Source organism: Cytobacillus purgationiresistens, from assembly GCF_030813235.1.
Taxonomy (GTDB): domain Bacteria; phylum Bacillota; class Bacilli; order Bacillales; family Cytobacillaceae; genus Cytobacillus; species Cytobacillus purgationiresistens.
The window spans coordinates 1-112314 of record NZ_JAUSUB010000016.1; the positions used below are offsets into that span (position 1 = coordinate 1).

The 112314-nt window shown below is 36.8% G+C and carries 133 protein-coding genes and 4 pseudogenes; 105 read left to right on the plus strand and 32 right to left on the minus strand.

The features are described from left to right. Positions 1 to 309, minus strand: a 309-nt coding sequence (locus tag J2S17_RS16830; protein WP_307476839.1) for a hypothetical protein, incomplete at its 3' end; no start/stop codon positions are given. A 170-nt stretch (positions 310 to 479) separates the two neighbouring features. Here J2S17_RS16830 and J2S17_RS16835 point away from each other — a divergent pair. The 3 genes from J2S17_RS16835 to J2S17_RS16845 all read left to right on the plus strand — a co-directional run bounded on the left by J2S17_RS16835 (position 480) and on the right by J2S17_RS16845 (position 3168). After that, positions 480 to 1439 (plus strand): NADP-dependent oxidoreductase, encoded by a 960-nt coding sequence (locus tag J2S17_RS16835; RefSeq protein WP_307476840.1) that lies wholly within the window; start codon positions 480 to 482, stop codon positions 1437 to 1439. A gap of 265 nt (positions 1440 to 1704) precedes the next feature. Next, positions 1705 to 2976 (plus strand): histidine--tRNA ligase, encoded by a 1272-nt coding sequence (locus tag J2S17_RS16840; RefSeq protein ID WP_307476842.1) that lies wholly within the window; start codon positions 1705 to 1707, stop codon positions 2974 to 2976. A 21-nt stretch (positions 2977 to 2997) separates the two neighbouring features. After that, positions 2998 to 3168: a hypothetical protein gene (locus tag J2S17_RS16845; protein ID WP_307476844.1), complete on the plus strand. Its 171-nt coding sequence runs from the start codon at positions 2998 to 3000 to the stop codon at positions 3166 to 3168. Positions 3169 to 3472: 304 nt separating this feature from the next. Here the strand turns inward: J2S17_RS16845 and J2S17_RS16850 are convergent, their stop codons facing one another. Further along, positions 3473 to 3850 (minus strand): hypothetical protein, encoded by a 378-nt coding sequence (locus J2S17_RS16850; protein WP_307476846.1) that lies wholly within the window; start codon positions 3848 to 3850, stop codon positions 3473 to 3475. Between the two features lie 217 nt (positions 3851 to 4067). Between J2S17_RS16850 and J2S17_RS16855 the strand changes: the two genes are divergently transcribed. From J2S17_RS16855 to J2S17_RS16865, 3 genes are all read left to right on the plus strand, one after another. Continuing rightward, positions 4068 to 5246: an MFS transporter gene (locus J2S17_RS16855; protein ID WP_307477074.1), complete on the plus strand. Its 1179-nt coding sequence runs from the start codon at positions 4068 to 4070 to the stop codon at positions 5244 to 5246. Positions 5247 to 5335: 89 nt separating this feature from the next. Then, on the plus strand, positions 5336 to 5815 hold the full coding sequence (locus tag J2S17_RS16860) for a GNAT family N-acetyltransferase (protein ID WP_307476848.1): 480 nt from the start codon (positions 5336 to 5338) through the stop codon (positions 5813 to 5815). Further along, positions 5812 to 6282 carry a GNAT family N-acetyltransferase gene (locus J2S17_RS16865; RefSeq protein WP_307476850.1) on the plus strand — a complete coding sequence of 157 codons (471 nt, stop codon included), beginning with the start codon at positions 5812 to 5814 and terminating at the stop codon, positions 6280 to 6282. Before J2S17_RS16860 ends, J2S17_RS16865 begins: the two co-directional genes overlap by 4 nt. 87 nt (positions 6283 to 6369) lie before the next feature. Here J2S17_RS16865 and J2S17_RS16870 read toward each other — a convergent pair whose 3' ends face one another. Beyond that, complete coding sequence (locus tag J2S17_RS16870) at positions 6370 to 6810, minus strand: Lrp/AsnC family transcriptional regulator (RefSeq protein WP_307476852.1); 441 nt, start codon at positions 6808 to 6810, stop codon at positions 6370 to 6372. A 122-nt stretch (positions 6811 to 6932) separates the two neighbouring features. Between J2S17_RS16870 and J2S17_RS16875 the strand changes: the two genes are divergently transcribed. The 3 genes and pseudogenes from J2S17_RS16875 to J2S17_RS16885 all read left to right on the plus strand — a co-directional run bounded on the left by J2S17_RS16875 (position 6933) and on the right by J2S17_RS16885 (position 9828). After that, on the plus strand, positions 6933 to 7367 hold the full coding sequence (locus J2S17_RS16875; RefSeq protein WP_307476853.1) for a carboxymuconolactone decarboxylase family protein: 435 nt from the start codon (positions 6933 to 6935) through the stop codon (positions 7365 to 7367). 99 nt (positions 7368 to 7466) lie between these two features. Continuing rightward, complete coding sequence (locus J2S17_RS16880; RefSeq protein WP_307476854.1) at positions 7467 to 8678, plus strand: MFS transporter; 1212 nt, start codon at positions 7467 to 7469, stop codon at positions 8676 to 8678. A 110-nt stretch (positions 8679 to 8788) separates the two neighbouring features. Then, a pseudogene (locus J2S17_RS16885) lies at positions 8789 to 9828 on the plus strand (SDR family oxidoreductase). A 74-nt stretch (positions 9829 to 9902) separates the two neighbouring features. Here J2S17_RS16885 and J2S17_RS16890 read toward each other — a convergent pair. Then, positions 9903 to 10097, minus strand: a complete 195-nt coding sequence (locus J2S17_RS16890; protein WP_307476856.1) for a hypothetical protein — start codon at positions 10095 to 10097, stop codon at positions 9903 to 9905. A gap of 238 nt (positions 10098 to 10335) precedes the next feature. Further along, positions 10336 to 11118 carry an SDR family oxidoreductase gene (locus tag J2S17_RS16895; RefSeq protein WP_307476858.1) on the minus strand — a complete coding sequence of 261 codons (783 nt, stop codon included), beginning with the start codon at positions 11116 to 11118 and terminating at the stop codon, positions 10336 to 10338. A 167-nt stretch (positions 11119 to 11285) separates the two neighbouring features. Here J2S17_RS16895 and J2S17_RS16900 point away from each other — a divergent pair, with 167 nt between their 5' ends. The 8 genes from J2S17_RS16900 to cyoE all read left to right on the plus strand — a co-directional run bounded on the left by J2S17_RS16900 (position 11286) and on the right by cyoE (position 18282). Beyond that, positions 11286 to 11897, plus strand: a complete 612-nt coding sequence (locus J2S17_RS16900; protein WP_307476860.1) for a TetR/AcrR family transcriptional regulator — start codon at positions 11286 to 11288, stop codon at positions 11895 to 11897. A gap of 386 nt (positions 11898 to 12283) precedes the next feature. Continuing rightward, positions 12284 to 13375, plus strand: coding sequence for a threonine aldolase family protein (locus J2S17_RS16905; RefSeq protein ID WP_307476862.1), 1092 nt, complete (start codon positions 12284 to 12286; stop codon positions 13373 to 13375). Between the two features lie 71 nt (positions 13376 to 13446). Beyond that, complete coding sequence (locus tag J2S17_RS16910) at positions 13447 to 14559, plus strand: NAD(P)/FAD-dependent oxidoreductase (RefSeq protein WP_307476864.1); 1113 nt, start codon at positions 13447 to 13449, stop codon at positions 14557 to 14559. Between the two features lie 116 nt (positions 14560 to 14675). Further along, positions 14676 to 15446 carry an amidohydrolase family protein gene (locus tag J2S17_RS16915; protein WP_307476866.1) on the plus strand — a complete coding sequence of 257 codons (771 nt, stop codon included), beginning with the start codon at positions 14676 to 14678 and terminating at the stop codon, positions 15444 to 15446. Positions 15447 to 15664: 218 nt separating this feature from the next. Next, entirely contained in the window at positions 15665 to 15862 is a 198-nt protein-coding gene (locus J2S17_RS16920) for a hypothetical protein (protein WP_307476868.1), read from the plus strand. Positions 15863 to 15965: 103 nt separating this feature from the next. Beyond that, positions 15966 to 16214 carry a hypothetical protein gene (locus J2S17_RS16925; protein ID WP_307476870.1) on the plus strand — a complete coding sequence of 83 codons (249 nt, stop codon included), beginning with the start codon at positions 15966 to 15968 and terminating at the stop codon, positions 16212 to 16214. A 74-nt stretch (positions 16215 to 16288) separates the two neighbouring features. Then, entirely contained in the window at positions 16289 to 16936 is a 648-nt protein-coding gene (gene catA, locus J2S17_RS16930; RefSeq protein ID WP_307476871.1) for a type A chloramphenicol O-acetyltransferase, read from the plus strand. 416 nt (positions 16937 to 17352) lie between these two features. After that, on the plus strand, positions 17353 to 18282 hold the full coding sequence (cyoE, locus tag J2S17_RS16935) for a heme o synthase (RefSeq protein WP_307476873.1): 930 nt from the start codon (positions 17353 to 17355) through the stop codon (positions 18280 to 18282). Between the two features lie 22 nt (positions 18283 to 18304). Here cyoE and J2S17_RS16940 read toward each other — a convergent pair whose 3' ends face one another. Next, on the minus strand, positions 18305 to 18916 hold the full coding sequence (locus J2S17_RS16940; RefSeq protein ID WP_307476875.1) for a TetR/AcrR family transcriptional regulator: 612 nt from the start codon (positions 18914 to 18916) through the stop codon (positions 18305 to 18307). 167 nt (positions 18917 to 19083) lie between these two features. Here J2S17_RS16940 and J2S17_RS16945 point away from each other — a divergent pair, with 167 nt between their 5' ends. From J2S17_RS16945 to J2S17_RS17025, 17 genes are all read left to right on the plus strand, one after another. Next, positions 19084 to 19845 carry an SDR family oxidoreductase gene (locus J2S17_RS16945; RefSeq protein WP_307476879.1) on the plus strand — a complete coding sequence of 254 codons (762 nt, stop codon included), beginning with the start codon at positions 19084 to 19086 and terminating at the stop codon, positions 19843 to 19845. A gap of 220 nt (positions 19846 to 20065) precedes the next feature. After that, positions 20066 to 20785: an ABC transporter ATP-binding protein gene (locus J2S17_RS16950; protein ID WP_307476881.1), complete on the plus strand. Its 720-nt coding sequence runs from the start codon at positions 20066 to 20068 to the stop codon at positions 20783 to 20785. After that, the gene (locus J2S17_RS16955; protein WP_307476883.1) at positions 20782 to 21498 is read left to right on the plus strand and encodes an ABC transporter permease; all 717 of its coding nucleotides are present in this window, start codon (positions 20782 to 20784) and stop codon (positions 21496 to 21498) included. Before J2S17_RS16950 ends, J2S17_RS16955 begins: the two co-directional genes overlap by 4 nt. Before the next feature lie 28 nt (positions 21499 to 21526). Next, positions 21527 to 22363, plus strand: coding sequence for a MerR family transcriptional regulator (locus J2S17_RS16960; protein ID WP_307476886.1), 837 nt, complete (start codon positions 21527 to 21529; stop codon positions 22361 to 22363). Between the two features lie 23 nt (positions 22364 to 22386). Then, on the plus strand, positions 22387 to 22950 hold the full coding sequence (locus tag J2S17_RS16965; RefSeq protein ID WP_307476887.1) for a GrpB family protein: 564 nt from the start codon (positions 22387 to 22389) through the stop codon (positions 22948 to 22950). After that, positions 22940 to 23338: a hypothetical protein gene (locus tag J2S17_RS16970; RefSeq protein WP_307476889.1), complete on the plus strand. Its 399-nt coding sequence runs from the start codon at positions 22940 to 22942 to the stop codon at positions 23336 to 23338. The genes J2S17_RS16965 and J2S17_RS16970 overlap by 11 nt, the downstream gene beginning before the upstream one ends. Positions 23339 to 23386: 48 nt before the next feature. Further along, positions 23387 to 23542, plus strand: coding sequence for a hypothetical protein (locus J2S17_RS16975; RefSeq protein WP_307476891.1), 156 nt, complete (start codon positions 23387 to 23389; stop codon positions 23540 to 23542). Between the two features lie 155 nt (positions 23543 to 23697). After that, positions 23698 to 24048: a methyltransferase domain-containing protein gene (locus J2S17_RS16980; RefSeq protein WP_307476893.1), complete on the plus strand. Its 351-nt coding sequence runs from the start codon at positions 23698 to 23700 to the stop codon at positions 24046 to 24048. Positions 24049 to 24104: 56 nt separating this feature from the next. Continuing rightward, a complete protein-coding gene (locus tag J2S17_RS16985) occupies positions 24105 to 24317 on the plus strand; it encodes a hypothetical protein (protein ID WP_307476894.1) in 213 nt (70 codons plus the stop codon). A gap of 167 nt (positions 24318 to 24484) precedes the next feature. Continuing rightward, on the plus strand, positions 24485 to 24862 hold the full coding sequence (locus J2S17_RS16990) for a VOC family protein (RefSeq protein ID WP_307476896.1): 378 nt from the start codon (positions 24485 to 24487) through the stop codon (positions 24860 to 24862). A 95-nt stretch (positions 24863 to 24957) separates the two neighbouring features. After that, the gene (locus J2S17_RS16995) at positions 24958 to 25950 is read left to right on the plus strand and encodes a zinc-dependent alcohol dehydrogenase family protein (protein WP_307476898.1); all 993 of its coding nucleotides are present in this window, start codon (positions 24958 to 24960) and stop codon (positions 25948 to 25950) included. Positions 25951 to 26171: 221 nt separating this feature from the next. Continuing rightward, positions 26172 to 26729 (plus strand): hypothetical protein, encoded by a 558-nt coding sequence (locus J2S17_RS17000; protein WP_307476900.1) that lies wholly within the window; start codon positions 26172 to 26174, stop codon positions 26727 to 26729. Then, positions 26698 to 27090 carry a hypothetical protein gene (locus J2S17_RS17005; RefSeq protein ID WP_307476902.1) on the plus strand — a complete coding sequence of 131 codons (393 nt, stop codon included), beginning with the start codon at positions 26698 to 26700 and terminating at the stop codon, positions 27088 to 27090. Before J2S17_RS17000 ends, J2S17_RS17005 begins: the two co-directional genes overlap by 32 nt. Positions 27091 to 27343: 253 nt before the next feature. Then, the gene (locus J2S17_RS17010; RefSeq protein WP_307476904.1) at positions 27344 to 28201 is read left to right on the plus strand and encodes a putative RNA methyltransferase; all 858 of its coding nucleotides are present in this window, start codon (positions 27344 to 27346) and stop codon (positions 28199 to 28201) included. Between the two features lie 130 nt (positions 28202 to 28331). Then, the gene (locus J2S17_RS17015; RefSeq protein WP_307476906.1) at positions 28332 to 28817 is read left to right on the plus strand and encodes a tetratricopeptide repeat protein; all 486 of its coding nucleotides are present in this window, start codon (positions 28332 to 28334) and stop codon (positions 28815 to 28817) included. Positions 28818 to 28856: 39 nt separating this feature from the next. Continuing rightward, a complete protein-coding gene (locus J2S17_RS17020; RefSeq protein WP_307476907.1) occupies positions 28857 to 29351 on the plus strand; it encodes a hypothetical protein in 495 nt (164 codons plus the stop codon). Between the two features lie 12 nt (positions 29352 to 29363). After that, complete coding sequence (locus J2S17_RS17025; protein WP_307476909.1) at positions 29364 to 29660, plus strand: MazG nucleotide pyrophosphohydrolase domain-containing protein; 297 nt, start codon at positions 29364 to 29366, stop codon at positions 29658 to 29660. A gap of 93 nt (positions 29661 to 29753) precedes the next feature. On the opposite strand, the gene J2S17_RS17030 is transcribed toward J2S17_RS17025, so the two are convergent. Beyond that, entirely contained in the window at positions 29754 to 30800 is a 1047-nt protein-coding gene (locus J2S17_RS17030) for an ATP-binding protein (RefSeq protein ID WP_307476911.1), read from the minus strand. A gap of 231 nt (positions 30801 to 31031) precedes the next feature. Between J2S17_RS17030 and J2S17_RS17035 the strand changes: the two genes are divergently transcribed. Both J2S17_RS17035 and J2S17_RS17040 read left to right on the plus strand, forming a co-directional pair. Further along, a complete protein-coding gene (locus J2S17_RS17035; RefSeq protein WP_307476913.1) occupies positions 31032 to 31253 on the plus strand; it encodes a helix-turn-helix transcriptional regulator in 222 nt (73 codons plus the stop codon). Next, the gene (locus J2S17_RS17040) at positions 31250 to 31660 is read left to right on the plus strand and encodes a hypothetical protein (RefSeq protein WP_307476915.1); all 411 of its coding nucleotides are present in this window, start codon (positions 31250 to 31252) and stop codon (positions 31658 to 31660) included. Before J2S17_RS17035 ends, J2S17_RS17040 begins: the two co-directional genes overlap by 4 nt. A gap of 359 nt (positions 31661 to 32019) precedes the next feature. Here the strand turns inward: J2S17_RS17040 and J2S17_RS17045 are convergent, their stop codons facing one another. From J2S17_RS17045 to J2S17_RS17055, 3 genes are read right to left on the minus strand one after another with little or no spacing between them, the layout of a single operon-like run. Beyond that, the gene (locus tag J2S17_RS17045; RefSeq protein WP_307476917.1) at positions 32020 to 33450 is read right to left on the minus strand and encodes a 4-hydroxyphenylacetate 3-hydroxylase family protein; all 1431 of its coding nucleotides are present in this window, start codon (positions 33448 to 33450) and stop codon (positions 32020 to 32022) included. A gap of 14 nt (positions 33451 to 33464) precedes the next feature. Continuing rightward, complete coding sequence (locus J2S17_RS17050; protein WP_307476919.1) at positions 33465 to 33932, minus strand: cysteine dioxygenase; 468 nt, start codon at positions 33930 to 33932, stop codon at positions 33465 to 33467. After that, complete coding sequence (locus J2S17_RS17055; RefSeq protein WP_307476921.1) at positions 33933 to 34805, minus strand: sulfite exporter TauE/SafE family protein; 873 nt, start codon at positions 34803 to 34805, stop codon at positions 33933 to 33935. Positions 34806 to 34989: 184 nt separating this feature from the next. Between J2S17_RS17055 and J2S17_RS17060 the strand changes: the two genes are divergently transcribed. The 5 genes from J2S17_RS17060 (at position 34990) to J2S17_RS17080 (ending at position 40414) form a co-directional block, all read left to right on the plus strand. Beyond that, positions 34990 to 35424 (plus strand): RrF2 family transcriptional regulator, encoded by a 435-nt coding sequence (locus tag J2S17_RS17060; protein WP_307476923.1) that lies wholly within the window; start codon positions 34990 to 34992, stop codon positions 35422 to 35424. A gap of 310 nt (positions 35425 to 35734) precedes the next feature. Continuing rightward, positions 35735 to 36766 carry an ABC transporter substrate-binding protein gene (locus tag J2S17_RS17065; protein WP_307476924.1) on the plus strand — a complete coding sequence of 344 codons (1032 nt, stop codon included), beginning with the start codon at positions 35735 to 35737 and terminating at the stop codon, positions 36764 to 36766. A 22-nt stretch (positions 36767 to 36788) separates the two neighbouring features. Continuing rightward, positions 36789 to 37919 carry an ABC transporter ATP-binding protein gene (locus tag J2S17_RS17070; RefSeq protein WP_307476926.1) on the plus strand — a complete coding sequence of 377 codons (1131 nt, stop codon included), beginning with the start codon at positions 36789 to 36791 and terminating at the stop codon, positions 37917 to 37919. Then, positions 37916 to 39616, plus strand: a complete 1701-nt coding sequence (locus J2S17_RS17075; RefSeq protein WP_307476928.1) for an ABC transporter permease — start codon at positions 37916 to 37918, stop codon at positions 39614 to 39616. Before J2S17_RS17070 ends, J2S17_RS17075 begins: the two co-directional genes overlap by 4 nt. A gap of 21 nt (positions 39617 to 39637) precedes the next feature. Then, a complete protein-coding gene (locus J2S17_RS17080; protein ID WP_307476930.1) occupies positions 39638 to 40414 on the plus strand; it encodes an HAD-IIA family hydrolase in 777 nt (258 codons plus the stop codon). Here the strand turns inward: J2S17_RS17080 and J2S17_RS17085 are convergent. Next, entirely contained in the window at positions 40409 to 40972 is a 564-nt protein-coding gene (locus J2S17_RS17085; protein WP_307476932.1) for a glycerol-3-phosphate responsive antiterminator, read from the minus strand. The two genes, J2S17_RS17080 and J2S17_RS17085, sit on opposite strands and share 6 nt — an antisense overlap. Before the next feature lie 229 nt (positions 40973 to 41201). Continuing rightward, positions 41202 to 43145: a bifunctional 2',3'-cyclic-nucleotide 2'-phosphodiesterase/3'-nucleotidase gene (locus J2S17_RS17090; protein WP_503128668.1), complete on the minus strand. Its 1944-nt coding sequence runs from the start codon at positions 43143 to 43145 to the stop codon at positions 41202 to 41204. A 320-nt stretch (positions 43146 to 43465) separates the two neighbouring features. On the opposite strand from J2S17_RS17090, the gene J2S17_RS17095 reads away from it, so the two are divergent. The 12 genes from J2S17_RS17095 (at position 43466) to J2S17_RS17150 (ending at position 52958) form a co-directional block, all read left to right on the plus strand. Then, positions 43466 to 44260: an inositol monophosphatase family protein gene (locus J2S17_RS17095; protein WP_307476936.1), complete on the plus strand. Its 795-nt coding sequence runs from the start codon at positions 43466 to 43468 to the stop codon at positions 44258 to 44260. A 12-nt stretch (positions 44261 to 44272) separates the two neighbouring features. Then, entirely contained in the window at positions 44273 to 45034 is a 762-nt protein-coding gene (locus J2S17_RS17100) for an SMI1/KNR4 family protein (protein ID WP_307476938.1), read from the plus strand. Positions 45035 to 45104: 70 nt separating this feature from the next. Further along, complete coding sequence (locus J2S17_RS17105; RefSeq protein ID WP_307476939.1) at positions 45105 to 45431, plus strand: hypothetical protein; 327 nt, start codon at positions 45105 to 45107, stop codon at positions 45429 to 45431. A gap of 24 nt (positions 45432 to 45455) precedes the next feature. After that, positions 45456 to 45686: a hypothetical protein gene (locus J2S17_RS17110; RefSeq protein WP_307476942.1), complete on the plus strand. Its 231-nt coding sequence runs from the start codon at positions 45456 to 45458 to the stop codon at positions 45684 to 45686. 225 nt (positions 45687 to 45911) lie between these two features. Further along, positions 45912 to 46145, plus strand: a complete 234-nt coding sequence (locus J2S17_RS17115) for a hypothetical protein (protein ID WP_307476943.1) — start codon at positions 45912 to 45914, stop codon at positions 46143 to 46145. Positions 46146 to 46383: 238 nt separating this feature from the next. Continuing rightward, positions 46384 to 47289, plus strand: coding sequence for an NAD(P)/FAD-dependent oxidoreductase (locus tag J2S17_RS17120; protein WP_307476945.1), 906 nt, complete (start codon positions 46384 to 46386; stop codon positions 47287 to 47289). Between the two features lie 250 nt (positions 47290 to 47539). Further along, a complete protein-coding gene (locus J2S17_RS17125; RefSeq protein ID WP_307476947.1) occupies positions 47540 to 48247 on the plus strand; it encodes a Crp/Fnr family transcriptional regulator in 708 nt (235 codons plus the stop codon). 32 nt (positions 48248 to 48279) lie between these two features. After that, the gene (locus tag J2S17_RS17130) at positions 48280 to 48978 is read left to right on the plus strand and encodes a YjjG family noncanonical pyrimidine nucleotidase (protein WP_307476949.1); all 699 of its coding nucleotides are present in this window, start codon (positions 48280 to 48282) and stop codon (positions 48976 to 48978) included. Between the two features lie 5 nt (positions 48979 to 48983). Further along, positions 48984 to 50189 carry a Bcr/CflA family efflux MFS transporter gene (locus tag J2S17_RS17135; protein ID WP_307476951.1) on the plus strand — a complete coding sequence of 402 codons (1206 nt, stop codon included), beginning with the start codon at positions 48984 to 48986 and terminating at the stop codon, positions 50187 to 50189. Between the two features lie 145 nt (positions 50190 to 50334). Then, complete coding sequence (locus tag J2S17_RS17140) at positions 50335 to 50904, plus strand: TetR/AcrR family transcriptional regulator (protein ID WP_307476953.1); 570 nt, start codon at positions 50335 to 50337, stop codon at positions 50902 to 50904. Between the two features lie 60 nt (positions 50905 to 50964). Continuing rightward, positions 50965 to 52398, plus strand: a complete 1434-nt coding sequence (locus J2S17_RS17145; RefSeq protein ID WP_307476955.1) for a DHA2 family efflux MFS transporter permease subunit — start codon at positions 50965 to 50967, stop codon at positions 52396 to 52398. 119 nt (positions 52399 to 52517) lie between these two features. Beyond that, positions 52518 to 52958: a GNAT family N-acetyltransferase gene (locus J2S17_RS17150; protein ID WP_307476957.1), complete on the plus strand. Its 441-nt coding sequence runs from the start codon at positions 52518 to 52520 to the stop codon at positions 52956 to 52958. A 291-nt stretch (positions 52959 to 53249) separates the two neighbouring features. Here J2S17_RS17150 and J2S17_RS17155 read toward each other — a convergent pair whose 3' ends face one another. Beyond that, positions 53250 to 53831, minus strand: coding sequence for an LOG family protein (locus tag J2S17_RS17155; protein WP_307476959.1), 582 nt, complete (start codon positions 53829 to 53831; stop codon positions 53250 to 53252). 87 nt (positions 53832 to 53918) lie between these two features. Between J2S17_RS17155 and J2S17_RS17160 the strand changes: the two genes are divergently transcribed. Both J2S17_RS17160 and J2S17_RS17165 read left to right on the plus strand, forming a co-directional pair. Then, positions 53919 to 54749 (plus strand): class I SAM-dependent methyltransferase, encoded by an 831-nt coding sequence (locus J2S17_RS17160; protein ID WP_307476960.1) that lies wholly within the window; start codon positions 53919 to 53921, stop codon positions 54747 to 54749. A gap of 193 nt (positions 54750 to 54942) precedes the next feature. Then, positions 54943 to 55413 carry a DinB family protein gene (locus J2S17_RS17165; protein WP_307476962.1) on the plus strand — a complete coding sequence of 157 codons (471 nt, stop codon included), beginning with the start codon at positions 54943 to 54945 and terminating at the stop codon, positions 55411 to 55413. A gap of 378 nt (positions 55414 to 55791) precedes the next feature. On the opposite strand, the gene J2S17_RS17170 is transcribed toward J2S17_RS17165, so the two are convergent. Further along, positions 55792 to 56070 carry a hypothetical protein gene (locus J2S17_RS17170; RefSeq protein WP_307476963.1) on the minus strand — a complete coding sequence of 93 codons (279 nt, stop codon included), beginning with the start codon at positions 56068 to 56070 and terminating at the stop codon, positions 55792 to 55794. Further along, positions 56048 to 56227 carry a hypothetical protein gene (locus J2S17_RS17175; RefSeq protein WP_307476965.1) on the minus strand — a complete coding sequence of 60 codons (180 nt, stop codon included), beginning with the start codon at positions 56225 to 56227 and terminating at the stop codon, positions 56048 to 56050. Before J2S17_RS17175 ends, J2S17_RS17170 begins: the two co-directional genes overlap by 23 nt. Positions 56228 to 56468: 241 nt before the next feature. On the opposite strand from J2S17_RS17175, the gene J2S17_RS17180 reads away from it, so the two are divergent. Continuing rightward, positions 56469 to 56831, plus strand: a complete 363-nt coding sequence (locus J2S17_RS17180) for a CotD family spore coat protein (RefSeq protein WP_307476967.1) — start codon at positions 56469 to 56471, stop codon at positions 56829 to 56831. A 38-nt stretch (positions 56832 to 56869) separates the two neighbouring features. Here the strand turns inward: J2S17_RS17180 and J2S17_RS17185 are convergent, their stop codons facing one another. After that, complete coding sequence (locus tag J2S17_RS17185; protein WP_307476969.1) at positions 56870 to 57820, minus strand: arsenic resistance protein; 951 nt, start codon at positions 57818 to 57820, stop codon at positions 56870 to 56872. Positions 57821 to 57961: 141 nt separating this feature from the next. Here J2S17_RS17185 and J2S17_RS17190 point away from each other — a divergent pair, with 141 nt between their 5' ends. The 3 genes from J2S17_RS17190 (at position 57962) to J2S17_RS17200 (ending at position 59825) form a co-directional block, all read left to right on the plus strand. Beyond that, positions 57962 to 58363, plus strand: coding sequence for an RrF2 family transcriptional regulator (locus tag J2S17_RS17190; protein WP_307476971.1), 402 nt, complete (start codon positions 57962 to 57964; stop codon positions 58361 to 58363). Between the two features lie 73 nt (positions 58364 to 58436). After that, positions 58437 to 59342: an NAD(P)/FAD-dependent oxidoreductase gene (locus J2S17_RS17195; protein ID WP_307476972.1), complete on the plus strand. Its 906-nt coding sequence runs from the start codon at positions 58437 to 58439 to the stop codon at positions 59340 to 59342. 120 nt (positions 59343 to 59462) lie between these two features. After that, positions 59463 to 59825, plus strand: a complete 363-nt coding sequence (locus J2S17_RS17200) for a YybH family protein (RefSeq protein ID WP_307476974.1) — start codon at positions 59463 to 59465, stop codon at positions 59823 to 59825. Positions 59826 to 60379: 554 nt separating this feature from the next. Here the strand turns inward: J2S17_RS17200 and J2S17_RS17205 are convergent. Beyond that, entirely contained in the window at positions 60380 to 61423 is a 1044-nt protein-coding gene (locus tag J2S17_RS17205) for a 2,3-butanediol dehydrogenase (protein WP_307476976.1), read from the minus strand. Positions 61424 to 61530: 107 nt separating this feature from the next. Here J2S17_RS17205 and J2S17_RS17210 point away from each other — a divergent pair, with 107 nt between their 5' ends. Beyond that, positions 61531 to 62433, plus strand: coding sequence for a LysR family transcriptional regulator (locus J2S17_RS17210; RefSeq protein WP_307476979.1), 903 nt, complete (start codon positions 61531 to 61533; stop codon positions 62431 to 62433). Between the two features lie 47 nt (positions 62434 to 62480). Here the strand turns inward: J2S17_RS17210 and J2S17_RS17215 are convergent, their stop codons facing one another. Next, positions 62481 to 62612, minus strand: a complete 132-nt coding sequence (locus tag J2S17_RS17215) for a hypothetical protein (protein ID WP_307476981.1) — start codon at positions 62610 to 62612, stop codon at positions 62481 to 62483. On the opposite strand from J2S17_RS17215, the gene J2S17_RS17220 reads away from it, so the two are divergent. From J2S17_RS17220 to J2S17_RS17260, 9 genes and pseudogenes are all read left to right on the plus strand, one after another. Then, the gene (locus J2S17_RS17220) at positions 62611 to 62943 is read left to right on the plus strand and encodes a hypothetical protein (RefSeq protein ID WP_307476983.1); all 333 of its coding nucleotides are present in this window, start codon (positions 62611 to 62613) and stop codon (positions 62941 to 62943) included. The genes J2S17_RS17215 and J2S17_RS17220 overlap by 2 nt on opposite strands. 82 nt (positions 62944 to 63025) lie before the next feature. Continuing rightward, positions 63026 to 63508: a VOC family protein gene (locus tag J2S17_RS17225; RefSeq protein ID WP_370875055.1), complete on the plus strand. Its 483-nt coding sequence runs from the start codon at positions 63026 to 63028 to the stop codon at positions 63506 to 63508. Positions 63509 to 63647: 139 nt separating this feature from the next. Continuing rightward, positions 63648 to 64100, plus strand: coding sequence for an RNA polymerase sigma factor (locus tag J2S17_RS17230; protein ID WP_307476987.1), 453 nt, complete (start codon positions 63648 to 63650; stop codon positions 64098 to 64100). A 63-nt stretch (positions 64101 to 64163) separates the two neighbouring features. Then, on the plus strand, positions 64164 to 64877 hold the full coding sequence (locus J2S17_RS17235; RefSeq protein ID WP_307476989.1) for a hypothetical protein: 714 nt from the start codon (positions 64164 to 64166) through the stop codon (positions 64875 to 64877). Between the two features lie 319 nt (positions 64878 to 65196). After that, positions 65197 to 65691, plus strand: coding sequence for a sigma-70 family RNA polymerase sigma factor (locus J2S17_RS17240; RefSeq protein ID WP_307476991.1), 495 nt, complete (start codon positions 65197 to 65199; stop codon positions 65689 to 65691). Further along, entirely contained in the window at positions 65688 to 66839 is a 1152-nt protein-coding gene (locus J2S17_RS17245) for an anti-sigma factor (protein WP_307476993.1), read from the plus strand. Before J2S17_RS17240 ends, J2S17_RS17245 begins: the two co-directional genes overlap by 4 nt. Positions 66840 to 67449: 610 nt before the next feature. Continuing rightward, the gene (locus J2S17_RS17250; protein WP_307476995.1) at positions 67450 to 67614 is read left to right on the plus strand and encodes a hypothetical protein; all 165 of its coding nucleotides are present in this window, start codon (positions 67450 to 67452) and stop codon (positions 67612 to 67614) included. Between the two features lie 18 nt (positions 67615 to 67632). Next, entirely contained in the window at positions 67633 to 68484 is an 852-nt protein-coding gene (locus J2S17_RS17255; RefSeq protein WP_307476996.1) for a nucleotidyltransferase domain-containing protein, read from the plus strand. Between the two features lie 364 nt (positions 68485 to 68848). Beyond that, positions 68849 to 69675 (plus strand): annotated as a pseudogene (locus J2S17_RS17260) (GNAT family N-acetyltransferase). 352 nt (positions 69676 to 70027) lie between these two features. On the opposite strand, the gene J2S17_RS17265 reads toward J2S17_RS17260, so the two are convergent. Further along, the gene (locus J2S17_RS17265) at positions 70028 to 70522 is read right to left on the minus strand and encodes a GNAT family N-acetyltransferase (protein ID WP_307476998.1); all 495 of its coding nucleotides are present in this window, start codon (positions 70520 to 70522) and stop codon (positions 70028 to 70030) included. A gap of 137 nt (positions 70523 to 70659) precedes the next feature. Between J2S17_RS17265 and J2S17_RS17270 the strand changes: the two genes are divergently transcribed. The 3 genes from J2S17_RS17270 to J2S17_RS17280 all read left to right on the plus strand — a co-directional run bounded on the left by J2S17_RS17270 (position 70660) and on the right by J2S17_RS17280 (position 71891). Continuing rightward, complete coding sequence (locus J2S17_RS17270; protein WP_307477000.1) at positions 70660 to 70860, plus strand: hypothetical protein; 201 nt, start codon at positions 70660 to 70662, stop codon at positions 70858 to 70860. Continuing rightward, positions 70851 to 71111: a GyrI-like domain-containing protein gene (locus J2S17_RS17275; protein WP_307477001.1), complete on the plus strand. Its 261-nt coding sequence runs from the start codon at positions 70851 to 70853 to the stop codon at positions 71109 to 71111. Before J2S17_RS17270 ends, J2S17_RS17275 begins: the two co-directional genes overlap by 10 nt. A 351-nt stretch (positions 71112 to 71462) precedes the next feature. Beyond that, positions 71463 to 71891 (plus strand): DUF4275 family protein, encoded by a 429-nt coding sequence (locus J2S17_RS17280; RefSeq protein ID WP_307477003.1) that lies wholly within the window; start codon positions 71463 to 71465, stop codon positions 71889 to 71891. 145 nt (positions 71892 to 72036) lie between these two features. On the opposite strand, the gene J2S17_RS17285 is transcribed toward J2S17_RS17280, so the two are convergent. The 3 genes from J2S17_RS17285 to J2S17_RS17295 all read right to left on the minus strand — a co-directional run bounded on the left by J2S17_RS17285 (position 72037) and on the right by J2S17_RS17295 (position 73731). After that, entirely contained in the window at positions 72037 to 72483 is a 447-nt protein-coding gene (locus J2S17_RS17285) for a GyrI-like domain-containing protein (RefSeq protein ID WP_307477005.1), read from the minus strand. Positions 72484 to 72650: 167 nt separating this feature from the next. Then, a complete protein-coding gene (locus J2S17_RS17290; RefSeq protein ID WP_307477007.1) occupies positions 72651 to 73403 on the minus strand; it encodes a DUF1129 family protein in 753 nt (250 codons plus the stop codon). Beyond that, on the minus strand, positions 73396 to 73731 hold the full coding sequence (locus J2S17_RS17295; RefSeq protein WP_307477009.1) for a PadR family transcriptional regulator: 336 nt from the start codon (positions 73729 to 73731) through the stop codon (positions 73396 to 73398). The genes J2S17_RS17290 and J2S17_RS17295 overlap by 8 nt, the downstream gene beginning before the upstream one ends. Before the next feature lie 429 nt (positions 73732 to 74160). Between J2S17_RS17295 and J2S17_RS17300 the strand changes: the two genes are divergently transcribed. The 6 genes from J2S17_RS17300 (at position 74161) to J2S17_RS17325 (ending at position 78525) form a co-directional block, all read left to right on the plus strand. Then, complete coding sequence (locus tag J2S17_RS17300; protein ID WP_307477011.1) at positions 74161 to 74364, plus strand: hypothetical protein; 204 nt, start codon at positions 74161 to 74163, stop codon at positions 74362 to 74364. A 67-nt stretch (positions 74365 to 74431) separates the two neighbouring features. Continuing rightward, positions 74432 to 75244 carry a TrmB family transcriptional regulator gene (locus tag J2S17_RS17305; RefSeq protein WP_307477013.1) on the plus strand — a complete coding sequence of 271 codons (813 nt, stop codon included), beginning with the start codon at positions 74432 to 74434 and terminating at the stop codon, positions 75242 to 75244. Between the two features lie 62 nt (positions 75245 to 75306). Beyond that, complete coding sequence (locus tag J2S17_RS17310) at positions 75307 to 76185, plus strand: DMT family transporter (RefSeq protein ID WP_307477014.1); 879 nt, start codon at positions 75307 to 75309, stop codon at positions 76183 to 76185. A 535-nt stretch (positions 76186 to 76720) separates the two neighbouring features. After that, positions 76721 to 77227, plus strand: a complete 507-nt coding sequence (locus J2S17_RS17315) for an RNA polymerase sigma factor (RefSeq protein WP_307477016.1) — start codon at positions 76721 to 76723, stop codon at positions 77225 to 77227. Next, positions 77217 to 78155, plus strand: a complete 939-nt coding sequence (locus J2S17_RS17320) for an anti sigma factor C-terminal domain-containing protein (RefSeq protein WP_307477018.1) — start codon at positions 77217 to 77219, stop codon at positions 78153 to 78155. Before J2S17_RS17315 ends, J2S17_RS17320 begins: the two co-directional genes overlap by 11 nt. Positions 78156 to 78168: 13 nt before the next feature. Further along, the gene (locus J2S17_RS17325; protein ID WP_307477020.1) at positions 78169 to 78525 is read left to right on the plus strand and encodes a hypothetical protein; all 357 of its coding nucleotides are present in this window, start codon (positions 78169 to 78171) and stop codon (positions 78523 to 78525) included. Positions 78526 to 78550: 25 nt separating this feature from the next. Here J2S17_RS17325 and J2S17_RS17330 read toward each other — a convergent pair whose 3' ends face one another. Continuing rightward, a complete protein-coding gene (locus tag J2S17_RS17330) occupies positions 78551 to 80320 on the minus strand; it encodes a hypothetical protein (protein WP_307477022.1) in 1770 nt (589 codons plus the stop codon). Positions 80321 to 80804: 484 nt separating this feature from the next. On the opposite strand from J2S17_RS17330, the gene J2S17_RS17335 reads away from it, so the two are divergent. Next, the gene (locus J2S17_RS17335; RefSeq protein ID WP_307477023.1) at positions 80805 to 80972 is read left to right on the plus strand and encodes a hypothetical protein; all 168 of its coding nucleotides are present in this window, start codon (positions 80805 to 80807) and stop codon (positions 80970 to 80972) included. Between the two features lie 96 nt (positions 80973 to 81068). Further along, positions 81069 to 81371 carry a hypothetical protein gene (locus J2S17_RS17340; RefSeq protein WP_307477025.1) on the plus strand — a complete coding sequence of 101 codons (303 nt, stop codon included), beginning with the start codon at positions 81069 to 81071 and terminating at the stop codon, positions 81369 to 81371. A 179-nt stretch (positions 81372 to 81550) separates the two neighbouring features. On the opposite strand, the gene J2S17_RS17345 is transcribed toward J2S17_RS17340, so the two are convergent. Next, on the minus strand, positions 81551 to 81718 hold the full coding sequence (locus tag J2S17_RS17345) for a hypothetical protein (RefSeq protein WP_307477027.1): 168 nt from the start codon (positions 81716 to 81718) through the stop codon (positions 81551 to 81553). 141 nt (positions 81719 to 81859) lie between these two features. On the opposite strand from J2S17_RS17345, the gene J2S17_RS17350 reads away from it, so the two are divergent. The 4 genes from J2S17_RS17350 to J2S17_RS17365 all read left to right on the plus strand — a co-directional run bounded on the left by J2S17_RS17350 (position 81860) and on the right by J2S17_RS17365 (position 84715). Further along, positions 81860 to 82435 carry a histidine phosphatase family protein gene (locus tag J2S17_RS17350; RefSeq protein WP_307477029.1) on the plus strand — a complete coding sequence of 192 codons (576 nt, stop codon included), beginning with the start codon at positions 81860 to 81862 and terminating at the stop codon, positions 82433 to 82435. 85 nt (positions 82436 to 82520) lie between these two features. Continuing rightward, on the plus strand, positions 82521 to 82646 hold the full coding sequence (locus tag J2S17_RS17355) for a hypothetical protein (RefSeq protein ID WP_307477031.1): 126 nt from the start codon (positions 82521 to 82523) through the stop codon (positions 82644 to 82646). Positions 82647 to 82766: 120 nt separating this feature from the next. Beyond that, positions 82767 to 83213 (plus strand): SRPBCC family protein, encoded by a 447-nt coding sequence (locus J2S17_RS17360; protein ID WP_307477033.1) that lies wholly within the window; start codon positions 82767 to 82769, stop codon positions 83211 to 83213. Positions 83214 to 83548: 335 nt separating this feature from the next. Further along, positions 83549 to 84715 (plus strand): MFS transporter, encoded by a 1167-nt coding sequence (locus J2S17_RS17365; RefSeq protein WP_307477034.1) that lies wholly within the window; start codon positions 83549 to 83551, stop codon positions 84713 to 84715. A gap of 1121 nt (positions 84716 to 85836) precedes the next feature. Here J2S17_RS17365 and J2S17_RS17370 read toward each other — a convergent pair. Beyond that, positions 85837 to 86319 (minus strand): DUF2798 domain-containing protein, encoded by a 483-nt coding sequence (locus tag J2S17_RS17370; RefSeq protein WP_307477036.1) that lies wholly within the window; start codon positions 86317 to 86319, stop codon positions 85837 to 85839. 275 nt (positions 86320 to 86594) lie between these two features. Here J2S17_RS17370 and J2S17_RS17375 point away from each other — a divergent pair, with 275 nt between their 5' ends. The 7 genes from J2S17_RS17375 (at position 86595) to J2S17_RS17405 (ending at position 94756) form a co-directional block, all read left to right on the plus strand. Further along, positions 86595 to 86873, plus strand: coding sequence for a hypothetical protein (locus tag J2S17_RS17375; RefSeq protein ID WP_307477038.1), 279 nt, complete (start codon positions 86595 to 86597; stop codon positions 86871 to 86873). A 501-nt stretch (positions 86874 to 87374) separates the two neighbouring features. Then, the gene (locus J2S17_RS17380) at positions 87375 to 87773 is read left to right on the plus strand and encodes a VOC family protein (RefSeq protein ID WP_307477039.1); all 399 of its coding nucleotides are present in this window, start codon (positions 87375 to 87377) and stop codon (positions 87771 to 87773) included. A gap of 568 nt (positions 87774 to 88341) precedes the next feature. Continuing rightward, on the plus strand, positions 88342 to 88551 hold the full coding sequence (locus J2S17_RS17385; RefSeq protein WP_307477041.1) for a hypothetical protein: 210 nt from the start codon (positions 88342 to 88344) through the stop codon (positions 88549 to 88551). A 371-nt stretch (positions 88552 to 88922) separates the two neighbouring features. After that, positions 88923 to 89945 carry a DUF3231 family protein gene (locus tag J2S17_RS17390; protein ID WP_307477042.1) on the plus strand — a complete coding sequence of 341 codons (1023 nt, stop codon included), beginning with the start codon at positions 88923 to 88925 and terminating at the stop codon, positions 89943 to 89945. A 398-nt stretch (positions 89946 to 90343) separates the two neighbouring features. Beyond that, the gene (locus tag J2S17_RS17395; RefSeq protein ID WP_307477043.1) at positions 90344 to 90928 is read left to right on the plus strand and encodes a class I SAM-dependent methyltransferase; all 585 of its coding nucleotides are present in this window, start codon (positions 90344 to 90346) and stop codon (positions 90926 to 90928) included. A 415-nt stretch (positions 90929 to 91343) separates the two neighbouring features. Further along, the gene (locus J2S17_RS17400) at positions 91344 to 91958 is read left to right on the plus strand and encodes a phosphotransferase (RefSeq protein WP_370875057.1); all 615 of its coding nucleotides are present in this window, start codon (positions 91344 to 91346) and stop codon (positions 91956 to 91958) included. Positions 91959 to 93253: 1295 nt separating this feature from the next. Beyond that, entirely contained in the window at positions 93254 to 94756 is a 1503-nt protein-coding gene (locus tag J2S17_RS17405; protein ID WP_307477044.1) for a malate:quinone oxidoreductase, read from the plus strand. A 369-nt stretch (positions 94757 to 95125) separates the two neighbouring features. On the opposite strand, the gene J2S17_RS17410 is transcribed toward J2S17_RS17405, so the two are convergent. Then, the gene (locus J2S17_RS17410) at positions 95126 to 95845 is read right to left on the minus strand and encodes a metal-binding protein ZinT (protein ID WP_307477045.1); all 720 of its coding nucleotides are present in this window, start codon (positions 95843 to 95845) and stop codon (positions 95126 to 95128) included. A 641-nt stretch (positions 95846 to 96486) separates the two neighbouring features. Here J2S17_RS17410 and J2S17_RS17415 point away from each other — a divergent pair. The 7 genes from J2S17_RS17415 (at position 96487) to J2S17_RS17445 (ending at position 101667) form a co-directional block, all read left to right on the plus strand. Then, on the plus strand, positions 96487 to 97062 hold the full coding sequence (locus tag J2S17_RS17415) for a LysE family translocator (RefSeq protein ID WP_307477046.1): 576 nt from the start codon (positions 96487 to 96489) through the stop codon (positions 97060 to 97062). Positions 97063 to 97086: 24 nt separating this feature from the next. Beyond that, entirely contained in the window at positions 97087 to 97863 is a 777-nt protein-coding gene (locus J2S17_RS17420; protein WP_307477047.1) for an AraC family transcriptional regulator, read from the plus strand. 78 nt (positions 97864 to 97941) lie between these two features. Beyond that, complete coding sequence (locus tag J2S17_RS17425; RefSeq protein ID WP_307477048.1) at positions 97942 to 98337, plus strand: hotdog family protein; 396 nt, start codon at positions 97942 to 97944, stop codon at positions 98335 to 98337. Positions 98338 to 98593: 256 nt separating this feature from the next. Beyond that, on the plus strand, positions 98594 to 98743 hold the full coding sequence (locus tag J2S17_RS17430; RefSeq protein WP_307477049.1) for an MBL fold metallo-hydrolase: 150 nt from the start codon (positions 98594 to 98596) through the stop codon (positions 98741 to 98743). After that, entirely contained in the window at positions 98736 to 99086 is a 351-nt protein-coding gene (locus J2S17_RS17435; RefSeq protein ID WP_307477050.1) for an MBL fold metallo-hydrolase, read from the plus strand. The genes J2S17_RS17430 and J2S17_RS17435 overlap by 8 nt, the downstream gene beginning before the upstream one ends. Positions 99087 to 99548: 462 nt before the next feature. After that, positions 99549 to 100676, plus strand: a complete 1128-nt coding sequence (locus J2S17_RS17440; RefSeq protein WP_307477051.1) for an NADH:flavin oxidoreductase — start codon at positions 99549 to 99551, stop codon at positions 100674 to 100676. Positions 100677 to 100980: 304 nt separating this feature from the next. Next, complete coding sequence (locus J2S17_RS17445) at positions 100981 to 101667, plus strand: DUF1963 domain-containing protein (RefSeq protein ID WP_307477052.1); 687 nt, start codon at positions 100981 to 100983, stop codon at positions 101665 to 101667. A 152-nt stretch (positions 101668 to 101819) separates the two neighbouring features. Here J2S17_RS17445 and J2S17_RS28920 read toward each other — a convergent pair whose 3' ends face one another. From J2S17_RS28920 to J2S17_RS17455, 3 genes are all read right to left on the minus strand, one after another. Continuing rightward, entirely contained in the window at positions 101820 to 102011 is a 192-nt protein-coding gene (locus tag J2S17_RS28920; RefSeq protein WP_370875058.1) for a hypothetical protein, read from the minus strand. Positions 102012 to 103187: 1176 nt separating this feature from the next. Continuing rightward, positions 103188 to 103409 carry a hypothetical protein gene (locus J2S17_RS17450; RefSeq protein WP_307477053.1) on the minus strand — a complete coding sequence of 74 codons (222 nt, stop codon included), beginning with the start codon at positions 103407 to 103409 and terminating at the stop codon, positions 103188 to 103190. A 12-nt stretch (positions 103410 to 103421) separates the two neighbouring features. Next, entirely contained in the window at positions 103422 to 103739 is a 318-nt protein-coding gene (locus J2S17_RS17455) for a DUF2642 domain-containing protein (protein ID WP_307477054.1), read from the minus strand. A 343-nt stretch (positions 103740 to 104082) separates the two neighbouring features. On the opposite strand from J2S17_RS17455, the pseudogene J2S17_RS17460 reads away from it, so the two are divergent. The 7 genes and pseudogenes from J2S17_RS17460 to J2S17_RS17490 all read left to right on the plus strand — a co-directional run. After that, a pseudogene (locus tag J2S17_RS17460) lies at positions 104083 to 104412 on the plus strand (Tn3 family transposase); the annotation flags it as partial. Positions 104413 to 104941: 529 nt separating this feature from the next. Further along, the gene (locus J2S17_RS17465) at positions 104942 to 105637 is read left to right on the plus strand and encodes a GntR family transcriptional regulator (RefSeq protein ID WP_307477055.1); all 696 of its coding nucleotides are present in this window, start codon (positions 104942 to 104944) and stop codon (positions 105635 to 105637) included. 10 nt (positions 105638 to 105647) lie between these two features. After that, positions 105648 to 106817 carry a M28 family metallopeptidase gene (locus J2S17_RS17470; protein ID WP_307477056.1) on the plus strand — a complete coding sequence of 390 codons (1170 nt, stop codon included), beginning with the start codon at positions 105648 to 105650 and terminating at the stop codon, positions 106815 to 106817. Positions 106818 to 106829: 12 nt separating this feature from the next. After that, positions 106830 to 107672 carry an ABC transporter permease gene (locus tag J2S17_RS17475; protein ID WP_307477057.1) on the plus strand — a complete coding sequence of 281 codons (843 nt, stop codon included), beginning with the start codon at positions 106830 to 106832 and terminating at the stop codon, positions 107670 to 107672. Continuing rightward, positions 107669 to 108457: an ABC transporter permease gene (locus J2S17_RS17480; RefSeq protein WP_307477058.1), complete on the plus strand. Its 789-nt coding sequence runs from the start codon at positions 107669 to 107671 to the stop codon at positions 108455 to 108457. The genes J2S17_RS17475 and J2S17_RS17480 overlap by 4 nt, the downstream gene beginning before the upstream one ends. A gap of 22 nt (positions 108458 to 108479) precedes the next feature. Further along, complete coding sequence (locus J2S17_RS17485) at positions 108480 to 109565, plus strand: ABC transporter substrate-binding protein (protein WP_307477059.1); 1086 nt, start codon at positions 108480 to 108482, stop codon at positions 109563 to 109565. A 13-nt stretch (positions 109566 to 109578) separates the two neighbouring features. Then, positions 109579 to 110664, plus strand: a complete 1086-nt coding sequence (locus J2S17_RS17490) for an ABC transporter ATP-binding protein (protein WP_370875056.1) — start codon at positions 109579 to 109581, stop codon at positions 110662 to 110664. Positions 110665 to 110753: 89 nt separating this feature from the next. Here the strand turns inward: J2S17_RS17490 and J2S17_RS17495 are convergent, their stop codons facing one another. From J2S17_RS17495 to J2S17_RS17500, 3 genes and pseudogenes are all read right to left on the minus strand, one after another. Continuing rightward, positions 110754 to 111017, minus strand: coding sequence for a hypothetical protein (locus J2S17_RS17495; protein WP_307477060.1), 264 nt, complete (start codon positions 111015 to 111017; stop codon positions 110754 to 110756). A 134-nt stretch (positions 111018 to 111151) separates the two neighbouring features. Continuing rightward, a pseudogene (gene arfA, locus J2S17_RS28930) lies at positions 111152 to 111220 on the minus strand (alternative ribosome rescue factor ArfA); the annotation flags it as partial. A 293-nt stretch (positions 111221 to 111513) separates the two neighbouring features. Then, positions 111514 to 112179, minus strand: coding sequence for a hypothetical protein (locus J2S17_RS17500; protein ID WP_307477061.1), 666 nt, complete (start codon positions 112177 to 112179; stop codon positions 111514 to 111516). Positions 112180 to 112314 lie beyond the last annotated feature (135 nt).

The window sequence follows — 112314 nt, forward strand, 5'->3', positions numbered from 1 at the left end:
AATCGAAAGAGAAAGTAGAAAAAACACAATAATAATCCCCAACCCACCCAAAAATCGAAAGAGAAAGTAGAAAAAACACAATAATAATCCCCAACTCATTCCCAAATCAAAAGCGAAGGTAGAAAAAACATGATAATAATCCCCAACCCACCCAAAAATCGAAAGAGAAAGTAGAAAAAACACAATAATAATCCCCAACCCACCCAAAAATCGAAAGAGAAAGTAGAAAAAACACAATAATAATCCCCAACCCACCCAAAAATCAAAAGAGAAAGTAGAAAAAACATAATAATCCCCAACCCACCCCAAATCAATAGAGTAAGTAGAATAAACGTTTCTAAAGCACCTAAATGCCATATCATTACATCTAGTTGACGAAAAAAATATCTAAAGGTTCCGAACCTAAGTGTAAAAATTATGATATACGTCGATACTTTGATAAGCTTTTTATAAATTAATATCAGCTAAGGAGGTCACAGATGATCGGTTTTGGAATTAAACAATATGGAGATGAACAACAAATAAAAGAGATACATGTACCTGCTGAAAAGTTAGGGCCGGATGATCTTTTAATTTCGATAAAAGCAACTGGTGTGAACCCTGTGGATTGGAAGGTTCGCAAAGGGCTTCTGCGGGAGGACTTTCCTTACCAATTGCCGCTCATCCTTGGCTGGGATGGGGCAGGCACTGTAAAAGAAACAGGGGAAGACGTTAAAAGTTTTCTAGTCGGGGATGATGTGTTTTTTCGCCCTGAAATGGAGAAGCAGGGGACATATGCTGACGAAATAGTTGTACCGGCAAGTTTGGTGGCACCTATGCCGAAAAATGTTACTCATATTGAGGCTGCATCACTTCCGCTAGTAGGGCTTACAGTGTGGCAAGCTCTAGTAGAAATCGGTAATGTTAAAGAAGGAGACAACGTGCTAATCCTGGCAGGCAGCGGTGGTATTGGCACTTTTGCTATTCAATTAGCGAAAGCGAGAGGTGCTTACGTTGCAACTACTACAAGCAAGAAAAATGAAGCTTTTGTTAGAGAGCTTGGTGCAGACGAAGTTTTATTATATGATGGTGAATCATTCGATACAATGACTCCCTTTAACTTTATGCTGGATACCTTAGGAGGAGATGCATACGGACAAGCGTTAAGGTGGATGCAGCGAGGAGCGCAAGTTGCTACTATTATAAGTGAACGCGATGCAGCTAAACCTGAATATGCTCAGATATTAGAAAAAGAAAAACAATTAAATGTAGAATTTGTTTTTACTCGACCGGATGGAGAAAACATGAACCATATTCGTGAGCTGGTAGAGTCAGGGTATATTCGTCCAATCATCGCATCAGTTTACCCTTTGACCGTTGAAGGTGTAAGAAAGGCGCATCTTGCTAGTCAAACGGGGAGGACTCGGGGTAAAATCGTTTTAAACAGGAAGGGCATATAAATCATTTTTCTGAAAATAATTGCAAATCCGCTGCGGATATGTTAAATTATGAAAAATTAGAGGTGGAAAACATGCGAACAAACCTGAATTCGATACAAAATCTACATCATCATATCAAGTAGTCTTGCTATCCGATTTTAATAATCGTTATAGGAAGGCTATTTCTCATCAAACCGCATTGATTAAGTGAACAACTTATATCGATTGCGGTTTTTTTATATTCAAAATTTCGGAGCGCAAGTACGAAAAAGAGGAGGAAAAGAAAATGAAGAAAATGGATTATCAAAATGTGAAAGGTACGCAGGATTATTTGCCAGAGGAAGAGGTCATTCGCAGGAAAGTAAGAAGGGAATTAGAGGACGTATTTATACTATATGGCTGCAAACCTTTGGAAACACCAATATTGAACTACACGGAACTGCTTGCAAGCAAATATGGTGGAGGTGCAGAAATATTGGAGGAAATGTACACCTTATCAGACCGCGGTGAAAGGCAGCTTGCTCTCCGATATGATCTGACAATACCTTTTGCAAAAGTGGTAGCAATGAACCCATCCATAAAGCTGCCATTTAAAAGATATGAAATGGGGAAAGTATTTAGGGATGGACCAATTAAAGCGGGGAGATTCCGTGAATTCACTCAATGTGATGTGGATATCGCTGGTGTTGATTCACAAGTGGCAGAAGCAGAATTAATGATGATGGCGCTGGATGCATTTAAAAGACTGAATCTCCAGGTTGTCATTCAATATAATAATAGAAAAATGTTAGCAGGAATGTTGAAGCTGTTTGGAGTATCTGTTGAAAAAATAAATAAAGTGATATTAATTTTGGATAAGTTAGAAAAGGTAGGTGCAGAAGCTGTAGTGAAAGAGCTCTCAAATGAACACTTATCACCTAAAACTGTACAACAGATCCAACAATTTTTGAACGAAGCCAATATAAGTTATCTCGAATCATTTGCAGATCGGGAGGAGGGGCTTAAGGAAGGATTAGATGAGCTAAAAGAGTTACAAGGTTATTTAACGTATTTAGGAATAGAGGGAAATTGCGAGTTTAATCCATTCTTAGCAAGAGGATTAGAAATCTACACAGGCACTATTTACGAGGTTTTCCTAGCTAACCAATCCATCAAATCAAGTATTGGAAGTGGTGGCCGCTATGACCAAGCAATCGGTGGATTGATGGGGACAAATGAAAACATATCCACTATCGGCATATCATTTGGGTTAGATGTAATTTATACAGCCATAAGGTTATCAACAGATGAAAAAGAGAAAGGCTCTAATGTAGATTACTATATCATTCCTATGACAAAGAAAAAAGAGGCGCTGCTTGTAGCGAAATCACTCAGAGACAAAGGCTATTCAGTTGAAGTGGAGCTAGGTAATAAGAAGGTGGGCAAGGCCTTGGATAAAGCTAACAAAGAAAACATCCAGAATGTCATTATTATTGGAGAGAATGAGGTTGAAAAGAACGAGTATAAAATAAAAGATATGGTTACAGGGGAAGAAAAAGCAGAACCATTTTCTTTTTGATTTATAAAAGGTCATCTTGTAATGGATAGGGAATTGGATATTGAAAATGGAAGTGGGATATTCATTGGTTTCATAGCAATAATATTAGGTTTTGCCGTTTATATAGATAAAAACCGCAAGAAAAATAACAACAATAATCCCGCGCACCCTCACACCAACCCTCACGCTAAACCCGGAGATGATGGGGGATAATAAATATACTAATGGTCAGTAGAAAAACCAAGGAATAGACTAACTATTCCTTGGTTTTTCTATGTATAAGCTTTGGTTGTAATGTTAATTTACTTATCTTCCTTTAGCTAGAAAATCTTCATTTTTAGAAATAATTACTTTGAAAAATTCTTTGGTGCTTATTTACATAATTAAGTTTTAATTTACCCTTATGAGCTATTTTTCCAAACCTGATTGTGTAACATTAAAAGGAGATACAGAGAGTAAAAGTATTTATGACTTATCCATACTCCTAGATTATTGCCACATTCTCTATAAGGTGGTTTTATTTTTCAAACGGATTATCATATCGGTGATAGCTATTTCCACTTGAGAGGATATCGTTTGTTTCACCTTCTATAACAACAAATTTGCGGAATTCTTCTCCGAAAAAATAGACTTGGCGCTCAGGCTCAATAGTGGTTTTGTCACTTGGTGAGCTTGAATGACCGTTTTCAATCGTGTTTACTTGAAAAATAGATTTAATATCTTCGAGCTCCTTATAAGAAATCATTTCTCTCATACTAGAAGCCGCATTTTTATATTCTTTATAAATGCTTTGATCCATATTCTCATAATAATTAATAGCATTCACAAATGGTTTATGATCATTATTCGGATAGTCTGCTGTTAAAGCTAATGTTGGTGTTGCAAGTATTATCATAAAAAACATAAATAATGAAAAACTTGAGGCTTTTATCTTGTCACCTCATTTTTTATGTTAGTTTTTGCAAAAAAAAATCAATGTATTCAAAAAAAAATGAATATATAATTCTAAATATATTGAATTTAGCATCATATATTTGTACACTGATCTTTAAATAGGAAAAAGGAGGAATGAAAAAATTAATCTTCTACTAAAAAATCGGTAATTTCTATTTATTTGGATTGGTAATACTATATCTGAATTAGGCGGTGCCTTTGGTACCTTTTGCAATTCGGTGCTCATTTATCAAATGACAGGGTCAACTATTGCTTTAGGCAGTATGTGGCTGCTTTACTTTATCCCATCGCTAGTATTGCAGTTAGTTATCGGACCATTCATTGATAAATGGAGCAGGAAGTGGACAATGATTCTTGCTCAATGGGTGAGGGCACTCACTTTCACACTGCCGCTCGTATTTTTATTGATTGGAGACATTTCCCCACTGCATATTTTCGTAGTCCAAGTTATTATTGGACTGGTTACTCCAATTTACACGCCTGCTAATCAGGCGATTACTCCTGCCATTGTTTCGAAAGCTCAACTTAGTCAAGCAAATGCATATATTGATGGAACAGTTAGGCTAATGACATTCTTAGCTCCTATTCTAGGCGGCTTTGTTGTTGAGTATATTGGCGTGAAGCCTACGCTTATACTGATTGTTTTCTTACTTCTATTAAGTGGATGTTTATTGTTGTTCGTGAAAGAACCGCAGCGGACAAGAGATACAAGAAGTACATGGGCGACACAATTTTTACAAGGCATCTCTTTCTTTTTTAAACAGCGTGTGGTTGTATGGCTAGGGGTGTTTTTGGCTTTTGTCCAATTCGGTGTAGGAGTGACAATGGTCATTACATTACCCTATATTACGAATGAATTGGCAGGAAGCTTTGCTGATTATGGCCTTTTTATGGCCAGCTTTCCGCTTGGCTATGTGATCGGGTCAATCTTGATCGTAAAAATGAAGTATGATGAGAGAAAAAGGCTGGTCATGTTAGGTTCTTTAGTTATTGGGGGACTTACTTTTATTTTCTTAGGGGTTAATCATAGTTTGGTATTTGCGCTTTTCACTGAAATGATAGCCGGTATCGCAATGGCGGTCTTCAGTATTCGCAATATTACGATTTTTCAACAAGCTGTACCGAATGAGATGATGGGAAAGGTGTCATCTGTCCGGCTTTTCATTATTAGGGGGACCATGCCTTTAGGCGTGTTAACGGGTGGGTTCTTTGGTGATGTAATCGGGGTTCGTGAACTATATTTATTTATCGGGTTAATCATATGTACGGTGGCATTATTTGGGCTTTTGCATCCTTATTTTAAGTTTCTGGACCAATGGAAAGGCTCAACACCTTAGTCCAATTTACGAAAAAATAAAATTGAATATTGTGTTTTTTAAAACAAAATGATAATATGAGAACAAACGTTCCTTTCGGAGGATGAATCATGCACCTTAGTTTTTATAAACCACACTATTTTGCAGCAGTAAATAATTATCATTTAACCGAAGAGCAACTTCGATTTACTGGTACACCGAATGATGCTATTTTAAAATCAAATGAAGGCTCAGACCGGTATCCAATCTTAGCTGTGGAGGAAGAAAAGCTCGTTACTTTTTTTGTCTTACATAGGAGAGAAGGAGTAAAGCCATATTCCAATAACAATTGTGCTATTTTAATTCGTGCATTTTCAACGGATTCACATGAACAAGGTAAAGGGTATGCGACCAAATCTTTAAAGCTGCTGCCGGCGTTTATTATGGAGCATTTTCTGGATATCAATGAAATCGTTCTAGCAGTGAATGTGAAGAATACGGCTGCACAGGCATTATATGAAAAATGCGGCTATATCGATGAAGGCGTACGTGTAATGGGGAGCAAGGGCGAATTGATTGTCATGAGCTATCATTTTAGGGGGGAAATATGAATCTACGATTAGTGAGGCCGGAAGATTACTATGAAATTTCACGATTGATTAATGATTGGTGGGGTGGCAGGAAGATGTCTGATATGCTGCCAAAGTTATTTTTTGATCATTTCAATGATACAAGTTATATTGTGGAGAAAGATGAAGTAATCATCGGCTTTTTAATAGGATTCGTTTCTCAAACAAAGCCGAATGAAGCATATATTCATTTTGTTGGGGTTCATCCTGAGTACAGAAAAAATCAAGTTGGAAAAAAGCTATATCATACATTCTTCGAAAATGTAAAAAGACGGAGTGTGAAGATTGTTCGAGCGGTCACATCTCCAGTCAATAAAACCTCCATCGCCTATCATACTAGAATGGGTTTTGAAGTCGAACAAGGTGATAGAACGGCAGATGGAGTGTCTGTTTTCTCCAATTATGACGGCCTAGGGCAGGACCGGGTGCTATTTTTGAAAATACTATAAAATCATTTTATTAAATCCTGTCTTGTACCGGATTTTTTAATCGTTTGGCAGATTGGATAAAGATATCCAGTCGGTTCCAATAATCTCTTACTCCTTGCGAAAACTCAATTCTGTTGGCACTTCTGAAAAAATAAAGTGAGTGACAGTATGTGCGTATGGATTGACGTGATCAATGAACTTTTCCGCTTCAGCAAATGTTTCAAATTGCATTTTAAGTATAAAGCATGCTTTTCCGGCGATGCGGTAACAGTGTTCAACATTTGGTAATGACTTGATGTAATTCTTAAATGATGTATAATTGCTATCCTTTATTGTAGCTTCTACGACGCATCGGATAGGTAATCCTAATTTTTCATAATCGACTTTTATTGTGTATTTTTTAATGATGCCAAATGACTCCATTTGTTTTACTCGTTCAGATACAGATGGTGAAGACATACCGATTCGCCTGCCGAGTTCACTCATCGATAGGCGGCTATTGTTTTGCAATTCATTAATGATCTTTCTATCAACTTCATCTATTTTCATATTTAAAGTTTCAACTCCTTATATGTAAAATGATTAAATTATTAAATGATTTTACATTTCAAATCTAATGTAACACTCGATTATTACCTTTTATAATTTAATATAACAAGGAGGTAATATCAATGGCAAGGATCACGGAATCGAATGTAGGTCTCACACCGTTCCAGAGGCTTTTGGGACATAATATTGAAGTAATGGAAGGGTGGACACACTTAGGTGAGGTGTTAGAAAAAGATGGGCTGCTTTCTTCGGAGCTTAAGGAGCAGGTGAGGAGAACATTAGCGCAAAGCAATGGGTGTGAGTATTGTAAAGCTAAAGGAAAACCAGAACATGAAAAATTTGATGAAAAAATATCGTTAGCAGTAGGATTTGCTGAAGTTTTTTTAAAACAAAAGGGGGATCTGCCAGATTCAGCCTTCAATATTTCGAGAGGCTGTTTTAGTGAAAGTGAAATGAGTGAACTATGTGCGTTCATTGCCTTCACTACAGCCTCGCAATATTATGGGGCAATGATGAAATTGGAACCTGGGAAGAAAATAGAAAGAGCCTACACCTAAAGATGTAGGCTTTTTCAATCCTTTGAACGTACCTTGTGTTTGTTCAAGCCAATAAAATTAAATGGATAAACATACATTGGTAAGGGACAAGGGGAAGTTATGGGGAAATTCAAACAATTGTTAGCAGCAAATCTAGTGTCAATGGTTGGAACAGGTATTTCAAGTTATTTAATCATTTGGTTATTAATTGATCAATTAAGGCAATCCGTTCTGTATGGTTATTTAACAATTTTCGTTATGATTCTGCTTATTGTGTTAGCGCCATATTTAGGAAGTCTCATTGACCATCATTCTAGAAAATTAATCTTTTATTATCTGGAGCTTTCGGGTGCTATTTTGTTAGTTGCATTTATTGCTTTATATTCTTTGGATATTAAATCTATACAGATTCTATTACTCACTATGTTGATCATTTATCAACATTTATATGATTCGATTAAGTATCCAATATTGGCCGCTTTAACCCAGGAAATGTTTAAAAAGGAACAATATAATAAAGTGAATAGTAGTCTGGAAGTTCAAGGACAAACAGCAGCTATGGTCAGTACTGCGATCGCGGCGTTCTCCGTGGGAACCATTTCTATTTATATCATTATAATCATAAATATTGTTACCCACCTGACATCAGCCTTTTTAATTTTCACTATGCCGCATGATACAAAAAATGTTCATCAAGTCAAAAAGGAAAAATCTCACTTCATCCATGATTTCATGGAAAGTATGAATTATTTAAGGGAGCTGCCTCTATTCATATCCATCATTCTCATGGTAAGTTTTTCTCCAGCGATTGCTGTCATTGTGATGAACTATATTGAACCTATATTTGTTTATCATTATTTAAATGGTGGCCCTGAGATCATAGGTGCGGCTAATCTTCTTTATGCAGTCGGTGCAATAGTTGGCGGCGTTGTTTCACTATTTTTTTCTAAGAGGTTGACCCCAGCGAAAGCATTATTCACGTTTATGCTGATATTTACGGTAGCGACGGTTGCTGTATTCGTTGTTCCGTCATTTATGATGCTTTTTGTGGCTAGTACGTTATGGGGAGTAAGCAATGCAGCATCCCGCATTTTTAGAAAAGACTTCATGCTTAATCATATAGATAATCGCTATATGGGAAGGGTGAATACCAGCTTTAATTCGCTTAAATTACTCGTTCAATCCATTCTGATTTTTATTATTACATCGATTTTTGTGAGTAATGATCAAATTTTATCTAGCTATTTGACGTTAGTTATCTTGACGTTAGTGTCTTCAATCGTATTAATAATTGGCAGTTTAACTGAAAGGAATCTTATAAAGGTAACATAAATGGTGCATTTTTTTAAAAAGGGAAATATAACCCATAACCTTTTACGATGAAAAATCGTTTTAAAAATGAAAGGAAGTTCACATACTGAAAAAATGAATGGGGGAAAAATATGAAGGTTCTTCTTTTAGGCGGTACGCGTTTTTTAGGAAAAGCTTTGGCAGCAGAAGGATTGAAAAGAGGCCACGAGATTACCTTATTTAATCGGGGTACAAATAAAGATGCCTTTTCTGAGGTGGAACAGTTAATTGGAAATAGAGACAGTGACGTATCCATGCTGGAAAATCGAAAATGGGATGTTGTAATGGATACATGCGGATTTGCTCCTCATCAAATCAAAAAAATAGCTGCTGTATCAAGGGTCATATCGAACATTATACTTATATCTCAAGCATCTCTGTTTATAAAGATTGGACTTCTCCTAATATAACTGAAGACTATCATTTACAATCGATGCCGCCTGGGAAGTTGAAAGACATCGAGAACGGATCGATATCTCCTTACGAATATTATGGCGCCTTGAAAGTACTATGCGAAGAAGAAGCAGAGAAGCATTGGCCAGGGCGTGTTTTGCATGTAAGAGCTGGTCAGCTTGTTGGCCCGTTTGATTATACGGATCGACTCACGTTTTGGGTTCAGAGAATAGCACAAGGCGGTAAGGTATTGGTGCCGGGACCTTCAAATCGCCCTGTTCAATTGATTGACGTACATGATATTGCGACATGGGTGTTCAATATGGCAGAAAACAGAATCGGAGGCACGTTCAATGTAACAGGCCCGAATCATCAGTTGCCAATAGAAGAACTATTAAACACTTGTAAGAAAATCACACATAGCGATAGCGAATTAGTGTGGATAGAGGAACAATTTCTACTAAAGCATAAAGTTCAGCCATGGACGGAAATGCCTTTATGGATACCTGAGCACTTCCCATTAGAAGGGGAAAAAGAACCGTGGAAAGGAGCATTTTCCATCAATATCGAAAAAGCTGTTAACGCTGGTCTTACATTCCAGCCCCTTGAAGATACAATCAATGACATCTATCAATGGGAACAACCAAGACAGAATACAGACTGGAAGGCAGGGATATCAAGGGAAAGAGAGCAGAAGCTATTGGAGGCTTGGTATCTTAAAGAGAAAAAGGAGAAGTAAATACTACAAAAAAGAGCTGCCATTAAACAAACAGCAACTCTTTTTTGCACGTTTTCTTTATGTGAAACATTAATTTAAACATAAAAAATGATATAAACAGCCAAAGCCACCACAGCTAGTGCGATAATCACCACATAAATTAAAGTTAGATTTCTGTTATTTCTTTTTGCGGAACTTCTGTAATTCTCATCTCCTTTTCCTGTTTCCTTGAGTGTTAAGACGATTGATATAATCAAAATAACGATAATTGCTGCATATAAAATTCCCATGCTACACCTCTTATATTTCACTAGTTACTATTATTATAGGGTAAGTACAAAGATAATTCAGCATAAACACTGGTGAAAAGTTAGTCATATAGATGGCAAAAATAATGATGGAACGTCGATTGTGGATCATTGGGTGTTGGTAATCAAAATGAGGAGGGATATTTGGGTATATAGATAAGGACGTACGGATTTGATCACGCACGTCCATTATACTTTTTAGTTAATAAAGTCTTGTTGGTTAGTATTTATAAGATTGACCGCCATCAATCGGAATCACCACAGCGTTGATAAAATCCGCTTGATTAGATAATAGGAACGCTACTAAGTGGCCTACTTCTTCCGGTTTACCGAAACGCTTCATTGGATTCACGCTGACAAATTCCTTGCCTGCTTCTTCCCAATTATCCCCACCGATTTGCTTAAGTGATGCTTCAACCATAGGTGTCATGATTGCTCCAGGGGCAATGGCTTTAACACTTACTCCAAATTGACCATATTCGATAGCAGAGTTTCGTGTTAAACCAACAACACCATGTTTACTCGCAGCATATCCTGATTGATTGCCAACTCCACGGATTCCTCCAACAGAAGCTGTATTCACAATTGAACCGAAGCCTTGTCTCTTCATCTCTTTTAATACGTATTTCATGCCGAAGAAAACACCATTCAAGTTCACGCTGACTACACGGTTAAATTCGTCAATGCCGAAGTCTTCTGTTAGATTTTGTTTTCCTTCAATACCTGCATTATTAAAGAAACCATCGATTTTGCCAAATTGATCAATTGTAAATTGAACGTATTTTTTTACCCCTTCTTCATCTGCCACATTTGCTTGTACCAATTCAACCACAGCATTTGGATCTGCAGCTAGAATTACTGCTTTGCTTTCTTCTAACGCATCATTGTTCAAGTCAACCAGGACCAGCTTTGCCCCTTCTTTTGCGACTTCCAATGCTGCAGCTCTTCCTAGACCAGAGCCTCCACCAGTTATAATAACAACCTTTTCTTCAAAACGTTTCATTTAAATTTACCCCTTTACGATAGGATGTGATAAAATTTTTCTAACTTCTGAATTTAGTGTAAACGTATACAAAATCTCCATCAATCAGTAAAAAACTTGAGTATGTCGATAAAATCAACATTTTTTTAGATTTTGTTGAGTTTTTTGATTTTAGGAGGAGAAATCAAATGACCGATCAGCCAAATAAATCAACAAAGCAGAACGAAAGAACAAAGTCCCATTTGAAAAAAGCCTTCATTTCCTTAGTAGATGAGAAGGGCTACAGTCATGTATCAGTCACTGATATCATAAAAAGAGCCGAGTACAATCGAACAACGTTTTATTTGCATTATCGTGATAAACAAGACCTGACCGAGGAACTTCGACAAGAGATGTTTGATGCCATTAAGAATGCGAGCATTAATCGATATGTAAAAGGCAAAAACATTCATATCACGAATATGGGGCCGCAATCCTTTGAATTGATGCATTTTATATATAAGAATCAGGACTTCTTTAATCTATACTTGAAAAATGATACAATCCCTGGTCTATACAAGGATCTGCCTCAGGCCATATATGAAGTGCTGGAGGAAAGCTTCATTCTTACGGCTGTAAATAAGAGTGATATTAACTACTCAGCCCATAAGCTCTACATGGCAAATGGAACAGCCGGCCTCATTCTGGAATGGATCAAGAATGGGTATCGAATGACAGCAGATGAGATGTCCATGCAGTTAATCCATATCCTTCAATCCTTTGCAAAGGATTTTTCAATTGTGAGTAAACATCGTTCATAGTGTACGATTGTTACTAGGAAAATATGTAAGGGAAGGTTTAGTAAAGAGGGAGACCTCTTTTTTTTTTGGCTCTTTTCTAAAAGATTGTTGTTTTTTCATACGTTTTGATAAAACAAACCATTGATAACAAAACTGATTGGAACGGGTGTGCGAGACCCCGCAGAGCATAGCGAAGAAGAGGCTCACCGACCACCCTGCGGAAAGCGAGCACCTGGAGAGGAAATCAACCACTGTTGTGAAAACCAGGTATACGAAAACAGCCTTTTTTTGACAAAATGGAATAATGTATAACGCATCAGAAGTATCGGAATATATGATATAATCAGTAAGAATATTCAGATATATATAGATGTGTGCGATTTCAAAATGACAGGAGTAATGAAACGATGAATCACTCTGATTTATTAAAAAGTACATACAACCAATCCAATTATTATTTGGCTAATCACGGTAAGCGAAATATCAATATATTAAAGGAAGCTTTTGAAACGGTCGATGACGATATGCAAAGTGATATGTATGGGGAAGGACAGATAATTGAAGCTTTTCAAGATAAAATCGCGTCGTTTTTGGGAAAAGAAAAGGCGGTTTTCTTTCCCAGCGGTACGATGGCACAGCAAATCGCTTTGCGAATTTGGTGTGATGAGAAAGGCTTGAGAGAGGTTGCTTATCATCCGTTAAGCCATCTAGAGATTCACGAGGAGGATGGTTTGAAGGAAATACATCAGATCGAACCGACTTTGCTTGCGGATAAAGATCGTGTGATCGAATTAAGCGATATTATCGATATGAAGGAAGGCATTGCATGCGTATTGTTGGAGTTGCCGCAGCGTGAGATCGGCGGGCAATTGCCAAGCTATGAAACACTTACGCAAATTTCCATTTATTGTCGAGCTAATGACATTAAACTGCACCTTGATGGAGCAAGATTACTAGAAGTGCTTCCATATTACAAGAAGACAGCAGCCGAGGTTAGCGCTCTGTTTGATAGCGTCTATGTTTCCTTTTACAAAGGAATTGGCGGAATAGCAGGTGCCATTCTTGCAGGAGATGAAACATTTATCGATCAATCAAAGGTTTGGAAACGTCGCCATGGCGGTGATTTAATCAGTCTGTATCCATACATTATTACAGCAGATTATTACTTTGAGATGAGAAAAAATAAAATGGAACAATACTTTGAAGAAGCAAAGGAACTGGCTGCGTTTTTTAATGCTTGTCATGGAGTTTCAACATTGCCAACTGTTCCTGTTTCCAACATGTTTCATGTCCATTTTTCATACCCTAAAGAGAAAATGGTGGCTGTTTTGGCAAATGTACACAAGCAGACGGAGACAGGCATAACTGCGAATTTGAAGGAAATCGATGATACAAGCTGTTTCTTTGAGCTGAGCTTGGGTGATCAGTATGGGGATGTTCCGAAAAAGCAAATAGATAAGGTATTTAAGCTGCTTAATGAATACTTAGTGAAGCATTGAGTGGTTAAATAGACGTTTGACAGACTCGCCCCCATATATGGGGCATTTTTCGACGGGGAGGAATGGAACCAATGAAGGCAATCATTATTGGATCTGGAATTGTAGGATCAAGCACGGCTTATCATCTTGCGAGAAAGGGGATTGAAGTGGTCGTGGTAGATAAGGCGCATCAGGGCCAAGCGACTGCTGCAGGAGCTGGAATTGTCTGTCCTTGGATATCTAGTGTTGAGAATGAAGACTGGTATACGATTGCTAGAAGGGGTGCTTTGTATTATCCCAAGCTGGTAGCTGCACTTAAAGAGGATGGGGAGGAAGAGTTAGGTTATAAAATGGTCGGTGCAATCGCAGTCAGCAAAGATAATCAGGAACTGGATGCGTTAGAGCGGAAGGCTTTACTGCGTGCAAAAGACACACCTGAGGTTGGCGAGGTTAGCCGTTTATCCGCAGAAGAAGCGCGCAAGCTTTTTCCACCTCTAGAGGAAGAACTGAAAGCTATATACGTTTCCGGCGGCGCCAGAGTGGACGGAAGATCATTGCGGGATGCCATGCAAAGGGCAGGGAAAAAGCATGGCGTCATTCGTTATGAAGGTGAAGCAAGACCTGTCGTCTCAGATGGGAAGGTTACCGGAGTTGAAGTGGATGGTGAGTCAATTTCCGCGGATAAGGTCATTGTGACAGCGGGAGCGTGGACGAAGGAATTGCTGGCGCCTTTAGGTATAGATATTCATATTGAGCCTCAGCGTGGTCAGATCGTTCATTTTTCATTGCAGGATGTCGATACAAGTCACTGGCCAGTGGTCATACCTCAAAATAGCTATTATATGCTAGCTTTTGATGATTCAAGAGTAGTGGTAGGTGCAACAAGAGAGAGCGGCACGGGCTTTGATTATCGATTGACTGCGAGCGGTGTGAAAGAGGTTATTGAAGCAGGGCTTGATATAGCACCAGGTCTTGCTGACAGTACTTTGCATGAGATGCGGATTGGGTTTAGGCCAGCTGGTCCTGATGTTTTGCCGTTGCTAGGTACTGTGGAAAGTGTGGAAAACTTAGTCATCTCAACTGGATTAGGTCCATCGGGAATTACAATGGGGCCTTATGTAGGAGCGTTGGCAGGAGAAATTGCTTTAGAGAATGAGATAGATATTGAATTATCGCCATATGATCCATTGAGGAAACAGGTATAAATACTAAAGGAAGAAACCAGCAGGAATCTTCCTTTTTGATCATCGTGATAAGTTTTTATTATCATATTTCATAATGATTATCGAATGTATTTATATATGAAAGACTCGTATCATTAATGGTAAAGGAGAGGATTCATATCAAAGTATTTGACGCTCATTTACATATCATTGATCAGGGGTTTCCACTCATACCCAACCAAGGCTATTTGCCTGATTACTTTTCTTGTGAGGATTATCAAAATAGAGTGAAAGATTTAGAGGTTGCGGGAGGTGCGATTGTATCTGGCTCCTTCCAAGGTTTTGATCAAACCTATTTAAGGGAAGCATTAAGCAAGCTTGGCAGAAAATTTGTTGGTGTTGCTCAGCTTCCGCATGACACATCTGATGATGAAATTTTGAGACTCCATCAAATAGGCGTAAGAGCTATTAGGTTTAATGTGAAACGTGGGGGATCAGAGAATATTTCTCGATTGGATTATTTTGCACGAAGGGTTCATGAAATGGTGGGTTGGCATACTGAACTATATATCGATTCTAAGCAATTGCCTGATGTTGCAACTACGATTAGAACACTTCCAGCCGTATCTATTGATCATTTAGGGCTTTCGAAACAGGGGTTTAAAGAACTTTTATCATTAGTGGAAAAAGGAGTAAGAGTAAAAGCAACAGGATTTGGAAGAATCGATTTTGATCCTAGTGAGGCATTAATTGAAATTTATTCAGTTCATCCTGACGCTCTTATGTTCGGAACTGATTTGCCATCCACAAGAGCGAAGCGACCTTACCATTCTTCAGATATAGACATAGTGATAGACGCTTTAGGCAAAGAGAAAGCAGAGAAGGTATTATATAAGAATGCAATGAAGTGGTATATGGCAGAAAAATAGGAACGATATGAGTTTCTAAATGAATACTGACCAATACCAGCGAATGAAGACTATTTAGTCAATCATATTAAAGTATCATTCATCATTATCTATAGTTCATTTACTAAAGACTTACATGACAATGATACGGGAATAGCTGCCATTCATCCCCCGCCCCTTATGAAAACATCCAAGCTATTCTAGAGCTGAAAGATATACTTCAGGTGAATGTAGACCTTGTGAACATAAAGGAAACAACATCCGTGTTAAAAACCAAAATATTTAAAAATGGCGAAGTACTCTATTCTCATAATGATTTTCTGCTTGCAAGGCAAAGGCAGCTTGGTATGGAAGGAAAGGTCAGGATAAATGAGGAATTATTGAATAAAAGGATACAAGATGAAGTTATAATTAATTCATATGATAGAATATTATAAACAATGCATCCTGGAAACGTATGATTATCAGCTTAAGAATCTACATGATCATTTGAAAAAGACATATATCATTTAAAATATTCAGCTGTAATCCCAAGCCTCAGTGGATTTGGCAAGATATATGATTAGTGAAAAGCAACGCCGATTGCCAAAAGAAGATAGAGATATCTTTCAGGTATTACAGAATTTGACCATTATAGATCCAAAAATCGCCCGTGATTTAAAGCAAGTGAAGGGTTTGGTCATTTTTCGAAAAGTAGTAGAACAGGTTGACAAGCTCGAAAGTTTGAATGCAATCAGGCAAATCATCGAAGATCACTTAGATCATTTCTCGATTTTTATAAACGTATAGGAGTGATTCGTTTTGAAGATAGCAGTGGATCACGCCTCCTAAAAAATATTCATATTATTAGGAGGCGTACGAAAATGGAATTTAAATTAATTAATAAAAGTCAATGGGTCAGGAAAGAGTATTTTGAATATTATTTGAACCAAGAAACAACCTTTAGTATGACAAGTGAGATTGATATTACGAAATTACGTTCACAGCTAAAGGAAAAAGAATATAAATTCTATCCAGCATTATTGTATATGCTTACGGAAGTAATCAACAGCCATGAAGAATTTAGAACTTGTTTTAATGAAGCAGGGGATTTGGGCTATTGGACAGAGATGATTCCAAGCTATACTGTGTTTAATCAGGAGTATAAAACCTTCGCAAGTATATGGACTGAGGGTTCTGGGACTTTCAAAACCTTTCATCATAAAGCTAAAGAGGATATGAATAAATACAATGATAGTAAAGAGTTGTTTCCAAAAAGGCCGGTTCCATCATATTCCTTTCCAGTATCGATGATTCCGTGGACAGATTTTTCAGGATTCAACTTAAATATCATGAACCATGAAAACTATTTACTCCCCATTATTACTGCAGGACAATTTAGGAAAAAAGGTCAACGTCTATATCTGCCTTTATCTTTACAAATGCATCACGCCGTTTGTGATGGCTACCATGCAAGCTTGTTTATTAATGAGCTGAGACAGCTCTCACTTGATTGTGAAGATTGGCTCTAAAAGAAACAGAAAAGAATCTGGACTTATGTCCAGGTTCTTTTCTGCATCTGCCCTCCGTGTCATTCAGAACCGCCTTCTGAAACCCCCGAATACCTATTGTTCAATTAGGAAAAGAGAACTTATATCATACATGCCGTGCAATTTTTCGAAATGGTTCTAGTAAAATAAGGCCTACATTATTATAATGGAATGAGTTGCCTTTTTTTGCGTGAGCAGCTTATTGTAAATGAGCAAATAGCTTAGGGTGAAAAATAAGATTCAATCCTTTTTTTATTGTGGTTTTTGAAAAGAGGATGATAGTATTGCATGTCACATATTTGAATAAATTGTGAAAGGTTCACAATTAGAGATAAAATCCGATATAAAGTGTTACAATATAGTAGAAATTTAAAAAGGAAGGGAAAGTTCCTTGTGTTATGGACAATGGTATCAGCATGAATAATTCAGTACAGCAAGAACGTCGACCTGTTTCTAAGATATTAGCTGCAACAGTAAAGACAGGGATTATCAAATCTAATCTTATCCCTATGTTTGCAGGATTGACGCTCGCTTTATATACGTATGATATCGGTATTTTTGATAAAATATCTGAAATCATCTTTGCATTTATTGGTTCCATTTTAATCATCGGCTCTGCAGGTGCCTTTAATAATCTTTATGACCGTGACATTGATGCGATTATGAATCGTACAAAGACCAGGCCAACTGTAACAGGAGAAATTTCAACTCGAGTTGCATTAACGCTTGCTATTGTCATGGGGATTTTAGGGATTGCTGCTCTTGCAATGACAACGCCGCTTGCTGCGTTGTTAGGGTTTTTAGGGTGGTTTTTTTATGTCGTCCCATATACGATGTGGACGAAAAGACGGACAATCTACAATACAGAGGTAGGAAGTATTTCCGGTGCGATGCCGCCATTAATTGGCTGGGCTGCGATCCATCCGGATATTACTCATCCAGCTGTTCTCGGTCTCTTTGTTATTCAAGTTATTTGGCAAATGCCTCACTTCTATGCCATCGCTATTCGGAAGCATGATGATTATAAAGCGGCAAATGTCCCGATGCTTCCAGTTGTTAAAGGAGTAAGAAGAACGTATATTCAAACGAATGTATATCTTGTCCTGCTCATTTTAACAAGCTTTTTATTCTGGCCGCTAAGTCCCGGCCTTACGCTTGTTGCCTTGCTTTTAAGTATCGCATGGCTGGTATTAAGCGTTTATGGTTATAAAAAAATGGAGCCGCAAAAATGGGCGAATGCCTTATTTTTCTTCTCTCTCATTCATATGATGGTACTCTTTTCAACCGTCATCATCTATTCATTGATGGGTATTATTTTTACCTTATAACGCTTCTGCTAATGCAGTAGCGTTATTTTTTTAATTCGTCATTATTCACTCGTTTAATATTAATGGATGCCCGGTTAGAAGTATAAGAAAGAATCGCAATGAGCTGCTCAGTCATATGTGATGGTGTATAGATGAATCCGCCTTTGACCCATTCGACAATTAATCCAAAAAGAGCATAAACATTGTAACTGGTCAGAAGGTTGGCATTGATTTGCTCATCGATATGTTCCATGCTTATTTCATGAACAGAGAGCTGTGTTAATACATGAATGATGCGATCTTGAAATCCGGGGAGAACATTTGAATTAACGATAATCGTATAAAAATCGGAATACTCATTGACGTGCTCAAATATCTTTACAGTTGTGGTAGAAAGATCTTTAATGCTGAATTGATCAGTGAAGAGATAAGGCTCTCTATAGGCCGTAATCAAATCTTCCATCACATCATCAATTAGCTCATCAAGCAATTCTTCCTTCGTTTGAAAATGTTTATAAAATGTTCCACGGTTTAAATCGGCCTTCGAAACAAGGTCGGTAATCGTTATTTTCTTGAAATCCTTTTCACTCATTAAAGAGATTAAGGCTTCCTTTAGAACTTTCTTAGATTTGCTGATTCTGCGATCCTTTTTCATGAATAAAACACGTCCTAAATGTCTATTATTTATTAGAAATTGCACATATTTAAACAAATTATCTATTAGTGAACAGATTGCAAAGGATTTGCATATTGTTACTCAAATTATAGAAGATTAAACTTAAATAGTACAAATGATATATTCTAATAAAGGGGATGTTGAAGATGAAATTACAAGATAAAGTAGCAGTCGTAACAGGTGCTGCATCAGGCATGGGGAAAGCCATCGCAGAATTATATGCAAAAGAAGGCGCAAAAGTAATTGTTGCTGACTTAAACATAGAAGGTGCAGAACAAGTTGCAGAATGCATCAAGGGTGAAGGCGGAACTGCAAAGGCAGTGAAAGTAAACGTCGCTAAGCTTGAAGATATTGAAGCAATGATTGATACAGCTGTAAGCGAATATGGAACATTAGATATTCTTGTTAATAACGCTGGCATCATGGATGCTTTTGAACCAGTCGGTGATATTACAGATGAAAAGTGGGACCTTATTTTTGATATCAATACAAAAGGGGTAATGCGTGCGACGCGCAAAGCATTGCCTATTTTCTTAGAAAAAGGTAAAGGCGTTATTGTAAATACTGCTTCAACAGGCGGATTAAATGGAGCACATGCGGGAGCAGCATACGGGGCATCTAAGCATGCGGTAGTCGGACTGACAAAAAACACTGGCTTCATGTATGCTAAAGAAGGCATTCGCTGCAATGCAATTGCACCAGGCGGAGTAGCAACTAATATTGGGTCAGCTTTGAAAAACATCAATCAATTCGGAGCAAGCCGTACCCAATTGGCTCAAGCAGTTATGCCGCGTACAGGTACATCAGAAGAAATCGCGCAAGTTGCGCTTTTCCTTGCATCTGACGAATCAAGCTTTGTTAATGGAACAGTGATTACTGCAGATGCTGGCTGGACAGCAGCATTTTAATCAACATCGTTTTTTGAGCACCTTCTCCTTTTTGGAAAAGGTGCTTTTTATTTCTTAAATTATACTACTGGCCAATAAACGCTCTTGAAGTGACTAAAAAAAGAATAAAAGTGACTAATACACTTCCAATAGAAATTAGTAATAGCTATTTCCCCATTGACTCTCCCCTTAGAGGAGCTTTTACACTGTTAAAGTTCGACTAAAAAAGGGGGAATGTGAAATGAAATATGCAATTGAAGTTTCTGGTTTGACTAAAACCTTTGGCGCAACGACGGCAGTTCAACATTTGAGCCTTCGTGTCAAAAAGGGCAGCATTTTTGGTCTTCTCGGTCATAATGGTGCAGGCAAATCCACCACAATCGATTGCATCCTTGGCACGCAGAAACCAAGTCAGGGTGCTATAAAAATACTGGGCATGGACCCCAGCAAAGATAGGAAGCAGCTTTTTCAGAACGTGGGCGTGCAGTTTCAGGAGAGTGCTTTTCAAAAGGGGCTGAAGGTGAAGGAAATCTGTGAAATTACACACTCGCTTTACAAAAACCCGCTTGATTGGAAAGAAAAGCTTGAGATGTTCGGTCTATCACATCGTCTGAAAGTAAAGGTGTCCGAGTTATCAGGTGGAGAAAGGCAAAAGCTTTGTATTCTGTTAGCGATGATGGGACAGCCAGATGTGATCTTTCTTGATGAGCTGACAACAGGACTTGATCCGTTGGCGAGAAGAGAGGTCTGGAGCACACTGCAAAACCTGAAGGATCTGGGCGTAACCATTTTCTTGACTTCGCATTTTATGGACGAGGTCGAAAATCTTTGTGATGAAATTCTCGTTTTAAAAAATGGACAAACATTAATTTCTGGTACAGTACCTGAAGTGATTGCATACAGCGGCGGAAAAAACATGGACGATGCATTTATCAAATTGATTGAGGGGGAATTTGAATGAACACATTTTGGTTACTATATAAAGCAGAAATTAAACTTTCCTTCCGGGAAATGTCTTCGGTCATCTTTGGATTGATTCTTCCTGCGGGCTTGATGGCTTTGATGGGACTATTTGCAAACAATAACGAAGAACTGAATCTCTCTTTTGCGGCGATTGCTACAATTGGTCTATGTGCAACCGGACTGATGAGCCTTCCGTTGTCACTCTCATCGTACAGGGAGCAAAAGGTGCTAAAGCGGTATAAAGTTACACCGATTAGTCCGATGAATCTGCTTTTTGCCCATGTGAGCTATTGTTTTTCTTTAAGCATTTTTTCTATGACGATGGTTTATGCAGTTGCAAGATTCGGTTTTGGGATGACGCTCATCGGCTCTCCATGGAAATTCACCGCTGGTTATTTACTTGTCATGGTAGCGATTCATAGCGTCGGCCTTATGATCGCCAGTCTTTCTCCAAGTGAAAAAACGACCGGAGCTATCAGCAGCGCACTTTACTTTCCAATGTTTCTGCTTTCAGGTGCGACGATTCCATTTGAAATCATGCCCAACTTTTTGCAAGCAATCGTAAAGGTTTTACCACTGACCCATGGTATCGAATTACTAAAGGGTATCTCGCTCGATCAATTATCAAATCTCACATTCAGCATCTCTTTACTCGCTCTCACCACTATGATCGGCCTCTTCATTTCAATAAAATTCTTTAAATGGGAATAAATAAAGGGAGCAGGACACTGCTTCCTTTATGAAAGGAGAATCATCTATGTATTCAATTGGTATTTTTTCAAAAATGAACAGAGTGACTGTAAAGACATTGCGTTATTACGATAAAATGGGAATTTTAAAGCCTGCCCATATAGATTCTGAAACAGGTTATCGCTATTATTCTTCCGCTCAGATTGTGATATTGCATGAAGTAATGGGGCTAAGGCAAATGGAGTTTACAATCGCAGAAGTTAAGCATGCACTAGAAACCAAATCTGCCCATCAAATGATTGAACAGAAAAAGATAGAGCTGCTAAATGACCTTTCCAAAATCAAGCAGAGCCTTGCTCAAGCAGATTATTATCTGACAAAAAAAGAAAAAGCTCCTCAAGTGTTTATCAAAAGCCTTCCTAAGGTAATCGTTGCCTCTACAAGATGTGTTATCCCTGATTATGATGGGTTATTTGAAGTCGTCCCTAAAATGGGGGAGAAGATGCTAGTAGCGGGCTGTGAGGTTGATCCAATCGAATATTGCTTCCAAATGATTCATGATGGCAATTATAAGGAAGAAAATATGGATGTAGAGATTTGTGAAGCGGTGACAGAGCTAAAGGAAAGCAGCGGTAGCTTGATCTTTAAAGTGATAGAGGAAGTGCCTCTTGCAGCTTGCCTTCTCCATCGAGGTCCATATAATTCGATTGGTGAAACCTATGCATCCCTATTTGACTGGCTTAACCACAACCCTTATGAACTTGCAGACACACCAAGAGAAGCAGTGATTGATGGAATCTGGAATCAGCAAGACCCAGGAGATTGGTTAACTGAAGTACAGTTTCCGATAAAAGAGAGTGAATCATTTGGTAAAATAGTACAGTAGACCATCAAAGAGGAGGTTAATGTATGATTACCAATCTATCGGGAATTACCATTCAGTCTTACAATCCACAGTGGGAAGAGACTTTTCATGAATTAAAAACCATAATTAAAGCTCACATAACCGAAGAGATTCTGACGATAGAGCATGTTGGCAGCACATCGGTTCGTGGCTTAGGAGCGAAACCGATCATTGATTTAGATGTTGTGATAGAAGAGCGAAGCAAGCTGGAAAATGTAATCCAAGGGCTAGAAAAACTTGGCTATATTCATCAAGGAGATTTTGGAATCAAGGGAAGAGAAGCTTTTGCGCGGCAGGATGATAAAGTCCCTTGGACAGGTCAAAAAATTTGGCAGGCACATCATTTGTACGTTGTAACAATAGATAATGAAGAGCTGAAGAGACATCTGCAATTCCGCAACTACTTAAGAAATTACCCCGAAGCTGTACAAGAATATGAGCTATTAAAAATTTATTTAGCCAAAACTTGTCAAACCCGAGAAGCATATACAGAAGCGAAGTCTGCGTTTATACTAAATATTTTACAACTTGCGAGAGAAGAATTAAGAGAGAATAATCATGAACTTTGACAAAAGTGAGACTTGGTTTGGTGGATATTATGAACTTTCAATCGAATTTTATCCAACTGGAGATAACGAAAGGATTAATCAAGCTTTAACAGCTCTTTGCTCCAACTCCCACTTAAACGGATTATGGATGGAGAAGACCTTTCATCAGAAGGATATGATTGTGCCACCCATCTTAATAGAAGATAATAGTGTGCAGCAATTTTACGTTATCCTCACCACTGCAGGAGGAATCAAAGTTCCTGGCATGATTAGTATCATAAGAATATCTGGAGAATCTGACTGGTTAGATTTATCTATTCCATTGAGGGTTTTAGAATTGATTTATCCAGTAAAATATCCACTTTTAGTAGAGTTGAATCCATGGCTAAAGGAAATTCATGACCTTTAAATTTTTTTAGCGGATTTTCTCTATGCTAACGCACCATTTGATTTTGCTATGATTGGAGAAGAAATTTCCGGTTATATAAGTAAAAACAATCTAACTGTTGAAATCGTTGAAGATATCCTCTGTTTACTTCCCGCCCCATTATGTGATGCTTTAGGGGTTATAAAAAAGGGAAGAAAGCTATCTAATCATTTATCTGTTTTTTGAAAAAATTATGGTAAAATAGATATAAATAGAGTAAAAGGATGGGATTCATATGAAAAACGCAAATAACAATCAAATCAAAGTAACGGAAGAAAAGATTGCCAACTAGTGAGTTGAATTATGAATGCTCACCATAGTGGCAAATAGAGGAGCGTTCTATGTTAAATAAACAAGGTTTTAATTTATGGGCAAATAACTATGATTATACAGTGCAATTAAGCGAAGAGGGTCAATCCTATCCTTTTGCAGGTTATAAAGACATTTTAAATAAAGTGTTTAATGAAGCAATGCAGCAACATCCATCGACCATATTAGATATTGGATTTGGCACGGGGGTGTTAACAAGCAAATTATATGAAAGTGGTCATACAATCGACGGGATAGATTTTTCCTCGGAGATGATTGCTTTGGCTCAGAAGAAAATGCCCAAAGCCAATTTAATAGAGTGGGATATTTCTATGGGTGTATCTGATGAAATCAAGGGTAAACGGTATGACAGGAAATCATAAGTACTTATGCATTACATCATTTATCAGATGAAGAAAAGATTCCTTTTATTGAAAATTTGCTAGCTCTTCTAACAGATCAGGGGAAAGTCATCATTGGTGATATTGCCTTTCAAACAAGGGCAGATCTTGAAGCGTGTAAACAAAAAAGTATAGACGATTGGGATCACGCTGAGTTTTACTTTGTATTTGAAGAAATTCAACCGGTTTTAGAAAAAGCATGCCAATGTGTGTCCTATTTCGCATTGCGGCGGGGTACTATTGATTTCTAAACAATGAAGGCAGAACAGCACGGCATCAAAGCCAATTTGAACCGTGCTTTTTATCTTTTATAAAAATTACTTATGGAAAAATATAAAAAAATCAACATTTACTTATCATTGAATCACCCATAAAATGTTATTGAATGGGTAACTTATGCAAAGAAAGGAAGGATTCAATGTCTTTTCAATTTAAAGCAATTGATCATATTCAGCTTGCTGCACCAAAAGGGTGTGAAGATTCAGCAAGAGCATTTTTTGGTGGAGTGTTAGGTTTAGAAGAAATCGAGAAGCCGGAAGAATTGCGCAAACGTGGCGGTGTCTGGTTTGGGTTTGGGAAATATCAAATTCATATCGGCATTGAGGAGCCATTCTCTCCGGCGAAAAAAGCACATCCTGCGTTTGAAATAGAGAACATTAACGAGTTAAAGAGCCATCTTTCTGAGAAGGGAATTCATTTTATAGAGGATGATTTGCTGCCAGGTGCAAAAAGATGTTTTGTTTCTGATCCTTTTGGAAATCGCATTGAATTACTGGAATGGACGGATAAAAAGTAAAAGAAACATCACATCATAATCATTGTAGAATAATATAAAAAGGACAAACCTTATCTTGAACAAAAGTGCAATCAAATGAAAAAAGGAGACAGATTGTGAAATCAGCATGTGTAAAATACTATGAATTTGGTCATCCGAAAGATGTTCTGATGGTGGAAAGTGAAAATAAGCTGTTGCCTAGAGACTATGAAGTTCTTGTGCGAATGCGGATGCGTCCGATTAATCCATCTGATTTAATTCCAGTCAGAGGGTCTTATGCACACCGAATTACTTTGCCTGCAGTTCCTGGTTATGAGGGGGTTGGCGTTGTCGAAGAGGTTGGCCGTCATGTATCAAAAGATCTGATTGGAAAAAGGGTGCTTCCTCTCCGCGGTGAAGGAACATGGCAGGAGCTAGTCAAGACCTCCGCTTCATTTGTTGTTCCAATTCCTGATTCAGTCGATGAATATACTGCTTCTCAGATGTACATTAATCCAATTACCGCCTGGGTGACATGTACAGAGGTGTTGAATTTAAAAGCGGGGGATTATTTGCTCGTTAATGCATGTGGCTCGGCTATTGGTCGCATATATGCACAATTGGCAAAAATCATTGGCTACCATCTCATTGCTGTTGTGCGAAACGAAGGCTATACTGATGAATTACTTCAGCTTGGGGCATCACATGTGATCAATACAACAGAACAGCCATTGGGTGATACAGTGATGGAGTTGACGCGAGGTCACGGAGTGTATGCAGCAATCGATTCCATTGGTGGAGATGATGGGAATAAGCTAGCTAATTGTGTTCAATCATCAGGGAACTTTTTAACTATTGGACTTTTATCTGGCATTCAAGTAGATTGGAAAGAAATTTCTAGTAGAGTAAATGCAAAGCTCTTTCATTTAAGGCACTGGAATAAAAATACATCTATAAGAAATTGGCATAAAACATTTGATCGGATCATCGAGCTTGTAGAAAGACAGAAACTTGTATTAATGAACGAATCTTCTACTTATGATTTGGAGCACATAAAGGAAGCGGTTCTAGCAGTAGAAACAATAAAAGGGAACCAGGGAAAAATTTTTTTAACAAGTAATTTGCGATAAAGATAAAGTTTCTTATAGGGAGGAACTTATTGCATGACTGTTCACCATTATATTGCCAGCCCTTGGCCATTACCGATAAGGGGAGAATACATATGATATAAGAGAAAGAAAAAGATGAAATTCGCCGTTTGCTGACGTATTAAATGAAACGACGATTGGATTCTTGGAGGTGGACCTGTTTTTTACGGCGATTTAACAGAATTTTGCACAACCCTATGTGTATGGTTTATCCAATAGCAGCGATGACCGTGCAAAATAACGCTATTTATTATATAGTAAATTATTTCATCAAAGGAGAGTTCCTCGAGTTGTATTCCTGCTTAGATGGGGATGAGCAACAGGCTAGAGATAGTGATATTGATACAGTCATAGATTTTACAGTCAATGACAATTGTCAATTTACCATTACAAAAAAACCAATTCCTCTGATATTGAAGCATCCCTCCATTTGGAAAATCAGAAGTATATTAAAATTGCGAAATATCATTTTTTTCCAAATTAGATTATTATTATATTTAAAATATAGCGAGGTTGAGATGATGAAGAGAGTAGAATTGAGTCGTCGAGATGATCATTATGATGAGAGGTTAACAGCCATAGGTGAGCAAATCTGTGCATTGATAAAAGAGCGGATGGAAACATCGGAAACCCCTGGTACCCCTACTTCAAAATTAATTACAAGTTGGGCAAACAAGTACGCATTATATGATGGCTTTCTAGATTCTATGTTTTGGACAATACGTAATTATGAAGATTTTAAACCCGTTTGTGGAACCTAACGGCTATAAAGGCTTTTTAAAAGTAATGAAGGCAGTTGAAGTTAATCAAGTCTTTTATTCCATCACGTTTATACGCCAGTATGAGAATGCAAGTGTCGTTCAGCTTATTATTGATTGGGAAGGTGATGATTCTAATTACCATGAAGAGTTGAGCAATCATAGTTCAGTGGCATTAGATTTAGGTGTAAAATATGATTGCCGCAATGAAAAAGGTAGCGGAGCGAGCGGACAATACACACATCAATTCGTCGTATCTCCAGCTTTACCAGATGAAATCACCGGAATGGCTTTTTTATTTAAGAAGTATGACACTTATTTTAAAGATGTACCTGCCAGTCAGGAAATTATCATTGAGGCATAAAACACCCTCGGCTCTTTGACTTTCCATAGCAATCGCCTTATACTAAACTCATATTTTAAACTATAGGAGGATTATTAAAAATAATGTATAGCTCGATCCCCTGTTCATTTTTAATGATCTTTATTTCGTATAGATGTTTCTTATGAAGAAAGGTGGGGGATGCTGCCTTTCTTTATTTTTTACCACGCTCATGAGGCTATCCCCTCTAATCTAAAATCCCCTAGTGGTCTGTATTCAGAAAGGATGTCTTAGAATGTCAAAAAAATCGAATAGTGCACAGCGGGTGCAGGAGCTGGCTCATGCCTTTAAATGCCCAATTTGCGGAAGCTCGGTAAAGGTAGATGAGCTAACAAGCTTGGTTTGTACCAATGGACATAACTTTGATTTTACAAAGCAAGGTTATTTGAATTTGCTCACCCATGCAGCAACTAGCCATTACAGTAAGGAATTATTTACAGCAAGACAAAAAATCATCATGGAAGCTGATCTTTACGCATCTCTTCATCAGGAAATTGTTCAGGAAATAGACAAAAGGTGTGGTCATTCAACCCTGATTGCAGATTTGGGTTGTGGAGAAGGTTCGCATTTACAAAGGATTTTAGATCTGAGGGAATCCGACAGCGTTACAGGAGTAGGGCTTGATATTGCCAAAGAAGGAATCCTAATGGCAGCAAAAAATTATGAAAATCCTATTTGGCTTGTTGGAGATTTAGCTAAATCCCCTTTTGGAGATCAAGCGGTTGATGTGATTGTAAACATCCTCTCACCATCAAACTATGAGGAGTTTAAGAGGATGCTTGCACCTGAAGGGCTAGTCATGAAAATTGTGCCAAGAAAGGATTATTTGAAAGAGTTACGGACAGCTCTTTTCGAGAAAAAGGAGTATTCAAACGAGCAAATTGTATCCTTGTTTAAAAAGCATTTCGATTTACTGGATATCAAACAGATTACTTACACAAAAACGCTAGAGAAAAAGGATTTGATTAATCTTGTTAAAATGACTCCGCTCGCGTGGTCAGGTGAAGAGGCTTTAATTGAACAATTCTTACAAAGAGATTCTGTTGAAATGACGGTGGACTTAGATATGTTGGTCGGACAAAAAAAGAAATAGTCCAATCATTTATTTGTTGATTATAGATATGAAAATCATGCCTTTGTGGCGGTGAATGCATTTTTGCTTCACCGCTTTTTGCATAGTGGTGATAAAATATATGTAGTTAACAAACGGGAGTGAGAATAGAATGAATCAAAAATTAACTCATGCCATTCAGCTAAGGTCAGAGGGAAAATTAAAAGAATCAAACGAATTGATTCTGAGCTTAGTTAATGAATTCCCCATTGATCCTGCCATTCACTATCAATGTGCCTGGAGTTTTGATGTACTAGGGGAAGAGTCAAAGGCAGCCCCATATTATGAAAAAGCAATCGAGCTTGGGTTAGACGGTGAAGAGTTAGAAGGTGCCTATATTGGCTTGGGAAGTACCTATAGAGCTTTAGGTCACTATGAAAGGTCAAAGAAAGTATTTCTAAATGGGCTGAATAAGTTTCCGAACAATCAAGCAATCTTATGTTTTTATGCAATGACACTCTATAATTTGGAAGAGCATGAACAGGCAATGGGTTTTCTGTTAAAGAGTTTGGCAACAACATCAGCTGATCATGATATTACAGATTATAAGAGAGCCATACTTTTTTATGCTGATAAGTTGAATGATACCTGGAATTAAGAGAATATTCTTATCTTTATTTTTTGGAAGGGGAATTAGATGGAAAAGTTTACTATCATTATTATAGTCAGTGCCATTCTTCTCACAATGCCATTGTTTTGGCTAGGTTTTTTAATGACACCAAGACCTGGTAGTTCTTCAGGAAATGGGAATCCAGCTATCTTCATTATGTTCTTGTTAATACCTTTATTCGCTATTTCCGTATATGGATGGGTTCAGCTTCTTCGCGCTGTTTATATAAAACAGTCGTATTTGTACTGGACGATGCTCCTTATCATAGTTCATATCATAGTTGCTTTCATCTATCAAGTAAACTCTTTCAACAAGTACCGCCTTGTTTGGGAGGAAGCATATAAAAAAGATTTCGGTTTAATTGATTATGAATATATTAATGGTATTATGACTGTTGCCTCTATTCACATGAACAGTCAGTTCTTTAATGCAAATACTTTTATGATGTTTATTACTTTTTCAATCTTTATTGGATGTTTGATAGAATTGTTAAGAAGAAAGATGAGATTGCGTAATGAATAAGGAGAGAGAAAAATGTTAAATATATCAGAATTACAAAAGAACGTACAGGAGTTTAGTGAAGTGAAAGGCTTTGATCAATCCACTGTTGAAGCCAGAACATTATTCTTAGTCACGGAAGTCGGAGAGGTGGCTAAGGAAGTATTATCTTTATCCTGGGAAAAAGATCCTGAAAAGGTGAAAGAAAGATTAGGTCTTGAATTGTATGATGTTGTTTGGAATGTGTGTGAGCTCGCAAACAAACTTGATATCGATTTAGAAGAGGCTTTTCGGAAAAAGATGGAGATTAATAGCAACCGAAGCTGGAAGTGAGTTAGAGTAATACGTAGAAGTATCCGATGGTTCGGATGCTTTTTATTTTAAAGAGAAGAAAAGGACGCTTCAATCCTTCTCCTCTGCTGCTGATTAGATTGTAAAGCGAATATTGAAGGTTGTACCGGTAGAATCAGAAGAATAATCAATTATCGCATGATTTCTTTTTGCAATAGCAAAAGAGATGGCTAGGCCTAAGCCGGTTCCCTTTTCTTTGGATGTGACAAAGGGTGTAGATACGATATCCATAATATCCGAGGGGATTCCAGTCCCTTCATCACTGATTGATAATACAACCTTGCCTTCTTCTAAATAGGTCTTAATTTGCACAGAAGAATTTGGTTCCATCGCATCTAATGAGTTATTGACCATATTAATTAGAAGCTGCCTCATTTCATTTTGGTCCAGCTTTAGACTTGGAATCGGATTCAATTGAAGACGGATGATTTTATCTTCTTTTAATGCTCTTGTTTTTAGTAAAGGATTGATGGACTGAATGATTTTGTTCAGGTTTTGTTTTTCCAGCTTACTCGGTTTATTTTTAGCTATATCTAAGAATTCACTGATAATAATATTGATGCGATCGATTTCTTCAATCATTAAAATGAAGATATCTTTAAACTTTAATAGGTCCTCATCTTGTGCAACAAGCTGTAAGAACCCCTTTACAGTTGTTAAAGGATTACGCACCTCATGGGCAACACCTGCCGCCATTTCACCGATAATTCGCAGCTTTTCAAAATAAATTTCCTTCTCATCTTGTGCTCTTTTTACAGTAATATCACTTAAAAGAACCAGTATCCCTTTTGAATCAGGAATGACTTTTATTCTCAGTGTTTTATTTGCATATTCAGTAGTAATTACGAATGAGGCGGGTTGTTGATTTTTATAGGAATGATTGTAGAGCTTATATATATCAGTCTCAATATACTTTGGCAGTATATCCCATATGCAAAACCCCAATAATTCTTCTTTAGACTTTTCAAGTATGGCTTCGGCTGATTTATTGACAAACATAAACTCCATTTTGGCATTTAAATAATAGCATCCATCTGAAATATTTAATAATAGCTCTTGCATATTTATATATTCAATAGATTTTTCATCATTGAATAATGAAAAATTTCTTGGTGACCTCAATGTAACGCTCCTCTCAGCAGTTATTACAGATCGATTATTTATAAAAAATTAGCCTATATTTAACAGAATAACATATTTTATAAAAATTCAAATATATTCTATTCATGTTAATACTAGTAAAATAGTTTCTGTTTTAAAAATAAAGAATGTATGTAAAGATATCTTTACAATTTATTAATCCTAACGATATAATAAGTGTAAAGATATCTTTACTTTTTTGGAGTGAGGTTTATGTCAGTAGTTAATCATATTCGCGAAATAAGGAAGAAAAAAGGGATTACCCAGACTAAAATGGCAGAGGATCTACAAATCACACGCCAAACCATCAATGCGATTGAGAAGCATAAGTATAATCCGAGTTTAGAATTAGCACTAAAACTGGTTCGTTATTTCAATGTCCCTATTGAGGAGGTATTTTATTTAGACGAATCTAAGGAGGAAAAGTCGAAATGAAAAGCAGAACATTACAAATAGTTCTTTGGGTTGTCATATTGATTGGAATGAGTATAGGTGCATTCCTTGGTATATATCTAATTGGTAGAGAGAATGGAGAGTTTGACCTCGGACTCGCATTGGCATGTATTGGTGGAGGGGTTTTAGGATTCATCATTTACTTAATCCTTGCAAAACTAAGGGGAAAAAGACAAGGCAATATTCCCGAGGTAGATGAACGCAGTTTACAGCTTATGCAAAAATATTTCATGTGGGTCCTTTATTTCGTTTTAATTATTAGCAGTGCTATTTTAATTGGCTTATATGTAATGGGTATAGAATATGTTGAAACAGGCATGCTAATCCTTTATATGTTGTGTTTATTTATGGTGCTTGGTCTAGGTGCTTTAGTTACTAAGAGATTATAAGAAAAGATTAAGCTGAATTTGTAGATTGACTATTATACTTTAATCTAACCCACAGTAATTTGCTGTGGGATTTTCAATTTATAGATTTATGATTGTTACGTAGAAATTAACCCGGCAGAGAGTTAAATGCCAAAATGGGTTAGACCCCTATAGGTAACCAAATAAAGAAAAAGAAGCCCAAACCGGTTAGACACCTATCAAATCGGTAACCTAAGGAAGAGGAAGAAGCCCAAAGCGGTTAGTCCCTCCTCCAAAAAGAAACAAGAGTTAATCCACAAACTGGATCGTTCTAGTCCCCTGATTGACCATGCGTATCTTCATTTTTTACACTTTCTCAACATAAAGGACCTCCAATCCATTTAAGGTTTCAAATATTTATCCAACGAATTTTTCCATTCCTGCTTATCATATTGATTATATTGCTTCGCTGTATTAAGCATGGGGTCGCCTGCATAAAAGCGTTCATATAATTCATGCCTTGAGCCGAGAGGTGAGCCGATGAGATCCCAAGCAAGTTTAAAGAGCTTTGTCCGTTTTTCTGCTTCAATATTTGCACCTTTAAAGTAATTTTTTAATAATCCGGATATCGGTGTGTTGAAATCATCCATGCTTGATGGGAGCTGGATAAATCCGCCAGCACCGATGAGCTGGAGGATTTCAATGGATCGAGGGTAGTATTTCGCTCCGAGAGTTCTTGCTGTTTGAATAAAGTTAAAATTTGGGACAAAGATATTCCTGTTTATGAGTTTGCCCTCATGTTCAGAAGCGATAATTAAGGCGCGAATGGTATCAGTTTGCATAATTAGTTCACCTAGCTTTTCCTGTACATGCAGGTAAGTGTTGGCACCGATGGCTTCAGCTATTTCATTGGCAACTGCAGCAACAAATTCAAGTTTAATGAGTAGTCTAATGATAGCTTGATGGTAGGCGAGTCCATTTGAGACAGGGTCTGCTTTAATATGAGCCAGTCCTTCTGGAGTGTCGTAAAGCAGGACCCGTTCCCATGGTACAAAAACATTATCGAATATAAGGACAGCATCCATCTCATCATATTGAGAGCTGAGGGGGTGATCTGTTTTATTTTGTGGATCTGTGGCAAAGGATTCGCGGCATACCATATGCAAACCTGGAGAGTTCGCTGCCACGATGAGCATGTGAGCTAAGGCTTTTCTTGATTCTTCGAGCTTGGATAATGGATAAACAATTAAATCATGGGAGTAGGGAGATGCAGTTCCGATCATCTTTGCTCCGTTTACATAAACTCCGTCTTCTGTTTTTTTCGTGATTGCGAGCAAGCCTGCTTCTTTGATATCCTTTGATGCTTGCTCTGCGCGATTGACTTGCGGATCACGTTGAACCACGCTTAAGAAGCGGTGCTCATCTCTAGCTGTTTCATAGTAAGCGGATATCTTGTCTGGAAAGTGTGCATCAAAAGATCGATAACGCTCACGGTTTGCATACCAGCCTGCTAATCGAGAGCGTGCATAATCAGATAATCGGCTCATGATCCCATCAGTTGCTTTGCTCCATGCTTCGAATGCTGTTCTCCGTTTTAAAACATCTTCATATGATTGAGGAACTAAGAAAGCGGAATGCACCCATTCATTAGTCTGTGGACTCAGGTAACCCACTAATGCCTGTTGTTTAGGGTCTTCAAACAATTCGTATAGCTGAGAGATCGTTTGTAACGTACCCGAAAAATTTTCATCGGTTGTAATATCTACTTTTTTACCGTTTAACCAAACATTTCTTCCGTCTTTTAAACTGTTAATAAAATTGTGATTAGTCACCGATACTCTCCTTTCTATTTAGAAATTGAATAGGATTTCCCATCTTTTAGAGGGGGGGTATATACATGAAAGGTAATAACAGGGGAGAGTGTTGGATTAAACATCATATGAGTGGTTTCCCCTTTGACTAGGAAAATATCATTTTGTGAATAAGCTTCTGTTTGTGCATAAAGTGGACCATGTTCATCTGGATGATAGAGGATATTCAAAAGTTTCCCTTGAACGACAAATAGTCCTCCAATAGATGTACCATGATCATGAATCAGTGTTTTTGCGAAGCTTGGTAAGTAGACGATAATTACTTCTGCTTGTTCATTACGGAAGATGACATTTCTGCCATATTCAAGCTCTTGTGGAGGCGTAATAAATTGCGATACTTCATCAATTGATAAGTGTAACGATTGGATGGTGGAAAAAAGCTGCTTTTGATCTTGCAAGTCCACCTTTTCAAACGCCGTTTTTAATCTTTTTAATAGATCCACTCAAACCTCTCCTTTTTTGTATTTGTTTTTCCAAATAGAGTAGAAGATTCCTGTTAACCACATAAGAATGATGCCTCCATAAACATAAGGAATGACATTCGTGCTCGCTCCCCATTCGATGAGAATCGTACGGGCGTTAGTTAAAATAATAAATCCGCCCACAAGTACTCCCAGCAAATAGGCAGGCAGTTTTTTTACGAGCCAGGCAGCGATTGGTGCGGCGATAACTCCTCCAATCATTAAGGCAATGACCCATGTCCAATTCACTTCATCCCAGCCGAGTGCAATGAGGAATCCAAGTGTAGCAGAAACAGCAATAGCAAATTCACTCGTATCGACGGTGCCAATGACTTTTCTTGCTTCAGTGCCTTTTTTTGATAAGAGAACTGGCGTAGCAATCGGTCCCCACCCGCCGCCTCCGGTTGCATCGGCAAATCCAGCTATTAAGCCGAGTGGTATCGATTGTTTGCGTGTTAGCTCAATGTTCTTTTTTTGCGAGCTGGGGTTAAAAGTAATTAAAAAACGGAAGAACACATATACTCCGAGCAGTAGTAGAAAGATTGCTATAAAAGGTTTTACAACATCACCGGGAAGACTGCTTAAGAAGCATGCCCCAACAAAGGCACCAACTGAACCGGGAAGGATTAACCGATAAACGGCTTGTTTATCTACGTTACCAAATTTTATATGAGAGGCGCCCGATGCTGCTGTTGTTACAACTTCTGCCATATGAACAGAGGCTGAGGCGACTGCAGGTGCGATGCCAAATGTTAATAATAAGCTGGTGGACGTGACGCCATAAGCCATCCCCAATGAGCCATCAATTAATTGCGCTAAGAAACCGATAAAGGCAAATATAATTAACTTTCGCATGTGAAATTCTCCTTCTGGATGATGATCCAAACAATGTTGATAAAGATTGTCGACTTTCTAAAAATAAAATATGAAAAGGTTGTACAAATGTGCTTAAAATAAAGAAAAATCAGCGAATCCCTACGTATATTCATGGAGCAATAGAAATAGCATGGTAGTAGCAGTGTGTGAGAGGGGAAGGCAAATGAAGATATCCAGTAAAGGGGAGTATGCTCTGAGGGCTTTGATTGCATTGGGGAAAAAGCAAGGACAAGTCACTCCCATCAAGGAAATTTCCAAGGAGACACTTGTGCCCATTCAGTACCTGGAGCAAATTCTGCTGCTTCTTAAAAGTCACGGATATGTAAAAAGTAAAAGAGGTGTTTATGGAGGTTATTCATTAAGAGAAGAGCCGAAAAGCATCATTATCGGGACAGTCATCCGCGATTTAGAGGGTCCGCTTGCACCGATGAGCTGTGTGAGTATAACAGCTTACGAGTATTGTCCGCTTGAAGATCAAGGCTGTTTGCTAAAGCCGCTTTGGGCATTGGTGCGTGATGAGGTTGCTCGTCTTTTAGATCAGACAACCTTACAAGATTTATTAGAAGGAAATACAGATAAGGCACGGTTGCTGCCATAGACTTGTTCAGCTTTTAGTCAAGGTTAAAGAAAAGTAATGGTTCCTAGTTGATCATTACTTTTCTTACTAATCGGAAGAGATATTTTCTTATATCAAAGATGGGGGGGTAATAACATGCATTTTTTAAAATCATTAAATTTGAAAAATATCATAAAATTCAGATTCGTTAGTATACTTAAGATAATTGAATATTTACGGGAAGAGACCATGAGAAGAAACCCAATTAAAAACTCTTTTTTTGAAAGGGTTTACATTGGTGTTTCTTCTCTTTTACTTTGACCAAAATCGAAAATTATTAGGGGGTTTAATGATGAAAAAGAAATTATCGTTCATTATTACTGTATTTTTGATGATGAGTATATTGGTGCTTTCGGCTTGTGCTGGTGGGGATTCTGAGGGTGATGGAAAAGTTGGAGGGATCACCTTTTATTCTCCAGAAACACCTGATATGACAAAAGAGCTGGGAAAGAAATTTGAAGAGCTTCATGGCGGCTCTGTTAACGTGCAATACGCGGGTACGAATATACTTGTGAACCGCATGATGGCTGAAAAAGACAATCCGCAAGGTGACGTGTGGTATGGGGGCGGAGGAATTCTTCCCTTTGAAGCTGCTGCTGAAAAAGGAATTATAGGTGCGTATGTGCCTGATATTGCAAATGGCTGGGATACGGTTGAAGACGGGATTAAGGTCAAGCATCAAGATGGAAAGTATGTCGGGGTGGAAGTGTTTGTATTAGGTTTCGCTTATAACACGGAGCTTGTAAAGGAGGATGAAGCGCCAAAGACTTGGGATGATCTCCTTGATCCAAAGTGGAAAGGAAAAATTCAATTCCCAAATCCTGCCGCTTCCGGTACTGCAACACTCATGGTCTTGAATCAAATGATGCAACGTGGTGAAGCAGAAGGATGGGACTATTTTAAGAAACTTGTAGATCAAGCCAGCTCTATGCCGGATTCAGGATCTGCTCCTACAAAAGCCGTTTCAATGGGTGAAGCTCATATTGGAGTGGGGTTCGATTTCATGGCTTATGAGCAAAAAGCCAATGGCGAAAGCGTAGATTTCGTTGTTCCGGATAAAACGCCAATCCTTGTTAATCCGGTATCAATTGTTGAAGGGGGGCCAAATCCAGAAGGCGGGAAAAAGCTAATTGACTTTTTGCTGTCAAAGGATGGCCAGCAAATTTTAGCCAACTGGTACCATATTCCGATTAATCCGGATGTCGAATCAAAAACGCCTCTTACACTTGAAGGTGTAAAGTCCCATGCGGTAGATCTTGATATTGATTGGGTCAACGATAACTATGACAGGGTGCGGAATGAATGGAAGGATAAATTTCAGTAATACACATTAGGAGTGGTTGAGTATGGGATCTGTAAAAGTTTCACAACTAACAAAAGAGTTCTCTGGCGTTCTTGCCCTTAAAAACGTAAGCCTTGACATCAAAGAGGGCGAGTTCTTCGCCCTTCTTGGTCCATCGGGATGTGGAAAGACAACTACAATGCGATGTATTGCAGGTTTTGAACAGCCGACATCAGGCATCATCCAACTCGGTGAGACAGAAGTAAACCATATTCCTCCGAATAGAAGAAATTGTGGAATGGTATTCCAAAGCTATGCGCTTTTTCCCCATATGAATGTATTTGATAATGTAGCGTATAGTTTGAATATCAAGCAGTTGAATGCCAGCAATTTGGTGGCCAAACTGCCAGTTTATTTAAGACTGCTTAATAGAAAACTAGGAAATTATCCGAAGTATATTGAGCAGAAAGTGATGGAAATTCTAGAGTATGTTGAGCTAGATCAATATGCAATGCGCTTAACGAGTGAATTGTCAGGCGGTCAGCAGCAGCGTGTTGCTTTGGCCAGATCTCTTCTGATGGAACCGGCAGTCTTGCTGATGGATGAACCATTATCAAACCTAGATCAAAAATTACGCCACTCGATGCGTAATACAATCCGCAGAATTCAGCAGGATTTAGGTATTACTACCATCTTCGTAACGCATGATCAAGAAGAAGCGATGAGCATGGCAGACAGAGTGGCGGTTATGGATAGTGGGGAAGTGAAGCAGATTGGAACGCCAATTGAACTATACAGCAGGCCTTCCACACCTTTCATAGCAAATTTTGTTGGCACATCAAACGTGTTAAAAGGCTCTGTGATTGGGCAAGAGAATGGTTTTTCAATAATAAAAGGAAAAGGCTTCATCTTAAAATCTACTAATCATGCGGATCAAACCGAAGTGAACTTAATTGTGCGGCCAGAAAATATTAAAGCTTTCAAGCCAGGAACAATCAACGAGGACAAACTAACCAATATTATCGATGGCACAGTACTAGTTTCAACCTATTTAGGTTCAATCGTTCGATATGACATAAAAGTGGATGAGTACCAGCTGGTTGTTGATACTACATTTGTGCCTGGAGAAGCGATATTGACTGAAGGAGAAAAGGTTCAATTGTCTATCGACCCTGAGAGGGTGTTAATCATATGAAAAATTGGCTGAGTTCCTTCAATGGGTTAAGCGTCGTTAAGATCCTTATCTATGTTTTCTTTGGCGTTTTCCTGCTCCTTCCGCTCATATCAGTATTCCTTGTAAGCTTTACAAGTGAACCAATCAATCTATTAGGGTCAATTGCTGATCCGAATATTTTAAGTTCAACGATTGAGAAATTTAAAAATGTATCATTTGCTAATTATGAAAAGATTTTTACGAATTTAACCTATCTTTCAGCAGTAAAGAACAGCTTGGGGCTTGCGATTCTTGTGTCCCTTATTGTTATTGTGATGTGCATTCCGATTGCCTATGGAATTGCCCGGACAAAGATGCCATTTAAGAAAACAATCGCTGCTCTCTGTACGATTCCGCTGATTGTACCAACGTTTATATCAGCATATGCAATCATCATTATGTTTGGCCGCGCGGGCTGGGTAACATACATTTATCAATCGCTGGGTGGGGAGGGGATGCTGCTTGACCCTTACTCTATGGCAGGCATCGTGCTGGTACAGGTTTTCTTCTTTTTTCCATATGCACTTTGGCCGATGGTGGCAGCTTTTAAGGTAAGTGATATCTCACTTGAAGAGGCTTCGCTTAATCTCGGAGCCAAGAATTGGTTCACGTTTATTTTTGTAACTTTTCCATTAGCCATTCCTGGTTTGATTTCAAGTGCGCTATTAATATTTACCGTTTCATTTTCAGATTTTGGAACGCCAATTATATTGGCTCCGAAAGATCTTAACCTGCTTGTTGTTGAAGCATACCGTGAGATCGCCGGGTTTTTCAATTGGGGTGGAGCGGCCATTCTAACTGTCATCATGGTTTTAGTAGCAGCGTTTTTCTTCTGGCTGCAGCATCTTTTCACTAAGGGTAAGAATTATGGTTCTGTATCAGGGAAACCGAAGCAACAAAAACTTAATGATACCAAATGGCTAACGCGCACACTTTCTGGCTATTCTTTGATTCTAGTGATCGTTCCTCTATTAGCCATGCTATCTATTGTGCTTCAATCCGTAGCAACGACGTGGGGAAGTAATCCGTTGCCGAATGGTTACACTTTTGCACACTATCAAACGATTTTTACAAGCTCTTTAGGCAATATTCAAAACAGCATTATCCTCGCACTAGGCGCACTCGTTTTAAGTGTGGTTATAGCTACATTTGTTTCCTATTTTGTAGTGAGACAAAACTCATCCAGGCTTGATTTTATGACGTCCATTCCACTTGTCGTACCCGGCATTGCCTTTGGAATCGCTTTGATCCAAACATTCAATACTGCACCGCTTCATTTGACAGGAACAGCATTGCTCCTAATTGTTGCCTATACGATTAGGCGGCTGCCGTATATGGTCCGTTCAACAATGGGGACGATGCGAGCGATTAAGCAGGACATTGAAGAAGCGGCCATTAACCTAGGGGCTACTCCTTTAACTGCTGCGATTACAATCATTGGACCATTAATGCTGCCCGGCATTGCAGCGGGATCCATTCTTGTATTTATCACGGTAATTAAAGAAACGAGTATATCAATACTATTAGCTCCGGCAGATTGGGCGCCTATGAGCTTAGCAATCTTCCAAAATATTTTGCGCGGTGAGTATTACACAGCAGCAGCGATGTCCGTTGTGCTTGTTGTGATCGTTTTGATTTTACAGGCTGTTGGCAATCGCATTTCAAAAAATCAACTATAAGATGGATGGTGGAGAAGCACATTGACTAGAGGGTTTATCTTTGATTTGGATGGAACAGTTTATTTAGGTGAACAATTGATAGAAGGAGCGGCAGAAGCAATTGCCACGCTCAAACAACGGGGAGATAAGGTAGTTTATTTAACGAACAAATCTATTTCGTCCCGAATGGACTATGTAGAAAAGCTAAAAGGGCTTGGCATAGAGGTTGGATTGGATGAAGTAATCAATTCGAATTTTATAACAGCAAAGTTTTTAAAACAATTTCTTGAGACTGGGGAAGCAGCACTTGTGATTGGAGAACAGCCTCTCTTAGAAGAACTGGCTGATGAGGGAATTCCAATTACTCGTGATGCAAAACAAGCTAGGGTTGTTGTATTAGGATGGGACCGCCAATTTAACTATGAAAAAATTAATCTTGCTTTTCAAGCATGGTTGAACAAAGCAACAATCATCGCGACAAATCCCGATAGAACATGTCCAGTACTAGGAGGAGAAATCCCAGATTGCGGCGCAATGATCGGTGCGCTTGAAGGTGCAACGGGTCAAAGAATTGAGTCAATAACAGGCAAACCATCTAAATGGATGGCGGAATATGTTGTATCCAAAGTGCTGAAGCTACATCCTTCTCAATGCTATATGGTTGGTGACAGACTTGAGACTGATATCAAGATGGCAATCGAGAATGGCTTGCAATCCGTGCTTGTTCTTACCGGAGTGACCAACAAAGAAATGTTATCAAATTCTTTGCATAAGCCTTCATTTGTTATTGATAGTATAAAAGAGGTGGTCGCTTTATAGATCAAAGTTCCACATAGAAGGGTTGCCGGATGAAACAGCTAAAGCTCCAGCTTCAAGTGCAGATAGAATATCGTTTTTTTCCTGAATTAATCCGCCGACGATAAGGGGAAGCTTGAGCTGGTGCGACAACTGATCGATTACTTTTGGCATCAAGCCCGGCAATACCTCGACTGCATCGGGTTTACACGATTTCACCATTTCAACTCCTTTTATGATTGCTGCCCTGTCAATTAAAAAAATTCGTTGGATGGTGATCAATCCTTCTTGTTTGGCAAACTTTATCATGTTCACTTTTGTTGAGATAATGCCAGTCGGTTTCCAAACATCCGCGATGTATTTTATAGCACTCTTCGTATTTGACAAGCCTTCAATAAAGTCGAGATGAATAAAAATATACATGCCAGCATCACGCAGTTGTTTAATATAACTTTCAACCGTTGAGATATCCCCAATTAAGAGAAAAGCAATATTTGCAGAGCTCTTAATCGCCTTTTTGATATCTTTCTCAGCTTTAATCGAAGCGATAATTTGAGATTCTACCATGTTAACAAGTTCCATATTATTCCCACCTCAATCTATTTTTATTGAAAATTTGATCAATTATATATAAAGAAGTTTACCATATCTATGTAAAAATACGTGGAATGTACTCCTTATTTTAAACTGCAGCAAAAGTTAAACCAAATCTATATGATGCCAGTGGTTAATCATTGCAAATAATAAAGGTCAATCATTACTACATGTTTACCATGTAAGATGATTGACCTTATTATATGAAAAACCTAGTTTACTGAATTGGCATTTTGATGCCGTAACGGCCAAACCCATTGCTGCCTTCACCAATAATGTCGATGCCGCTTCCTTCTTGGATGGCATTTCTTGCTTCTGGAGAAGACTCGAACGTAATATTGACATCATCTTCGATTGGAGCAAATGTCCAGTTTTCATCAGCTGAAGGGTCAATTGTACCCTCTTCAAAAATATAGTCAATGATCACTTGGCGGTTTTCATCTGGGAACATTTCTTGTGCTGTTTGATTTCTCACACCAGGGAAGTTGCCATTTGCACGGTAGTTATTTGTCACTACAATGAATTCCTGATTTAGATCAATGGCTTCTCCGTTATATTGCAGGTTTTTAATTCTATTGGCCTCTGGATGAACAACATTTCCATCAAGGTCATATTTGGCTTGCTCTGTTACATCAATCTCATAGGTAACGCCATCAATCACATCATAGTTGTAAGTTGGGAAGTCATTATTGATCAATGGTTGCTCATTATTCGAAGAAGGGTCAATTTGGTTGAATTGTCCAGCTGACATTTCCAGCCACTCCTTCACATCTGCTCCTTTGATTTTTACAGAAGCTACTGTGTTTGGATATAAATATAAGTCTGATACGTTTTTAATCGCAATGGTTCCTTCAGGAATATAGGTATAGTAGCTTGCTCCGTTTCGTCCGCCTGCTTTAAATGGTGCCCCAGCTGAAAGGACAGGTGTATTCTCGTCGGGTGTGCCAGCCAGCTTTTTATCCATATACCAGCTTTGCGCATTTGTCACAATTTGAATAGATGGATCGTCTTTAACTAATGCAAAGTAGCTGTGAATATCAGCTGTTGTTTCGCCCACAGGCTGACGTACATAGTTTAAAGTGCCCTCATGTTCCTTCTTCACTGCTTTTAAAATGAGAGGATCTGGTTTGGCTACACTTTCTTTTACCGTTTTTCCATCAACTGTTTTTGTTTGATATATACCTCTTAGTTCAGTTTGTCCATTTGTAACGGACCATTTTCCTTTTTGCTTTGTAAGAGACAAGTCTATCACGCCTAGATGGCTCCCCCAATTTCCAGGCATCACAACTGGAACGCCGTTGATTGTACCTTTTTCTTTATCTACACCAGGGAGTTCGTTAAAGTCTCCTGGGAATAGTTTATGGTTATGACCTGAAACAATGGCGTCAATTCCGTCAACCTTTGTAAGCTCATACGTAGCATCTTCTGCCATCTCAACGTATTCTGCCTCGCCCATACCTGAGTGTGCCAACACAACAATGACATCAGCACCAGCTTTTTTCATCTTAGGAATGACTGATTCAACAGACTGGACGATATCCTTCGTATACACTTTGCCTTCAAGATTTGCTTTATCCCACTGTGTAATTTGCGGAGTTACGGCACCTGTTACACCAACTTTAATAATATGTGGAAGTCCTCGTTCATCTTTAACAAGTTTCTTAATGATTTTATAGGGTTCGAAGTAGTTTTTGTCTTTTCCTTTGCCATTTCCTTCTTTAAACACATTCGCATTTACATAAGGGAAAGGAGCATCATTCAACACTTCATCAAGGAAATTAAGCCCATAGTTGAATTCGTGGTTTCCAACCGTTGCTGCATCATAATTTAATAATCTCATAGCCTTAAAGACCGGGTGCTTTTCCCCTTTTTTAAGTGGATCAATCTTTGCTTTATAATCTCCGAGTGGATTTCCTTGGATCAGGTCACCATTATCGAATAGTACATTATTTCTATTTTCTTTTCTCGCTTCTTTAATAAGCGTTGCTGTTTTAGCTAAACCAAACTCAATCGTTTCTTTATCTTGATAATAATCATAGTTATATAAGTGGGTATGTATATCTGTTGTGCCCAAAATGCGCAAATCGACCTTATGAGTAAATTTGTCTTTTAGTTTCCCAAGGCTTTCTGTGGATGCAGCATGTGCTGGTTGAATGGACATCGTGAAGGCGGAAAGGCCTAAGACAAGTGCCAAGATTACTTTACTTATTTGTTTTCTCAAAAAAATTCCATCTCCTTTTTATAGTAGAATAGTGTGATATTCACCATAATAGTAACTATTTTCCGACTAGTTTGAGAATGGGTATAAAGTTTCGTTTATTGTAAAATTATTATTACGCAATTGTAATATAACCTATAATTTTCCTGTTTTGTTAGACTTTTATACCATCTTAGCTTTTAAAGCTAGGGGGAGAGTAAGGGATACATGGCAGGATTATCAATGAAAATTAGCGAAAATACTTTATGAAAGGTGGAGGCAAAATGTTGAAAACGATAGAGAGAGCGAAAAGAATAGCATGTGAAGCAGCGATTGAAGCAGGGAATTTAGCGAAATCTAAATTTAATAAGGTTACGGAGTTAATCGATAAGGGTGAGGATGGTGATCTTGTAACAGAGGCGGATTTTCTTGCTGAAGAAGTGATTCTTCATCATATAAGAAAGGCTTTTCCTGACCATCGCATTCAAAGTGAAGAGGCAGGAGATAATGGCTTGAAAAGCGAGTGGCATTGGCAAATTGATCCGTTGGATGGGACAAATAATTTTGCTGCAGGTATCCCGGTTTTTTCAACATCTATCACTTTGATAAATAAAAACAAGCCTGTTCTGGGTGTGATCTATGAACCAGTGGTCGACCGTCTTTATGTATCATCATTAAATGGAGGGACATTATGTAATGACAAACCAGTGTTTGTGGAGAATAAGAATACAAAGCTAACAGTTGGATGGATTCAAGGCCATGCGGTGCTGAATGAAGAAAGAGCAGTGAAGTTGAGGCAGCACATTGATGTCAACTGTAAACGCATGCTCCGATTATGGGCGCCAACCATTGTTTGGTGCATGTTGGCTAGAGGAGATGCTGATGGTGTGATTCTTTATAACTCTGAAGGTGAAGACCTTTATTCAGGGATACTTATGGTTAAGGAAGCGGGAGGCATCGTCATTGATTTTCAAGGGAATGAAGTGAAGGAAATCAGTGCTGAGCCATACTTTATCGCTTGTCATCCCGCTAATAAAGAATATTTTTTAAATCTAGTGCGTGAAGGGTTAAATCATTAGGAGGAATGCAGCATGAGAAAAATTTTAGAAATATGCAATGACATAAAACCAGCAACAGATGCAGAAATCATTGAAGCGGAAAAGCAATTAAAGGTTAAATTGCCAGATAGCTATATTCGTTTGGTAAAAGAACAAAATGGCGGTCGATCGATACATAATGCTTTTCCAACAAAAGTAGCTACTTCCTGGGAGGAAGATCACATTCAAATAGATGAATTTCACGGTATCGGCGGAGAAGGAATGAGTATATTGGACAGTGGGTATTTAATTCAGGAATGGGAGCTGCCGGAAGATATCGTATTGATTTCTGGTGACGGACATTCATGGGTGGCACTGGACTATCGCAAGCGCAAAGAAAACCCATCAGTCATCTATCTTGATTCCGAAATGGAACAAACCATTGAGCTGGCAGATTCGTTTGATGAGTTTTTACAAGGCCTATATACGGCAGAGTACAAGGAAGAAGAGGAGAGTTTTGAGATTTGGACAGATGAGGAGGTCGTTGCTGGTTTCATTTCAGATGATGATCACTCTTTCATTCTCACTCTGAATTATATTTACGAACATCCGAATCCGCTAAATTATAAGATGTTGGTAGAGGAACATTTATATCACTCTCTGCACCATCAAGACGATGAGAGGCAAGAGATTTCTGCTTTATATATCACTCACTTTCATCAAAAGAATATTCTATCGCCCGAGTTCCTAGTAAAAGCAAAAAAAGTTTTTGAAGAAAAGGAGTCTCTCAAAGTGTATTTAGAACTTCTAAAATAAGGAGCTTATTATGAATTCATCATTGGATCAATTTGAAGAAACAGGTATGCAGTTTCTTTAACGAAGGGAAATGGGCTATCAGGGAGATCGTGGCTCATCTTTATTATTGGGATCGGATCAATTTAGAGTTCATGGTGCCTACATGGCACAAGGTGCAAACCTTCCTTCTTTTCCAAATCACGATGCACATAACCAAGAAGGAATATCCCTGTTGCAGCATCTGTCAGTAGATGAGGTTATTGATAGTTTTGTATCAACAAGACAAGATCTGCCCGAAGCACTCTCAAATGTGGATGCAGATTATCGATTCACTATTGGTACTGGAAAGCGTAAATTTTCCCGTGACAGCTTTGTTAAGATTTTTCTTATGACGCACATCACCTTAAGTAAATTGTGAAGAAGTTAAACTAGGAGGGGTCTCATGTTTTTGGTTATAGCGATTATTTTATGTATGCTAGCAGGCCTCGGTCTTCTTATGTTCGATCCGTATATTGCTGGGCTCTTTGCTTTTGCTGTCATCGCAGGCTGTTTATTTAAGATAATGGACTTGTTGAGTGATATACATAAGGCACTCGTACAAGAGAAACCGGGAAGAATTAAACAGGTTTATGAAGATTATTTGAAAGAAAAAGATGATCGGTCAGTGAAATAACATGGTCATTTTATAGAGGATAATTATTATGAAAATGAGTAAGGCAGAGTGGAATCCTTTTAATAAACAGAAAGCGCACAGCATATAATAGCTTATCCAGACTGTCAGCAAAAATTCACCTTTTCCGAAATAAAGCCCAACAAGAAGCCTAAGGAAATGCTTGCTTATATTGAGGGGAATGGAATCTGTTTACATCAAAAAGGAAAAGATCTATTCTATCTTTATTTGAATGGTACTCAAGTTCCACAAGGAGAAAAGGCTTTTCATTATACTGATTTCCAAGTCGAGCCTGTAGGAGACATATTAAATATACACATCACTGAAGAAGAAGCTTCGGACTACAGTGGCCAAACACTTAAACATGAAAGACTTTATAGAATCGACAAAGATAAAGAGTATGAAGCAATTCAGCTCTTTAAAAACGGACAGGAAGTTTCCTTTGATGGAATATCGGGATAAAACAGAAATAAATAACCCTTTTAAATGGATGTAAAGTTCGCTTTATATTTACACTAATAAAAGTCAGATAATAAAGGGGAAATTCTTAATTGTATTCATTATTGGTTTTATCGTAACGGCAATCATTTCAAAAAAATCCAGCGCTTACGAAACTTAATCATTGCTTTCTCAGTCATGTTTGTTTTAATCGTCTCAATAGCCATGATATAAATGAGACCCACTGAAGGGATTGAAATAGATGATGCTTGATTGTGCCATTATAGGGGGAGGACCAGCCGGGCTTAGCGCGGCACTAGTTCTCGGCAGAGCAAGAAGAAAAGTTCTATTGTTTGATGCAGACCGGCCGCGGAATAGTGTTTCGAGCGCTTCACACGGTTTTCTTTCAAGAGATGGAATCGAGCCGGCTATGTTAAAATCAATAGCCCAGAAGGATTTATTACAATACCCCTCGGTTGCGATTAAGCAAACAGAAGTCGTTCACGTAAAGAAAAATGACAAACATTTCGTGATTGTGGCAATGGATAAAGGGGTTTATCTGGCAAAGAAAGTGATTCTTGCAACAGGTATAAAAGAAGTCTTACCTAACTTAACAGGGTTGAAATCATTTTATGGTAAAAGCGTCTTCAGCTGTGCTTATTGTGATGGCTGGGAACTGCGAGATAAACAATTAGCCATTTTTTCAGGTCATCCGGGTACGCTCCAGCTAATAAAGATACTATCTAATTGGTCAAAGAATCTTATTGTTTGTACGAACGGGAACAAGCCCCTCGATGAGGAGACAAAGGTCTCGCTGCAATCAAAAGGTATAAAAGTATACGAAGAAAAGATCGCAAAACTATTTGGAGATAATGGTCAAATTAAAATCGTACATTTTGAAAATGGCTTGGAAGCACAAATAGAAGGCGGCTTTGTCAGTCCGGAGTGGTGTCATCCAGGTTCATTAGCAAAGGGACTTGGTTGTAAACAAACGGAAAAAGGCGGTATGATTACTGATTCGATGGGACGGACGAATATCATTGGCGTGTATGCAGCAGGGGACAACACCATCGTATCACCATCGCAAATCGCAATTGCCGCAGGAGACGGAAGCCGCACAGCTATTGGCGTGAATATAGATTTGACAAATGAAGAGTTTATTCTTTGAGCGGAGCTGAAATGAACAGCTCTTTTTTTATGTATTGAAGTCATCCAAACCGAGGAAGGAAGACTTCATAAAAAATCCAGATGTGAAGAGGGTGTTCAGTTCTTTAGTGGCATAATATAGAGGGAAACCTTCAAGACATGTTCCATCAGGGATCTTCAGTCAGTTTTTTTATATTTCAGGACATATGTCCTTTTCAAAAAAAATTTGTTATCTTTTAATAGGATAAGGAAGTTGCAAAGGAGTTGGAAAGATGGTCAAAAAGCTAGAGGATGAAAAGCTCATGACATCATATTTGAAAAAACATCAACTTCAAAATGTTTTTCCAAAAGAAATGGAATCTTATTTAGCATTATACAGTTATGAGCAGGGTGAGCTAATTTGTCATCAAGGAGACTCGGCAGGGCATTTATTTATTTTGGTGAAAGGGAAGATAAAGGTGTACACAACATCGGTAGAAGGAAAGACATTGATCCTTTCATTTAAAACCCCGTTAGAAGTAATTGGTGATATTGAGTATATTCAGGAAATTGACATTATCAATACCGTCGAAGCTGTATCTTCTTTGACAGTCATCGCGGTTCCTTATAAGTGGTTGAAGAAATATTGTGAGAACTATCCACCTTTTCTGAGATTCTTACTCGGAATCATCACACAGAAATTTTATATAAAGTCTGATTTTCTAAGCTTCAATTTAATGCATTCTGTGGAAGTGAGGCTAGCAAGTTATTTATTGTCACACTCGTTTGATGAAATGCATTCTCTCGTAACGGGCGTACACACTACAGAGAGCCTAAAAGATGCAGCTAATTTAATTGGAACAAGCTATAGACATTTAAATCGCGTGCTTCTCCAATTTAATAAAAAAGGTTTAGTGGAACGAAGAAGCAAAAGCATTGTTATAAAAGATTGGGAAGGGCTTAAGGAAATTGCAGGGCATTCCCTCTATGAAAAATCGTAATTACGAACTTGTATAAGACTGGAGATAGAAAGATGAACCAATATCAATTTTTACTATTTGACATCGATGATACATTATTGGATTTTCGGGCAACAGAGCAGTTGTCATTGAAAATGTTGTTTGAGCAAGAGAAGCTGGACCTGACACCGGATATTGAACAGCATTATCGCATGTATAATCAAGGACTTTGGCGCTCTTTTGAAGAGGGGAAGCTTGGACGTACGGAGTTATTAAATACTAGATTTGCAAATTTCTTGAAGGAATATGGAAAAGAAGTAGATGGTGTGCTGATGGAGAAAAGCTATAGAGGCTTTTTAGAACAAGGACATCACATGATCGATGGAGCGCTCGACTTAATCAATCGATTGGCACCAGATTATGAGCTTTATGTAGTCACTAATGGAGTATCCAAGACACAGGATCGTCGACTCCGTGATGCGGGACTGCATCCTTTATTTAAAAACATCTTCGTTTCGGATGATACTGGCTATCAGAAACCGATGAAGGAATTCTTTGATTATGTTTTTGCACGCATTCCAAATTTTTCACGAGATAAAGGATTGATTATTGGAGATTCCTTGCTCGCGGATATGATGGGTGGAAAGCAGGCTGGACTTGATACTTGCTGGGTCAATCCCGAAATGAAGCCAGATAATATTGGTGTGAATCCAACATATGAAATCCGAAGTCTCATTGAGCTTTATCCAATTTTAGAAAAAGGGAGGGGCTAAGGTAGATGCTTCATAATCCAACAGGAAAAGACCGAATCATGCTCGCCTTGCTTCTTGGTATGCTTGCGACTCTTGGTCCACTTAATATCGATATGTATTTACCCAGTTTTCCAGAAATCGCAGACGACTTAGGTGCGCGTGCCTCGCTGGTCCAGCTGAGTTTAACCGCATGTTTAATTGGTCTAGCGGTCGGTCAGCTCATTATCGGCCCTATTAGTGATGCAAAGGGTAGAAGAAGGCCATTATTAATATCTATTTTCTTATTTGTACTATCATCGTTTCTTTGTGCATTAGCACCAAATATTACGACCTTGGTAATTGCTAGGTTCTTACAAGGACTGACTGCATCTGCAGGCGTGGTGTTGTCCCGAGCGGTCGTTCGGGATGTTTTCAGCGGCAGGGAACTGACCAAGTTCTTTGCTTTATTAATGGTTATTAATGCTGTTGCACCATTATTAGCACCTATAGTTGGTGGAGCCATTTTGCTGTTGCCATTTGCTAGCTGGAGCACGATATTTATTTTCTTAGGCATCATTGGACTGATTATCGTATCGATTTCTGCATTTAAATTAGAAGAAACATTGCCGCCTGAGAAAAGGGTTCCAAGTTCAATTGGCCATACTTTAAAGACGATGGGCAATTTATTCAAAGACCGCACATTCATCGGCTATGCCTTGATTGTCGGATTTGTACACGGAGGCAGCTTTGCCTATGTATCCGGGACACCGTTTGTTTATCAAGGCATTTACGGAGTGTCGCCGCAAGCATTTAGTATTCTATTTGGAATTAATGGTATTGCAATCATTACTGGCAGTGCGATTGTCGGAAGGTTAGGCGGGAAAATACCTGAAAGAAATCTTCTCCGTATAGCCGTCATAACAGCTGCATCTGCTACAGCCTTTCTGCTGCTTATGACGATTATTGAAGGCCCATTAGCAAGCATTGTCATTCCAATCTTTATCTATATGACTACAATGGGAATGGTCCTAACCAGCTCATTTTCATTAGCAATGGAGCATCAGGGTCATCGGGCAGGAAGCGCAAGTGCAGTACTTGGCATGCTGCCACTAGTGCTTGGTTCAATTGTGTCTCCGCTGGTAAGCATTGTTGAAACATCAGCCATACCAATGGCAACGATTCTTTTTACCACATCTTTTATCGGTTTCATTATATTTTTTGCACTGACAGGAAGAAAGCAGGAAAGGCAATAATTCCTGCTTTTTACTCTGTTGAACCTAGGTGAAATCTAAATGTTTATTGGAGATTATTTTATCTTGACTAGTGTGATCGCTTGGCATAGAATGAGGGAATGAATTCACTAGACCAGTCATTATAATTAACTGAGGTGTCTTAAAGATGAGTGCGAAAAACGATTCAAGGGAAAAAATCCTTACAGCAGCGACTCGGCTTTTTCATATTCAAGGCTATCATGCAACAGGGTTAAATCAAATTTTAAAGGAAAGCGGAGCACCAAAAGGATCCCTTTACTACCATTTTCCAAATGGGAAAGAGCAGCTTGCAATTGAAGCGGTAGAGGTCATGGCTCTTTATATTGAAAGTGATGTAAAGGAACATATGGCTCAATTTGACGACCCTGTTAAAGGGATTCATTTTCATATTAAGAGTATCGCTAAGAAATTCGATGATATCGAGAATCTTAAATCTCTTCCGGTCGGACTTTTAGCTGCAGAAACGTCCTTAATTAGTGAACCAATGCGGAAAGCATGCCAGAACACCTTTAAAAGATGGGAACAAATCTATTGCAATAAACTGATTGAAACCGGCTATGAACCGGCCTTTGCCGAAGATATTAGCATCGTGATTAACTGCATGATAGAGGGAGCGATTACCCGATCATTAACAAATAAAAATGGTTCACCTCTGTACTTAATCGCTGATAGTATTCAATTGCTTCTACGGAAGTGATTGATTATATGACAATTTTATATAGACTGGTCTAATAATATATATTGGAGGATTTTTTAAGTGTCTAACACATCACATACACAAACTGAACAGGCAAAAATAAGACCTGTTCCCATCGCCATCGCACTAATGATCGGTGCTTTTATCGGTCTTTTCAGTGAGACGGCCTTAAATATGGCATTTACAAATATCATGGAGCAATTTCAAATAGAACCACATGTCGTGCAATGGTTAACAACTGGTTACCTGCTTGTTCTAGGGATTCTTGTACCTATATCAGGTTTATTACTTCAATGGTTCACGACAAGGCAGTTATTTATTGCATCATTAACCTTTTCAATTATAGGAGCATTGATTGGAGCGTTTGCACCAAGTTTTGAGCTAATTTTGCTGTCTCGATTAGTGCAAGCAATTGGTACAGCTTTATTGCTTCCATTAATGACGAATGTGATTTTGCTTATATTCCCACCGAATAAGAGGGGAACAGTTATGGGGACAATGGGCCTCGTAATTATGTGCGCTCCAGCGGTCGGACCAACATTGGCTGGTCTGCTTGTTGATAGCTGGGGTTGGCAATCGATTTTCTGGATGTTCATACCAGTCTTATTGTTCACACTCATCTTTGGTCTGATCTTCATGCAAAACGTTTCAACTATAACGAAGCCGAAGATAGATATTATCTCAATCAGCCTTTCCACTATTGGCTTTGGCGGAATTGTTTATGGGTTCAGCAGCGCTGGAGAAGGTGCCGGATCTTGGGGCGAAATAAATGTGCTATTGCCTATCATTGTCGGTTTTGTCAGCTTAATCCTATTTGTAATCCGCCAGTTGAAAATGGAGCAGCCGATGCTGGACTTGCGAGTATTTAAGTTTCCAATGTTCTCTATCAGCACCTTAATGGTCTTCATTTGTATGATGATTATCCTATCATCAGCTATACTTTTACCGTTGTATCTAAAAGGTGGACTATTAATGACAGCACTGGCTGCAGGCTTAGTATTGCTACCTGGCGGATTTATAAATGGAATCATGTCACCAATTACCGGACGCTTATTTGATAGGTTTGGTCCGAAATATTTAGTGATGCCTGGATTTATTTTAACAACAGTCATGACATTTCTTTTTACAAATATCTCGACTGATACAAGTACAATTACGGTTATTTTCATGCACGCGATTCTATTTATCGGTGTAGCGATGATCATGATGCCATCGCAAACAAATGGTTTAAATCAGCTTCCTAAACAGAATTATCCAGATGGCTCTGCCATCATGAATACACTCTCGCAAATTGCCGGTGCAATTGGTACAGCCGTTGCAGTTAGTATCATGGCTGCAGGTCAAGCTGGCTACATTGCAGCAGCGAGCTCAAACAACCCTAATGTAATGCCTGAAGCACTGACTGCTGGAGTCCAAAATGCATTCCTGTTTGCCTTTATTGCTTCTATTATCGGATTAATTGTTTCATTCTTTGTGAAGAGAGTAAAAGTTTAATATGGAAGGAAAGCAAACCCTAACGTTGTGAATAGGGTTTGCTTTTTTTATAGACTATATTATTTTAATAGTCAATTAAATCTATGATACACTACAAGAAAAACGAATGGACGAGGATAATGAACATTAGAAAGCCGACTCAATCAGAATACGAACAAATATTAAATCAGTCACCACAGGCCATATTTGATGGCACATTGAGAGAAGCGAGACCAAATCGGGAGAAAATAGAGAAAATGGTTTTCGCGATTTTATCCCAAGGCGGATATTATCTAATAGCTGAAGAGAATCATTGTATAACGGGGTGGATCCTTATCGGTTCTAATAAGGATCAGTTTACGGAAAGGGAATATGGATTTATATATGAATTATTCGTCGCCGCTGAATTTCGGGGCAATGGCATATCAACTCAGCTGATGAAGGCAGGCATTGACTGTCTAAAAGATGAGGGGTACAGTGAGGTTCGCTTGAGTGCATTTGTAGAGAATCATGCGGTGAAATTATATGAAAAGCTTGGATTTAAATCAAGGAAAGTAACCATGAGTTTATCGTTAAAATGAAAGTGGGCTAAATGTAGATTAGGAATCATATCGGCGCTTATTTTGATATATCGCCAATCATTCAAATATAACGACTAAAAACCTAAATATAGCGTCGATTTATGGAAAGCCTCGATCCACAACACTCTAAACCATTTTTAAAATATTGGCCAATCCTCAGTATAGAGGATTGGTTGTTAAAAGATAAGAAAGTATAAATTTTTCAAAAAGAAAGATGTCTAGCGCAAGCGCCTACCCCCCCCCGAGGTCTTAAGCCTGTCGGAGGTGAGCAAGGCGCTTGCGCTTTTCTTATCAGGATTGGCTTTTCTTCATAAATGTTTTCACTTCAGGTGGGGAATAGGTATAAAACTTTTGGATCAAATGGGCAGGGTCGGCATCAACCAGCGCCATTGAGACAAATTTGTCTTGTAAAAATTGTTGCTCATTCATATGGGTGAAAAAGGAAATAAGCAAATCATAATAATGATCAATATTCAGAATTCCAATGGGTTTCTGATGCAAACCAAGCTGCCCCCAAGTAAATACTTCAAAGAATTCTTCCAATGTTCCAGTCCCGCCAGGTAATATAATAAACCCATCCGCCAGTTGCTCCATTCTGTGCTTTCGTTCATGCATGGAATCAACTGTAATTAATTCTGTCAGATGAGGGTGCGCGATTTCCTTATCCTGCAAAAAACGGGGGAGAACGCCAATAACTTTCCCGCCTGCTTCAAGCACACCATCCGCCACTGCTCCCATCAGCCCTATGCAGGATCCTCCATATACGAGAGCGATACCTCGCTTGGCTAATTCCTTCCCAAGCGCTTCAGCCCCTTTTTTATAAGTAGGAAGTGCTCCATCACCAGATCCACAAAAGACTGCGATTGTGTTCAAATTTTTCTACCCCCTGATTAGTTAAATGAATTATACTTATTGAAAGTATAGCAAAAATTCTAATAAATTGAAGTGGCGGGTGGGGTTATGAATAGTGTCGATCATATTGCTGAATGTATGGCGACGAGTGGGGATGTTCAAAGAGTGCAAACAGCACATCGATTGAAATTAGCAGAATTTTGGAATATTAAGGAAGGCGATAAAATTCTTGAAATCGGTTGCGGCCAAGGCGATACAACAGCAGTTCTCGCTTTTTTAGTGGGGGAGATGGGCCTTGTACATGGCGTTGATATTGCCTCTCCATCCTATGGCTCTCCATTAACATTAGGAGAATCGATGGAATACCTGCTTCAATCCCGTCTAGGGAACCAAATTCATATTGATTTTTGCATGGATATATTATCCGAAAAAGTAGACTTTATGGAAAAAACTTTTGATCATATTGTTTTCTCTCATTGCTCCTGGTACTTAAATTCAATCGATGAATTTGCAGCTGTCATGAACAAAGTGAGGAAATGGGGTAAAAATCTATGCTTTGCAGAGTGGGATACTAGAATCAGCACAGTGGAGCAATATCCGCATCTCTTATCTGTCCTTATACAAGCACAATATGAATCATTTAAGCATGAAACCGATTCGAATATCAGGACATTATTTACACCTTACGATATCCAATCAGTCGTTAAAGACGCAGGCTGGGAGATTACGAAGGAGCATATCATTTTCTCGCCTGACCTTCAGGATGCTAAATGGGAAGTCAATAAATTAGCAACGGACTTGATTGATGAGCTTGATAGAATAGAGGATATGCCGGACAAGCTTAGGCTGCTTATTCACTCTCAAATGTCGATTCTGGAAGACTTTAGGGTAACAAATGAAATCACTCCATTGTCTGTCTATGCTTTTACTGCGGAATAAGGGGGCCTTGCTAGGGCCTTTTTTTGGTTTGGAGACAGGCAGAAAGGAAAATATGCCCGTTCTGTAATTCCACACTCGGGACAGATTGTGGAATAAGAAAAAGCAGGATGTTTTATAAAAATGCAGAATCTTAATAGAGGTATTTTTTTATTGTTTTTTTTTAGAATTCTAGATATTCAAGGAGGAGATGACTTTGAGACGAATTGACTTACTTTTAAACGTACTAGATTCAACATTCGATAAAGAGAGTTGGTATGCACCGTTTAAAGATGCTGTAGAAGGACTTACAGCCGAACAGGCTATCTGGAAACCATCTGGAGAGGCAACTAAAACCATTTGGGAGAACATTAATCATCTTATTTATTACAAAGAGAGTCTTGCTGCAAACTTGGAAGGCCGTGAATGGACACATAATCTCGACGGTGATCAAACCTTTTATCTTACCGATCAATCTAATGATGATAAGGAATGGAAGAAAGTCGTTGAACGTTCCGAAAACGCTCAACGCAATTTAAGACAGGTATTGAGTACAATTTCCGACCGAGAGCTTGATCAAAATTCACTCGAGGGGAAATTTATGGACAACATGCTTCATGATGCATATCATACAGGACAAATTATTCAATTAAGAAAAATGCAAGGGACATGGCCATCAAATCGTTGACCGATCGAAGAAATATTTTGGTTTGGTAACTTTAAAATAGGAGTTTCATGGTTATTACATTAAAGGGTGCGATTGTTGAGCATGAAAATTTAAACAATTTTATTTTAACCCCGTCCTTACCTCAGAACGGGGTTATACGTGTTTGAGGTTTGAAAATTTAAAAAAACTTACCCTTTTTTAAAAAATGAATCTTAGATTTTCTTAAAAACAGTATCATCAATATTATGGATCTCGTCAATCAATAATTTTAAGTAGCCAGTAAAATATTGTTCTGAAGTAGCTGTATAATTTTCATTAATATATCTTTACCAATCTGATTCAATTGTAAGTCGGAATAATTGTATATATTTTCAAACTTATCAATATCCTATTCATCAATTAAATAAGTGGTAAATGAACCAGCTTGATTATAGAAATCCAGGAAAGCGCATCGTCTGTGGCCGTTTTACTTGCTGAATGGAGCGTGCTTTGTGAGAAAGAAGAATCGGCTATTTTATACATAGGCAGGCTTTTATTTTGATCGATAAAATACTTCATTATTTCGTGTATAGGCGCGCCATAATTAGGAAAAGCGGAGGAGCCATGCTCATTTTGAGTATAAACAGCAAAGCCTTCTTGTGTTAAAGCTCCATTTTCATAGGAGGAAGATCCACCCATCCTCAAACAAAACATGTGTAAGCTCATGCACGATTGGGGGTGTATTTAAATCAATTTCAAAAAGTTGAATATCTCCACGACTGGCTAAAGATTGTCCATATCCACGATTTAAATACAGATTAATATGCTCAGGTCTTTCATACCCGATACTAATCAAATGAATGGAAGGATAAAGGCAAACCTTCGGGATGGGTGGTTGGAAATGAGATGTTATTGGAAACTTGAGGGAAATGGTGATCTGTTATTGGATGGATGATTGCAAGTATTCAAACTAAGTTCTAAATTGTAGGGTCTATCATTTTTCTTATATAACATTTCTGTATATAGGTGAATGCAATGGACAACTTAAAAGTCCATACATACCCTAATAAGGAATATAAAAGAATGGAGGTCTTATAGTGAATTATAAACATTGGAACAACCAGCCTAACCAACAGGTGGCAGGAGCATGGGACAATCAATGGAACAATGGGCAAGGTTTTCCTAAACATTGTGCACCTCAAGTTTCACCAACTCAGCAAGGTCCATCCCAAGTCTCACCTACTCAACAGTATGTGAATACAAATGTATCCAACACTGAGATTAATCATGTTCATCCTAGTCACACGACAAATGTTAATAAGCATATGACTACTCACAAGCATTATTTCCCACATACTGAATCTGTCGTAAATGATATTCAAGAGCAGCATATTATGTGTGGAAAACCTCACAACCCTTGTCCGCCGCCATGCGGACCAAAAAAACCATTTGGTTGGTAATAGTAAAAGTCCCTCGAATTCGGGGGACTTTTAGTTTATTAAAACTTTTTTCTAGTTTGAAGTAATACTTGAGAAACAGCTGCCAAGACTGGCAGCTCAATTAAAGGTCCGATCACTAACGCCAAAGCAATCAACGGCTGATCAGGAAAAGCTGTGACAGCAATGGCAAGTGCAACCGGGGAGTTCCTCGCGATGACCGTTAAGTTTAAGCTAACGGTATCTTCATATGAAAATTTGAGAAGTTTCCCAATAAGTTTCGATATAATGAAATTGAAAAGAAAGTAAAGCAGGACAGGTATGATAAGTACATAAATGACGGCCAAATTACTCATTAAATAGGAACCTTGTGATGCGAACATGGCCGTAATTGCAAGTGATAAAAAGCCAATCTGGGCCGACGAAAAGAAGGGAATCAGATGTTCCTTTAATAGAACCTGCTTCTTTCTAAGCAAAAATCTGGTCAAATGGGCCAAAGTAAATGGCAGTAAGAGAACGAAAATAATACTTTCTATAATTGTTGACAGAGATACTGATTCAATCGTGCCCGCGAAAATAAATAAATAGATAGGCAGCAACAATACTTGCAGGATTAAATTAATGGGCAGAATGGAAGTAGCTAAGGGAACATTTCCCTTAGCGATAGAGGTGAAAACAAGATACCAGTCGGTGCATGGTGTCACCATTAACATGATAAACCCGATCCATAACGCTGGGTGGTCACTTAAGAAAACTGCACCCAGTCCCCAAGCAAAAACAGGTGTCCAAATGAAATTTATGATAGTTGATGCACTTAGAAACTTTATATTTTTAAATGCATCCTTTAAATTTTTCAATGGAATCGTTAAAAATAAACCATAGAGCATGAATACTAAAAATGGTAAGATAACTGCCTCTGCATGCGTTTTAAAAAATGTGAACTGACCTAATAAAAGGCCTATACCTACAGAAAATAAAATGATTAGAGTTTGAAATTTTTCAAAAAAATTCATGTTTTTGTCCTTATTTAGTAGTAACTATAGTTTATCAATAGTATCAGGAAAAATAAATGAATATAGAGCAATAAATTAGACATTTAATTTAATAAACGATATTATAGATGCTTAAAGTCCGTAATAGAGGTGGCGAATCTGATGAAGTACTCAAAGGCAACTAACTATGCACTCCATACAATGGTGTATTTAGCAGCCGTTTCACCTGATAAACGTCTAGGTGTACAGCAGTTAGCTGAACGTTTCGACGTTTCTCCCACATACTTGTCGAAAATATTAACAAAGCTTGTAAAGGCGGGAATGATTGCATCAGTTTCCGGTGCAAATGGCGGATATAAATTGAAGCCAAGCTGGGAAAAGATATCATTCATGGATGTGATTGATGCAATTGAAGGCTCTGACTCTTTATTCGATTGTAATCTTAATCACCAGTCTGACTGCGTGATTCAACAGGTAATGGAGTCTGCAGAAGAAGAGATGGAGAACAAATTAAAAAAACAAAAAATCGCTGATATTGCCAAGAAAATAACGGTGGATCACTAAGCCACCTTGTTTTGCTTATATTACGGATATTAAAGAGTTATTAAATCTATAATATGAATGAAAGGATGATCACATGATGATATATGATTGTATAGTAATTGGGGCTGGTCCGGCGGGGTTAAGCGCTACTTTAACATTAGGAAGAGCAAGGAGAAATGTGGCTGTTATCGACAATGGAACGAATCGAAATCGGATCACAAAGGAAGCGCATGGCTATCTGACACGAGACAATATTAAGCCAGAAGAGTTCCGCCAAATCGGTCTAAGTGAATTAAGAAATTACCCTTCCATCTCCGTCTTTCAAGCAACTGTGAACGAAATTAAGAAAGATGAAGCTGCAAATCAATTTTTAGTTCACACTGCTGATGGGCAGAAGCATCGATCAGAAAAAATCATTTTGGCGACAGGTGTCCAAGAGGAATTTAAGCATGAGGATGTAAGAGGCCATTATGGAATAAGCTTGTTTAGCTGCCCTTATTGTGACGGTTGGGAACTTCGGGATCAACCGCTTGTCATCATAGCTGAAGAGGAAGAACATGCCAATCACCTGACTAAGCTCGTTTATAACTGGTCAACCGACCTTGTAGTAGCTACTAACGGTGGCGAGATGGCTCAGTCTAACAAAGATAAACTGGAGTCAAAGGGAATTCTCTTGAAGACAGAACCAATCAAATCTTTACATGGAAAAGACGGTTATCTAGAGGAGATTGAATTTATTTCTGGAGAACGAATACAAAGAAAAGGGGGATTTGTTGCCCCTTCATTTTACCGGCCAAACCATTTTCTTGAACAACTGGGATGTGATCTTGACGAATCGGGTGCTGCAGTTACTGATGGAGCCGGTCGTACGTCGCAAAATCATATTTATATTGCTGGTGAGACAGAACAAGGGGGATCCACTTCATTATTATTTGCAGCAGCAGCTGGAAGCAAAGCGGCGTTTGCTGTGAATATGGATTTGACGACTGAACGATTTTAATCAAAATAAAATGCTAGACCCGCCACCTTAAAAATGGCGGGTCTTTATTAACAAATCTATATATTGATCTATTGAAAAAAGGTATGATGATAAGAAAAGAGAGAGCTTAGGGAGGATAGGATGAAAACATATCAGGATGCTCTAAATAACTATATTGTGGCAACCAATTCTCACGACTTTAGTAATGTGAAGAGACTATTACACCCAGAAGCTGTCTTTTTGTTTTCCGATCTAACATGTACAACTCTGGATGAAATCGGACATTATTTTAATCATGCTTGGAATGTGATAAAAGAAGAAGTATATTCTGCAACAAATATTCAATGGATCGCGGTCGATGAAAAAATAGCCACCTGTATCTATACCTATCATTATCATGGTTATCAAGATGGGAAGTTTGTTTCAGGGAGCGGAAGGGCTACAAATGTATTTACATTTGTTGAGGGTGAGTGGAAGTTGATTCATGAGCATTTGAGCAGCTAAAGCGAATTTGCATTTAAGGGTAACTAGTTTGGACAACTAGTGCCCGAATGACAGGAAAAAGGAGAAATAGGTTAACTAGTTGGAGCAACTAGTGCCCGAATGACAGGAAAAAGAAGAAAAAGGGTAACTAGTTGGTGCATCTAGTGCCCGAATGACAGGAAAAAGAAGAAAAAGGGTAACTAGTTGGGACAACTAGTGCCCGAATGACAGGAAAAAGAAGAAACAGGGTAACTAGTTGGTGCATCTAGTGCCCGAATGACAGGAAAAAGAAGAAACAGGGTAACTAGTTGAATTGAATAGGATCGGGTTTGTCAAATTAAGTGTGTAAATTATTCTAGGTAGGTAAGGGCACGTTCTTTCAGCTTTTCGTGGAGTAAGGATTGATTCATGACCATTGACCAATTTTGAATATGTCCCGGGTCACCTTTGTTAAGTTGCCCCTTTTATACCTGAAATTCCATTTCTGTCGCAGCAAAATCATCAGACTGATTATAGTAAAGGTTATTTTCAAAATAAAAAGGCCTAATGTTTATCTCACATTAGGCCCAATCTACTTAGTTGTTTGTTGGTTTCACCAAAATTTTTGCTTGTTTCACATCGTTCGTTAATTGATTGAAGCCTTGGTCAATAAGGTCATCTAGCTGAATTTTCTTTGTGATGACTTGTTTAACATCTAATCTTCCTGTAGCAATCATATCAATCACTTCCGGGAAGATATGACGATAGGCAAGTGTGGAAGTAATATCGGCAGCCTTAAACATGATCTGTCCCATATCGATGGAAACAGGCTTTGAATAGACGGCAATCGCCATTACTTGTCCGCCTTGACGAACAGAAGCCACTGCATTTGTCATAGTAGGCTGAACGCCAGCAGCTTCATACGCTACATTTACCCCGCCATTTGTTAATTGCAAAATCGTAGCAGCGATATCATCACGGCTTCCATTAATGATGGTAGTTGCCCCTAATTCTTTCGCTTTTTTAAGTCGTTCCTCAGACAAGTCGACAACAATCATTTGGGTGGCTCCAGCAGCCTTTGCTGACAATAAGGTTAGTAGACCAATTGGGCCAGCGCCGAAGATTGCTACAGAGTCGCCGGCTTTTAGCTTGCTTTCTCTAACAGCATAGAAAGATACGGCAGCTGGTTCAACCAATGCCCCTTCTTCAAAAGAAACATTGTCTGGCAATACATGGACCATGTTTTCATCTACAACTACATATTCAGCAAATCCGCCATCACGGTTCAATCCTACAAACCCGACTTGGTTACATTGATTATAATATCCTCTTTTACAAGCGTAACATTCGCCACAGTAGATTAACGGCTCGATAGCTACTCTCTCGCCAACCTGATGACCCGATACATCTTCACCAAGTTCTACAATTGTGCCGGAAAATTCATGTCCTAGGGTAATCGGAGGTTTTTGTCCGCTAATAGGATGTGCCTCTTTACTTAATCCATGTGCATAAGCATGGAGGTCACTTCCGCAGATCCCTGTCCATTCTACTTTAACTTTTATTTGACTCGATGAAACAACTGGTTCCTCAATCTGTTCAATACGAACATCTTTAATATCATGCCATACTGCTGCTTTCATCTTTTTCATCCCCTTTTTTTATTACAATTGTATTATATCAATTTGCCTATTTAATTAAAAGTTAATATAATTTAATATGTATTAACTATTACTTAAGGATGATGAGAGTGAATATCGAACAATTGAATTATATCGTTGAAGTTTCCAAAGCCAAATCGCTTGCAGTAGCCGCGAAAACATTGAATGTTAGTCAATCTGCACTAAGCCAGGCGATTACAAAATTAGAATCTGAGTTGAATTTAAAAGTATTTAATCGTACAAGGACAGGGGCTGTGACAACAAAAGAAGGAGATAGGATAGTTGAAAAAGCGCAAAATGCGCTGCATGCCATTTATGAAATTAAAGAAGAAGCGCATAAGCAACTGAATAGCCTAAACGACATTCTAAGAATCTCTGCGATCCCTGGACTTACAAGTCCAATAATAGATACGTATCTGTCCTGTAAAGAAAAGACGCCGATATTCAAATTGGAAGTGCACGAAAAGGGCAGCATGGAAATCATTCATGACATTCAAAACGAAGACATTGATATAGGTTTTATTGCTCTTAAGAAAGAGAATATGGATCTTGTTAATGATCTGCTATTCACACCAGTTGTAACAGGGAAAATCCTTGCCTTTGTTTCTAGGTACTCCCCCTTAGCTGAGAATGATATCTTAACAGCAGACATGTTGAAGCAACAGACATTTGTTTTATATAGAGACGAGTATGTCCAGGAATTTATTGCCCACTTTCAAAGGGTGCATGGTCCTGTGGAAGTATTCTTTACTGCAACAAGCATTGAAGCGATTTTAAAAGCGGTGATTGAGATTGATGCGGTGTCCATCGGCCATGATATCTCAGCTATTTATTTCCCGAAGGACCACATCGATCAATATCAGACTTTAGAGATCGAAGGTTATACGGATTCCCCGTTTAGATTTGGCTGGATACAGAAGAAGGATTATAAACTATCAAAGGAGGCAAGTAAATTTATCCAGGAGGTCAATAATATCCTATTGAAGCAATAATTAAATAAGCTTGAAAAAGAGAGGCTTATTAGCAGCAAGCAGTTAGTTCAAGCAGGCAAGCCAAATAAGAAAATATACTCGATTACTGCCGATGGGAAAGCTGAGCTCGTCACTTGGCTGCTTACCCCACCGGAACAGCCAAAATTAAAAGATCCTTTCTTGATGCATGCTTTTTTCATGGACTATATTCCCTCCGATGAAGCCATTTTAAAATTGAAGATATATAAAAAAGAACGTGAACAAAGACTGCAGAAAATCAAAAAAGCCGTACAAGAACGTTTGCAGAGCATCAAAGAAAGAAACGTGATGAAAGCAAGGATCATTATCAGTTCTGCTGTTCTAAGACGCAGGATTGAACAAGAAGTAAAATATATTAAATGGTGTGAGGACTCTATTCGATTAATAGAGTCGTGTAAATTTTTATGGGACGAAAAGGATGAAAGGCCATTTGCGTACTCTGATGTTGAGACGGCGCTCGAGGCGTATTTTGCTGAATTGATCGAGTTTTAATCTCCATATAAAGTCGTAGAACACCTCCTTCTTTTTGCTGTTATTAGTAATCTCCCTTAATGCTATTCTTTACTTATAAGGAGTGAGGATATTGATTAAAGGTTTATATGAAGCACACTTACCGGTGAGGAATCTGCAGCGCTCAATTGAATTTTATCTTAAGTTAAATTTGGAGATTGCATATCAGTCAGATCAATTGGTTTTCTTTTGGATTGAAAAAGGAAAGAGCTGGATCGGGCTGTGGGAAACAGCTCAAGTAAATATCCCTTACCATGCCTCAATCAGACATATTGCATTAACTATTGATAAAGATGACATGTATCAAGCAAAAAAATGGCTCGAAGTTAGAGGCATACAAGTGAAGACAAGCTTTGGTTTTACTTCAGACAATCAGCCGCTTGTCTTACCAAATAATCGGCAAGCACATGCAGCGATCTACTTTGATGATCCTGACGGCAACTCGATTGAATTCATTTCTCCCTTAAGATTGGATGTGGAAGAGGAATTCAAAATGATGAGTTTGGAAGATTGGGACTTACGGGGAAAGCAGATATCAGCTGATTGAAAAATAATAATAAAGTAGGCGATTCTTTACAAAGGGAATCGCTTTTTTTGTATGACAGTAAAAAATTCATGCAAGAGTGTAACTTAATATGAAGAATTCCGTTGTTAATGTAAGAAACAACTAGAAAGGCGGTGAACCAATGAATCAAGATATTATAGATCAACGATTGAACGAAATGTATTTTACATACTGTAATGATGTTTATCAATATCTATTTTTTATGGTTGGTGATCATGAACTGGCAAAGGATTTGATGCAGGATACCTTTATTCGTGCATTTACAAAAATAGAATCATTTGAAGGACATCATATAAAAAGCTGGTTATTCCGGATTGCGCGCAATTTGACCATTGATTATATAAGGAAGAAGAAGCCTTTAGCATACATAATAGATTCGATCTCACCCATCATGACAACAGACTATTCGCCTGAACAAATATTATTGTTCAATGAAACAGAGAAACTATTATACATTGCATTAAATAACCTCAAAAGGTCTTATCGCGAAATAATCATTTTAAGAAAACTAAAAGAATTTTCCATAAGCGAGTCCTGCGAAATCCTTGGGTGGACAGAAAGTAAAGTAAAGTAAAGGTTCATTTATTTAGGGCAATGAAGGCTTTAAAAAAAGAATTGGAAAAGGAGGGATATTCTCATGAATCCATTTAAAGAGAGGAATGAGTTGGATAGCAGCTTTTCATCAATGAGTGAAAAGGTTCACTTATCTAAAGAAGAACAAGATGAAATATGGATTAAAATGATCAGGGCAAAAAAGACACTGCCAAATAGAAAAAGAAAACCATCAAAGTGGGTCTACTTTATACAAGCTGGGTCTGCAGCAATCATAATATTGATATTAATTATGCCTTTTATAAATAATCAGCCGCCGCTCAATGTTGACTCTAATGAGTTTGACCGCTTTTTTCACAATAAAATGCAAGCTATGCATAATGGTGAAAAGGATTATGAGTACCTCTTGGTCCATACACAATTCAATAGGGTTCAGAAGGGGGATGCCATCGCTGTATTTAAAGAATATACCGAACGAGGGGAACAGATTTTTATTGCCTATTTAAAAAAAGAAAATAACAAATGGGAATGGAAGCAAACAAGAGGGGCAGCGTGGGACACACCAGTAAAATGGTCCGCTATGAACGAGTTTCCATATATCTATTCCGGCGCTTTAAGCGATCAAAATGTGACCGCTGTATACGCCGGTGAGGAAGAAGCAGAAATAATAGAGGTAGAGAAAAACAAACGGTTTTGGTTTGCAATTAGTCCAATAGCCAAAGTGAAAGTTAAGTATAAAATGAAGGATGGGACGGGGGAAATAATTGAAGAAAAAGATGAGAGTATGTTGTTGAATTGATATTTACAAACGGGTTGTTGAGTATCAGTATCCAATGGCAAGCATCTATCTGTTTAGCGGATGCTTTTTTTTTTGGAGAAATATAGCTTCAAAGGGAAAGTCAGTCGCAATGATGGGAGTAAATAAATCTTAAAATAAATGCCCTTCAGAAGATAAAGCCTAAAATGGAGAGCAAATAAGTCGGAAATAATTGTCCCTCAAAGAAAGAAATCCCCCCAAAAAAGAAACTAAATCATAAAATATGAATTACAATAAAATAAATTTCATGTTTTTTGTTACCTTTTTCATTCTCATACGTGTTATTAGTGGGGAGGGGCTAATGAAGGAAAATATTGATGGCATTTATAGTACTTATTTTCATGATATTTATCGTTTTCTCCTGTCCCTATGCCAGGATCACCACACAACGGAGGATCTTGTTCAGGAAACGTTTTTCCGTGCGCATCTTTTCATTGAAAATTATGATGGAGAAAATGTAAAAACATGGTTGTTTACTGTAGCTCATAACGCATTTATTGATCATTATCGGAAGCATAAGGGGACAGTCATCCAGGAGCAAGGTTTTTTCATTTCATTATTTGACAGAAAGAAAGATCCTGTTGATGCGATTGTCGATCGGGAAGAAATCAAGGAGATTATCCATCTGTTAAAGGATCTGCCTGAAAAACATAAATATGCCGTACTTTTGCATGATTTTCACGGATTATCCTACAATGAAGCCTCGCAGGTGATGAATGTGAAGCCGAGTCATTTTAAAGTTTTGTTATTCCGCGGCAGACAAGGGATCAGACAGAGGAGGAACAAAGAGCGATGAGCGATGATTTTAAAAGAAAGCTGGAAGCTTATGAAAAAGGGAAGCTTTCTGATACAGAATTGGAAGAGTTTGAAAAAGATCTTGAAAAATTAGAAGCCTACCAAGAATTCATGGAAGAAAATCACCCAACAGAAACAACCAGTTTAGCTATGAATGAAAAAAGGGCAAAGAAAATATTAAAGCGGAGCAAATGGAGAGCCAGGCTACAGACTGCCTTTATGGCAATCGCAATATTTATCGGGTTTACCATAGTTACTTCCATATTGTCTGCGGTCTACTATTCATGGGGTACACAGGATCGGATGGAGGTTTATAGAAGTGTGATCGATTATACGATGACTGTAACAGATCCTTATGGGGATATGGGTGGAACAAGCACTAACTCAACGCCTTATTTTGGTTTGAAAACCCAGAGAGATTTAAAGAAAAGAGTCGGCGATGAAGTCATCAAAGTCGGCGAGCTTAAGACAAATTTTCTATTTTCCATGATGAGTTATCCAGAAAGAGAATACTTTGGCAGTCTTACTGAACAAGCACCCGTTTTTTCATATCCGGGATCAGAAGAAAGAGGTATGTCAGGTTGGGATAGACTAAAAAATCTTCCAGAAGGGACAGTGGTTTCCGCATATGTATCCTTTGCTGAATTACTGGATACAGATCAAGTTTTTCAAAATTTTAATGGAAAAGAGATGAAACTGCTATGGTTAGCTGTTGATACTGGCAGCGAAGGAAACGATGATCATGGGAGCATTTTCGAACCATTTGGGTTTCCTAACTATCCAATCTGGCATGATGACGATATGATACTAGACTCAAGAGAGGAAGAAAAGGGATTGTTCGGCAGCCGAGTGATTTCAGAAGGTCATTCCTCTCCTGAATATAATGAGGGTGATACCGAGGTTCTTCATAAGCAATTTTTAAAAACCCTGAATTTCTTAGAAGATAATGAAAAGAAAGTGAACAAATTTCTTTTTGGGAAAACAGACCTTTCAAAACAAATTAAATACCTTGAGAAAAATGGCTTCCAACATTATGGTGTTGTCATCACTGGTCCTACAAAGGAAATATTAAAGCTGCAGGATGAAGAATGGATCAGTGCACTTGAAGTTGATGAGGTTAGATTGTGGAATTGGGATGGATTGAAGTAGTTTCGAAAAAGACTGGTGATTGCCAGTTCTTTTTTTATATGAGACTGGCCAACCGCTGTTTTATCTGTTCGCCTAATCCAACATTTTATTTAAGACAAGGATATTGTAAAAATTTGTAGAATATTCTTTTACTAGGTAAGTTGATTATCTATTTGGACTCGATTCTGATATCTTTCAAAACGTGAAACAATTTATTCATACCTAATGGAGGTTAATCAAATGGGAGAGACAAAGAAATACCACAGAGCTTTTGGCGTTTATGGTATCTGTATAGAAGAGCAAAAGCTATTGGTTATTAACTAAAGGCTCTTTTCAAAAAGATTGTTGTTTTTTCATAGGTTTTGATAAGACAAAACATTGATGAAAAAGTTGATTGGGGCGGAAAGCGAGCACCTGAGAGGAAATCAACAACTGCTGTGAAAAGCAAACAAGTATAAGAAAACAGCCTAACTAGTAAAGAGTTAAGAAAGTGAGAGGATGATGGAAATAGAAATAGAAATGAACTTTTTCTGGATAGCTTTAGCACTATTTTTTTTAGGCTATTTTATTAATGATGGATTAAGGAATTTTAAAAATCCTAAAAAAGGGTCAAAATATCAATATTTTATAAATGAAAGAGACCTCCATTTATTATTTTAATTTGAACCGCAGTGTCATAACAGAGCTGCTGGCAAAATATCCAAATGCACCGAAAATTATATTGAATGGCCAGACCTACTACCCTTCCAGTCAATTCCAGGAATGGCTTACCAAGATTGACTTTAGAGATGAATAGAGATGATATGGGGTGTTTATGATAGAACTAAAAAATATTGGCGGTTATTGCAGTAAAGATGACAATGGGTTTTTATTAAATGATACAAGTGCTAACAAGATAAATGAAAAGCATATACACATCATCGAAGCGCTGAAGAGTGAACTCACTAAGGTTTTTAATGAGAAGGTACACAGTATGTATATTAGAGGTTCGATTGCTAGAGGACTAAGTGTGGATCATCTATCAGATTTGGATGCGATTATCGTTTTGAACGAAGCACAGACTGAAGAGGAAACTGAGATTTTAAAAGAGGTTGAGCAGAATCTATTAAGTTTATACCCTTTTATGATGGATGTTGATTTGAACATTGTGACAAAAGATGAAGTCCTGAATAGAGCAACTTTTACCATGATGGCATTTATTATCAAAACCTATAGTCTCTGTGTGGAAGGAGAGGATTTGAGTTATCAGATTTCAAGTTTCAAAGTGGATGCTGCTCTTGCCAATGAGCATCTGGTTGTACTAGAAGAGCAATTAATTGAGGCGCGATTAGCGTTTGTCGATAATGACGATGAAGAAGATATAATAGATTGCTGCCGATGGATTATGAAGATCATTGTCAGAGCTGGCTTGGCATTGGTGGCAGTTGCGGAGAACAAATACACGAGGGATCTATATCCGGCTTATTTACTGTTTGCAGAACATTATCGTGATCAAAAGTCCAATATGAAACAAGCTCTAGCTTATGCGATTGATCCTATAAGCAATTGCTCGGAACTTTTACAATTCCTTAGCAAGTTCGGTGAATGGATGAAACAAGAATCGGACAAGTGGCTATTAAAATATAATCCGCAAAAAAACAGGGATTTGCCAATGGTTAAGGATTAGCAGAGCTTGGACCATTCAAGCTCCGCTATAATTTATCGAATATCATTTCGAGCAACTGATTAAGGTCTTCGGGGAAGGAGTGCCCATACTCTCTTTAACCATCTACTTGCACTTGATGTTATTAGTTTCTAATTGTTTAAATATAATGCTTTATCATAAAAAGGATCTTTTATACCATTGGAAATTTCAAAGGTGTTATTGCGGTTTGTCGAATGGTTCTTTGACAATAACTTTACTGTACCTGCAAATAAGATGCATAGAACACGTTCTAATGAGAGAACAGTAAATATATGTTTTGAGAAAATGGATAATGATGTTGCAGGGTCGGAAAGTTAGGATTCCTATCAAAGCGGAGGGGGATAAAATGAAGATAAAAGAATTAAACAGAAGCGATTTCCACAGATGTAGAAAAATAATTAATCAGTGTGGCCAATTAGAAGTGAGGTCAGTAGTAGCTGGAATCAATCCAGGCCGCTATTTGTTGATGATCTTGCTTCACCCTCCACTGGAATGATATGGCTTGGCAATAATGATGGATTCATCTTTATTGGACATGAACGAAATGAAGCATTTAATACTGATATCAACCGATTGATTGATGAAGAAGTGGCACCAGAAGCAAGAAATCTAAAATGGTTTGAAGGTATGGGGAATCATTCGGGCTGGGATCAAACCTTACCGGTAATTTTCAATCATCGCAAGTATGGGACTTGGAGTCAAAAGGTTTATACTTTAAAAATAGAGGATTATCAATCGGAAAGTGAACCAGCCACTCCAGATGGCTATGATTTGCAAAAGATCACCGCAGAGTTATATGAAAACCAAGATGAATCCATCAATAATATTAGTTTTCTACATTCTAAGATAGATGAATTTTGGTCTTCACCAAAGCATTTTTTTAGCCAGGGAATCGGTTATTGTGCACTACATAAAGGGGAAATGGTCAGCACTTGTTTTTCTGGTTTTGTTGCAGACAATGTACATGGCATTGATATTGAAACGAAAAGCGCTCATCAAGGTAAAAAAATTGCGCAAGGACTGGCTCATTTCTTTGTCCAAGAATGTTTTAAGAAAGATATGATTCCCTATTGGGACTGCATGGAAAATAATTATCCTTCTAAAGCAATTGCCGAAAGCCTTGGCTTTAATAATGTGTTTAATTATGTCGGTTATGATTTCTGCATGATTTGAAGGAGAGAGTGGATTGAACGCTATTATTTATTTTCTGTCTCAGTTACTATTATTCAGCATCCTCATCACAGGCGGGTACTTTGCTAATTTATATATAAGCAAACCATTTAGGTCTCTAGATCTCATTACTATAGTAATATCCGTTGTTATTCTATAGTTTACTATTGAGCTAAATGGTCGATTAAACCTATTCATTTGTCTTATAAAATTCTCATTTCTGTATTAGCAGTAATCAATGCGATCATCGTTATAGGTGTTTTATTAGGGGAGTTAACAGTCTATTAACATAAATTTTCATACGATTTTCTGCAACAATCAAGAATATCAGCATAAAGCTACTACTGATAGAAAGTTAGAGTCTTTTTTCATACTTACAATGTTCATCGAATACTCCTGTTAGATGAAAGCCGTTATCTAGATAAAATTGATTCAATTTTTTATTATTCTCAATACAATCTAATCTTAGGATTGATTTTCCATTTTTCTTGCAATATTCCTCTGCACATCGTAGGGCAATTTTGCCGATCCCTGACCCAATGCTAAGTCGTGAAACTGCTAATCTATGAAGATATACGGCTTGGTCATCTAACTTTCCCCAGGTATGGATATCCCATTCACTTTGTAGATCATAGAGAGTAAAAGTAGCAATCATTCTCTGATCCTTTTTCATTAGAAAAGTTTGCTTATTCCTTATAGCCTCTCGGATTTCATCGTCTTCACCGCCTGCGGCGAGAAACCCCCATTGATCAATTTCCTTTTCTTTTAACCAAAAGGAGACATCCTTTAAAAAGTGGATTAATAGATATTCATCCTTGCCTTGAGCCAGTTTTACTTCGTATTCACTCAATTCTAATCAACTCCTAACATATGGGTTACTCTTTTATTCTCTACCAATAAGAATGAATCCTTTGAAGAGATAGAGGGGATTGTAAGATTTTGTAGAATATTCCTTTGATAAAAACTTTAAATGGAGAGCTAAGGAAGATGCGAATTAAAAATGTCGGAGAAACGAAGATAGTAGGCTTCCATATCCTTTGTGAGGGAGAACAATACCCACAAGAAATACGCAAAGTTGAAAAATGCTGGGAAAGAAAAAGTGAAATTAGTCATTCGCAAATGCCTGATGTGCAGATGGCGTTGCAGAAGATATATGTGGAGATAAAGATGGCTATTGGATGGGAATAGAGGTAACTGAATTCAAAGATATCCCTAAGGGAATGGCTTCATTAACAATTCCACCACAAACATATGCCTCGATCATTCATACGGGACCAAGCCACTTAGTTAGAGAGAGCTATGAGTATTTGCATGAACAGATGAACAACCAAGGACTACAGCGGTCTATGGAGGCATGGACTTTAGAGTTTTGCCAGGAAGGCAGTAAATTAGAAAGGCCGATTGAGTTGTTGGATCCTATCTTTCCTGTAAGGAAGTAAGTACTAATAGATAGCCTTTGTTAAATAGATTATTTAATAAGGGGGAGACATCTGCATATATTTTTAAGCATGTATTTAATTGGTTTTTTAGGTGGGGGGTGGTGTTATGCCCTTATATGTTTTGTGAGTAAAGAATTAAGCGTAAAAATAGGAGTTTAACCGTCACAGTGATAGGCGTTTCGCAAAACGGTCATATATGTGAGAAGCTTCGACAATCATTTACATGAGGGAAATCCAACCATTATAATTGGATTGAATCGTTTAAAACAGGAAATTGAAACCACCGATGCGGATAGTACGGTTTATGGAGAAGCTGAATGAAGAAAAAACGAAGGATAGCAGGGGAAAGATATGCAGTTAATAGATAAATTGCAGCAAAAAAAGATGAAAATACAGGAAATACCTAAGTGGGGCTATTATTTAAGAAAACAATGGGAGCTTCACTATGTTCATCATTTAAGCACCGAAGAAAAAGAAGCAATCTATCTATTTAATGAAAGGTATGCTTCAGGATTTTTATGGCATGTATTTAGTTATGAAAAACGAGATCATCTTAAAGAAGAAAAGGCAGTGGCAGCTTTTAATCAGCAAATAAAGGGAAGCTGTTATCTGTTTTACCAGCATTCTGATGATGCAATGATCCTGCAATCAGCCAACAGGATGAAGGCAGAAGATATACTGGAGGAAGAGGATATCTATATTGTAGATAAAGATTTTAAATGGACATATGTAAAAACTCATGAAGCGGGATACTATGGCCCTTATTTTAGCAGGAAATAAATACTGTTTGGGAGGATATAAGATAGCCTTTTCTATCCTTGACATTGATTTTACGAAGATAATTGACAAAAACGCTTAGAGTGTTTTAAGCTCTAAGCGTTTTTAACTAATCATTCTTTTAATGTGTAATTTTGAAGTTATACTTTTAAGAATGGATTGGCAAGTAAACCTCGACTTCTTCTTCTGAGTTTTCTACAGGATGATAGGTTTCCACAATATAAGAATCTAAGTCTCTATCATAATTCTGCTCTTTCGCCCAATTTAGTAGATGTAAGTGAAGGTTACTGATATCAGTTATTTTCCCTCTAGCTGTTACGTAATGCTGATCTTTCTCAATATACTCCATTCCAGAAGGAACTTCATTTAAAGTATCATTAACAATCAATCCGACATAATAGTTGCCCTCTAGATGATTGATATTTTTTTTGGGTTCAAATAAAGCAATTTCAGTTGACGAACGACTTTCAACTTCTTTGGACCTAGTTAAGAACTGCTGTGCGAGAGCAGGGACTTCCACACCGAAGGCCTCAAAGGATCCGTGTCCTTTAATACCTACTAACTTAAAAACTTGTTTAACCTTTTTACATTCCATCATAACCCCTCCGATTAAATAGCTTTATTTTTCGAAACGGACATCCTTAATTCCAATATATAGAAATTATGTTGCATTTATTTTACCATAAATTACTAAAGTAATTAATTCTTAACTTTCGGAAAAAGAAAAAGAACCCATCTCTTTATAAATGGATTCTCCAAAGGTTATGCTTTTTTCTGCCTTTTAGTCACAACAAATAAGTAAACAGCAATTCCACCAAACGTTATAGTTGTTGAGAGCGAGATTTGCGTCTTAGGATCAATGCTCATTTGATTGAGAACCAAATCTGGTAAGACGAGAAAAGCTAAAAAGATTAACACGATCCAAGTCTTAGACCAAAATGATACAGCGACTAGGAATGCGAAGGTTAATAGTGCGATGATTAATGTACTAATCTCACTGAAATTGACAACCGGAGTAGTGATTCGTTGATCTAAAAGAATCAAACCTATAAATAATAAAAGCGAGAACAAGGAATAGAGAAAGTAAAGGCTATACTCTTTTGTTTTTGATAGTGAATTTGCTGCAATATATTTAAACATCATAAAGACTGCTCCAATCAGTAATGCAACAATAAAGGTTAAACCTATCACATTTAGTAATGAGAAGGAAAGATTCCCACTAGCAGCTCTCGTTAAAATGGTATAAGAGAAGACACCGAGGATAATCGTAACGATGAATTTTATCCAGGCCTTTTTATCAAAGGCCATTTCCGCTGCCAGTTGCTCCATATAATCTTTTGGAGAATGGCCGATGATATGTTGCACTGATTTGCCTTCTGATTCAGCTAGTCTAAGATGATCGGTTAATTCCTCTACGATTTCGTTTGATTCTCTTTCATTCTTTCCGCTTGAAACCAAATAGATTTGTAGATTATCTAAGAATTTTTGACTTTCTTTTGACAAGTTTTTATTCATTTTTCTGCCCCTTCGTTTGTAACACGCTGTTTACAGATTTTTGTAGTGATTCCCATCTAACAATAAATTGTTGCAATTCCTGTTCCCCTTTTACAGTAAGTGAATAGTACTTTCTTTTTGGTCCGGCAATTGATTTTTTTAAAGTAGAAGTGACAAGTTCTTCTTTTTGCATGCGCATCAGCAGAGGATAGATTGTGCCTTCACTGAAAGAATCAAATCCGTATTGCTCAAGTCTCTCTGCCAATTCATACCCATACACTTCTTTTTCGTGAATGATCGCTAAGATGCAGCCATCAATAATGCCTTTGAGCATTTGAGTTGTAGACAATATTTTGACCTTCCTTCATATGTCTTGTAATACAAGATAGATAAATAGTATCATCGTATATCTTGTAATGCAAGGTAAATTTTCCAAAAAGAATAAAAAGGATTTAATCTCACTTTGCTGAATGATTTAATTTATGAGGGAGGGGATGAAATGATTTTTTTATTTAATGCTTTTAGAAATTATTTGGGCTGAAGGGTCGATTTATATTGTAGGATTCCAAGAAGGTATGAAACAATGGAAATCTTTATTAAAGGGAGAGGGCAACCTAGTATGCAGTGAAATCTCATGGCTCCATTCCAACCCAACTAAAGCAAGCAATTTTGGGAGCAAGGGTATCCCGAAATCGACACAGTTTCCAACAAAATCAATCAAATCGTCGAACATGGATATACTTAAGGCTTTTCATTCGTTTTGCCGAAGGAAGATTGGATGGAGGAATATTATAACCCGCTTAACCTGAATCTCATAAACATGGAGAAAAAGTATGTTGAGGTCCCAAGCGCGCTTGATGTGGTGAAGATGATTAAACAAGAAATAAGCGTCTATCAACATCATTCCGATGATTATAGTTATGTGTTTTATGGGATGAGGAACCGTCCTCTTTTTATTGACATATTTTGTGTAATTATCTAAAAATATAGACATTTTAATATAATTGTTCTATAGTAGTTAATACAATAACTACTATAATGGAGGATATATGGAAGATAAAATCATTGACGAATTGCAAAAGCATGGCTTTTCAAAATACGAATGCAAAGCCTATATAGGTTTATTAAAATCCCCTGCCATCACGGGGTATGAACTGAGCAAGCGATCTAGTGTCCCACGTTCAATGATTTATGAGGTATTGGGAAAGTTACTCGATAAAGGAGCCATTCAAACGGTTCCTTCAGATCCTATTATTTATAAGCCGGTAACTCCAAAACAACTGCTTTCTCGTCTGAAGGAAGAGATGAATGCGTCATTAGAATTATTGGAAACGTCACTGTCATCTTTGGAAAGTGATCAAAAAATAGATGTCGTAACTAGAATTGTTCAGTATGAGCATATTGTTCAAGAAATGCTGTCAATGATCCGGCAGGCAGAAACAGAGATTTGGCTATCGATTTGGTCTCCAGTGTTGAAGGACATTGAAAAAGCTGTAAGAGAAAAAGAAGGAACCATTCCAATTTTTACAGTATTATTTGGAGCTGAAGATAAGATATTGGGGCACACCTATCATCACAACTACATGGCACCAGATATTGTGAGTAAACGTATGGGCGGATACCTTACTATACTCGTAATTGATGAGAAAGAAGCTCTGATTGCTAAGTTTAGTGATAAAGGTTCAGAGTGGGCTGTAAAGTCAACAGACCCTGCACTTGTTTTAATTGCGACCGAATACATTCGCCACGACATAATGGTAGAAGAAATTACACAGGCGTTCGGACCAGAAAAGCTGGATGAAATGTGGAAGGCACGCGAAGATTTGATTCATGTAATGACAGGGAAGAACAGCTTGGTATAGAGCTGTTTTTTTATCACACTATATTAGTGGTTAGATTAATAACTACTAAGGGGGGAGTTTACATGTACGCAAAATTGAAATTTGCCATCTCTATGGCTATATTTGGTTCAATCGGTCTTTTTTCACTCAAAACAGGTTTGCCCTCAATTGAATTAGTGTTTATCCGCTGCCTCTGTGCCAGCCTTCTTCTAGGTGCAATATGGGGAATCGGTACACTAAAAACAAAACAGCAGAAGCCTAACTTTATTCCACGCAGGGAATATGTACTAGCATTATTATGCGGTGTTTTTCTTATAATAAATTGGGTTTTCTTCTTTCGTTCTTTAGAGGTCATGCCAATCACAGTAGCGGTATCTATTTATCATCTAGCACCTGTTATTGTCCTTCTTCTAGGTTCCTTTATCTTTAAAGAGAAAATAACGAAGACTGGACTGGTCTTTTTCCTTATTTGTTTTTTAGGCACATTGTTAGTCGGAGGAATTCATCGTTATGCTACCATTGCAGAGTTTGTATCAACAGGTGTGATATGGGCGTTTGCAGCAGCCTTCTTCTATGCACTTACTTCAATCACAGGTAAAGGAATCCAATCGCTTAGTCCTTTATCAACAACAGTTATTCAAACAAGCTTAGGTGTTTTATTGTTGATTCCATTTGTGGATTGGTCAAACTTTATGCATCTTACCTTTGAAAACTGGTTATATATCCTTATAACAGGATTTATTCATACCGGATTAGTGTTCTACTTATTTTTCAGCAGCTTAAGAGAATTAAAAGCTCAAACCATTGCAATATTAGTCTTCGTTGATCCAATTGTCGCCATCTTGCTCGATGTTACTATATTGAACTATCGCCCGGATATCTACCAACTTCTCGGAATTCTGCTTGTATTTGTGGGGATTAGTTATTCTCCAAAAAAAGAAAAAGGGATAGTGAAGACGTAAAAGCATGAGATTTCGTTCTAGAGGAGAGGGGAAATAGTATGGAATGCCTTTGCGAACAAGATAAACCATATGATTTAAAAGTGGAGGGTGATGATGCGGCAGACCCTATAGGGTGCAATCAATGGATATCCCGAATTCGAACAAGTTAAAAAGAGAATTGATCAAATGGGCAACTTTGTACGGAATGGATTGACTGGGATATAGATCAATTTCGTCCTATCCGAGCAAAAGTGTGGAATTGCGATTCTTTTTAAAAGAAATCGCTTTTTTTATGGTGTTTAAGAGTAGTATCTAATGATTAAATCTAATGGGATGAATTTGATGACCATTGCCAGTTGTAAATGTGGATGTTTAGCAATCGTTTCACTCCTTACGCCCATCTAGTGGAATACTTCCCAGCAGTTATAACAAATTACAATTGAATTGTTTAATAATTTAAAATGAAATATATAATGTTTTTCTATTTTTGTAAAAATAATCTATAAATCTGTTTACCTATTAATAATTCAATCGTTATACATGAGGGAGGGGCGATATGAATGATGCATTCGGAAAAAAGTTACAGCAAAAATTGCACCCAGTCTACCTAACCTTAATAAAAATGGGGGCAAGTAAAGAGGATGCTGAAGATATTACACAAGATACAGTCATTCAATTCCTCCAGTATATTGATGGAATTGATATTGATTTTGCACAGGCCTGGCTATACCGGGTAGCGATTAATAAATATTATGATTCGCTAAAGAAAAAGAAATCGCATGATCAATACATATTGGCATTTGATATGAACCAGCTGTTTGAATTTGACACACCGGAGCAATTATTGTTGCGCAGTGAGTTGCAGCAAGATATTCAACAGGTTTTGAGACAGCTAAAACCAAAAGAGGCGGAGCTGCTGATCATGAAATACAGCGCAAATTTTTCATTAAAGGACATTGCGCTGTTATATCATACTTCTGATAAAACGATAAAAACACAGTTGGCAAGAGCGAAGCAGAAAATGGTGAAACTACTGGAGGAGGGAAGAGAGAATGAAGGATGAATCAATGTTTGAGCCAGATGATGATTTCTCAGATTTAGTGAGAAAGGCCAAACGGAAATCGATTAAGCGAAGCGTTATTATATCCTTGCTGGTCACACTTACCGTTTTAATTCTTTTATGGGCACTTTTGTATATTGGTCAATATTTTATGTATGAAAGGATGCTTAAGGACACAGATGAAACCAATGACTATTATCAGATGTATGGTGCAAATGTACATTCAAATGGAGCAACCTTTGATTATTTTTTCGTAGCAGGCCGATCTCATGCATATGCCTATAAAGAGGTGAACGGCCATTTAATCAATTGGGATTCAAGAAGTACATTTCACACGATTCTAGGAACGAAGGCTGTTTTAAATACATCATCCTTTATAGGAGTGGATGAGAGCTCCTATAAAAATGATTACAAAATGGTGAAATTTCATCTGCCTAATGAAGAGGCAGTTTATGACGACTTGAGCTATTTGAGAACATTGCCGGAATTTTATAGTGTAGAAATTGGTTTATCCTTTCATGAAGAAATACCGATTAGTGAAGTTGTTAAAGCCTTTCCAACAGCCAGCTGGGTTTGGCTGCTGCAGGACGATTTATATGAAGAGGCGTCATCATTCAAAGACATGAACCAAGGAGTTTCTTTATCGTTTAAACAAGATTTTAGTGAAATTGATGGAGACGAAGCACTTGGTTTTTCAATCGAACAAAATGCTTCTTTTGAAGAATCAGCAAAACAATATACAACATTTCTTCAGGAAAGGTCAGATCACGTCTCGGATGCAAAAGAAGTGCTGAAAACATTGGAACAATACGACCTTGATCAAATTCCGGTAGCAGGAGTCATTTTAACAGGAACAGTAGAAGAAGTTTTGCCCTACACAACTAAAGAACCGGTAAGCGTAGTTCGAACAGGCGTAGTTATCCCATACTAGGAGGAAGAAAATCATGAAAAATTTATTAATGATTATTGTCACAGCCCTCATTCTATTTGGTACGGTGTTTTTAAGGAATGGCCTAATATCTCTAAATACGGTTTTATTTGTGGGGATTATCATAATGATTGTCATTTTATTCGTATTCATTGTTTCTAAAATTTATCCAGATCATGTCGTAATGATGGGTTTAAGTATTTGTGGATTTACTCTTTTATTATTCGTACCATGTTTAGCTACATTATCAGACCTGACGGAACCACTAAATAGTGCTGCATTTAATCGATATTTATTAACATTTATGATCGTACCTGTTCTTTGGATTGGAGCAGTTATCTTAGCTTATCGCCGCTCATTTATTGCCAATTAAAGAAATAGCTGCCCAGTCTAGGCAGCTATTCGTCTTCATTAGCTTCCCATCGTATAACGGGAGGATGATGATAATAACTTATTAAATCTTTAAAATGTCCGAAGAAGTACTCTTCTTTTATATAATTTCTTGGTATCTGATAGATGATATCTCCCTCATTGTCATAAAAAACAAAATGCCATTGATTAATAGGGAGGAGGCAAAATCGATCTTTAACCAAGGGCCGGATTTTTTCGAAATGGACAGATTCGATATGCGGCAATTGCACATGGGTATGATCACCGAAATGGCAATACTCTAAACTATGTTCCCTTAATTGAACGAAGACATTTCTTTCTAAAACCTTTGCGTGAACATAGGTCAGCAAGAGCCATATTGGTGCTATAAATAGGCTAAGTGCAATCCAATCATTATCAATTAATACAATTGAAAGAATAGATAGAACGAATAAGAGGATTGCGATTGTATGATGTTTCCGATTAAAGCTTGGTACGTAACTGCCAAAAATCCTTTCTTCATGCTGAGGAGTATCAAAGCTTTCCTTCAGCACATTGTTAAAATCCTCTTTATGCTTGTCCAGCGATTGTGATTCCCATGGCATAAAATCTGTATAGTTGGCATCCTGGTCCGAGATAGTATGAGGTGTCGGCAAACTGCCAGTATGGTATGGACCAATCATCATCCGCATCCAGCCCTTGCCTGCAAAAGCAGGATAACTTGAACGAAAACGAACGATATAATAAGTATAATTATCCCCAAACCTATAATCCTTGCGTTTAAACGATCCCATCACTTCGGTTTCATCCGGAAACTTGCCGACACCTTCTTCATGGTTGAAGAAAGTGAAGTCAGCTGCTTCAATAACAAAGTAATCTTGAATGGATAAGTCTGTGGGTAATGCTTCTTTTTTATATTCTTGGAGTACTCCATAAGCATAACCTGTTCCATAATTTCCTTTTAAAATATCGATAGCAATCTGAGGATCGGCGTCCAGCTTTCTTATCCACAGCATGATGAGATAAGTGAGTTTAATATAAGGGTCCTTCCATTTTAGGATAAAATCATAGGATAGGATTTCTTCATCTGTACAATAACTGTTTTTAATAATTAAGTAACCCCTGAGAAAAAAGCGCATCTTTGAGTATGTGTTTTTCCAGGCTTCTAAGTCATACTCCCTTGTAAATACCTCATCATATTCCTTGTAATCCTCAATCAAGACGGCCAACTGACCTGAGACAAAGTCTTTGTCTACATTTTGGTCGGAGACTTTAATATATTCATAAGCAACACAATATGCGAGTAAGTAATGGTAATATTCTATATACCATTCATGGAATACGACCTCATTCTCAATGAGCGCTTCCAATGCAGTAAGCATACTGTCTTTATTCTCAAATATTTTACTCTCTCGATAGACAGGGATAATCTGAATTTGAGAATAGAGCTGTTTGAAAAGTCTCTTATAAGCGGCAAGTGAATCTTCTGTATTTTTGATGAGCAAATAACTCATTGAAATGTGGATAGCTTCATAAGAGTACTGAAAAATATGCTTCTCAATGACTGGAATCATTTCATCTAGTAAAAAAGTGCCAGCGGCCATAACCAATGCCTTCGAGGGATCATCCCATTCCTCTCTGCTTAAAGGAGTCACTTTGGCAGCTTCGGCGAATAAGGTGAGGCAGTCTTCCACATCAATTTCTCCTGTCCAATCAATACATTGCTTGATAGCCTCGCGACGATCGTCTAAATCATTGCTCTTCATTAATCCTAAAATTTCATTCAACCCTGCATCCATAAGCTTTCAACTTCCTTTTATACATATATATGTCAATTATACTTCTTTCTGGTATTATGAAGCTATTAGATTTTTTAAATAGCACTCTACTTATGTTCTGATAAACTGTATTACGTTAACAGAAAGGAAGTTCGAAATGGCTGGTGAAACATTTACTTATTTAAGACCGGTGTTTTATTTGATTACTATTATTTTGTTTTGTAACTTTGCATACCTAATTTTCTTGAAGGATAAAATCAAAGCAAGTAATTACATAATAGTAAACTCCTTATTATTAGTTATAGTCGCAGCTATTTAATTATTAATCGAAGGATTCATTGTCGACGCATTCAGCATGTCAGGTGATTCGATATCGTTTTTTTAACGGCATTATCTGGTCTTATATTATTCATAGGTTTTCTTTTAGTAAAAAGAAATGAAAATTAAACTGAAACATAATCTATGAACACAATCGTTTCATACTCCATGGTACGGAGGAGGATCAATGAAAATAGCAACTGGCTTTTTCTTTATATTAATAGGGGCCTTATTTATGGGGCTAACAAGTAATGGATTGGGCAATGGTGGGAACTTCATTATGAATAGCACGGGTTTGTTGGTGTTCCTTGGTGGGACAAATATGCTTATCAAACGAGGTGCTGGGTTGAAATAAACAGGAAGGTTCCTATGATAAAAAAGTATTAATTGATTAAGGGTCTTTGTAGGAAATTAAAAAATGGTATTTAGCTATTAGCATTAGCTGATTTGGATGATGATAGGCGGTGATTTTTATATGGGGTTATTCTTTGAGAAAAGAGAACAACAGAGTGCGAAATCAATTGTATTATTAAGGATTTTAATAGTGATAACAATGGGTATTTTGTTGATTATGGGATTAATCAATGGATTATCTTTTACTTATTTCAAGTTTATTTTTATTGTAGCAGGAATTGGTTCTTTAATAGATGGTATAGAAAGCTTAGTTCAGCGAGGAAGTAAACGCGTCTACTTAGTTGAATTTGGATTTGTGATTTTATGGTTTACTTTAGCTTTTTTGTATTGGGGTAATTGAGAAGTTTTTAAATTAATAAATAAGGAAATAGAACAATTTATAAAGAGGTCAGTAATCTTGTGATTGAGGTGTGCATAAATGAATAATGATCAATATAAAGCGCTAGGGTTTACTTCGTTATTAATAATACTAATAGGGCTGTTTTGTATGTTTAAAATTGCACAATATGGAATGTACTATTATACCCATTTCTTAATAATTGGCAGTGTTCTGTTTGGTTTAGGTGTTCTTTTGGCAATCATGACCTTGTTTACATATTTAATTAGGAAAAGTGACAAATAACTAAGTGATTCTTCATTTTGAAGAAAATCAAAGGAAGCGACTAGTTTTAAAAAAATTCCGCTCACCTTCAAAAGGCTCCTTATCATACGAAATTACGGTTTATTTGTATTTCAAGTAATGAAACCCTTCAATAACTATGGATCGTTAGAGAGAATGACTGAAAATAGGTGTTAAGATGGCGGATTTTTAAAATAATGGAGGATGTTATGAAAACTTTCATTTACATGGTAAGACATGGGGAATCACCAAAGACTGAAGAAAATGATAGAACAAGAGGGTTAACGGAAAAAGGAAAATTAGATGCTTATCGCGTCACTGACCTATTAAAGGGAGAGGGTATTGATGTTGTTGTTTCAAGTCCTTACACCCGTTCAATTCTAACTATTCAGGAATTGGCTGACTGCTTGGAACAAGAAGTTTTAATTTACGAAGACCTCAAAGAGAGAATTTTTTCTGCTGAAGACAGACGATTATCTGATAATGACTTGTTCCCTTTGTTGCACAAGTCGTTTTCTGAACCGAATCATGCTTTAACGGGTGCGGAGTCCAATGCCGACTGTCAGGACAGGGCTATAAAGGTTTTAAAGGAATTATTAAAGACCCACCAAGGACAGAAAGTAGTAATAGGCACTCATGGGGCTGTCATGACTTTAATGATGGGATATTATGACGGCGGATATGGATTAGATTTTTTACTAAGTACGTCAAAGCCAGATATATATAGAATGGAATTCAATGATCAGGATTTGGTTGAGGTTAAAAGATTGTGGGGATTTTCATAATATTATGTTCCGGCTGGACAATAACTTTGCTTGGAGAAGGCTTCAATCAATCTAATTTAAGGAAAAATAAATAGGTGGATTTAACATGAAGTTTGATCCAGAATTATTGAAGGTTTTAGAACAAGAAATAAAAAAAGTGCAGATTTCTTCTTGTCTCAACTATACGAAATCAAAACACTCTTTCAATATTATAAAAATAAAAAATGGTTAAAAAATGATGATCACCGTCAAGAATATTAAATAGGAAAGGGTTTCTATTAAACCTAAAGAATGTATATCATACCAATAAAAATGAAAGAATAATGAAAAATTCCGAAAGAGAGTTGAATGAATGATGGATACTCAGGTAATTACAAAATTTAAAATAAACAAGCCAGCTGAAGAGGTGTTTGAAGCCATAGTAGACCCTAGGGAAATCGGGAATTATTGGTTCTCATCGAGTTCAGAAAGATGGGAACAAGGCAAAACAATTACATTGAAATATGTTGAATACGGGGCAGAAGGGGTAATAAAGGTATTAGAAATCAAAGGGAATAAGAAAATCGTTTTTTCATGGGGAGGAGAAGATGCTGAAGAAACAGTCGTTACAATTACACTAAAAGAATTGGATAATACGAGTACAATCATTGAAGTAAACGAATCAGGTTTGAAAGAAGATGACCCTGAGATAGTAAACAAAATGATAGGACAAAAAGAAGGCTGGGTATATATGCTATCATGTTTAAAGAGCTATTTGGAAAATGGCGTTAGTGATTTGAGAGCATCATTGGTTTTTTAATAATAAAGAGGCGTCTCTCTAGTATAGGGAATGCATTTAATAGTAAGTGATGTAAAACTACAATCAATGAATTAAGCAACGGAGGTAGAATCCTTGTAAAAAGTTGGTTGATAATAAATGAGAAATAGGATAAAATGAAAAAATTATTATGAAAATGGAATCCGTATAATTAATAACCAGACAATCTAGGTGAGTTGTCTTTTTTCTTTTTATAAATTTTTAATAGTTTTAGAGAGGGTGATTCAATTGAATAAAAACCTTAGACAATTGAAAAACGTTTCAGTGTTCCAAGCGCTTCTAATTTAGAAAAATAATTAGAAGCGAGGAATAATAATATGAAAAATCAAAGAATCATTAATCAATCATTTCTTTTTTTATTTATAAGCAACTTTTTAGTTTTTATAGGGTTTGAAATGTTGCTCCCTATTTTACCAGCCTATTTGTTAAGCATGAATGCATCTTCCATTCAAATAGGTTTAATGACAACTTTATTTACGCTAGGCGCTGTTCTAATCAGACCTTTTGTTGGGTACTATTTAATTGATAACCAACGGAAAAGTCTAGCTATTATTGCAAGTGCAGCTTTAATGATTATTACGATATTGTATCCTTCTCTTAATATTATATGGTTTTTGCTATTGTTACGACTTTTTCATGGCGTAGCGTGGGGCGTATCAACCACAGCCAATAGTACAATGGTAGTCGATTTAATTCCTAAGACACGGTTAGGAGAAGGAATGGGGTATTTTTCTATTTCAACAACGGTCGGGGCTATTATTGCACCGAGTATAGGTATCCTTATCTATGACTCTTTTTCCTTTGATATTTTAATTTGGTCGTCAGCAGTACTTAGCCTAATGGCTGTAATTGCGCTTCAATTTGTCTATTCACCTACTCCTGAAAGGCATGAGAAGCAACCATTCCGATTTTTTAAAGCAATTTTTGAAAAAGACGCATGGTTCCCGGCATTACTGACGGTTATTACAACACTTGGTTTTGGAGCGATTATTACTTTTTTAGTTCTTTTTGGGAAACAAAAGGGAATAGATCATATTTTTCTTTTCTTCCTTATCAATGCAACTATCGCAACTTTACTACGTCCGTTTACAGGAAAATGGTATGACAAAAAGGGTCCGTGGGCTATCATCATTGTGTCAGCAGTGCTAGGATTTTTGTCACTTGTTACGCTGTCTTATACGACCAATCATCTTCACCTTATGATTGCGGCGATTTTATTTGGCGCAGGTTACGGAACTGTTATGCCATGTTTACAAACATGGACGGTTCAGAAGGTAAGTGAAGAAAAAAGTGGTGCAGCCAACGCAACCTTTCTTTCCAGTTTTGACGTTGGTGTCGGAGTTAGCGCATTTGTATTAGGCATGTTAGCTGAATGGATTAGTTTAGAGACGATCTTCAGGGTTGTCAGTCTAAGCTTTATTGTTGTGGCTGTTTTAGTCTATAAGGATTTTTTAAATGAAAAGAAAAGGTATAAAAATATATAAATCTATCTAAAAACAAATCCACTTCTATGTTAATAGAGGTGGATTTGTTTGCAATAAAGTGAGGTCCTTTACAGAGGATCTACTTTTTTTGGTTAAAATTTGCTTAGCGCATAAAGTTTTCCGAAAGCCTAGGATTTTTTTAAATTTAAGTACCATCTTTTTGATGATATTTTTATCAAACCATATATTAAGATAATGGCACTAAGTACTATGAAATTATTCATATTCCAAATAATCTCATAAAAAGACACAGAGAACAATCGAGTCAATAAAAAGTTACAAAATGATAAAGTAACAAATAGAATAGTACACAAGAAAGAATAATTTAGTAAAAGATGATCATCTTTTTTCTTTAAAATTATCCACGTGCTTATAATGAATAATATAAATATACTAGAAGTAGCAATATCTAAGGATATAGTTAAATTCTTTAATATAGAATATGTTGCTTGATCAAGATTAATTATTTTTTCATACAAAGTATATTTATATATATATAAAGAAGTATACGTAAAATTTGCTATTACAACTAACACAGCAATAATCCACATTGACTTCATATTAAATAATTGTGTAATAGTATTCAATTTCATTGCATCTACTCCTATTTATAATTTATTAAACTATTAATTGAGGTATCACAGTGAAGGTATGAGAATAGTAGCCAGATTATTATCTCTTACAAGTAAACCATTCTAGGTTTGGACGAGTTTTTTGCGAATGTTTTTTAAATTCTCAGAACAATTTTTATTATATAGTAAATAAAATAGAAAACAATACCATATCTTATTTTTTTTTACATATTGATAAATAAGAAAAGAAAATGCTATATATTAGTAGAGTGGTTATCAATCGGGGGGTTTTAGAGGAATAAAGTTCATTGAAATGAGTCTCATGCTTAATTTAAAGAATTAACTCTACTTGGATCAATCTTTATTCAAAATGTAGTTTTTTGTTTTTAAATGATATGGATTAATGACAACCCTGTGATTTTTCAACTAAAGTCATCTTCTGTTAATCAACAGGGGTGAATTTAATAAAGGTAATATGAAATTGTGTAAGAACATGAGAACTTTCTATCCCTAAAACAAGCAAGCTACATTTTGGTAGCTTGCTTGTTTTTACGCGTTTAATTGTGGCTTTTGCGTCGAGGGTTTAACGAATTTAACTAATAGCCAACGTGAGATGGGTCCAACAATTAGCAACTGTGATGGAAGCGCCACGATAAGGTTTAGACCAACTGTTTTAAGATAGGTTGTGAAAATTGAACCTTCAATTCCTGTTAATAAAGCCGTTAAAATAACTCCGTAAACTGACATAATAAGAACCATCATAGGGACCATACAAAAAGCAAGTGCCACAATAAAGTTGATTTCTTTCGATTTATCATAAGGTAGTGATAAGGCAATTTTACTCGCTTTTGGCTCAACTACTGATTCTGCGATAAAAGCAACGATAAATGTTACGACAAATTGAATCACTGCACTCCTTACTGTAAATGATGAAAATCCGTGTAAAGCTGTGTTGTAAACTGACATAATAAGAACCATTCCAAAACACATAAATAATCCGAAAATAATGCCTTCCTTTTTATTACTAGGCAAATAAAAACATCCTTCCTTTTAGAACATAAATTGAATTATATATGCCCAAAAACTTTTACGTAAGTGACAGTTTTGTGACTTTTATTTTAGGCAATGTTAGATTACACTGTCGTTTTGACGTGAAAAACAGAATTACACTTGATAAATATGCAATATCTAGTCGCATTCATTCTAGCAGCAATGGGGATAGAGAGTGGAATATATTTGAAAAAGAAGGAAACTTTTCTTAATGGTATTCGTACAGTTATTTAGAGGATTAAATAGGAGGTTCAATTTTGGAAGTAAACCCACAAACATCACATAAGATCAAGATCGTAACTAAAAAAGAAACAAAAACAAGGACTTTCCTAAATATATATGGTGTCTTTGCCTGTATAGGCTTAGTTCTATCAATATTTACTGTTCCAATATCTATAAGTGAGAATATGGAATTTATTCGTGATGAAGAATTACTGATGGAAACAAATAAAATAAAGGGATTCTTAACTTTTATTATTAGTTCTGCGGTGCTTTACTTTAGTTTAGTTAACCTCTACTATATTCGGAAAAAGTAGATGCTTATAACAAATTGGGATTGAGTTAAATATAGGGTTGCTATGGTATCCTTTTTCTTTTTAAACTAAGGGGGCATTTTAGTGGAAGAAGCAAAAGTTACAGTTTGTTCGTACTGAACTATAAGAAAAGCGCCCAGTTTAATAATATCTCAAAGCGTATTTTACTAATCAAACCATCCCCAGTTGCTCCATGAGATGCAAGCCATTTGAAGACACCCAATAATCCTTGATTGTCCCTTCTATTACAAATAAAATAGTCATACCATTTAAAGCTCCTTTTTTCTCCTACTTCTGCCTGGGCACACTGCTATACAATTCTCTACGATAGGACTTACTTCAATTGTTTCTGGGGGATCAATGATATCTAAAAATTACTCACCCACAATCGAAGCTGTCATGTGAAAAAGTGGCAGGCTGGTTGAAGAAGAAGTATGACTCGGATTGAATTATTTTTTTTGTAATGTCATTATTAAATTAAAAGACTAAAGGAGATGATTTTTAATGGAAAAAGTTACACCATTCCTAATGTTTCAAGATGGTAAAGCAGAAGAAGCGATGGATTATTACATATCAATCATTGACGATTCAGAAATTACAAGTATTGTTCGCTATGGAGCGAATGAAGCTGGAGACGAGGGAACTGTAATGCAGGCTACTTTTTCCTTAAAAGGGCAAGAGTTTATGTGCATTGACAGTAATGTGAAGCATCAGTTTTCCTTTACTCCTTCATTCTCAATTTTTGTTACATGTGATACTGAGGAAGAAATTAACAACCTTTATCAGAAACTTATTGATGGTGGACAAGCACTCATGCCAATTGGTGAATATGGTTTTAGTCAAAGGTTTGGTTGGTTAAATGATCGGTTTGGAGTATCGTGGCAACTAAATTTTCCTTCGTGAAAGTCTTAAGTGCTTTCCTTAAATAAGGCTCTTTTCTAAAAGCTTGTAGTTTTTTCATAGGTTTTGATCTGACAAACCATTGATAACAAAATTGATTGGAGCGGAAGGTACGAGACTCCTGCGGGAGCATAGCGACGAGGAGGCTCACCGACGCCCCGCGGAATTGAGAGGAAATCAACGGCTATTGTGAAAAGCAACAAAGTATAGGAAACAGTCAAAATAAATCCTACCTTAAAAGCAACAAGGTATTACTTCATCAAGGGTAATACCTACTTCCGTCATGATACTGGACAAATCATAGTAATTAACAAGGTGCATGGCCAATCGATGTGGATAAAAAACCGATAGTTATGGTATTTAGCGTTCTATTGTGTAACGGCCGCCTTCCTTAAATTTAGGGAGTGCTTTAAAAGTGAAGGGCAGTTTAATAAGATACCTCCCATCTGTTTAATTGTTTGCCAGCTCATGTTATAATGAGGAACTTAGGATAATTATGACTTTTACTTATATAATGAACGGATGCCAATAAAAGCCTCCGCCTAGCGATAAAATATGGAGGTGTAAGAGAATGAATAAACGATGGACGATTGGTAAAATTAGAGAATTTGTTGAGAACAATTCGGAAAGTAAGTTGCTAACGACGGAATATCATGGTTTTTCTCAAAAATTATTATTTAAATGTGCATGTGGTAGTAACTTTGAAAAAACATTAACGAAATTTAAAAATAATAACCAACGTAAATGCGACGTATGTCAACCGCCAAAAGCGTCACGCTAAACGTATAGCGAATAACGAAGTGCCGATTTCTATTAAAGAGAAGTTGGCGCTATTTTTATTTTATAAGGGGAATAAAAGTGGGTTTCACTAAAGGGGAAGGTTAGACGGAAGTTTCTTCTTAAACTCCCGGAAGACTATGTTTAACAAGGGTTGCTGCGGCAGCCATTTTTTTTATATAGCATTAATAGCTATAGATTAGAATGAAATAAAATTACGTCAGATACAATGGATCTATGTTTAACATAGAGGTTAAACTTAATAATTCCTAGCGTAAAGTCAAAGAATACTTTGTTTTTCTTGTCCCTTGTCATAATATACGGTTAAATGCAAAGAATAATCAAGCATGATAATTATTCTTTGGAGGTAACTTTATGACTGAACAACATCCTCAACTTACTTCGGCTGAGATAGCTTGTATTTGGACTGCTTATTTGAATGATAGTATGTCCAAGTGTATTTTAGGATTTTTTTTAAAAAATATAGAAGACCAAGAAATCCGTACGATTATCCAATATGCTTATGACCTTTCATCTACACATATAGAAAAGCTTTCTCAAATATATCAAAGAGAACAACTCCCATTACCAATAGGGTTTACAAATGAAGATGTCAATATGAACGCCCCTCGTTTATTTACTGATACGTTTATGCTTGAATATATTGGGCACATTTCAAGAGCAGGTTTATTTGCATACGGAGGCTTTGTTGCAATGAGTGCTAGAGAAGATATAAGAGCCTATTTTACTGAGGGTCTTCAAGAAGTATCTAGCTTATACAATATAGGTGCAGAGGTTTCCCTTTCGAAGGGCTTATTTGTAAGAGCTCCCTACATCTCTTATCCGACGAAAACAGACTTCATAGACAGCAAAAAATACTTAAGTGGATTAAATCCATTTACCCCCAAAAGACCTCTCAATGCAGTTGAAATAAGTTACTTACATATGAATACACAAACCAACATTATAGGAGGAAGCTTGGCACTAAGTTTTGCTCAAACATCACCAAGTGAAGATATTCAAAAATGGATGATAAGAGGAAGAGATATCTCTAAAAAACACGTTGAAATTTATACAAAGATACTTGCAGATAATGATTTGCAGCCACCTATTTCATCCGAGGTTGCTATTACCGATTCAACAACTCCTACATTTTCTGACAAATTAATGCTATTCCATATGGGTTTATTAAGCGCAGTAGGGACAGGAAATTATGCAACAGCAGCAGCCTCAAGTCAGAGAAGTGATCTAATACTCAATTACGAACGTCTATCGGTTGAAATTGCTCAATATGCAAAAGATGGTGCCGATATAATGATTCAAAACGAATGGCTAGAACAGCCGCCTGGAACTTTGGATAAAGAGCAACTTGCAAAAAATAAGAACCATAATAGCTAAGATTCATCATGTCAAAGGAAGATTTTTAAAGGAAATCTTCTTATAAAGAGCATAACTACAATTTTTCATCACTAATTGATGGTGGATTGTCGTTCTGCTCTTTTTCCGCTAAAAGGCCTTTTCTTCAATATGAAGGAATGGCTTTTTTGACAAATATTCAGGGGGATTTTCCCTTTGTTTTTTCTGGAATGATAATTAAATCCTATTATTAATCTTTCTAATTAAATGTTAATATCATACATTTGGAAACATTAGAGTTGAAATTCATCTATTGAGATGATATTCTATATTTAATTATAGACTTAAAAGATCTATGATATCTATTATGGTCATCATGAAACAAAAGTACCCCCTATGCATTACACACTATAACTTAATTAAAAAGGAGAATAAATTATATGGAAAAAAAAGAGGGCAATTCCCAAGAAATGAAACGTTTAGCAAAAAAAATTGAATTCTTAGATAATCCTGAAAAAAGAGGAGATATTCCACCAGAAAAGCTACTGAAAATGCTTCCAATTAAGAAAGCTGATAGTATGTTAGATTTAGGTGCAGGTACAGGTTATATTACAATCCCTGCTGCAAAAATGGTGGAGGGGTCAGTTTATGCATTAGATATAGATTCTAATATGTTAGAAGTTATTAGCTCCAAGGCGAAAAAAGAAAATATGACAAATGTCAAACCTATTAAAGGTAGTATTGATGATATTCCACTACAAGACAATTCAATTGACATTGCACTAGCTTCATTAGTTCTACATGAGGTTCAGCAGTTATCTCATTCTTTACAGCAAATTAAGCAAGTACTTAAGGATGATGGATATTTCGTATGTATTGAATTTGAAAAGAAAGATCATCCTACCGATACCCACCCTAGAATAGCCTCTTCGGTTATGGAACAAGAAATAAAGAATGCAGGATTGAGGGTAATACAGAAATTATATCCAACAGATGTTATATACATGATCATTGCAAAGAAATAATTACTCCCCATTCTTTACAACTTTATTGTCATTTAATCAGTAGCAGAAAATCGAGATCTTACTCAGGGTAATTTCGCCAATGGAACACTATCCTTTTTCAACTAAAGTGGGCATTCCTTAAATAGAGGGAATGCCTTTCTTATTGTAGAAAGTGGCAGTTTTGTTGAAGAAGGAATCTTGTAAGTTGATAAGGAATTAATAGTAAAGTTGTTTATGAGACGAGGTGTACTTAATTGCAGCCAATACAAATCGACGAAATTCCAAATGAAATAAAAGAATATCTTAATCACATTCATTCTATAAGGTTCCACGACAAGGCTATACCTCCAATGTAGGATTAATTGAAAGTAACCAAGGGCTTTATGCGCTAAAAAGAGCAAAGGGAGAATTATTTTGTTCTTGGTTAAATAGAGAAATAGCTGTCTTAAACTGTTTGACTAATGAAACCACCAAACTACCTATTCCAAAAGTGAAGAAATTCGTTGAACAAAAATCCCAGAGGGAATCCTGGGCTCTCATTGAGTTTTTGGAAGGGGAAACTCTAAGAACTGCTTTATACAATGAGAAAAACAAGGAGAAACGCCAAGAATTGTTATTTAACTTTGGTAATCTCTTGTCTCAACTCCACTCAACCTCTTGCCCCAATGAACTAATGTATGAACGGCAGTGGCTTGACGAACTGCTATATCAGGCAGAATATAATTTGAAAAATTACAAGGTGGATGGAACGGAGGAATTATTAGAAAGAATTAAAACAAATAAACCTAATGTCTATAAACAAACGTTAATTCACGGAGATTTTACGATTGATAATGTTTTAGTCTCGGACGGAGTAATTACAGGCGTAATCGATTGGAGTGCTGGAGCTTATGGTGACCCAAGATATGACCTATCATTAGCTATGCGTCCTAAACCTAATGCATTCGAAAATGAAACGGACAAGCATATTTTTTTTGAAGGGTATGGAGGAAAGGTGATTGATAAAAACGTATATGATTATTTTGTGAATGGATTAAATGAGTTCTTTTGATATTATGATTTTTAAATTTTTTCAATTTGATGGGATTTTTTTAACTTAGATAAATTTAAGAAGGGAATGAAAGTTAGAAGATCGGCTCAAGGAAGGGGTTTCCATCTACTGTTTACTAACGGGATCTTGAGTTAAACAATGGATTGCAGGAGCAGCTTTTTTTTGATTTAAGTGGCAGCTTGCTTAGCGCGTTTTACCTGATTTCAGATAAGAATCCAGCACATTCTAATCTGTTCTACTCGTTTTACCTGATTTCAGATAAGAATCCAGCACTTTCTAATCTGTTTTACGCGTTTTACTTGATTTCAGATAAGAATCCAAGCACATTCTAATCTGTTCTACTCGTTTTACCTGATTTCAGATAAGAATCCAGCACATTCTAATCTGTTTTACGAATTTTACCTGATTTCAGATAAGAATCCAGCACATTCTAATCTGTTTTAAGCGGTTTACCTGATTTTAGATAAGAATCCAGCACTTCCTAATCCGTTTTACACTTATTTCTTGTAGAAATAGAAGTGCATTGTGGAAGAAAGAATTAACTAAGTAACAGTGGAATATTAGTGATATTTGAAACAAAAAAATCGATCTAATCATGTATAAATTGGTGAATGGAATCTGTTGCTATTAGACAATTGAGGGGAGGTTAGTAAAAGAAGAGATTTAAATATGAATATGGAATTTATTGAAATAAAGAAGTGATGCAAGTGCATAAAAGGCAATATGTTACGTGGGCGTTTCTTCAATAAGAGGGATCGCCTTTTCTCGTGGGAAAAAACGGAAGTTTAATGTAATAAAAGTAATTGTATAATAACATTAATTTCAGAATAAGAAGAATGTTAGTTAGGAGGAAATCATAAATCATAAACACTTTTAGGCGCTTTAATTATAAGGATATCATGGTTGATTTCTTTGTTAAAAAGTGGATTTTCTTTTGCTATCTTCAGGTTTTGGGTCGAATGTCTGGTGAAATACCAAAAGTTGAGTTATATACTCTTCTTGATAATTTTTATGTACCACTGCTTTTCATTGTTGGTCCTAATACTCATCTGTATTTTTTCGGAAAAAATAATCGACTAGAAACCAACGGAAGTGTTAAGCAGCTTTTAAATAATTTATAATTATCATATAATAGTTATATGTTTTAATCTATAAATAATTGTAATATTTATGATATGGTTATAATTGAGACAGAAAAGGTATGTGACGGACGGTCGGTCTTGGATTGATGTAACACCTAAGCAGGAGCGCCTACATCCTTTCTGCGAATATTAGGGGTATAAAGGAAGGTAAAAATGAGCCACAGAGAAACTAAAACAGACGTTATCTTAATTGGTGCTGGAATCATGAGTGCGACTTTAGGGACACTTTTGAAAGAATTAGTACCTGACTGGAAAATTACAGTATTTGAGAAGCTCTCAAAAGCAGGAGAAGAAAGCTCGAATGAATGGAATAATGCGGGAACGGGGCATGCCGCATTGTGCGAGCTTAACTACACGGTCGAAAAGCCGGATGGATCTGTAGATATTAGTAAAGCTATCAATATTAATGAACAGTTTCAGGTTTCAATGCAGTTTTGGTCTTATCTTGTAAACAGTAAGCTGATAAATAATCCACAGGACTTTATCATGCCATTGCCTCATATGAGTTTAGTAGAAGGGGAACAAAATGTAACGTTTTTAAAGAAACGTTTTGAAGCGCTTTCAAACAACCCTCTGTTCCAAGGAATGAAATTTTCCGATGATCCGAAAAAACTAATGGAATGGATTCCGCTAATTATGCAAGAACGCACATCGAATGAACCTTTAGCGGCAACAAAAATCGACTCTGGAACAGATGTTAACTTTGGCGCTTTAACGCGCATGTTGTTTGACCACTTAGAGAGTAACAATGTCGATTTAAACTACAACCATAGTGTGAATGATATTAAACGTACTAGAGACGGCTTGTGGGAATTGAAAGTGCGGAATCTCGATAGCGGTACTGTCGAACGGCATACTGCAAAATTCGTCTTTATCGGAGGCGGCGGAGGAAGCCTGCATTTACTGCAAAAATCTGGTATTCCTGAAGGGAAACATATTGGAGGATTTCCAGTAAGCGGGATATTTATGGTGTGTAATAATCCGAATGTTGTAGCGCAGCATCATGCAAAAGTATACGGCAAAGCTAAGGTTGGTGCTCCTCCAATGTCTGTTCCGCATCTTGACACACGGTTTATCGACAATAAAAAAGCATTATTATTTGGACCGTATGCCGGCTTCTCACCAAGGTTTTTAAAAACTGGTTCAATGTTTGATTTGGTAACTTCCGTAAAACCGGATAATCTCTTAACTATGTTGTCGGCTGGTGCAAAAAGCATGTCATTGACAAAATACCTAATACAGCAAGTTATTTTATCAAAAGAAAAGAGAATGGAAGAGCTACGTGAGTTTATCCCGAACGCCAAGAGCGATGATTGGGATTTAGTAGTAGCGGGCCAACGTGTGCAAGTGATTAAAGATACTGAAGCTGGAGGTAAAGGAACGCTCCAATTTGGTACGGAAGTTGTTAGTGCCGCTGATGGATCGATAGCAGCATTGCTCGGCGCCTCTCCAGGTGCTTCTACCGCTGTTCACGTCATGCTGGAAGTAATAACAAAATGCTTCCCTGAACACATAAGTGAGTGGGAACGGAAAATTAAAGAAATGATTCCTTCTTATGGCGTGTCACTATTGGAAACTCCAGATCTGCTGCGCGAAGTTCATACTTCAACAGCGCAGTCGCTTGGTTTAAGCGAAAAAAAACGGACCTTAAGTTAAATCTTTGGTTGTAGAAACAAAGGGATTGAATGAAAAGGTTTAAGCATCATTTTTCATAGTAATTAATAGAAAATCATTGAAATAGAATACCGAATCTTTGATCTATCTTTGGGATCAAGGGTTCTTTTTTTGAAAAATTCGCTGGTTGACTCTAAAAGGCTAAGATTTGCTGTGACTAATATTGTTGATACAGAAAGTGAGACGAGGAAGCCTACAAAGTTAAAGCCACCGTGGTTTAAAACACAGTGGCTTCTTTCAATACTGAGTTACTCTTCCGCTTCTTTGTATGGTTGATGTGTAATTGCAAAGAGTAGAAAAATCAATTTTATGCTATAAAAATATAAATAATAAACATACAGTTTTACAAAATTAATGCGCATTCATTTCTTCTGCGATTTCTTCTCCATTTAAATTAGAAGGATAATAAGTTGGCCAATTATCTAATCTATTTAAAAGAGTGTCATGCTCTTCATCCCCAAAGTAAATATGGTAATGTTCTGCTTCTGTAGGATAAATACCATGATCACTGAATTGTACATGCTTTGGCACTCCATTTACTTCTCCAACTAAATTAAATAAATAACGAACTCCTCTATTTCCAGATTCATAAGACAAAGTTTCGTATCCATGATACCTATATTCTCCTGTTTTTCCTTCACCATTTTTATAAAAAGTCATAGTATTATCTTCAATAACTATCCGTTCAATTTCTGTATCATACCCAACTGTATAATATTCTCTGTATTCTTCAAAGGTTTTATCTTTGTTTGTTTCTACTTTTTTCTGTAAGACCTCATCTAAACTTCCATCCAACAAGTATGAGTAGACTGATTGCCAATCTCCTTCCCAATCTGTTAATTCTCTATCTTCAATTTCGTCATCTTCAAATATCCCTGAATATATTTCTTGCTGTTTTTCAGCATCGTGACTATGGTCATGGCTATGATTATGGGCATGATCGGTACTTTCAGTAGATTCATAATCAGAAGAAGCATTTTCAATAGGTGTAGCTTCTTTTTCTTGACATCCTGCCAGTATTGCGCCTAATAAGGAAAATCCAACTATTGCTTTTATAAGTTCTTTTTTCATAAATAAAAACTCTCCTTTTCCTTTTTAATAGTTAAAAAAAATGAACACAGATTAGTATTTTCTTAGTTAAATGGGTAATCAGTTGCTTAAATAGTAACAATTACGATTTACATTAGATTATTTCACTCTGAATTATGTACATTAGATCCTATTTAGCTAATGATCCTAAAGAATTTTAGTGGGTAAAAATTAACTAATGTAAGCAAATAAAACAAAGTATTAAAGAACTTTCCTAAGATTTATCCTCCTTAGTTATTTTATTAAAAGAAATTATGATACTTTATGCAAATCGTAATAATTCTTTTTTACACCTTTATGAATATACTGTGTTTTAAATCATCTGTCAACATAAATCATAATGATTATGATTTGCATTATTTTGTAATAAAATAAAAGATCGAATGTAGATAATTAAATAAATTTATAACAAAAAGATTGTGAAATAATTTACTTGAACAAACGGATGATTGGGTCAACAGCAGGCTGCTACGGCAAACTTTTTTATTGGACAAGGGAGGTAGTTAAAGAAGGATTATAAATTTTTAATATAGATATAGTATCTAATCCGCAATAATGTACTATATAAAAATGAAATGAAGATGTATAAATAAGTGAGAAATTCTTAAATAAGGAGAAGTCATATGACTTATACATCTTTTATTCTTTACAGTTTTATTATGACCATTACCCCGGGGCCAACTAATATTGTTATACTTTCAACGGTTCATCATTTCGGTATTAAAAAAGCAATGGAATATACATATGGAGCCACAGTTGCATTTGCCTTATTACTTTTTATTTCAGCTTCGTTGAATTCTATGTTTATATCAGTAATCCCTAATATTTTAATTTATATGAAGATTATTGGTAGTTTGTATATGCTATTCCTAGCTTATCAAATATACTCAACTGATTCGACTAAACCACCAGTAAGTCGAACAGGAACGTTTTATTCTGGTTTGTTCATGCAATTTTTAAATCCAAAAGTGGTTTTGTTTACTATGACGGTAATTCCTAGTTTTATATTGCCCTACTATGTGACAAGTAAAGAGATTATCCTTAATGTTTTATTAATAACGCTTATTGGATTTGTAGCTTTCCTCTCTTGGGTACTATTCGGTAAAATGTTTAGAAAGCTTCTTTTAAAGTATAGTAAATTTGTTAATATACTTTTGTCATTGTTCTTAGTTTATGCAGCCATTATGATATGGTTATAATTTGTTAAATTTAGGGGTGATCTGATGAATAAATTTAACTATAAAAAATTTCAGGGAGTGACTGCATTATCTGCTAGTATCACCGACTTTAAATATAAAAAGCATTCTCATAGAGAGTATGCATTAGGTGTTACTTTAAACGGAGTTCAGAAATATAATCTGGATGGAACTTCAATGCTATCATATCAAAATGGAGTCATGTTATTTAACCCAGAGCAGACTCACGATGGAATGGCTGGCGGTCATTCTGCCTTGGACTATGCAATGCTATATATAGATCCAACTATCATATTAGAAGTAGTAAATAAAAAAGAAATGATTAAATTCCAGAAACCAATTGTATATAATCGAGAACTAGCCTCAAGCATTATTAACCTTCATAACTCTATAACTAGCCAAAAAGATGATGTGTTATGTTGTGAATTAATTATAAATTTAATAGGAAAGGTAGTACAAATTGATCCTATAAATAAGTATAAAGCTGAAAATGTACGTATAAAGAAAGCTAAGGAGATTATGCACTCTAATTTATCAAAGACATTAAAGCTTGAAGAAATATGCATAGAACTGGGAATTTCCAACTATCAGTTTATAAGATTGTTTAACGCTCAAACAGGGATATCACCATATCAATATTATCTAAACTGTAAGGTTGAACGTGCTAAAAAAGTAATTGAAGACAAGAGAGACGTTTATATAGCTGTTACTGAATGTGGATTTGTTGACCTAACTCACTTAAATAAACATTTTAAAAGAATTTATGGAACGACAGCGTTTGAATATAACTCGCAGTTAAATTAGGAAGGAATTTGTAATATAAACCTTGAATCATTCATTAAATGTTGTCTCTAATTTCAACGAATAAAAGGAGAGATATTAATGTCATTACAAGTAGGAGATACTATCTCTTTTCAGAGAACTTTTACAAAAGAAGATGTTGCATTATTTACAAAGGTCTCTTGGGATGAAGGGAGTCATCATACGACTCCTGATGAGCAGGGAAGGCTTGTGATTCAGGGGTTGTTGACAGCTACCCTCCCAACCAAGATTGGAGGTGAAAATAATGTCTTAGCTCATACTATGAACTTTAAATTTTTAAAACCAGTCTTTACAGATGACACCATAGTATGCGAAGCCACAATTGAGAAATATGATAAGAAAGAGAATGGGAAAATTTCTATGCTAGCTTCATTTAATTGTATGAATCAACACAGAGTAGAAGTGATGAGTGGAAACTTTGCAGGAGTAATATTGGAGTTAGGAAATAAAATATAGTCATTAATGATAACGATTTTAACGAACGAAGGTTAGGATGCTAAGATTCATCTATAAAGTAGAAACATAAATCATTAGGAGGATCACGTAGTGATAAATTCTCAAATAATGTTTTTGGAAAGAAAATTTCCTAGTGCCAATATGGTTCTTGTTGATGATCAATTTCCCATCCTTATAGATACTGGTTTTTGGAAGTGATGCACTAGAGACCGAAAGTTTATTAACTGAAGCTGGAATATCCCCAGAGAATTTACATTTGATAATAAATACACACTATCATAGTGACCATGTAGGTGGAAATCATCACTTTCAAGATAAATATATAAAACTAAGATTGCGGCTCATAAATGGGATGCAGACCTTATTAATTTATGTAGGTATGAATCCTGTAGTGCAGAGTGGTTAGATCAACCTGTAGAACCATAGTTAATATTCGACTTTCTGAGGAAGATGAGATCGAGACGGGTAGTAGAAAACTTAAAGTATTACATACACCAGGACATACATTAGGACATGTTTCTTTATATTGTCCTGAAGAAAGAGTTTTAATTTGTCGCGATCTTTTTCATCATAATGATATCGGTTGGTTCAACATTCTTCGAGAAGGCACCACCTCTATTCAAATGTCATTACAAAGTTTAGATAATTTATCTAATTTTAAAATAGAAAAAGCATACTCTGGTCATGGACCTCAAATAGATAATCCTCTAGTTGCTATTGATAATGCAAGAAGTCGCGTTGAAAAGTAAATGATACTTATCCTGCTACTGCTACTTGGCAGAATGAATACTTAGTGGCATCTCCCCCCTATAATGCACCTCCCGAGCAATGGATCAGAGAAAACATAAGACCAAAAGACTGGAAAGTTGTAAAGCATCAGAATGACTAGACTTCTTGTCTATTGCTCAAACGTAATCAAATAATTACAAAGCTATTATAAGGATCAAAGATATATTGTTGTTCAACTTACGGGGGCTTTCTTTGAACAAGCCAACCAAAAATGTCGTTTCCTAAGCATACAGGAATTCGACTTTTTTGGTTGAAATTCGCTTAGCTTACAAAAGCTCCGAAATGTATGGGGTATCTCTGGAGTGCCAAGATTTTTTTATTATTCAGTAATATCACAGGACTTATCAGTTTAACTCTGTATAGTGAGGTTGTAGAATAAAGTAAGTTCGATAAAACGGATTAAATGGAAGGAAGTGTTCACCATGGAACGAAAGAAATATGTTGGCCATACTTTGTTACAATCTGTATCATTTGGAAATGAGATGTTAGCAAGTCGGTTAGTAATGGCACCAATGACAAGAGGCTTTTCGCCAGAGGGTGTCCCAGGAGAAAATGTTGCTCAATATTACCGCAACCGTGCAGAAAATGGAGTCGCACTCATCGTAACAGAAGGGACAGCGATTAACCATCCAGCTGCAGTAGCGGGCGCCGATATTCCCCGTTTTTATGGTGAGGACGCTCTAAATGGTTGGTCAAAAGTTGTCTCTGAAGTCCACCAAGCAGGTGGCAAAATCATTCCACAATTATGGCATGTAGGAGCAGCACGAAGAGTAGGCAGTGCTCCAAATGTTGACTCACCTCCTGTGAGTCCATCTGGAATGACATTAAGAGGCCGAAAAAACGAGAAAATTAAAGCTTTAACAAAAAAAGAAGTCACTGAAATGATTGATGCATATGCCGAAGCTGCAGCGAATGCGAAACGCATCGGCTTTGACGGAATTGAACTGCATGGAGCGCACGGATACTTAATTGATCAATTTTTGTGGGAGGTAACGAACAAGCGTACTGACGAGTATGGCGGGGATCGAAGCGAGCGAACGAAATTTGCGGCAGATATTGTTCGTGCATGCCGGAAAGCAGTCGGTCATGATTTTCCAATTGTCTTTCGTTATTCACAATGGAAATCGACCGATTATAATGCTAAATTAGCCAAGAACTCTAAAGAGCTTGAACAATTTCTCACTCCATTGGTTGAAGCTGGCGTAGATATTTTCCACTGCTCCACAAGGCGAATATGGGAGCCGGAATTTATAGATGAAGATCCATCGTTAAGCTTGGCAGGCTGGACGAAACGGATTACTAAAAAACCAACGATAGCGGTCGGTTCCGTCGGAATTAATCGCGCTTTTCTAAGCAATCAGGATAATGAAAATGTAACGATAGAAGAAAATCTTAAAATTATAGATGAAAAAATCAAAGCAGGAGAATTTGACTATGTTGCAGTCGGCCGAGCGTTACTCGCTGATTCAGAATGGGCAGTAAAACTCAAAAACGGTAAACTCGATCAAGTGAATCACTATACAAAAGAAGCCGAAAAAGAACTTATTTAATTACATGTAATAACCGCACATTTTTAAAACTGAAAGCCAGCACCGGTAACAAATACAGGCGAGCGTCATCTATATTTAACGATAATAAAGAATAGGGGCAAGGATTTATTTCAACTTGATTGGGCATTACTTCGCTATAAGAAGGAATGCCCTTTTATTATGGAGCTAAAGGGGCATCTTAGTTGAAAAAGGATTTTCATAAAGATGGTTTCCATATCGAAATGACAGTTAAAAAGTTCTTTTGAATTTGTACTAGGATATTTATCTATAATGAGATCTAAAACATATAATGGAGAGGAATTCATTGAATATTACTCAAGTTAAAGATGCATTATTTAAACAAGCCACAATCTTTCAAACAGGTGGTTTACAACCAACAGAAGAATTAGGAAAAAGTTGGATTGGTAAGGTTTTATGGGGAACGGAGGGAGAAACTATACCATCCAATTTTGACCCTATCTGTACAATATTTATAAACAAATTACCCTATGTACCAAAAGAATTAATAAGCTATCAACTATTAACAATTTATATGGATTTCGATGTATTTAATAATCTAAATATGGATAATTTAGTTTCATTTTTTAAGATAATTTGTTATACGAATATAGATGAATTACATAAGATAAATGAACAATCAACGAAGATAATACCTTTTCCATTAACTCCTTTATTTATTGATAATGATACTCCTGCTTGGGAAGATTCTAACAGCATTGCCCCCGAAATTGAAGATGAAATATCACGGCTTGAATCAGAGGAAGGTATGGAATATTACGAAGATATTGTAGAAAAAATATATTCCACTCATAAAGTAGGGGGGTATCCTTCTTTTACCCAAAGTGGAGTCTATTTTGGAGAAGATTACCCATTTGTATTTCAAATAAGTTCTGATGAAAAAGCTCAATTCAACATAGTAGAGAGTGGTAGTTTCTATTTTTTCTACAATCAAGAAAAACAGGATTGGATTGTGTACTGTGATTTTTATTAAGACTATGGAGGCAATACTTAAGCAAAGGCATTGTCCTTTTTTTATGGAACAAAAGTGGCAGAATAGTGGAAGAAGGTATTATAGTAACTTTTTTTCAGTTTAATATCTAAATAATTATCTGTTGAAATTAAAAAGCCCAAACCTTGATTAATTTAATCAGTGGTTTGGGCTTTTTGATTTGGAAAGATACAAAAAAGCAACAGGGAGTGAATCAAGCCCCTTGGATGAAAGTGAAAACTGCCATTCTCTTCATGAATATTTATCCTTAAGTTTGGCATCCATTTTAAAAGGGTGGTAAATGCAATGTCTCCTTCTACACGCGCAAGTGGAGAACCTAGGCACATGTGGAGACCATGACCGAAGGCGAGATGACGATCTATTTTGCGCAAAATTATCTAGATCTTCTGGATCAGTAAAAACCTTCTCATCTCAATTTGCTTCTTTTACCATCACAAGAACTAAATCTTCCTTTTTGATTTGCTTTCCACCGACAAGGATATCTTCTTTTGCAAAGTGTGGTCCAGCACTCGTTGAAGGACCATTGAAGCGTAATAGTCTTCTACAGTTGATGGAACTAAACTAAGATCAGCTTTAATCTTTTCTAACTGTTCTGGATGCTCAAATAAACATCATCGTACCAGTGGCAATTAAGTTAGAAGTGGTCTCATGCCCTGCAAAATAAGCAAGGTAATCAAGGAGGTTATCTAGTATGTAGTGAGGTATCTTGGTTGCATGAAAACCCTTCAGAATCAAGTAAAGGTTATTGGAATCATGGATATCTATAAATGGGAAATATTTCTAATGTAGTTAATCAAATAACTGGTTTTGATTACAAGTTCCTTTACTCATTTGTTTTACCAAAGAAGGATTGGCTCGAAGAATATTACAATCCCCTTAAACACTCCCTTTAAAAGATGGAGTAAAAATATGAGAATACAGCATAAGCTTTAAATGTTATTAAATTACTAAGACAAGGAATTTGTCTTTATCATTTCAATGACTACAGTTACGTTTTTTATGGAATATAAAAATAAATTATCTTAACGAGCTGATTCTCATCTAGGAGATAAGGGCAATGCTTTAACAGGTATTTTTCTTTTTTTTATTCTACAAATGTGGCAGTTTTGTTTAATAAAAATAAAAGACCCCTGATGATAAATGGAGCTATCAATGTTAGAGTGTTTTTGACCGTTGCTAATGGGATCACGAACGTTTTCTGGTGGTTCGAAGTCTTCTGGTTCGTGAATGACCGCTTTTTTACGCAGTCTAGATAGGAAAAAGTCTCGTCTGTCAAACAATCAAAAAACAGCTTCACTTATCATCGATTCAAAAAGAAATGAACTACAACTCATCACCAACCGTTTCGACTTGAGTGCCGAAGACCGATTGTGAAGATTTATATTCGTACCTTACAGAAAACCAAACTATTCGCTTTTATTCTTTCAACACATATTCTCTTCAGATTACATTAAAGTTAATAAATAAGAAATCACCCTTATCCAAAGGGTGATTCAGGTGGCTTATTTATCTAATTCAACATAGCAAATCATATTCATTGGTATAATTACTTCATTCGTATCTGTAATATAGCCAGTAATCATTTCTGTTACTACTATTACATCGCTCTCAACTTTTGTTAAAACACCACTTGTAAATGAAGAATATGAATATACGTCGATAGTTTCACCAATTAACGAATTTAAATGCTGAGATAGTGTAGGTGCAAATGTGTTTTTTCCCATAATTAACCCCCCTTAACTTAAGATTGTTACTGCTAAAATATTTTGAAAATGCATGAAGCATATTGTCGTACCTACTGTTACGACCGCATAGTCTTCTCTTACTACAGATAATACACCCGTTACTATACCTGCGGGGGTTTCAACTTCTACTAAAGATCCAATATGTTTTGAAAGATGATGCTTTAATCCTGTAAATGTACAGGGATCCGAAGAGCAATCATGATTGTGTTTTTCTGGGCAACAAGAAGATTTCTCGCTTACATGCCTACCTTCTTTCTGATCACATTTCATTTCAAAAGTGGGTTTTTTTTTGTTTTTTTGACAAAGCATTTAAAATACACTCCTTTCATTTCTTAATCAGTAACTAATCAGTAATTATTCTATGATGAAAATATCATTCTGATTGGACGAGTCCCTATATTAACGAATTTTCCGGTTATAGATTGTAACCTCTCCCTCATTAAGCAGAATTGAGTAAAATATGACTAGGTGATCATCATGAATTCAATAAAAGTACTTAAAATTGCAGGTCATTTTGGAACAAAACGTTGGTAATTGTCAAAATCTTGGCGATGCCCTGTCTGTACCCCTTAATGCATCAATTAAAATTTGAGCTTCAATATTCGCCAATGGAATTAATCATAGTGATGATCCCCCTAATGAATAACTTATTTTACATCGTGGGCTAAATAAAGGAGAAGCCATGAATGGATTGGCTAGAGCTTTATTTTTTGGTAAACGTGGTGAATTCAGAGAGCGAGGCATACAAGATCAGCTACAAAGAGCTAGCGCATTAAATATATTAATCAATGCAATAAGCGTATGGAATACTGTATATTTAAGTGAAGTGACAAAGGAATTTAAGAAAAATAATAACCTAAGGGAAGAATTGCTTCCACATACTTCTCCTTTAGGGTGGGAACATATTAATTTTCTAGGAGAATATAAATTTGATTCAAATAGATTATCTGCTAATTCACTAAGACCTTTAAATAAAAACTAACCAATATAAAAGCCAAATCCCTTAACGTGAACTATGCCCCAATCTTCGGACAGTATAAGAAAGTGCCTAAACAGCTAATAGGTGGTCCCGGTATTGTACCGGGACCATTTTCTTTAGTCCCCATTGGTAACGACACACATTGTATTCTACTATTTGTCATTTCACCGATTGTTCTCAACTTGTGAGGTTATTATTAAAACCTTTTGATTTAATAAATGCAAACTTTAATTATAAGCTTTTAAAAATAGCATAGGGTATTAATTGTAATATAAAAGGTTACCACCACGTACAGCACTTGCTTTGCTCTTCCTTCAATGAACCTTTCTTGAGAAAAAAATAACACCAGAATGAATAACTTTAAAAAAGTTTTTTATTCCTCATTAGACTTAGTGAGCACCTCTATAAAAAAGAACAAATAAAAAAATTCCCAAATTACCTTTATTAATATTTACAATGTTTAGAATATTGTGTATTGTATACAATATAGGGAATAGTTAATTCAAAAATAATAGGAGGGTATAACAATGCGATGAAGCTAAATAAAATAAAATCTGTTTCAATTGCTTCAGAGGTTTTCGATCAGCTCAGAATTAAAATTATCAATGGTGAGTTAAAGAACGGGGAGCGATTGGTTGAAATGGAGTTAGCTAATCACTTAGGAGTTAGTAGAACTCCTGTCAGAGAAGCTATTCAACGATTAGAACAAGAAGGTTTAGTAGAAATACTCCCCAGAAAACACTGCCTTGTCAAAGGTATTACCTTCGAAGCCATCAATGAAATTATCCTCATTCGTTCATTACTAGAGCCTAAAGCGGCAAAGGTTGCAGCAAGTAAAATCACTGATGAACAACTATTAAAATTAAAAAACTATTTAGAGCAGTCTCAAGTCTTCTTTCAACTTGGTAAAATTGATGATTTGATGAAGATACATGATTTGTTTCATGCTGAAATCATAAAATCTTCAGGTTTAAATAGGCTAGTTAACATTCTAGAAAATCTCCATGATTATATAGTTCATTTTAGGTTTTCATTTTTAAGTAGACCCCATCTGGTGGAAAGATCGATTAAAGAGCACTTTGAAATCTATGAGGCATTATGTAGTCGTGATGAAGAGAGAGTTGAAGAGGTCTTTATCAAACATTTAAGTGGAATATCAGATTATGCAAAAGTGGTATTAGAAGATAATTCACCTTTAGACCAAGAAAAATATAAAACTATAGAATAGGGGAAATCTAATGATTAAAACTGATACAACAAATATCCGTGAGGAAATTAAAGAAACAATCCGAGTGTTAAGTGAAGAGGTAGGGCAAAGGTTTGCGGGAACTGAAGGAGAGTGGAAGGGTACAGAGTATATTCACCAGAGACTTAGCGAGTTAGGGATAGAAACAGAAAAGCAAGTATATCCATATGTAGGCTGGGAGCCTAAGGGTACACCCGAACTGGAAATTATTTCACCAATTTCCAAAGTATTAAAAACAGCCTATCTACTATTCTCTGGGTCTACTCCAAATTCAGGAATTAAAGGAAAACTTACATATCACGGGGTCAAGGGCTTGATTCCGGGTGTTTATGATATGCCTTGTTACAATGTCTTAGGAGATGAAGGGGATATATTAGCTCAAGTTGTTGTCAATAGTGGGGGTGATCCAATTGCACTATTAAATCCAAGAGCAAAATTCCCAATTCCTGCTGTGGTAATGAGTTATGAAGATCATCTTCATGTTCAGGAGCTATTAAAAGAAGGCAAGAAAATTGAGGTGTTCGTAAAAGTAGAAGGAGAAATCAAGGAGTGTAAATCGGCAAATATCATTAGTCATCCTTATAAATCAACAAATACTGAAAATAGGAAAAAAGTGATTGTTTGTGCTCACTCAGACACTACATTAAATACGCCTGGTGCTTATGATAACGGATCAGGTATTGCTGGAATCGTTGAAGTAGCTAGAAGGTTAAGTAGCATTAATCATGATTTCCCTTTTGATATTGATGTCATTGCATTTTCCAATGAAGAAGTTGGTTTCATAGGTGCTGATTATTATGTGAACGATCTGAAAGAGAAAGGAACACTTGATGGAATCATAACAGTAATCAACTTAGACCAAATTAGTGCAGGTGATAAAGTATGGTCTTGGGTTGGTCCGGAGGAACTCCGTCAAAAGGTAGAAGAAAGTTTTAGAGAAGCTGGTGCTTACGATAGAGAGGACTTCGAAATTGACATTGATACACCTAAAGCTGGTGCGGATGAATGGATGTTCCATTTAGAAGGGATACCAACAGCTCTGCTTATGTTTTGGAGGTTACCAGACTATCATCGTCCGACAGATACTATGGAAAAGATTGAGTATGACAAAGTGGAACTTATTATCGAGACTGTTTTTAATTTACTCAAAAAAATAGAGTAAAGGAGGCTAATCATGTCCAAAAAAACTGTCCTTCTTTTATTGGCTCCTTCCGTCTTGATACTACTAGGTTTTTTCGTTCTTCCCTTAATTGTTGTTCTTAATAATTCAATTATGGATGAAACTGGAAGTATAACATTTCATCATTATCTTCAATATTTTAAAGATTCTCATTATTTATCCATTACATGGAAATCCATAAAAATCTCTTTATTGGCAACGTTCATCACCTTGTTGATTGGTTATTTTATTGCATATTTCACAACAAGGTATATTAAGAGTAAAAAACTTAAGAGGGTTGCCTATATTGTAATCATATCACCATTATTTACAAGTGCAGTCGTAAGGTCATTTGGATGGATGGTTATTTTGGGGAACAACGGATTCATTAACAATACATTATTAGCGTTAGGTATCATTTCAGAGCCCATAAAGCTTCTGTATACTGAAACTGGAATCATAATAGGTTTAGTATATATTTTAGCTCCATTTATGATTTTATCAATTACAACAGTCCTGGAGAATATAGACAGCAGATTAGAAGAAGCAGCTTCCGATTTAGGGTTAGGTCCTTTTCAAACTTTCCTAAAGGTTACGCTCCCTCTAACAGTACCGGGTATTTTGGCTGGAAGTGTGATGGTTTTTTCTTTAGCTATAAGTGCTTATGTAACGCCTGCCATGCTATCTGGAGGAAAGGTTCAGTTGATTGCTACAGTAATCTATGAACAGATGATGCAAGTGTTTAATTATCAGTTCGGTTCAGCGGTTGCGTTTGCCGTCTTGATATTTAGCTTTTTAATAATTGGGTTAAATCATTATTTATTAAGATCTGATTGGGTTGAGGAGGGAAGACGTTGATCTCTAAAGTGGCTATGTGGACAATAGGTAGTTTCCTACTTTTATTTCTTGCCTTCCCTTTACTAGTACTTATTAATGTTTCATTTACAGAACTGAATTATTTAAGTTTTCCTGGAGAAGGATTTACACTGAAATGGTATCAGAAGGTGTTTGAGGATGCATCATACATTGATTCCTTTCTCTACAGTTTCAAATTATCTGGGGTTGCTACCATATGTGCAATATTAATTGGTATTCCAGCTTCATATGCCTTGGCAAGGAATAATTTCAAAGGCAAGGGCTTTGTGATGAATCTTATTTCATCTCCCCTTTTGCTTCCTCAAATATTTTTAGGGTTGGCGCTGTTGCAGTTTTTTTACTACTTTACGAATAGTCCACAGAGTTTTTTAGCTTTGGTGGTGGCTCATATCATTATTACGTTGCCGTATGTAGTTAGAACATGTGTAAACAGTTTTATAGGTATAAGCCCATATATCGAAGAAGCAGGAAGAGATTTAGGCGCAGGGCAATGGAAAACTTTTTTCTTTGTAACTTTACCTCTAATGAAATCAAGTATTGTCGCAGCAACGTTGTTTTCATTTGCAGTTTCATGGATAAATGTAGAAGTGACAATTTTCCTAACTTCTGCTGACCAGATGGCACTTCCGGTGAAAATGTTTAATTATGTTCAGTATAGTATTGATCCAATGATTGCTGCTGTTTCAGCTATAACGATTTACATAGCATTTATCTTAATTCTTATTATTGATATGTTGGTAGGAATTGAGAATATTGCTTCAAAATAAACCTGGAACTAGGGGAGGTTCTATGAAGAAGATACATGTTTATTTAATCTTGTTTACGGCTGTTTTAATTGTACTTAGCGGATGCGGAAAGCCTATTCAACCCAATAATGAGGCGTCAGGAGCTAAAACAGATGTAAAAAACGATGAAATATCAATTGCTATTTTTGGTGGTGATTGGGGGGGAGCGATAAAAAAACATATCATTCAGCCATTTGAACAAGAAACGGGTATAAAGGTAAACATCATTGAAGGGAATTCAACTACAACATTTTCACGTCTATTACAGGAAAAAAGCTCTCCAACTATTGATATAGCTTTAATGGATTCTGGTATTTCTGAATTATCAAACGACGAGTCCGTTGTTGAAACTATCGATAAAAGTAAACTTAAAGAAAACAATTCTTTATTGCCAGAAGCATTTAATGGTAGCGAAGAAAAAGCATATGGTGTAGCACTTGGATATTGGGGATTAGGGATAGTTTATAACAAAGACGTTATAAAAAATCCACCACAATCTTGGAAGGATTTTTGGAATGATGAATATAAAGGAAAACTAACTGTACCTACCCCAGCAACTACAGGGGGCCTTCCTTTGTTAATGAAAATATCTGAGATTGAAGGGAATGCAAAGGGAGCAGTAGACAAAGGCCTCGATAAAATGAAGGAATTAGATGTAGTTGCGTACTTTGATGGCTCTGGTGCGGCTACTAATTTATATCAAAGCGGGGAAGCTTCGGTTGGGGCGCACTACGGAGGTCCAACATATGTCATGAAAGAGCAAGGTCTTCCTCTTGAGTTTGTCATACCAGAAGAAGGAGTATTAGGTGCAGGTAGCTTCTGGCATGTTGTGAAAGGGACTGAGAAAGTAGAACAGGTTTATTCATTTTTAAACTATGCTACTTCTAAAAGTGCACAGGAAGGAATTGCTAATGATTTGTATTTAGCACCAATTCATAAAGATGTTGATTTAGATGAAAAAATACTGGAAAGAATGCCATTCGGGAAAGATGGATCTATTCAGGATTTGAACATGCCAGATTATAATCTTATTAATGAACATAGAGAAGAGTGGAACAATCTTTGGAATAGAGAAATAATTGGAGGTTAAGGGGGTATCATTCTTGTCAGTTGTTCAATCCATAGAAGAAAATATTTTAAAAGAAACCGATGATAAGAGTTGCATCATTGAATTTAATGGCGTTACGAAAAAATATGGCCAGGCAACTGCGGTAGATAATATTTCACTGAGTATAAGGGAGGGGGAATTTATCTCTCTTCTTGGGCCAAGTGGGTGCGGGAAAACCACTACTCTTAGAATGATTGGCGGTTTCGAACTACCAAGTCAAGGAAGTATAAAGATCGACGATAAAGAAGCAGGGAATTTACCACCGAATCATCGCCCAGTTAATACGGTCTTTCAAAACTATGCATTATTTCCTCACTTAAGCATATATGAAAATATTGCTTTTGGTTTAAAACAAAAGAAAATACCGAAGTCACAGATAAAAAGTGAAACTGATGAAATGATTGAAGTTATGGGATTGCAGCAGCATAGAGAGAAATATCCAAGGCAATTATCAGGAGGACAACAGCAACGGGTTGCATTAGCAAGGGCTCTGGTTAACAAGCCAAGAGTATTACTTCTTGATGAACCTCTAGGGGCATTGGATTTGAAGTTAAGAAAGAAGATGCAATTCGAATTAAAAAAACTTCACGAGCAATTTGAAATCACTTTCATTTATGTCACTCATGACCAAGAGGAAGCATTAATCATGTCAGATAGAATTGCTGTCATGAACCAAGGAAGAATTGAACAAATTGATACACCACAGCAAATCTATAGTAATCCAAATACACTATTTGTTGCCGATTTTATCGGTGAAACTAATCTTATTGATGTAGATTCATTACAAGGATTGAATAAGGATATCCTATTAAAAGAGTTTCCACAACTGATAAATTCAGAAAAGAAACTTGTAATAAGACCTGAACATTTTAAAATAACTACTAAAAATCGCGTACAGCAAAATGGAATTTGTTTAGAAGCAAAAATAAAAAATGTTCATTTTGTTGGATCAAAAAAATTGGTTGTTCTTGAATCAGAGTCTCAAGAGATGGTTGTTAATATTTCTGATGAGGAACATATAGGACATTTAAGTGAAGATGTTTCGCTGAGTGTAAAAAAAGATTTGGTAAGAATACTATAAGTAGGAAAGCTCTGTGAATAAATTTTACAGAGCTTATTCTTTTTATTTTTTATTAAGTTGATAAGCTTAGCAGGCGGAAGACGCCCATTTTAGAGTGAGGAAAGAATGAATAGGTGACTTCCGACAGAGTCCTTCCCCTGAGGCCCAAAGAGGTTTGTTGTGTTTTCTTTGCTATAAGTTGTTGTTAATAATAAGAAAATAGCTAAAAAATTTATAGCTTGCCTAAAAGTCTCCCAACCTTGATTATTAAAATCCTTTTTATTCAGCAAGATACCTCGTAAAAAATCCAAAAAGAAAACCACCCGTAAAAAGACTCCCCAGTCTCGGGTGGTTTCCAACAAAAAACGAAACAAATAGGTAACCTCCCGCCTGGGCGAAAAGTTACTAGACAGGGTGTTCACGCATCCTGTCTTTGATATTATATGTCCATTATATCATAATTATTTGTTAATAAACTTAACAGCATATAAATAAAGGAAAGAGCATCCTATTCAACAGGAATGCTCTTGTTTCTTTTATATGAACCTTTACCTTTTTTATTTTTAGCAACACGCGTAGAAGGATTAGAAGCTCATTGCATTCTAGTATTTGTAATTTCACCGATTGTTCTCTTTTTCTTTTTCTTTTTCATATTTTAACCTTCTTTCCAGATGTAATTGAAAAAGACAGCCGGGGTTGGCTGCCTTTCTCTGTTTTGGAGGAAAATAAAATGTCGAAACTAAAAAGGTTGGATTAATCAAGTTAGTAATCACGGGGAGATGTGAAAGGAAAAACTTGTGAGGTAACTTACATTAATTAATAAAACCTTTTAATTCAATAAATGCAAACTTTAATTGTAAGCTTTTAAAATCAGCATAGTATATTACCCAAACGAGTAATGTGAGAAACCGATTTAATTAGTTTTGTTCTTTTGCTATCTTTATAGACTCTCATAACAAATTTGTTATTATAGTAACCATTTAGGGGACTATAATATGTATCAAAAGTATAGTAATATTTACTTTGTTGGGAAGCTGAAAAAATAGCAGCAGCAAGTACTGATATAACTTTTGCAGTTAATATAACACCCATGAGAGCACCTGTACCAGTTGGTAACATTAAGATTATCCCAGTAATAGCTAATACTGTAAATAGTTTTACATTAAAACTATTTTTATAAGATTTTACATGTCTCCAATTATAATTACTGAACGTTTCAAACTGAGGACTTAGCTCTTCATCAGAACTATATTCTGTGTCAGAACCTCCTAGCTCGTTAGCAGCTTCCTTCATTTCTACAAAAAGGTCGGCATCCGCTAACTCACTATTAAAACGTAGTTCATCTTTTGATTGATTGTATGAAACAGATTCTACTTCGCCATTTTCGTGCTTGATATAAGCAGTTTGTGTGTCTGCTTCAGTTACTAAAGTTAGAGTGTAAACTTTACCTTCTAATTCAAAGGTATGTGAATCTTCAGTTACTTCAGTTTTTGGTACTGATGGTGATGGATTACTAAGTGCTGCGTATGACTGCAAAGGTGTAATAAAAAAAGGTCCTCAACATTTTCCTATTTCAATGTCTGACGAGGTAAATGGTGAAGAAATCGGACCTCAAATGGATTTTCCAGGAACAGCAGGGGTTCTTAGCTTATGGGATTCAGGAGTTCTTCT

Excerpts from the sequence above, each read along its gene's own strand:
- J2S17_RS16915 (WP_307476866.1), top strand. The coding sequence starts at position 14,676 with ATGGTAAAGGAGAGGATTCATATCAAAGTATTTGACGCTCATTTACAT.
- J2S17_RS17360 (WP_307477033.1), top strand. The coding sequence starts at position 82,767 with ATGATGGATACTCAGGTAATTACAAAATTTAAAATAAACAAGCCAGCT.
- J2S17_RS17385 (WP_307477041.1), top strand. The coding sequence starts at position 88,342 with ATGAATAAACGATGGACGATTGGTAAAATTAGAGAATTTGTTGAGAAC.
- J2S17_RS17185 (WP_307476969.1), bottom strand. The coding sequence starts at position 57,820 with ATGAATTTTTTTGAAAAATTTCAAACTCTAATCATTTTATTTTCTGTA.
- J2S17_RS17470 (WP_307477056.1), top strand. The coding sequence starts at position 105,648 with ATGATTAAAACTGATACAACAAATATCCGTGAGGAAATTAAAGAAACA.
- J2S17_RS16835 (WP_307476840.1), top strand. The coding sequence starts at position 480 with ATGATCGGTTTTGGAATTAAACAATATGGAGATGAACAACAAATAAAA.
- J2S17_RS17280 (WP_307477003.1), top strand. The coding sequence starts at position 71,463 with ATGCAGTTAATAGATAAATTGCAGCAAAAAAAGATGAAAATACAGGAA.
- J2S17_RS16970 (WP_307476889.1), top strand. The coding sequence starts at position 22,940 with ATGAACTTTGACAAAAGTGAGACTTGGTTTGGTGGATATTATGAACTT.
- J2S17_RS17015 (WP_307476906.1), top strand. The coding sequence starts at position 28,332 with ATGAATCAAAAATTAACTCATGCCATTCAGCTAAGGTCAGAGGGAAAA.
- J2S17_RS16895 (WP_307476858.1), bottom strand. The coding sequence starts at position 11,118 with ATGAAACGTTTTGAAGAAAAGGTTGTTATTATAACTGGTGGAGGCTCT.
- J2S17_RS28920 (WP_370875058.1), bottom strand. The coding sequence starts at position 102,011 with ATGTGCCTAGGTTCTCCACTTGCGCGTGTAGAAGGAGACATTGCATTT.
- J2S17_RS17195 (WP_307476972.1), top strand. The coding sequence starts at position 58,437 with ATGATGATATATGATTGTATAGTAATTGGGGCTGGTCCGGCGGGGTTA.
- J2S17_RS17420 (WP_307477047.1), top strand. The coding sequence starts at position 97,087 with ATGAATAAATTTAACTATAAAAAATTTCAGGGAGTGACTGCATTATCT.
- J2S17_RS17055 (WP_307476921.1), bottom strand. The coding sequence starts at position 34,805 with ATGCGAAAGTTAATTATATTTGCCTTTATCGGTTTCTTAGCGCAATTA.
- J2S17_RS17455 (WP_307477054.1), bottom strand. The coding sequence starts at position 103,739 with ATGCTTTGTCAAAAAAACAAAAAAAAACCCACTTTTGAAATGAAATGT.
- J2S17_RS17270 (WP_307477000.1), top strand. The coding sequence starts at position 70,660 with ATGCGAATTAAAAATGTCGGAGAAACGAAGATAGTAGGCTTCCATATC.
- J2S17_RS17000 (WP_307476900.1), top strand. The coding sequence starts at position 26,172 with ATGGTTTATCCAATAGCAGCGATGACCGTGCAAAATAACGCTATTTAT.
- J2S17_RS17275 (WP_307477001.1), top strand. The coding sequence starts at position 70,851 with ATGGGAATAGAGGTAACTGAATTCAAAGATATCCCTAAGGGAATGGCT.
- J2S17_RS16860 (WP_307476848.1), top strand. The coding sequence starts at position 5,336 with ATGCACCTTAGTTTTTATAAACCACACTATTTTGCAGCAGTAAATAAT.
- J2S17_RS16980 (WP_307476893.1), top strand. The coding sequence starts at position 23,698 with ATGTTAAATAAACAAGGTTTTAATTTATGGGCAAATAACTATGATTAT.
- J2S17_RS17485 (WP_307477059.1), top strand. The coding sequence starts at position 108,480 with ATGAAGAAGATACATGTTTATTTAATCTTGTTTACGGCTGTTTTAATT.
- J2S17_RS17095 (WP_307476936.1), top strand. The coding sequence starts at position 43,466 with ATGTTGAAAACGATAGAGAGAGCGAAAAGAATAGCATGTGAAGCAGCG.
- J2S17_RS17290 (WP_307477007.1), bottom strand. The coding sequence starts at position 73,403 with ATGAATAAAAACTTGTCAAAAGAAAGTCAAAAATTCTTAGATAATCTA.
- J2S17_RS17300 (WP_307477011.1), top strand. The coding sequence starts at position 74,161 with ATGGAGGAATATTATAACCCGCTTAACCTGAATCTCATAAACATGGAG.
- J2S17_RS16880 (WP_307476854.1), top strand. The coding sequence starts at position 7,467 with ATGGGGAAATTCAAACAATTGTTAGCAGCAAATCTAGTGTCAATGGTT.
- J2S17_RS16870 (WP_307476852.1), bottom strand. The coding sequence starts at position 6,810 with ATGAAAATAGATGAAGTTGATAGAAAGATCATTAATGAATTGCAAAAC.
- J2S17_RS17215 (WP_307476981.1), bottom strand. The coding sequence starts at position 62,612 with ATGAAAAAAGCATGCATCAAGAAAGGATCTTTTAATTTTGGCTGTTCC.
- J2S17_RS17390 (WP_307477042.1), top strand. The coding sequence starts at position 88,923 with ATGACTGAACAACATCCTCAACTTACTTCGGCTGAGATAGCTTGTATT.
- J2S17_RS16875 (WP_307476853.1), top strand. The coding sequence starts at position 6,933 with ATGGCAAGGATCACGGAATCGAATGTAGGTCTCACACCGTTCCAGAGG.
- J2S17_RS17230 (WP_307476987.1), top strand. The coding sequence starts at position 63,648 with ATGAATCAAGATATTATAGATCAACGATTGAACGAAATGTATTTTACA.
- J2S17_RS17365 (WP_307477034.1), top strand. The coding sequence starts at position 83,549 with ATGAAAAATCAAAGAATCATTAATCAATCATTTCTTTTTTTATTTATA.
- J2S17_RS17395 (WP_307477043.1), top strand. The coding sequence starts at position 90,344 with ATGGAAAAAAAAGAGGGCAATTCCCAAGAAATGAAACGTTTAGCAAAA.
- J2S17_RS16845 (WP_307476844.1), top strand. The coding sequence starts at position 2,998 with ATGGATAGGGAATTGGATATTGAAAATGGAAGTGGGATATTCATTGGT.
- J2S17_RS16890 (WP_307476856.1), bottom strand. The coding sequence starts at position 10,097 with ATGGGAATTTTATATGCAGCAATTATCGTTATTTTGATTATATCAATC.
- J2S17_RS17110 (WP_307476942.1), top strand. The coding sequence starts at position 45,456 with ATGTTTTTGGTTATAGCGATTATTTTATGTATGCTAGCAGGCCTCGGT.
- J2S17_RS16840 (WP_307476842.1), top strand. The coding sequence starts at position 1,705 with ATGAAGAAAATGGATTATCAAAATGTGAAAGGTACGCAGGATTATTTG.
- J2S17_RS17235 (WP_307476989.1), top strand. The coding sequence starts at position 64,164 with ATGAATCCATTTAAAGAGAGGAATGAGTTGGATAGCAGCTTTTCATCA.
- J2S17_RS16965 (WP_307476887.1), top strand. The coding sequence starts at position 22,387 with ATGATTACCAATCTATCGGGAATTACCATTCAGTCTTACAATCCACAG.
- J2S17_RS17075 (WP_307476928.1), top strand. The coding sequence starts at position 37,916 with ATGAAAAATTGGCTGAGTTCCTTCAATGGGTTAAGCGTCGTTAAGATC.
- J2S17_RS17090 (WP_503128668.1), bottom strand. The coding sequence starts at position 43,145 with ATGTCCATTCAACCAGCACATGCTGCATCCACAGAAAGCCTTGGGAAA.
- J2S17_RS17040 (WP_307476915.1), top strand. The coding sequence starts at position 31,250 with ATGAAAAGCAGAACATTACAAATAGTTCTTTGGGTTGTCATATTGATT.
- J2S17_RS17150 (WP_307476957.1), top strand. The coding sequence starts at position 52,518 with ATGAACATTAGAAAGCCGACTCAATCAGAATACGAACAAATATTAAAT.
- J2S17_RS17255 (WP_307476996.1), top strand. The coding sequence starts at position 67,633 with ATGATAGAACTAAAAAATATTGGCGGTTATTGCAGTAAAGATGACAAT.
- J2S17_RS17125 (WP_307476947.1), top strand. The coding sequence starts at position 47,540 with ATGGTCAAAAAGCTAGAGGATGAAAAGCTCATGACATCATATTTGAAA.
- J2S17_RS17070 (WP_307476926.1), top strand. The coding sequence starts at position 36,789 with ATGGGATCTGTAAAAGTTTCACAACTAACAAAAGAGTTCTCTGGCGTT.
- J2S17_RS17325 (WP_307477020.1), top strand. The coding sequence starts at position 78,169 with ATGAAAAATTTATTAATGATTATTGTCACAGCCCTCATTCTATTTGGT.
- J2S17_RS17310 (WP_307477014.1), top strand. The coding sequence starts at position 75,307 with ATGTACGCAAAATTGAAATTTGCCATCTCTATGGCTATATTTGGTTCA.
- J2S17_RS16865 (WP_307476850.1), top strand. The coding sequence starts at position 5,812 with ATGAATCTACGATTAGTGAGGCCGGAAGATTACTATGAAATTTCACGA.
- J2S17_RS17035 (WP_307476913.1), top strand. The coding sequence starts at position 31,032 with ATGTCAGTAGTTAATCATATTCGCGAAATAAGGAAGAAAAAAGGGATT.
- J2S17_RS17130 (WP_307476949.1), top strand. The coding sequence starts at position 48,280 with ATGAACCAATATCAATTTTTACTATTTGACATCGATGATACATTATTG.
- J2S17_RS17100 (WP_307476938.1), top strand. The coding sequence starts at position 44,273 with ATGAGAAAAATTTTAGAAATATGCAATGACATAAAACCAGCAACAGAT.
- J2S17_RS16960 (WP_307476886.1), top strand. The coding sequence starts at position 21,527 with ATGAAAGGAGAATCATCTATGTATTCAATTGGTATTTTTTCAAAAATG.
- J2S17_RS17285 (WP_307477005.1), bottom strand. The coding sequence starts at position 72,483 with ATGGAATGTAAAAAGGTTAAACAAGTTTTTAAGTTAGTAGGTATTAAA.
- J2S17_RS17315 (WP_307477016.1), top strand. The coding sequence starts at position 76,721 with ATGAATGATGCATTCGGAAAAAAGTTACAGCAAAAATTGCACCCAGTC.
- J2S17_RS17245 (WP_307476993.1), top strand. The coding sequence starts at position 65,688 with ATGAGCGATGATTTTAAAAGAAAGCTGGAAGCTTATGAAAAAGGGAAG.
- J2S17_RS17135 (WP_307476951.1), top strand. The coding sequence starts at position 48,984 with ATGCTTCATAATCCAACAGGAAAAGACCGAATCATGCTCGCCTTGCTT.
- J2S17_RS17355 (WP_307477031.1), top strand. The coding sequence starts at position 82,521 with ATGAAGTTTGATCCAGAATTATTGAAGGTTTTAGAACAAGAAATAAAA.
- J2S17_RS17170 (WP_307476963.1), bottom strand. The coding sequence starts at position 56,070 with ATGGGTGGATCTTCCTCCTATGAAAATGGAGCTTTAACACAAGAAGGC.
- J2S17_RS16950 (WP_307476881.1), top strand. The coding sequence starts at position 20,066 with ATGAAATATGCAATTGAAGTTTCTGGTTTGACTAAAACCTTTGGCGCA.
- J2S17_RS17190 (WP_307476971.1), top strand. The coding sequence starts at position 57,962 with ATGAAGTACTCAAAGGCAACTAACTATGCACTCCATACAATGGTGTAT.
- J2S17_RS17320 (WP_307477018.1), top strand. The coding sequence starts at position 77,217 with ATGAAGGATGAATCAATGTTTGAGCCAGATGATGATTTCTCAGATTTA.
- J2S17_RS17005 (WP_307476902.1), top strand. The coding sequence starts at position 26,698 with ATGAAGATTTTAAACCCGTTTGTGGAACCTAACGGCTATAAAGGCTTT.
- J2S17_RS17010 (WP_307476904.1), top strand. The coding sequence starts at position 27,344 with ATGTCAAAAAAATCGAATAGTGCACAGCGGGTGCAGGAGCTGGCTCAT.
- J2S17_RS16940 (WP_307476875.1), bottom strand. The coding sequence starts at position 18,916 with ATGAAAAAGGATCGCAGAATCAGCAAATCTAAGAAAGTTCTAAAGGAA.
- J2S17_RS17450 (WP_307477053.1), bottom strand. The coding sequence starts at position 103,409 with ATGGGAAAAAACACATTTGCACCTACACTATCTCAGCATTTAAATTCG.
- J2S17_RS17415 (WP_307477046.1), top strand. The coding sequence starts at position 96,487 with ATGACTTATACATCTTTTATTCTTTACAGTTTTATTATGACCATTACC.
- J2S17_RS17440 (WP_307477051.1), top strand. The coding sequence starts at position 99,549 with ATGGAACGAAAGAAATATGTTGGCCATACTTTGTTACAATCTGTATCA.
- J2S17_RS17340 (WP_307477025.1), top strand. The coding sequence starts at position 81,069 with ATGATGATAGGCGGTGATTTTTATATGGGGTTATTCTTTGAGAAAAGA.
- J2S17_RS16955 (WP_307476883.1), top strand. The coding sequence starts at position 20,782 with ATGAACACATTTTGGTTACTATATAAAGCAGAAATTAAACTTTCCTTC.
- J2S17_RS17305 (WP_307477013.1), top strand. The coding sequence starts at position 74,432 with ATGGAAGATAAAATCATTGACGAATTGCAAAAGCATGGCTTTTCAAAA.
- J2S17_RS17330 (WP_307477022.1), bottom strand. The coding sequence starts at position 80,320 with ATGGATGCAGGGTTGAATGAAATTTTAGGATTAATGAAGAGCAATGAT.
- J2S17_RS16900 (WP_307476860.1), top strand. The coding sequence starts at position 11,286 with ATGACCGATCAGCCAAATAAATCAACAAAGCAGAACGAAAGAACAAAG.
- cyoE (WP_307476873.1), top strand. The coding sequence starts at position 17,353 with ATGGACAATGGTATCAGCATGAATAATTCAGTACAGCAAGAACGTCGA.
- J2S17_RS17220 (WP_307476983.1), top strand. The coding sequence starts at position 62,611 with ATGGACTATATTCCCTCCGATGAAGCCATTTTAAAATTGAAGATATAT.
- J2S17_RS17240 (WP_307476991.1), top strand. The coding sequence starts at position 65,197 with ATGAAGGAAAATATTGATGGCATTTATAGTACTTATTTTCATGATATT.
- J2S17_RS16850 (WP_307476846.1), bottom strand. The coding sequence starts at position 3,850 with ATGATAATACTTGCAACACCAACATTAGCTTTAACAGCAGACTATCCG.
- J2S17_RS17060 (WP_307476923.1), top strand. The coding sequence starts at position 34,990 with ATGAAGATATCCAGTAAAGGGGAGTATGCTCTGAGGGCTTTGATTGCA.
- catA (WP_307476871.1), top strand. The coding sequence starts at position 16,289 with ATGGAATTTAAATTAATTAATAAAAGTCAATGGGTCAGGAAAGAGTAT.
- J2S17_RS17085 (WP_307476932.1), bottom strand. The coding sequence starts at position 40,972 with ATGGAACTTGTTAACATGGTAGAATCTCAAATTATCGCTTCGATTAAA.
- J2S17_RS17140 (WP_307476953.1), top strand. The coding sequence starts at position 50,335 with ATGAGTGCGAAAAACGATTCAAGGGAAAAAATCCTTACAGCAGCGACT.
- J2S17_RS17335 (WP_307477023.1), top strand. The coding sequence starts at position 80,805 with ATGAAAATAGCAACTGGCTTTTTCTTTATATTAATAGGGGCCTTATTT.
- J2S17_RS17200 (WP_307476974.1), top strand. The coding sequence starts at position 59,463 with ATGAAAACATATCAGGATGCTCTAAATAACTATATTGTGGCAACCAAT.
- J2S17_RS17025 (WP_307476909.1), top strand. The coding sequence starts at position 29,364 with ATGTTAAATATATCAGAATTACAAAAGAACGTACAGGAGTTTAGTGAA.
- J2S17_RS16910 (WP_307476864.1), top strand. The coding sequence starts at position 13,447 with ATGAAGGCAATCATTATTGGATCTGGAATTGTAGGATCAAGCACGGCT.
- J2S17_RS17465 (WP_307477055.1), top strand. The coding sequence starts at position 104,942 with ATGAAGCTAAATAAAATAAAATCTGTTTCAATTGCTTCAGAGGTTTTC.
- J2S17_RS16945 (WP_307476879.1), top strand. The coding sequence starts at position 19,084 with ATGAAATTACAAGATAAAGTAGCAGTCGTAACAGGTGCTGCATCAGGC.
- J2S17_RS16905 (WP_307476862.1), top strand. The coding sequence starts at position 12,284 with ATGAATCACTCTGATTTATTAAAAAGTACATACAACCAATCCAATTAT.
- J2S17_RS17205 (WP_307476976.1), bottom strand. The coding sequence starts at position 61,423 with ATGAAAGCAGCAGTATGGCATGATATTAAAGATGTTCGTATTGAACAG.
- J2S17_RS17250 (WP_307476995.1), top strand. The coding sequence starts at position 67,450 with ATGAAAGAGACCTCCATTTATTATTTTAATTTGAACCGCAGTGTCATA.
- J2S17_RS17475 (WP_307477057.1), top strand. The coding sequence starts at position 106,830 with ATGTCCAAAAAAACTGTCCTTCTTTTATTGGCTCCTTCCGTCTTGATA.
- J2S17_RS16990 (WP_307476896.1), top strand. The coding sequence starts at position 24,485 with ATGTCTTTTCAATTTAAAGCAATTGATCATATTCAGCTTGCTGCACCA.
- J2S17_RS16975 (WP_307476891.1), top strand. The coding sequence starts at position 23,387 with ATGATTGGAGAAGAAATTTCCGGTTATATAAGTAAAAACAATCTAACT.
- J2S17_RS17405 (WP_307477044.1), top strand. The coding sequence starts at position 93,254 with ATGAGCCACAGAGAAACTAAAACAGACGTTATCTTAATTGGTGCTGGA.
- J2S17_RS17425 (WP_307477048.1), top strand. The coding sequence starts at position 97,942 with ATGTCATTACAAGTAGGAGATACTATCTCTTTTCAGAGAACTTTTACA.
- J2S17_RS17160 (WP_307476960.1), top strand. The coding sequence starts at position 53,919 with ATGAATAGTGTCGATCATATTGCTGAATGTATGGCGACGAGTGGGGAT.
- J2S17_RS17105 (WP_307476939.1), top strand. The coding sequence starts at position 45,105 with ATGGGCTATCAGGGAGATCGTGGCTCATCTTTATTATTGGGATCGGAT.
- J2S17_RS17020 (WP_307476907.1), top strand. The coding sequence starts at position 28,857 with ATGGAAAAGTTTACTATCATTATTATAGTCAGTGCCATTCTTCTCACA.
- J2S17_RS17065 (WP_307476924.1), top strand. The coding sequence starts at position 35,735 with ATGAAAAAGAAATTATCGTTCATTATTACTGTATTTTTGATGATGAGT.
- J2S17_RS17380 (WP_307477039.1), top strand. The coding sequence starts at position 87,375 with ATGGAAAAAGTTACACCATTCCTAATGTTTCAAGATGGTAAAGCAGAA.
- J2S17_RS17120 (WP_307476945.1), top strand. The coding sequence starts at position 46,384 with ATGATGCTTGATTGTGCCATTATAGGGGGAGGACCAGCCGGGCTTAGC.
- J2S17_RS17410 (WP_307477045.1), bottom strand. The coding sequence starts at position 95,845 with ATGAAAAAAGAACTTATAAAAGCAATAGTTGGATTTTCCTTATTAGGC.
- J2S17_RS17350 (WP_307477029.1), top strand. The coding sequence starts at position 81,860 with ATGAAAACTTTCATTTACATGGTAAGACATGGGGAATCACCAAAGACT.